The 108,265-nt window shown below is 65.2% G+C and carries 98 protein-coding genes, 5 tRNA genes and 1 pseudogene; 41 read left to right on the top strand and 63 right to left on the bottom strand.

The genetic code is table 11. The annotated features are described in order from the left end of the window. The 11 genes and pseudogenes from G332_RS0111085 to bluB all read right to left on the bottom strand — a co-directional run. Positions 1-560, bottom strand: a pseudogene (locus tag G332_RS0111085) (flagellin); the annotation flags it as partial. A gap of 159 nt (positions 561-719) precedes the next feature. After that, positions 720-2,279: a sulfotransferase gene (locus G332_RS12920; RefSeq protein ID WP_196800065.1), complete on the bottom strand. Its 1,560-nt coding sequence runs from the start codon at positions 2,277-2,279 to the stop codon at positions 720-722. A 298-nt stretch (positions 2,280-2,577) separates the two neighbouring features. Continuing rightward, a complete protein-coding gene (locus G332_RS0111075; protein WP_019627062.1) occupies positions 2,578-3,204 on the bottom strand; it encodes a YIP1 family protein in 627 nt (208 codons plus the stop codon). A 182-nt stretch (positions 3,205-3,386) separates the two neighbouring features. Further along, a complete protein-coding gene (cobS, locus tag G332_RS0111070; protein WP_019627061.1) occupies positions 3,387-4,160 on the bottom strand; it encodes an adenosylcobinamide-GDP ribazoletransferase in 774 nt (257 codons plus the stop codon). A gap of 175 nt (positions 4,161-4,335) precedes the next feature. Further along, positions 4,336-4,881, bottom strand: coding sequence for a histidine phosphatase family protein (locus G332_RS0111065; RefSeq protein WP_019627060.1), 546 nt, complete (start codon positions 4,879-4,881; stop codon positions 4,336-4,338). Between the two features lie 5 nt (positions 4,882-4,886). Continuing rightward, the gene (gene cobT, locus G332_RS0111060) at positions 4,887-5,948 is read right to left on the bottom strand and encodes a nicotinate-nucleotide--dimethylbenzimidazole phosphoribosyltransferase (RefSeq protein WP_019627059.1); all 1,062 of its coding nucleotides are present in this window, start codon (positions 5,946-5,948) and stop codon (positions 4,887-4,889) included. Between the two features lie 146 nt (positions 5,949-6,094). Continuing rightward, complete coding sequence (gene cobU / locus G332_RS0111055; RefSeq protein WP_019627058.1) at positions 6,095-6,616, bottom strand: bifunctional adenosylcobinamide kinase/adenosylcobinamide-phosphate guanylyltransferase; 522 nt, start codon at positions 6,614-6,616, stop codon at positions 6,095-6,097. Beyond that, the gene (locus G332_RS0111050; RefSeq protein WP_019627057.1) at positions 6,613-8,103 is read right to left on the bottom strand and encodes a cobyric acid synthase; all 1,491 of its coding nucleotides are present in this window, start codon (positions 8,101-8,103) and stop codon (positions 6,613-6,615) included. Before G332_RS0111050 ends, cobU begins: the two co-directional genes overlap by 4 nt. After that, entirely contained in the window at positions 8,100-9,113 is a 1,014-nt protein-coding gene (gene cobD / locus G332_RS0111045) for a threonine-phosphate decarboxylase CobD (RefSeq protein ID WP_081619808.1), read from the bottom strand. The genes G332_RS0111050 and cobD overlap by 4 nt, the downstream gene beginning before the upstream one ends. 37 nt (positions 9,114-9,150) lie before the next feature. Further along, positions 9,151-10,050, bottom strand: coding sequence for an adenosylcobinamide-phosphate synthase CbiB (gene cbiB / locus G332_RS0111040; protein WP_026340809.1), 900 nt, complete (start codon positions 10,048-10,050; stop codon positions 9,151-9,153). A gap of 7 nt (positions 10,051-10,057) precedes the next feature. Continuing rightward, the gene (gene bluB, locus G332_RS0111035; RefSeq protein WP_019627054.1) at positions 10,058-10,759 is read right to left on the bottom strand and encodes a 5,6-dimethylbenzimidazole synthase; all 702 of its coding nucleotides are present in this window, start codon (positions 10,757-10,759) and stop codon (positions 10,058-10,060) included. A 740-nt stretch (positions 10,760-11,499) separates the two neighbouring features. Between bluB and G332_RS0111030 the strand changes: the two genes are divergently transcribed. From G332_RS0111030 to G332_RS0111010, 5 genes are all read left to right on the top strand, one after another. Further along, positions 11,500-12,345, top strand: coding sequence for a cobalamin-binding protein (locus tag G332_RS0111030; RefSeq protein ID WP_019627053.1), 846 nt, complete (start codon positions 11,500-11,502; stop codon positions 12,343-12,345). 66 nt (positions 12,346-12,411) lie between these two features. Continuing rightward, positions 12,412-13,383, top strand: a complete 972-nt coding sequence (locus tag G332_RS0111025) for an iron ABC transporter permease (protein WP_019627052.1) — start codon at positions 12,412-12,414, stop codon at positions 13,381-13,383. Beyond that, complete coding sequence (locus G332_RS0111020) at positions 13,383-14,243, top strand: ABC transporter ATP-binding protein (protein ID WP_019627051.1); 861 nt, start codon at positions 13,383-13,385, stop codon at positions 14,241-14,243. Before G332_RS0111025 ends, G332_RS0111020 begins: the two co-directional genes overlap by 1 nt. A gap of 12 nt (positions 14,244-14,255) precedes the next feature. After that, the gene (locus tag G332_RS0111015; RefSeq protein WP_019627050.1) at positions 14,256-14,639 is read left to right on the top strand and encodes a hypothetical protein; all 384 of its coding nucleotides are present in this window, start codon (positions 14,256-14,258) and stop codon (positions 14,637-14,639) included. Positions 14,640-14,892: 253 nt separating this feature from the next. After that, complete coding sequence (locus tag G332_RS0111010) at positions 14,893-15,741, top strand: pirin family protein (RefSeq protein ID WP_019627049.1); 849 nt, start codon at positions 14,893-14,895, stop codon at positions 15,739-15,741. 169 nt (positions 15,742-15,910) lie between these two features. Here G332_RS0111010 and glpK read toward each other — a convergent pair whose 3' ends face one another. The 17 genes from glpK to rnhB all read right to left on the bottom strand — a co-directional run bounded on the left by glpK (position 15,911) and on the right by rnhB (position 35,061). Then, positions 15,911-17,431, bottom strand: a complete 1,521-nt coding sequence (gene glpK / locus G332_RS0111005) for a glycerol kinase GlpK (protein WP_019627048.1) — start codon at positions 17,429-17,431, stop codon at positions 15,911-15,913. 22 nt (positions 17,432-17,453) lie between these two features. Continuing rightward, positions 17,454-17,849 carry a VOC family protein gene (locus G332_RS0111000; protein WP_019627047.1) on the bottom strand — a complete coding sequence of 132 codons (396 nt, stop codon included), beginning with the start codon at positions 17,847-17,849 and terminating at the stop codon, positions 17,454-17,456. Then, positions 17,846-18,346 (bottom strand): 2-C-methyl-D-erythritol 2,4-cyclodiphosphate synthase, encoded by a 501-nt coding sequence (gene ispF, locus G332_RS0110995; protein WP_026340807.1) that lies wholly within the window; start codon positions 18,344-18,346, stop codon positions 17,846-17,848. Before ispF ends, G332_RS0111000 begins: the two co-directional genes overlap by 4 nt. Further along, positions 18,343-19,089: a 2-C-methyl-D-erythritol 4-phosphate cytidylyltransferase gene (gene ispD / locus G332_RS0110990; RefSeq protein WP_019627045.1), complete on the bottom strand. Its 747-nt coding sequence runs from the start codon at positions 19,087-19,089 to the stop codon at positions 18,343-18,345. Before ispD ends, ispF begins: the two co-directional genes overlap by 4 nt. Before the next feature lie 5 nt (positions 19,090-19,094). Further along, entirely contained in the window at positions 19,095-19,496 is a 402-nt protein-coding gene (gene ftsB, locus G332_RS0110985) for a cell division protein FtsB (protein WP_019627044.1), read from the bottom strand. A 189-nt stretch (positions 19,497-19,685) separates the two neighbouring features. Continuing rightward, a complete protein-coding gene (gene eno, locus G332_RS0110980; RefSeq protein WP_019627043.1) occupies positions 19,686-20,963 on the bottom strand; it encodes a phosphopyruvate hydratase in 1,278 nt (425 codons plus the stop codon). 95 nt (positions 20,964-21,058) lie between these two features. Next, positions 21,059-21,904 (bottom strand): 3-deoxy-8-phosphooctulonate synthase, encoded by an 846-nt coding sequence (gene kdsA / locus G332_RS0110975; protein WP_026340806.1) that lies wholly within the window; start codon positions 21,902-21,904, stop codon positions 21,059-21,061. Between the two features lie 65 nt (positions 21,905-21,969). Next, on the bottom strand, positions 21,970-23,637 hold the full coding sequence (locus G332_RS0110970; RefSeq protein WP_019627041.1) for a CTP synthase: 1,668 nt from the start codon (positions 23,635-23,637) through the stop codon (positions 21,970-21,972). Positions 23,638-23,782: 145 nt separating this feature from the next. Next, positions 23,783-25,429, bottom strand: coding sequence for a PP2C family protein-serine/threonine phosphatase (locus tag G332_RS0110965; protein WP_026340805.1), 1,647 nt, complete (start codon positions 25,427-25,429; stop codon positions 23,783-23,785). Further along, positions 25,429-26,298 carry a diguanylate cyclase gene (locus G332_RS0110960; RefSeq protein ID WP_019627039.1) on the bottom strand — a complete coding sequence of 290 codons (870 nt, stop codon included), beginning with the start codon at positions 26,296-26,298 and terminating at the stop codon, positions 25,429-25,431. The genes G332_RS0110965 and G332_RS0110960 overlap by 1 nt, the downstream gene beginning before the upstream one ends. Further along, complete coding sequence (locus G332_RS0110955) at positions 26,295-26,687, bottom strand: DUF1987 domain-containing protein (RefSeq protein ID WP_019627038.1); 393 nt, start codon at positions 26,685-26,687, stop codon at positions 26,295-26,297. Before G332_RS0110955 ends, G332_RS0110960 begins: the two co-directional genes overlap by 4 nt. Further along, on the bottom strand, positions 26,687-27,280 hold the full coding sequence (locus G332_RS0110950) for a SiaB family protein kinase (RefSeq protein WP_026340803.1): 594 nt from the start codon (positions 27,278-27,280) through the stop codon (positions 26,687-26,689). Before G332_RS0110950 ends, G332_RS0110955 begins: the two co-directional genes overlap by 1 nt. Beyond that, the gene (locus tag G332_RS0110945; protein ID WP_026340802.1) at positions 27,273-27,998 is read right to left on the bottom strand and encodes an ABC transporter substrate-binding protein; all 726 of its coding nucleotides are present in this window, start codon (positions 27,996-27,998) and stop codon (positions 27,273-27,275) included. Before G332_RS0110945 ends, G332_RS0110950 begins: the two co-directional genes overlap by 8 nt. Positions 27,999-28,437: 439 nt before the next feature. After that, the gene (gene tilS / locus G332_RS0110940; protein ID WP_019627035.1) at positions 28,438-29,727 is read right to left on the bottom strand and encodes a tRNA lysidine(34) synthetase TilS; all 1,290 of its coding nucleotides are present in this window, start codon (positions 29,725-29,727) and stop codon (positions 28,438-28,440) included. A gap of 10 nt (positions 29,728-29,737) precedes the next feature. Further along, the gene (locus tag G332_RS0110935) at positions 29,738-30,703 is read right to left on the bottom strand and encodes an acetyl-CoA carboxylase carboxyltransferase subunit alpha (protein ID WP_019627034.1); all 966 of its coding nucleotides are present in this window, start codon (positions 30,701-30,703) and stop codon (positions 29,738-29,740) included. A gap of 279 nt (positions 30,704-30,982) precedes the next feature. After that, entirely contained in the window at positions 30,983-34,456 is a 3,474-nt protein-coding gene (dnaE, locus tag G332_RS0110930; RefSeq protein ID WP_019627033.1) for a DNA polymerase III subunit alpha, read from the bottom strand. Beyond that, positions 34,453-35,061 (bottom strand): ribonuclease HII, encoded by a 609-nt coding sequence (gene rnhB, locus G332_RS0110925; RefSeq protein WP_026340800.1) that lies wholly within the window; start codon positions 35,059-35,061, stop codon positions 34,453-34,455. The genes dnaE and rnhB overlap by 4 nt, the downstream gene beginning before the upstream one ends. 119 nt (positions 35,062-35,180) lie before the next feature. Here rnhB and G332_RS0110920 point away from each other — a divergent pair, with 119 nt between their 5' ends. The 3 genes from G332_RS0110920 to lpxB are packed head-to-tail and all read left to right on the top strand — an operon-like array spanning position 35,181 to position 38,513. Beyond that, positions 35,181-36,194, top strand: coding sequence for a Gfo/Idh/MocA family protein (locus G332_RS0110920; protein WP_019627031.1), 1,014 nt, complete (start codon positions 35,181-35,183; stop codon positions 36,192-36,194). Beyond that, complete coding sequence (locus tag G332_RS0110915; RefSeq protein ID WP_019627030.1) at positions 36,191-37,288, top strand: DegT/DnrJ/EryC1/StrS aminotransferase family protein; 1,098 nt, start codon at positions 36,191-36,193, stop codon at positions 37,286-37,288. Before G332_RS0110920 ends, G332_RS0110915 begins: the two co-directional genes overlap by 4 nt. Before the next feature lie 43 nt (positions 37,289-37,331). After that, positions 37,332-38,513, top strand: coding sequence for a lipid-A-disaccharide synthase (gene lpxB / locus G332_RS0110910; RefSeq protein ID WP_019627029.1), 1,182 nt, complete (start codon positions 37,332-37,334; stop codon positions 38,511-38,513). A 19-nt stretch (positions 38,514-38,532) separates the two neighbouring features. On the opposite strand, the gene lpxA is transcribed toward lpxB, so the two are convergent. From lpxA to rpsB, 13 genes are all read right to left on the bottom strand, one after another. Continuing rightward, on the bottom strand, positions 38,533-39,315 hold the full coding sequence (lpxA, locus tag G332_RS0110905) for an acyl-ACP--UDP-N-acetylglucosamine O-acyltransferase (RefSeq protein ID WP_019627028.1): 783 nt from the start codon (positions 39,313-39,315) through the stop codon (positions 38,533-38,535). After that, entirely contained in the window at positions 39,312-39,770 is a 459-nt protein-coding gene (gene fabZ, locus G332_RS0110900) for a 3-hydroxyacyl-ACP dehydratase FabZ (protein ID WP_019627027.1), read from the bottom strand. Before fabZ ends, lpxA begins: the two co-directional genes overlap by 4 nt. Before the next feature lie 118 nt (positions 39,771-39,888). Next, on the bottom strand, positions 39,889-40,902 hold the full coding sequence (gene lpxD, locus G332_RS0110895) for a UDP-3-O-(3-hydroxymyristoyl)glucosamine N-acyltransferase (protein ID WP_019627026.1): 1,014 nt from the start codon (positions 40,900-40,902) through the stop codon (positions 39,889-39,891). Further along, positions 40,880-41,395 carry an OmpH family outer membrane protein gene (locus G332_RS0110890; protein WP_026340799.1) on the bottom strand — a complete coding sequence of 172 codons (516 nt, stop codon included), beginning with the start codon at positions 41,393-41,395 and terminating at the stop codon, positions 40,880-40,882. The genes lpxD and G332_RS0110890 overlap by 23 nt, the downstream gene beginning before the upstream one ends. Before the next feature lie 41 nt (positions 41,396-41,436). Then, positions 41,437-43,770, bottom strand: coding sequence for an outer membrane protein assembly factor BamA (gene bamA / locus G332_RS0110885; protein ID WP_051080558.1), 2,334 nt, complete (start codon positions 43,768-43,770; stop codon positions 41,437-41,439). 68 nt (positions 43,771-43,838) lie between these two features. Next, positions 43,839-45,200 carry an RIP metalloprotease RseP gene (rseP, locus tag G332_RS0110880; protein ID WP_019627023.1) on the bottom strand — a complete coding sequence of 454 codons (1,362 nt, stop codon included), beginning with the start codon at positions 45,198-45,200 and terminating at the stop codon, positions 43,839-43,841. Continuing rightward, entirely contained in the window at positions 45,197-46,399 is a 1,203-nt protein-coding gene (gene ispC / locus G332_RS0110875; RefSeq protein ID WP_019627022.1) for a 1-deoxy-D-xylulose-5-phosphate reductoisomerase, read from the bottom strand. Before ispC ends, rseP begins: the two co-directional genes overlap by 4 nt. A 162-nt stretch (positions 46,400-46,561) precedes the next feature. Beyond that, positions 46,562-47,398 (bottom strand): phosphatidate cytidylyltransferase, encoded by an 837-nt coding sequence (locus tag G332_RS0110870; RefSeq protein ID WP_019627021.1) that lies wholly within the window; start codon positions 47,396-47,398, stop codon positions 46,562-46,564. Next, positions 47,391-48,128, bottom strand: a complete 738-nt coding sequence (uppS, locus tag G332_RS0110865; RefSeq protein WP_019627020.1) for a polyprenyl diphosphate synthase — start codon at positions 48,126-48,128, stop codon at positions 47,391-47,393. The genes G332_RS0110870 and uppS overlap by 8 nt, the downstream gene beginning before the upstream one ends. A gap of 12 nt (positions 48,129-48,140) precedes the next feature. Beyond that, entirely contained in the window at positions 48,141-48,698 is a 558-nt protein-coding gene (gene frr, locus G332_RS0110860) for a ribosome recycling factor (protein ID WP_019627019.1), read from the bottom strand. Continuing rightward, positions 48,691-49,428, bottom strand: a complete 738-nt coding sequence (gene pyrH / locus G332_RS0110855) for a UMP kinase (protein WP_019627018.1) — start codon at positions 49,426-49,428, stop codon at positions 48,691-48,693. The genes frr and pyrH overlap by 8 nt, the downstream gene beginning before the upstream one ends. Before the next feature lie 106 nt (positions 49,429-49,534). Then, a complete protein-coding gene (gene tsf, locus G332_RS0110850; RefSeq protein WP_019627017.1) occupies positions 49,535-50,404 on the bottom strand; it encodes a translation elongation factor Ts in 870 nt (289 codons plus the stop codon). A gap of 63 nt (positions 50,405-50,467) precedes the next feature. After that, positions 50,468-51,241, bottom strand: coding sequence for a 30S ribosomal protein S2 (gene rpsB / locus G332_RS0110845; protein ID WP_019627016.1), 774 nt, complete (start codon positions 51,239-51,241; stop codon positions 50,468-50,470). 245 nt (positions 51,242-51,486) lie between these two features. Here rpsB and map point away from each other — a divergent pair, with 245 nt between their 5' ends. Then, positions 51,487-52,272 (top strand): type I methionyl aminopeptidase, encoded by a 786-nt coding sequence (map, locus tag G332_RS0110840; RefSeq protein WP_019627015.1) that lies wholly within the window; start codon positions 51,487-51,489, stop codon positions 52,270-52,272. Between the two features lie 45 nt (positions 52,273-52,317). Continuing rightward, positions 52,318-54,993: a [protein-PII] uridylyltransferase gene (glnD, locus tag G332_RS0110835; RefSeq protein WP_019627014.1), complete on the top strand. Its 2,676-nt coding sequence runs from the start codon at positions 52,318-52,320 to the stop codon at positions 54,991-54,993. A gap of 182 nt (positions 54,994-55,175) precedes the next feature. On the opposite strand, the gene G332_RS0110830 is transcribed toward glnD, so the two are convergent. Both G332_RS0110830 and G332_RS0110825 read right to left on the bottom strand, forming a co-directional pair. Then, positions 55,176-55,898 carry an OmpA family protein gene (locus G332_RS0110830; RefSeq protein WP_019627013.1) on the bottom strand — a complete coding sequence of 241 codons (723 nt, stop codon included), beginning with the start codon at positions 55,896-55,898 and terminating at the stop codon, positions 55,176-55,178. Beyond that, positions 55,898-56,968 (bottom strand): hypothetical protein, encoded by a 1,071-nt coding sequence (locus G332_RS0110825; protein ID WP_019627012.1) that lies wholly within the window; start codon positions 56,966-56,968, stop codon positions 55,898-55,900. The genes G332_RS0110830 and G332_RS0110825 overlap by 1 nt, the downstream gene beginning before the upstream one ends. A 388-nt stretch (positions 56,969-57,356) precedes the next feature. On the opposite strand from G332_RS0110825, the gene wrbA reads away from it, so the two are divergent. The 6 genes from wrbA to hpnC all read left to right on the top strand — a co-directional run bounded on the left by wrbA (position 57,357) and on the right by hpnC (position 62,534). After that, positions 57,357-57,977: an NAD(P)H:quinone oxidoreductase gene (gene wrbA / locus G332_RS0110820; RefSeq protein ID WP_019627011.1), complete on the top strand. Its 621-nt coding sequence runs from the start codon at positions 57,357-57,359 to the stop codon at positions 57,975-57,977. A gap of 119 nt (positions 57,978-58,096) precedes the next feature. Continuing rightward, positions 58,097-58,489: a DoxX family protein gene (locus G332_RS0110815; RefSeq protein ID WP_019627010.1), complete on the top strand. Its 393-nt coding sequence runs from the start codon at positions 58,097-58,099 to the stop codon at positions 58,487-58,489. An 84-nt stretch (positions 58,490-58,573) separates the two neighbouring features. Then, positions 58,574-59,899: a TRZ/ATZ family hydrolase gene (locus tag G332_RS0110810; RefSeq protein WP_019627009.1), complete on the top strand. Its 1,326-nt coding sequence runs from the start codon at positions 58,574-58,576 to the stop codon at positions 59,897-59,899. 322 nt (positions 59,900-60,221) lie between these two features. Beyond that, the gene (gene ubiG, locus G332_RS0110805; RefSeq protein ID WP_019627008.1) at positions 60,222-60,962 is read left to right on the top strand and encodes a bifunctional 2-polyprenyl-6-hydroxyphenol methylase/3-demethylubiquinol 3-O-methyltransferase UbiG; all 741 of its coding nucleotides are present in this window, start codon (positions 60,222-60,224) and stop codon (positions 60,960-60,962) included. Continuing rightward, the gene (locus G332_RS0110800; RefSeq protein WP_026340798.1) at positions 60,959-61,648 is read left to right on the top strand and encodes an HAD family hydrolase; all 690 of its coding nucleotides are present in this window, start codon (positions 60,959-60,961) and stop codon (positions 61,646-61,648) included. Before ubiG ends, G332_RS0110800 begins: the two co-directional genes overlap by 4 nt. A 28-nt stretch (positions 61,649-61,676) precedes the next feature. After that, complete coding sequence (gene hpnC / locus G332_RS0110795) at positions 61,677-62,534, top strand: squalene synthase HpnC (protein WP_026340797.1); 858 nt, start codon at positions 61,677-61,679, stop codon at positions 62,532-62,534. A 12-nt stretch (positions 62,535-62,546) separates the two neighbouring features. Here hpnC and hemN read toward each other — a convergent pair whose 3' ends face one another. After that, the gene (gene hemN / locus G332_RS0110790; RefSeq protein ID WP_019627005.1) at positions 62,547-63,935 is read right to left on the bottom strand and encodes an oxygen-independent coproporphyrinogen III oxidase; all 1,389 of its coding nucleotides are present in this window, start codon (positions 63,933-63,935) and stop codon (positions 62,547-62,549) included. A 163-nt stretch (positions 63,936-64,098) separates the two neighbouring features. On the opposite strand from hemN, the gene hpnD reads away from it, so the two are divergent. Genes hpnD through G332_RS0110775 form a run of 3 tightly spaced genes read left to right on the top strand, consistent with a single transcriptional unit; the run spans position 64,099 to position 67,086 of the window. Beyond that, on the top strand, positions 64,099-64,959 hold the full coding sequence (gene hpnD / locus G332_RS0110785; protein WP_019627004.1) for a presqualene diphosphate synthase HpnD: 861 nt from the start codon (positions 64,099-64,101) through the stop codon (positions 64,957-64,959). A gap of 1 nt (position 64,960) precedes the next feature. Further along, the gene (gene hpnE, locus G332_RS0110780; RefSeq protein ID WP_026340796.1) at positions 64,961-66,307 is read left to right on the top strand and encodes a hydroxysqualene dehydroxylase HpnE; all 1,347 of its coding nucleotides are present in this window, start codon (positions 64,961-64,963) and stop codon (positions 66,305-66,307) included. Next, positions 66,304-67,086 carry an SDR family NAD(P)-dependent oxidoreductase gene (locus G332_RS0110775; RefSeq protein WP_019627002.1) on the top strand — a complete coding sequence of 261 codons (783 nt, stop codon included), beginning with the start codon at positions 66,304-66,306 and terminating at the stop codon, positions 67,084-67,086. The genes hpnE and G332_RS0110775 overlap by 4 nt, the downstream gene beginning before the upstream one ends. A 12-nt stretch (positions 67,087-67,098) precedes the next feature. On the opposite strand, the gene G332_RS0110770 is transcribed toward G332_RS0110775, so the two are convergent. Then, on the bottom strand, positions 67,099-69,396 hold the full coding sequence (locus tag G332_RS0110770; protein ID WP_019627001.1) for a YgiQ family radical SAM protein: 2,298 nt from the start codon (positions 69,394-69,396) through the stop codon (positions 67,099-67,101). Between the two features lie 159 nt (positions 69,397-69,555). Next, positions 69,556-71,118: a glutamate synthase-related protein gene (locus G332_RS0110765; RefSeq protein WP_019627000.1), complete on the bottom strand. Its 1,563-nt coding sequence runs from the start codon at positions 71,116-71,118 to the stop codon at positions 69,556-69,558. 122 nt (positions 71,119-71,240) lie between these two features. Between G332_RS0110765 and pdxH the strand changes: the two genes are divergently transcribed. Both pdxH and G332_RS0110755 read left to right on the top strand, forming a co-directional pair. Next, positions 71,241-71,885 (top strand): pyridoxamine 5'-phosphate oxidase, encoded by a 645-nt coding sequence (gene pdxH / locus G332_RS0110760; protein WP_019626999.1) that lies wholly within the window; start codon positions 71,241-71,243, stop codon positions 71,883-71,885. A 90-nt stretch (positions 71,886-71,975) separates the two neighbouring features. Next, a tRNA-Ser gene (locus G332_RS0110755) sits at positions 71,976-72,065 on the top strand. Between the two features lie 317 nt (positions 72,066-72,382). Here the strand turns inward: G332_RS0110755 and G332_RS0110750 are convergent. Then, positions 72,383-72,457 (bottom strand) — tRNA-Val (locus tag G332_RS0110750). Positions 72,458-72,535: 78 nt separating this feature from the next. On the opposite strand from G332_RS0110750, the gene G332_RS13550 reads away from it, so the two are divergent. The 3 genes from G332_RS13550 to G332_RS0110740 all read left to right on the top strand — a co-directional run bounded on the left by G332_RS13550 (position 72,536) and on the right by G332_RS0110740 (position 73,946). Further along, positions 72,536-72,661, top strand: a tRNA-Ser gene (locus tag G332_RS13550). A 68-nt stretch (positions 72,662-72,729) separates the two neighbouring features. Beyond that, a tRNA-Ser gene (locus G332_RS0110745) sits at positions 72,730-72,819 on the top strand. A 212-nt stretch (positions 72,820-73,031) separates the two neighbouring features. Continuing rightward, positions 73,032-73,946 carry a hypothetical protein gene (locus G332_RS0110740; protein ID WP_026340795.1) on the top strand — a complete coding sequence of 305 codons (915 nt, stop codon included), beginning with the start codon at positions 73,032-73,034 and terminating at the stop codon, positions 73,944-73,946. Here G332_RS0110740 and G332_RS13390 read toward each other — a convergent pair. The 9 genes from G332_RS13390 to G332_RS0110695 all read right to left on the bottom strand — a co-directional run bounded on the left by G332_RS13390 (position 73,912) and on the right by G332_RS0110695 (position 83,930). Further along, positions 73,912-74,985: a DNA methyltransferase gene (locus G332_RS13390; RefSeq protein ID WP_081619804.1), complete on the bottom strand. Its 1,074-nt coding sequence runs from the start codon at positions 74,983-74,985 to the stop codon at positions 73,912-73,914. The genes G332_RS0110740 and G332_RS13390 overlap by 35 nt on opposite strands. A 241-nt stretch (positions 74,986-75,226) precedes the next feature. Next, the gene (locus G332_RS0110730; RefSeq protein ID WP_019626996.1) at positions 75,227-76,000 is read right to left on the bottom strand and encodes a hypothetical protein; all 774 of its coding nucleotides are present in this window, start codon (positions 75,998-76,000) and stop codon (positions 75,227-75,229) included. A 457-nt stretch (positions 76,001-76,457) separates the two neighbouring features. Beyond that, a complete protein-coding gene (locus tag G332_RS0110725; protein ID WP_019626994.1) occupies positions 76,458-77,867 on the bottom strand; it encodes a PBSX family phage terminase large subunit in 1,410 nt (469 codons plus the stop codon). Next, positions 77,848-78,288, bottom strand: coding sequence for a hypothetical protein (locus tag G332_RS0110720; RefSeq protein ID WP_019626993.1), 441 nt, complete (start codon positions 78,286-78,288; stop codon positions 77,848-77,850). Before G332_RS0110720 ends, G332_RS0110725 begins: the two co-directional genes overlap by 20 nt. Then, positions 78,258-78,875, bottom strand: coding sequence for a recombinase family protein (locus tag G332_RS0110715; protein ID WP_196800063.1), 618 nt, complete (start codon positions 78,873-78,875; stop codon positions 78,258-78,260). The genes G332_RS0110720 and G332_RS0110715 overlap by 31 nt, the downstream gene beginning before the upstream one ends. A 619-nt stretch (positions 78,876-79,494) precedes the next feature. Further along, complete coding sequence (locus tag G332_RS13090; RefSeq protein ID WP_019626991.1) at positions 79,495-81,789, bottom strand: VapE domain-containing protein; 2,295 nt, start codon at positions 81,787-81,789, stop codon at positions 79,495-79,497. Further along, the gene (locus G332_RS0110705; RefSeq protein ID WP_019626990.1) at positions 81,786-82,154 is read right to left on the bottom strand and encodes a hypothetical protein; all 369 of its coding nucleotides are present in this window, start codon (positions 82,152-82,154) and stop codon (positions 81,786-81,788) included. Before G332_RS0110705 ends, G332_RS13090 begins: the two co-directional genes overlap by 4 nt. A gap of 12 nt (positions 82,155-82,166) precedes the next feature. Then, the gene (locus G332_RS13380) at positions 82,167-82,379 is read right to left on the bottom strand and encodes an AlpA family transcriptional regulator (RefSeq protein ID WP_038059735.1); all 213 of its coding nucleotides are present in this window, start codon (positions 82,377-82,379) and stop codon (positions 82,167-82,169) included. A 273-nt stretch (positions 82,380-82,652) separates the two neighbouring features. Continuing rightward, the gene (locus tag G332_RS0110695) at positions 82,653-83,930 is read right to left on the bottom strand and encodes a site-specific integrase (RefSeq protein ID WP_026340794.1); all 1,278 of its coding nucleotides are present in this window, start codon (positions 83,928-83,930) and stop codon (positions 82,653-82,655) included. Between the two features lie 498 nt (positions 83,931-84,428). On the opposite strand from G332_RS0110695, the gene G332_RS0110690 reads away from it, so the two are divergent. From G332_RS0110690 to G332_RS0110670, 5 genes are all read left to right on the top strand, one after another. Then, entirely contained in the window at positions 84,429-86,501 is a 2,073-nt protein-coding gene (locus tag G332_RS0110690) for a SulP family inorganic anion transporter (protein WP_019626987.1), read from the top strand. A gap of 120 nt (positions 86,502-86,621) precedes the next feature. Further along, a complete protein-coding gene (locus G332_RS0110685) occupies positions 86,622-87,311 on the top strand; it encodes a Bax inhibitor-1/YccA family protein (protein WP_019626986.1) in 690 nt (229 codons plus the stop codon). A gap of 86 nt (positions 87,312-87,397) precedes the next feature. Continuing rightward, complete coding sequence (locus G332_RS0110680; protein ID WP_026340793.1) at positions 87,398-88,384, top strand: D-2-hydroxyacid dehydrogenase; 987 nt, start codon at positions 87,398-87,400, stop codon at positions 88,382-88,384. Positions 88,385-88,389: 5 nt separating this feature from the next. Further along, entirely contained in the window at positions 88,390-88,608 is a 219-nt protein-coding gene (locus G332_RS0110675) for a SlyX family protein (protein WP_019626984.1), read from the top strand. Between the two features lie 3 nt (positions 88,609-88,611). Continuing rightward, entirely contained in the window at positions 88,612-89,376 is a 765-nt protein-coding gene (locus tag G332_RS0110670) for a class I SAM-dependent methyltransferase (RefSeq protein WP_019626983.1), read from the top strand. 21 nt (positions 89,377-89,397) lie between these two features. Here G332_RS0110670 and G332_RS0110665 read toward each other — a convergent pair whose 3' ends face one another. Continuing rightward, positions 89,398-89,958, bottom strand: coding sequence for a hypothetical protein (locus G332_RS0110665; RefSeq protein ID WP_019626982.1), 561 nt, complete (start codon positions 89,956-89,958; stop codon positions 89,398-89,400). 66 nt (positions 89,959-90,024) lie between these two features. Here G332_RS0110665 and G332_RS0110660 point away from each other — a divergent pair, with 66 nt between their 5' ends. The 3 genes from G332_RS0110660 to cyaY are packed head-to-tail and all read left to right on the top strand — an operon-like array spanning position 90,025 to position 91,109. Continuing rightward, positions 90,025-90,360 carry a hypothetical protein gene (locus G332_RS0110660; RefSeq protein ID WP_019626981.1) on the top strand — a complete coding sequence of 112 codons (336 nt, stop codon included), beginning with the start codon at positions 90,025-90,027 and terminating at the stop codon, positions 90,358-90,360. After that, on the top strand, positions 90,360-90,746 hold the full coding sequence (locus tag G332_RS0110655) for a DUF423 domain-containing protein (protein ID WP_019626980.1): 387 nt from the start codon (positions 90,360-90,362) through the stop codon (positions 90,744-90,746). The genes G332_RS0110660 and G332_RS0110655 overlap by 1 nt, the downstream gene beginning before the upstream one ends. A 39-nt stretch (positions 90,747-90,785) precedes the next feature. Then, positions 90,786-91,109 (top strand): iron donor protein CyaY, encoded by a 324-nt coding sequence (gene cyaY / locus G332_RS0110650; RefSeq protein WP_019626979.1) that lies wholly within the window; start codon positions 90,786-90,788, stop codon positions 91,107-91,109. 15 nt (positions 91,110-91,124) lie between these two features. Here cyaY and G332_RS0110645 read toward each other — a convergent pair whose 3' ends face one another. The 3 genes from G332_RS0110645 to serS form a co-directional block, all read right to left on the bottom strand. Beyond that, positions 91,125-91,565, bottom strand: a complete 441-nt coding sequence (locus G332_RS0110645) for a hypothetical protein (protein WP_019626978.1) — start codon at positions 91,563-91,565, stop codon at positions 91,125-91,127. Between the two features lie 56 nt (positions 91,566-91,621). Next, the gene (locus G332_RS0110640; RefSeq protein WP_019626977.1) at positions 91,622-92,635 is read right to left on the bottom strand and encodes a thioredoxin fold domain-containing protein; all 1,014 of its coding nucleotides are present in this window, start codon (positions 92,633-92,635) and stop codon (positions 91,622-91,624) included. 81 nt (positions 92,636-92,716) lie between these two features. Then, positions 92,717-94,003 (bottom strand): serine--tRNA ligase, encoded by a 1,287-nt coding sequence (gene serS, locus G332_RS0110635; protein WP_019626976.1) that lies wholly within the window; start codon positions 94,001-94,003, stop codon positions 92,717-92,719. A gap of 194 nt (positions 94,004-94,197) precedes the next feature. On the opposite strand from serS, the gene G332_RS0110630 reads away from it, so the two are divergent. The 4 genes from G332_RS0110630 (at position 94,198) to G332_RS0110615 (ending at position 99,039) form a co-directional block, all read left to right on the top strand. After that, positions 94,198-95,694, top strand: a complete 1,497-nt coding sequence (locus G332_RS0110630) for an FAD-linked oxidase C-terminal domain-containing protein (RefSeq protein WP_026340791.1) — start codon at positions 94,198-94,200, stop codon at positions 95,692-95,694. A gap of 146 nt (positions 95,695-95,840) precedes the next feature. Next, positions 95,841-97,145 (top strand): citrate synthase, encoded by a 1,305-nt coding sequence (locus tag G332_RS0110625; protein WP_019626974.1) that lies wholly within the window; start codon positions 95,841-95,843, stop codon positions 97,143-97,145. Positions 97,146-97,391: 246 nt separating this feature from the next. Further along, a complete protein-coding gene (locus tag G332_RS0110620) occupies positions 97,392-97,595 on the top strand; it encodes a DUF2892 domain-containing protein (RefSeq protein WP_019626973.1) in 204 nt (67 codons plus the stop codon). A gap of 682 nt (positions 97,596-98,277) precedes the next feature. Next, complete coding sequence (locus tag G332_RS0110615; protein ID WP_019626972.1) at positions 98,278-99,039, top strand: hypothetical protein; 762 nt, start codon at positions 98,278-98,280, stop codon at positions 99,037-99,039. Between the two features lie 197 nt (positions 99,040-99,236). Here G332_RS0110615 and G332_RS0110610 read toward each other — a convergent pair whose 3' ends face one another. Next, a complete protein-coding gene (locus G332_RS0110610) occupies positions 99,237-99,869 on the bottom strand; it encodes a MarC family protein (RefSeq protein WP_019626971.1) in 633 nt (210 codons plus the stop codon). A gap of 140 nt (positions 99,870-100,009) precedes the next feature. Here G332_RS0110610 and G332_RS0110605 point away from each other — a divergent pair, with 140 nt between their 5' ends. The 3 genes from G332_RS0110605 (at position 100,010) to G332_RS0110595 (ending at position 105,711) form a co-directional block, all read left to right on the top strand. Continuing rightward, complete coding sequence (locus G332_RS0110605) at positions 100,010-102,109, top strand: TonB-dependent siderophore receptor (RefSeq protein ID WP_019626970.1); 2,100 nt, start codon at positions 100,010-100,012, stop codon at positions 102,107-102,109. Between the two features lie 34 nt (positions 102,110-102,143). Next, positions 102,144-103,223 carry a lipoate--protein ligase gene (locus tag G332_RS0110600; RefSeq protein ID WP_019626969.1) on the top strand — a complete coding sequence of 360 codons (1,080 nt, stop codon included), beginning with the start codon at positions 102,144-102,146 and terminating at the stop codon, positions 103,221-103,223. 535 nt (positions 103,224-103,758) lie between these two features. Beyond that, the gene (locus tag G332_RS0110595) at positions 103,759-105,711 is read left to right on the top strand and encodes a DEAD/DEAH box helicase (protein ID WP_019626968.1); all 1,953 of its coding nucleotides are present in this window, start codon (positions 103,759-103,761) and stop codon (positions 105,709-105,711) included. A 116-nt stretch (positions 105,712-105,827) separates the two neighbouring features. Here G332_RS0110595 and G332_RS0110590 read toward each other — a convergent pair whose 3' ends face one another. After that, a complete protein-coding gene (locus tag G332_RS0110590; RefSeq protein WP_026340790.1) occupies positions 105,828-106,346 on the bottom strand; it encodes a DUF302 domain-containing protein in 519 nt (172 codons plus the stop codon). 380 nt (positions 106,347-106,726) lie between these two features. Between G332_RS0110590 and G332_RS0110585 the strand changes: the two genes are divergently transcribed. Beyond that, positions 106,727-107,434, top strand: coding sequence for an MBL fold metallo-hydrolase (locus G332_RS0110585; RefSeq protein ID WP_019626966.1), 708 nt, complete (start codon positions 106,727-106,729; stop codon positions 107,432-107,434). Positions 107,435-107,515: 81 nt separating this feature from the next. After that, positions 107,516-107,592 (top strand) — tRNA-Arg (locus tag G332_RS0110580). 333 nt (positions 107,593-107,925) lie between these two features. Here the strand turns inward: G332_RS0110580 and G332_RS0110575 are convergent. Further along, positions 107,926-108,265 (bottom strand): IS630 family transposase (locus tag G332_RS0110575; RefSeq protein WP_019626965.1); only part of this gene is annotated, 340 nt, incomplete at its 5' end.

Here is a 108,265-nt window from a genome sequence, read left to right as displayed (position 1 = left end):
TCGGTGATTTGTTCCTGCGTCAGGCCATTCGTGCCGGCCACCTCGGTCACACCCAGCTCGGAGGTGCGCGAGTCGACGCCGTTCACAGCAATGGTCTGACCCTGGTTCGCGCCCACCTGGAAGAAGATATCCTCGACACTGCCATCCAGGATGCGGCCGCCGTTGAACTCGGTGCTGTTGGCAATGCGCGAAACTTCCGACATCAACTGCTGCACTTCGTCATTCAGGGCCTGACGATCCGACGCCGAGTTGGAATCGTTCGCCGCCTGCACGGACAGTTCACGCGCCCGCTGCAGGGCATCACCCACCGTGCTCAATGCCCCTTCCGCAGTCTGCGCGAAGGAGATGCCATCATTGGAGTTGCGCACCGCCTGGTTCAAACCACGGATCTGGGTGCTGAAACGCTCGGAAATGGCCAGACCGGCCGCGTCATCCTTGGCGCTGTTGATCCGCAGGCCCGAGGACAGACGCTCCAGGCTCTGTGCCAGGGCACCCTGCGAGGCACCCAGATTCCGCTGGGCGTTCAGCGACAGAATGTTGGTGTTGATGATTTGGGACATGGTCGCTCTCCTGTAGAGTCGTAACTCGCCGCCTCGGGCGGTTCGGTTGGCGGTCCTGACCCGCCTTCAGTTCCCTTAACGACCACTCAACCCGTTCCTTTAGCCGGTTTTTCGGTTTTTTTGCATGGCGCCCGGTCGCCCGGGTAACGCGTTCTGCCCTCAGCCCTGGCGGATGCGGATTGAGGGTCGCTGCGCCCGTTCGGCCGCTGCATCCAGTGCCCGGACGAATATCGGCCGATACGCGGCATACACCTCGCCCAGGCCTCCAAACGCGGGGTTGATCTGGCTACGCCGACTGGAGCTGCCGCTGACACCCACGGTCTCCGGCGTGATCGCCTCACCATGCGCATTGGCACAATCCGGTTCCCAGTCCAGTCCATGCGCCTGCAGTACGTCGCTCACATGCCGGTCCGGTGCCTCCAGCATCTCCTCGTAGCGGATGCGCTGCACCCGATCCGGGAACAGTTCTTCCCAGTGGTCCGTGAGTCCTCGGTACAGGACGATGAACTCCGCAATGGTGTCGACCGCCCAGGCATACGGGAGCCTGTGTGCAAACCAGCGCATAAAGATCGCCATCGCGTTCTCGACCGGATCCCGCTCGCAGAAGACAAGGCGCGTATCCGGATTCAGCGTCATGATGGTGCCCGCATGCAGGATGTTCCCCGGGTTGGTCAGAAGATGTGTCCGGATAGCCGGATCCCGCGGTTCGCCCCAGGTGGCATCCACCCAGGTCCGCAGTTGCTGAATTCCGGCACCGTCCATCTCCCGCAACACCAGCGGGTACCGCTTGCGTACCGCACTCGGCAACTGGGTCAGCACCTCCCTCAGGGCTGCCAGCTCGCCGTAATCGCGGATACGACTGTGGGCAGCAAGCGCACCCTCCAGCAAGGACTTGCCAGAGCGAGGCGGGCCCAGCACCAGCGTCAGCGGCCTGGGCGATACCTCGGGCCCCTGAATCCCGGCCACCCATTGCGTATCGAATAGCTTTTCGGTTGCCCGGAAGGTCTTGCGCATCGCGCCGGCCCGGACTTGTTCGACCTCTTTCCCGATCACTTCCGCCTGGCAGCGATTGCCCGCCTGGTAGGATTCGAAGGCGGCATCCACCTCGCCTGCATCATGCCGCAGCTTGGCCAGCGCGAAGTGCATACGACCCTGATCGCGAAGGTCGTATTTACCCTTCTTCAGCACGCGCTCCAGCTCGTGGCGCGTGGATGACTCCGGCGAAAAATAGCGGGAATGGGCATAGGAGAACCAGAGCTTGGCCTTGTGCCGATCCGTCGCGACCAGGGATTCCAGAATCTCGGAGGCCTCCTCCCATTTCCCCTCGGCCTGCAATACGATCGCGTAGTTATCCAGCGCCAGGAGCATATCGGGGTCCAGCCGCAGCGCTTCCCGCAACGCAGCCCCGGCCGCATCGTAACGCCCGCGCAGGATCAGGATGCCGGCGAGGGCGTTGTAGCCGGCCGCGTCTTCCGGATGCATCTGGACCAGCTTCGATGCATATAACGTCGCAGTGCTGTACTGCTGGCGTTCGAACGCCGCCTGAATCAGCAACCGCAGTGCATCGGTGCTGTCCGGCTCGATGCCGAGGATCTCCCCGCACAGGCTCTGCAACTCGTCAAATGCGCCATCATCCAACGCCCGCCGGGCCTTCTTGACCAACCCCCCGACCCTGGAGGGCTTCGCTTTCACCTTTCTGCCTGCCTTCCGCGCCGCCATACGCCTCCCGGTCTTTCGTCCGTTTCGGGCCAGTATAGCGGGCCATACGCCCACCCGGACGCGTCCCCCAACATCTGTCCGACGCCTCCGCACCCACTGACGGACTATCCCGCCCCGGACCCTGCCCCGCATCCCGACACGGTTTCCGGAATGAAGCCCCAACGACTTTCCGATCTCCCAACGCCAGGATCCCGATAACCCCTGCACGGTTTCCGGGATGACCGCCCTGTGGCGATGCGGGCTTTGCGGTGCCCGCGGTGATCCAGGTTGGGGCCCGTCCGAGTGGAACGCGGGCGGGCTAGATCAGCCAGGTGGTGCCGATGCGATGCTCGGGGGTGGCACCGGGGATCAGGTCCATCAGCGCCCAGCCAAAGATCAGGGTGATGAAGGCCCCGCAAAAGATGGTGGCCACGAACAGGCCGATGCGGTTGCCCCGTTTGAGCCCGAGGATGCCGCGCAGCGACCAGTACAGGAGCCACAGGCTGTAGAAGATCAGCGCCAGCCCGATGCTGTTGCCCCAGGGCCACGGGAAAGCGGCCGCCACCTTGCCGACCCAGGCCGGCAACAATCCGATACTCACCGCAAGCATGGCCCGGTCGGGGTCCCCCCGGCCCTGAAACAACTCCGACAGGTAATGCGCGGACCAGGCCAGCCCCAGGGTGCCCACGCTCATGGCCAGCACGCTGTAAAGCCCGAAACCCCAGGCGTTCGGCATCGCCTCGGGCGGCAAACCGGCAGGGATTATCTGGTAGAGCCACTGACTGATAATCACGCTGGCCAGCAACACCGGAAACGCCAGCCGCAGGAAGGTTTGCCACCACGGCGGCACCGAGTCCAGCGCCCCGGCCGCGCGCACCGCGGCCAGTGGATTCAGGAACGTGCGCAGCGTCCAGCGCACGGGATTGAATGGAGTCATCACGGTCATGGCTGGAGTATGTGGCAAAGACATGACCATTCCATGACAAGCCGGCACCCGCCCGGTTGGTACCAATACGGCTCTGCCAGATCGCGATGAAGGTGGTGTGTGCTACGCAATGCGTTTGCCGGGGCCGGCCTCGGCCCCTCCGATCAGGCCAGACGTGCGTGCATCATCACATCATGGGTGTCCTAATACGGGCCGAGCGTCAACACCAGGATCACCAGCACGCAGGTCTCCGCCAGTTCCAGCGTGGCCCCGGCGGTGTCGCCAGTGAAGCCGCCCAGCCAGTCTTTCAGGGCGCGGGTGGCGCCCCAGACGAGCAGCGCGGTGGCGAGCAGGGCCGGAATCACGCCCCACAGTCCGGACACCAACCCCAGCGCCAGCAGCAGCAAGGTCACGCTGCCAATCACGCCCGTGGCAGCCCTGCGAGGCAGGTGCTGCGCCATCTCCGCGCCCAGCCCTGTCGGGTTCACGTAGGGCATCGTCAGAAACAGCACCGGGGGCACCAGGCGAGCCACCACAATCACCAGCAGCACGACGATCCACGCACCGGCCTCCACCACGGCCACCAGGGCCGCGAACTTGACCAGCAACACGAGGATGAGCGCCGCGACCGCCATTGGCCCGCTGGCGGGGTCCTTCATGATGGCGCGGGCGCGTTCCGGGTCGCGGTGACTGCCGACCCGGGCATCTACCGTATCGGCCAGCCCGTCCAGATGCAGCGCACCGGTAAGACCCACCCAGAGCGCCAGTAGCAGCGCCGCCACCAGCGGGGGTGGCGCACCGGGGATCGCCGTCAGCGTCATGCCCGCCAGCGCCAGAAGCAGTCCCAGAACCAGTCCGACCAGCGGATACGCCAGCAACGAACGCCCGAGATCCCCCGGTTGTGGTTCCAGTGCCGGCGTCGGCAATCGCGTCAGAAACTGCACCGCCAGCCACACAGGCGCCAGTATCGCGTTCACACCACACCCCCCGGCTCGATCTTCCATTGCACGCCACCGCCCGGCCCCAACGCCCTTCGCATTCCCCCTGCAGGAGCGTGCCTGCACACGAAGCCTCCGCCAGCGCCCGGAATCACCACGAGCTTTACCGGCCCGCACACCCCCACCGCCTGCAACCATCGGGGGTTTCGGAATTTCATCCTGCCACTTCCACCACATGAAGCGAGGCCAGCGGGGCCTCGATCGCGAGCAACTGCTCCAGCGGCTGGCCCTCAAGATGCGCACGCAGCAGCCGGATCACGCCGCCGTGCGTGACCACCAGCACCCGGTCCCCCGGCGTGACCACGCGCCGCGCCCAGCCCTCCAGTACCCGGTCGCGAAAACGGGCCAGATCCTCACCGTTCGGGGGCGGACAACCGAACGGGTCCTGCCAGAAGCGCCCCAGGGCATCCGCGTCCTGCTGCATGATCTGCTCCGCCGTCCGCCCTTCCCAGTCACCAAAGTGCAGCTCCCGGAACCGGGGTTCGCTCTGCAGCGGCAGTCCGGCAACCTGCGCAAAGCGTTCAGCAGGGCGCCGGCACCGCTGCAACGGAGAGGTCACGATGCGGTCCCACGGACCGGAGTCGGCAAACGCTGCCCGCATCGCCTGTTCACCCGCTACGGTCAGCGGGTCATCGCAGCCGCTACCGCGAAAGCCGCTCCCCGTGGTCTCGCCGTGGCGCAGCAGGCCGATGCGTGCCATGCCGTTTACCCGACCTCACCGGACACGCCGGCCTCGGCAAAGGTCGCCATGCCGGCATGCAGCTGACAGGCCAGGCGTAACAGCGGCACGGCCATCGCCGCGCCGCTGCCCTCGCCCAGGCGCATCTCCAGGCCCAGCAGAGGCTCGGCCGCCAGCGCCTCCAGCAGCCGCGCATGCCCCGGTTCCGCCGAGGCATGCCCGTAGAAGAACCATTGTTCGGCACCCGGGCACAGCCGCGTAGCCACCAGCGCCGCGGCAGTGCTGATGAAGCCATCCACCAGCACCGGAAGCCCGATCTGCGCCGCCGCGATATAGCTCCCCGCAAGCCCTGCGATCTCGAAACCGCCCAGCGCGCCCAGGCTGCCCAGGGCGTCGCCCCTTACTCCGGCGTGCAGCGCCAGTGCATGTTCGATTACCGCGGCCTTGTGTTGCACGCCTGGTGCATCCAGCCCCGTACCGGGCCCGGCCAGTTCAACCGCCGGGCGTTCCAGGATGGAACAGGCCAGGGCGGCTGCCGCCGTGGTATTGCCGATCCCCATCTCCCCACCGATGAACAACTGCGCGCCGCCGCGCCGGGCGCGTTCCGCGCACTGGCGCCCCACGTTCAGGGCCTGTTCCAGCTGCCCCGGCGTCATTGCGGCCTCACGTGCGAGGTTGGCCGTACCCGGGCCCAGCGCAACCTCCCGGATGGAGGCAGCCCCGGGCACCGCGTGTGCCGTGCCCAGATTGATCACCTCCAGCTCCGCGCCCAGCTCCCCCGCCAGCACCGCAATCGCCGCACCACCGGAGGCGAAGTTCGCCAGCATCTGAGCCGTCACCGACTGCGGAAAGCGCGAGATGCCTTCCTCCACGACCCCGTGATCACCGGCAAACACCGCGATCTGGATCCGTTCGATGGCCGGGCAAGTGCGGCCCTGCATTGCGGCCAGTCGTTCCGCCACGCCCTCCAGCCGCCCGAGCGCACCCGGCGGCTTGGTCAGCTGGCCCTGCCGCTCCGCCGCCGCGCGGCCGGCGTCCGCATCCAGTGGCGCCGGTGGCACCTGCAGCCAGTCACAATCCTCGGTCACATCCCCTCCTCGCTCTGCACCTGCAAACTCCCCCGTGTCGCCAGCCCGGGCCACCCACCTGCCCTCTTCCACACCACAGCCCCTTCGCACTGTCATCCCGACCGCCGATCTTCATCCCGGCCGCAGCGCGGCCGAGAGCCGGGCTTTCACAGCGGTTCGCCTTTCAGGATGTGCGGGAGGCCGGCGACAGTGAGCACGACGCGATCCATCTTCGGGGCCAGGCGCTGGTGCAGCCAGCCGGCCTCGTCGGCGAAGCGGCGCGACAGGGGATCGATCGGGGTAATCCCCAGCCCGGTCTCGTTGCTGACCAGGATCAGCGTTCCCGGAAGCGCCGGCAATGTCTCCAGTAGCGCCTCGCGCTCGCGTTCGATCCGTGGCTCGTCTTCGCTGCACAGAAGCTGGGTGAGCCACAGCGTCAGGCAATCCACCAGGAGACAGCGGCCTGGCGCCGCGGCCCGTTCCATCTGCGCAGCCAGATCGGTGCCCGCCTCGATCAGCCCCCAGTCGGCCGGACGGTCCGCGCGGTGCCGCTCGATCCGGCGCGCCATCTCGGCGTCGTCGGCGCGGGCCGTGGCCACGTAGGTGACCGGCCGGTCGGAGCTGGCGGCCAGACGTTCCGCCAGCCGACTCTTGCCCGAGCGCACGCCCCCCAGGATCAGCGTCTTCATCCGGTGCCCTTCCCCGTTCCACCCGGCTGCAGCAGGCGTTGGATTCGCTCCATGTCCAGGTATTCCTCCAGCGTGTCGGCCAGGCGTTCCAGACCACGCTTACGTGTAGCGTCCAGGTCCTCAGTCTGCGTCTGTCCCGGTGCGAGGCCCGCCCATTCCAGGATCGTGGCCAGTGCCCCGGCCTGGTCCAGCATCCCGTGCAGGTAGCTGCCGATCACCGCATCGTCTTCGCTGCGCGCGCCGTCCGGCCCGTGCTCGAGCTGCAGCAGTGGCCGCTGCAGTCCGTCCCCGCGGGTCACCCCGGCGTGGATCTCGTAGCCGGACACCGCCACCGAGTCGTCCAGCACCTGGCGCCCCTGGACCCGCGCCAGACGCTTCTCCGCGGCCAGGGTCGTTTCCACCTCCAGCAGACCCAGACCCGCGGTCGAACCCGCGGAACCCTCCACTCCGTCCGGGTCGTGCACGGCTCGGCCCAGCATCTGGAAGCCGCCGCAGATCCCCAGCACCCGGCCACCGTAGCGCACATGCCGCTCCAGCGCGGCGTCCCAGCCCTGCGCGCGCAGCCAGGCCAGGTCACTGCGCACCGCCTTGGACCCCGGCAGGATCACCAGATCCGCCGGCTGTAACGACTCGCCAGGCCCGACAAAACGCAGATCCACCGCCGGGTGCAGGCGCAGCGGGTCGAAATCGGTATGGTTGGAGATACGCGGCAGGGCCGGCACGACCACCTTCAGCGCATCCGTAGCCTTCTCCGGCACTGCCTCGCGCGGCAGGGCATCCTCGGCATCCAGATAAAGCCCGTGCAGGTACGGAATCACGCCGAGCACCGGCTTGCCGGTCTCCTGTTCCAGCCAGTCCAGCCCAGACTGCAGCAGGGCCACGTCGCCACGGAAACGATTGATCACGAAGCCGCGCACTCGGGCGCGCTCGCTTGCGCTCAGCAGCGCCAGGGTGCCGACCAGATGGGCGAACACCCCGCCGCGGTCGATATCCGCAACCAGGATCACCGGGCAGTCCACCGCCTCGGCAAAACCCATGTTCGCGATATCCCCCGCGCGCAGGTTGATCTCCGCCGGCGAGCCGGCGCCTTCCACCAGCACATGCTCGAAGCGGGCGCACAGCCGCGCATGCGCCGCCCGCACCGCCGCAAACGCCGCCGGCTTGTAGTCGTGGTAGGCACGCGCATCCATCTGCGCCGCCGCGCGACCATTGATGATGACCTGCGCGCCCTGATCCGAGCTGGGCTTGAGCAGCACCGGATTGAAGTCCGTATGCGGCTCCAGGCCGCAGGCCGCCGCCTGCAGCGCCTGGGCACGACCGATCTCGCCACCGTCCACGGTGACCGCGCTGTTCAGCGCCATGTTCTGTGGCTTGAACGGTGCCACACGCCGCCCGCGCCGATGCAGCACGCGCGCGAGCCCGGCCACGAGCACGCTCTTGCCGGCATCCGAGGTGGTCCCCTGCACCATCAGCGTCGTAGCGTTCACAACGCCTCCAGTGCCTGTTCCAGACGGTGCCACTGAGCCTCGTCGCCCGGCAGCCCGAAACGCAGGCTGGCGGGGTCGTCGAAACGACGCACCAGGATGGCCTGTCGCGCGAGCGCATCCTGAAGCACGACCGCATCCTCGCGCCGTACCCAGCGAAACAGTGCAGCCCCCCCCGCAGTCGTTATCCCGCAGCGCCGCAGTAGCTGCTCGAGGCGCGCACCTGCCAGTGTCAGGGTCGCGCGGGTCTGCTCCTGCCAGGCGCGATCCTCCAGTGCGCGCGTGGCGGCCCAGCGCGCCGGGCCGGACAGCGCCCACGGGCCCAGCCGCTCCGCCAGCGCCGCCCGCAGCGCCGGTTCTGCCGACAGGAACCCGACCCGCGCCCCGGCCAGCCCGAAGAACTTGCCCAGCGATCGCAACACCAGCAACCCCGGTCCCGGGCCCGAATCCGGGGTCGCCGTCAGCACACTATGCTCGGGCACCGTGTCCATGAAGGCCTCGTCCACCACCAGCCAGCCGCCGCGACCCACGAGCTGCTGGTGCCAGCGCAGCAGCGTCTCCACGGGCACGCGCAGTCCGGTCGGGTTGTTAGGGTTGACCAGCACCAGCACATCCAGATGCGGCAGACGCGCCTCGATCGCGGCCTGCACCCCTTCACCAAGCGCCGGGAGCGCCTCGACCCGGTGCCCGGCCAGGCGCCAGCCCCGCGCATGCTCGTTGTAGCTGGGTGCCAGGATCCCGACCCGGGCGGCCACCGGACGCAATTGTGGCAGCAGCTGGATGGCTGCCTGCGAGCCGGGCAGCGGCAACAACCCCTCGCAGCCGTAATAGCGCGCCGCAGCCGCCTCCAGACCGTCATCCGACTCCGGCAGACGCGCCCAGACCACCGCCGGGGGCAAGCCCAGCGGGTAGCCGTTTGGGTTGATGCCGGTTGACAGGTCCAGCCAGTGTTCCGGCGCGATCCCGTAATGCCTGGCCGCCGCGCGCAGGCCGCCGCCATGGACCTGGGTCAGCGCGGCCCCGGCTACCTCTGCAGCGGCAGCCGGCGGGTCACAGGATCGCAATGCTGACCCCGACCACGATCGCACCCATCCACAACGACAGCGCCCGGTCTACCAGCCCCATCGCCGCACGAATGCCGGCGGCATCCGGCATCGCCCCCATGCCCAGCCGCGGCCGCCACTGGGGTTCGCCCTGATACTGACCGGTACCACCCAGCACCAGTCCCAGGGCCCCCGCTCCGGCGGCCATCACGGAACCGGCATTGGGGCTCTTCCAGGCCGGGGCCTGCTCGCGCCAGCACTGCAAGGCATCGCGGGTACGTCCGGCCAGAGCGTACGCCAGTGCGGTCAGGCGCGCCGGGACCCAGTTCAACAGGTCATCCAGCCGCGCAGCCGCCCACCCGAAGCGCGAGTAACGCGCGTTGCGGTAGCCCCACATGGCATCCAGCGTATTCACCAGGCGATACAGCACCACGCCGGGCGCGCCGGCCACCAGGAACCAGAAAATAGTGCCGAACAGGGCATCATTACCATTCTCCAGCACGGACTCGACTGTCGCGCCGCTGACGCCCCTCGTATCCAGGGCCTCGCTGTCGCGGCTGACCAGCTTCTGCACTTCCTGCTGCGCCTGGCCCAGATCGTCGATCTCCAGTGCGCGCGCGACGCGTTCGGCGTGCTCGTCCAGACTGCGCCAGCCCAGCGCCAGCGTCAGCACGATCAGCCCCACCAGCCAGACCGGCAACAGTTGCTGCAACCAGAGCGTGACCAACACGCCGGGCACGACCAGTGCGGCCAGCAGCATTGCGCCGCGGACCCGGCCATCGTGATAGAAGCGCCGCTCCATGCGCTGGACCAGCAGGCCGAAACCGGCCAGCGGGTGCCAGCGCTTCGGGTCCCCGAACATGCGATCCACTACCAGCGCCCCAACGAGCGTGAGAAACGCGATCAGTATCGGATCATTCACCCTTCTGTTCTCCCTTTAGCGTGTCACCGCTACTGCCCCAGCGGTCTTCGAAAATCAGTTCGTCCAGCGATCGGCGCTCATCCCAGCCCGCCTGCTCCAGCATCGGGCGTTCGTAGAAGCCGTCCACATGCCCCAGGCAGAGGATCGCGATCGGACTTGCCCCGGCAGGCATCTCCAGCGCTGTTGCCAGCCACTCCGGGTCGAACAGCGACACCCAGCCCATGCCAAGCCCCTCGGCCCGCGCGGCCAGCCACAGGTTCTGGATCGCACAGGCGGCCGAGCACAGATCCATTTCCGGCAAGGTTCGTCGCCCCAGCACGTAGCGTTCACGCCGATCGGTCAGCGCGACTACCAGCACTTCGCCGGCATCACGAATACCCTCCAGCTTCAGCCGCTGCACTTCGGCCGCGCGCTCGCCACAGGCCTGTGCGGTACGTTCCTGCTCCGCGGCCACATGACCATGCAGGCGCTCGCGCAAGGCGGGAGCGGTGATGCGCAGGAACCGCCACGGCTGCATGTAACCCACACTCGGGGCCTGGTGCGCCGCCTCGAGTAACCGCCGCAAAACCGCCGGGTCCACCGGTTCGGGGCGGAAATGCCGCATATCGCGGCGTTCGGCGATCACGCGATAGATCGCCTTGCGTGCATCCGCGACAAAGGCATGGGGTGTACGAGCAGGGGTGTCGGAGGACATGCGGACTTCCGTCGGGGCGATCGCGCAACATAGCAACCGGCCGCTGTCCGTATGCCCGAGCGGCAAACGTCCAGCCAACCGGCACCCACTGCACCGTCGCAGGTTTTTCAGGGCGACGCCGATCCGCATTCATGGACCCGCGTTGCCGTCTCCAGAATCGTCTCCGGGCGCGCGCACCACGACACCGCCAGATCGGCGGACAGTTTACCGCGCAGTACCTACTCACCATGGTCTGGCTGGCAGGCCGGGGTTCCGGGCCGGTGCGCCTGCGGGGCGGCGCCGACCCTCTACCCGCTTCCCGATCCATAACAATCGTGTCAGCACCGGGGCATGCACGACCGCCGCATCCAGCATCGTGTGATGCAAAACCATCATCCCGTGTGCAAGTAGACCTCGGGCGCAAGAAAACCCGGATCAAACCATTCGGTGTTTCCGGGCCGCCCGGTCGCGGAAACACCGCGGCGCCACGCGGCTGTGCCGATGGATCGGTGTTCGCTTGAATCCCGCAAATCTTTGCGCGGCATCGGACAAGCGGGCATATAAGGATACGCCGATATGGCTGCATTGGCCACCAGGCCTACGCGTAGGCCCTTGTGATCGGCTGCTATCATCGCCGATGATCTGGCGCCCAACAATTTCGCGCCTTGACCTTAAGAATATCTCCTAACTAACGGATTTCAATGATCAAAAAAAGCCGAACCTTCACCCTAGCCGGCAGCTTACTGGCACTACTTGTTCCCATGATGGCCGCGGCTTCGCCCGTGACGGTGGAGGACGATGGCGGCCACGAGCTGCGCCTCGACCAGCCCGCCCAGCGCATCGTCAGCCTGGCCCCGCACATCACCGAAGTCGTGTACGCCGTCGGCGCGGGCGATCGCCTGGTTGGGGCCACTCAATACAGCGACTACCCGCCAGAGGCCGCCGACCTCCCCCGGGTCGGCGGCTACAGCCGCATCGACCTGGAACGCGTGCTGAAACTGGAGCCGGACCTGATCATTGCCTGGCGCAGCGGCAACGCCGGCAGCCAGATCGAACGCCTGCGCGATCTCGGCATCCCGGTCTATGTCTCGGAGCCGCGACGCTTCGAGGGCGTCGCCTCCAGCATGCGGCGCATCGCCCGCCTGGCAGGTACCGCAGCCGCGGGCGATGCCGCCGCACAGGATTTCCTTGACCGTATCGAGGCCCTGCGCGACGAGTACGCCCACCGGCCCCCGGTCCGGGTGTTCTATCAGGTCTGGGAACAGCCGCTGATGACCATCAACGACCAGCACCTGATCGCCGAGGCAATCGAGGTCTGCGGCGGCGACAACGTCTTCGGTCACCTCGACCGACTGGTCCCGCGCATGGATCGCGAGGCGGTGATCGAAGCGGACCCCGAGGTCATCATCGGTGGCGGCATGGGCGAGGACCGGCCCGACTGGGTACGCGCCTGGGAACGCTGGGAGGACCTGACGGCCGTCCAGCGCGACAACCTGTTCTTCATTGCCCCTTCGCTACTGCAACGGCACACGCCGCGCATTGCCGAAGGGACCGCCCTGATGTGCGAGAAACTGGAACGCGCGCGATTGCGTCGCCCGGATCGATAACACCATGCGGCTCATTTCACATCCTCGCGGGCGCTGCGCGCCGGCGGTTGCGCGGCGCGCACGCCGATGACCCGCGCCTTCCTGCTGGCAATCGGGGTGCTGTTGCCGGCCTCCGTGCTGGCCGTACTGGTCGCGCTGGCCTTTGGCAGCGTGGCCATCCCCATGGCCGAGCTGCTGGCCGTATTCACCGATGATGCCTCGCGCCTGCACAGCACGCTGGTACTGGACCTGCGCCTGCCACGGGCCCTGGCCGCATTCGCGGCCGGCGGGCTGCTGGGGATCGCCGGGGCGCTGATGCAGGTGCTGCTGCGCAACCCACTGGCCGATCCCTATGTACTGGGGCTGTCCGGCGGGGCCTCGGTCGGGGCGCTACTGGCCATGCTGGCGGGTTTGTCGATGTTCTCCGTCTCGGTAGCCGCCTTCGCAGGCGCGTTGCTGTCCACCGTGATCGTGTTCGGTCTTGCCCACGGCACCGGCAGCTGGACACCAACGCGCCTGCTGCTCACCGGGGTGGTCGTAGCCGCTGGCTGGGGCGCAATGATCAGCTTCATCCTGGCTGTCAGCCCCACCGCGGAACTGCCCGGCATGCTGTACTGGCTGATGGGGGATGTGTCGCATGCCACGAACCCCTACCCGGCCTGGGGCGTGCTGGTGCTGGTCGTACTGCTGGCGCTGCCGCTGGGACGCACGCTGAACGTACTAGCACGCGGCCCGATGCAGGCCGCCGCCCTGGGTGTTGCGGTACGCCCGGTGGAGTGGAGCATCTACATCGCAGCCGCGCTGATCACCGCGACCGCCGTGACACAGGTCGGGGCGGTGGGCTTTGTCGGCCTGATCGTGCCGCACATGCTGCGCCTGATATTCGGCAACGACCAGCGCGTGATCCTGCCGGCCTCAGCTCTGGCCGGTGGCATCCTGCTCACCCTGGCAGATACCCTCGCCCGCACCATCATCGCGCCGGAACAGCTCCCGGTCGGGGTTATTACCGCCATGCTGGGGGTCCCCGTATTTCTTTTCCTGCTCTACCGGAGCCGCTGATGGCCGAGCGCCCGCAACCCGTCGCCCGCCCGCAACCGCATCGCGACGTCGCGGAGGCCCGCAGCGTGCATGAGGCCCCGGGGCCGGACACCCTGCTGGCCACGCGCAATCTGGTCATCGACGTCCCCGGTCGCACGGCCGGGGCGCCCCTGGACCTGACGGTAAACCCCGGCCAATGCTGGGGCATCCTCGGGCCCAACGGCGCCGGCAAGAGCACCTTGCTGCACACCCTGGCCGGTCTGCGCGATGCCCGCGCCGGTCGCGTCGAACTGCAGGGGACCCCGCTGGCACAGCACGCGCGCCGCGACCTGGCGCGCGGCCTTGGGCTGGTGTTTCAGAAGCACCACGACGGCTTCCCGGCCACCGTACTGGAGACCGCGCTGATTGGTCGCCACCCGTATCTGCGCCCCTGGGACATCGAGACGGCACAGGACTACACCCTCGCCCGCCGCGCGCTGGCGGAGATGGATCTGAGCGGCATGGAAGACCGACTGGTGGATACGCTTTCCGGCGGCGAACGCCAGCGCCTGGCCATCGCCACCGTCCTCACCCAGGATCCCGCGCTGCTGCTGCTGGACGAACCCACCAGCCAGCTCGACCTCCACCACCAGGTAGCAGTACTGAACCGGGTGCGCACCATCGCGGCGCAAGCCGGCCGGGCGGCCATCCTCGTGCTGCATGACGTGAACCTGGCGGCACGCTACTGCGACCACCTTCTGCTGCTGTTCCCGGACGGCGCCGCCTGCTGGGGGCCAACCCCGACCATGCTGGTACCCGGCGCGCTGGAGCGTCTGTACAACCAGTCCCTGAGCGTCGGCGAGATCGACGGCCGCCCGGTCTTTCTGCCCACCATCCCGTAATCGAGGAACGTCATGGAGTTCTTTCGCACCCTTCCTCTGCAGGCGGATGCCGAAACTCTGCAGGCCGCGATCACTGTGCCCACCCTGCCCCGGCTCAGCAGCGCCATTGATGCCCTGCTGGAGAATGCAGGCCCCGATGCCGGGGTCGTCTACTGCCTGTGGGGAGAGTTTCGCGTGCACCGGGAATGCATCAATGGCGGCCTGCGATTCAGCCTGCCGGGCTGCCCCAACGCGCTGGCCTGGACCCTGACCACCGGCCACCCGCCCGCCCCCGACGCGGTGATCCTGCACCTGACCATCAACCGCTCGGAGCACGAGCCGGATTTCGTCGAGAGCCTGGAATTCTTCGCCGACAGCTGGCTGGACCTGACCCGAATCCCGTCCGGGCAGCTCTGACCAGAGCCCACATCCGCCACTCTCCGGGGCGAAGGATGGGATGCGGTCAACGAACCCCCTCAAGAGGCGTGGTGACGGCCGCACAGCCGCCCTACACAGGGGCGCCGCAACGCCGCGGGCATGTTCTTGATGCGCAACGACCAGACCCCGAGCGACCGCCGCTCCGGCGGACGCCCGGCGCATGGCGAGATCGGATGCAATTTTATTTTGTCTGCATGGTCGGTATCGTTTCGGGGCTTAACGAGGAGACGCCATGACCCCCACACCGCCGGACAGCGTACGCAACGCCCAGCCGACCCAGGACGGCGCAGGCGTGAAGATTCGCCGCATCCATGATTTTCGCGGCGGACTGGACCCGTTCCTGATGCTGGATGAGCTCAAGGCGAGTGCGCGCGAGGACTACATTGGCGGCTTTCCCTCGCACCCGCACCGCGGCTTCGAGACGCTGACCTACCTGGTCCATGGCGGTCTGACCCACGAGGATTCCATGGGCAACCAGGGCCGGGTGGAGGCCGGGGAGGCACAGTGGATGAGCGCCGGGCGCGGGGTGATCCATTCCGAGATGCCGCTGCTGGACGCCGACGGACTGCACGGCTTCCAGCTATGGGTCAATCTGCCGGCCATGCGCAAGATGGACGCACCGCGCTATCGCGATGTGCGTGCCGACGCCATGAGCCATCTCCCGGAAGACGGCGGCCCGCTGCATTTCAAGGCCATTGCCGGCTCCTGGCAGACCAGTGCCGGCGATACCGAGGGCCCGCTGCCGCAGATCGGCGAAGGGGCCGCCATGGCCGAGCTGACGCTGCCGGCCGGGTACCGCCTATCACTCGCCGTACAACTGGAAGATCGCGTGCTGGCCTATGTCTTCGCTGGCGAACTAACCGGTCTCCGGAGCGGCCAGCTGGGCGTCTGGAACGGCCAGACCCAGATCCACCTGATTGCCCGGCAGGATGCTCGCGTACTGCTGTTCAAGGGCCGCCCCCTGCGCGAACCGATCGTTCACTACGGGCCGTTCGTCATGAACACCCCGGACGAGATCGAACAGGCGATCAACGACTACCAGAGCGGCCAGCTCGCCGCCGAACCGGCCAGCATGGACTGAATCCCGGGCCCAGTCCGGGCCTGGCGGGGTCTTCGCGGGCAAGCCCGCTCCCACAGCGATCTGGGCCGGGCTGCCTGTCGAAGCCATCGCTCTACCTGCAGCCCCCTGTGGGAGCCGCCTTGGCGGCGAAGCCCCCGCACGCGTCGGCGAGGCCCCAGACCATCACCCGCTACGGCGTCGAGTCGCTGTCGTCCTCACGTGCCCAGCCCATGGTGCGCTTCACGGCCTTCTTCCAGCCGCGGTAGTACTGTTCCCGCGTGGCCGCGTCCATCTGCGGCTCGAACACCCGGTCCAGCCCACCCTTCTGCGTCAGTTCGTCACGCGTCCAGAAGCCGACCCCCAGTCCCGCGAGCCAGGCGGCCCCCAACGCGGTGGACTCGGTCACCGCCGGGCGCTCGACCCGCACCCCGAGCATGTCGGCCTGAAACTGCATCATCACGTTGTTGGCCACGGCCCCGCCGTCGACCCGCAGGGCCTTCAGCGCGATCCCGGCATCCCGCGCCATGGCATCGATCACATCGCGCGTCTGATAGGCCAGCGCATCCAGCGTAGCGCGGGTGATGTGCTCCTTGCGCGTACCACGGGTCAGGCCGAAGATGGCGCCGCGCGCGTACATGTCCCAGTACGGGGCCCCCAGCCCGGCAAACGCAGGCACCACGTAGACCCCGTCGGCGTCCGCCACCTTGCCCGCGTAGTACTCGGAATCCTCGGCCGCGTCGATCAGGTGAAGCTCGTCGCGCAGCCACTGGATCGCGGCCCCGGCGATGAAGATCGAGCCCTCCAGCGCGTATTCCACCCGGCCGTCCAGCGACCACGCGAGGGTGGTGAGCAACCCGGACCGGGACTCCACCGGCGTATCGCCCGTGTTCATCAGCAGAAAACAGCCAGTCCCGTAGGTATTCTTGGCCATGCCGGGCTCGAAACATCCCTGACCGAACAGGGCCGCATGCTGATCCCCCGCCACGCCGGCGATCGGGACCTCCGCGCCGCCGAACATCTCGGCGCCGGTGACGCCCAGCACGCCACTGGAGTCCACCACCTCGGGCAGCATCGCGCGCGGGACCCGGAACCGCTCCAGCAGCTCGGCATCCCATTCCAGGGTGTGAATGTTGAACAGCTGGGTGCGCGCGGCATTCGTCACGTCGGTCACGTGACGTTCCCCGCGTGTGAGGTTCCATATCAGCCAGCTGTCCACGGTGCCAAAGGCAAGTTCGCCCCGTTCCGCGCGCTCGCGCGCCCCGTCCACATGATCCAGGAGCCAGCGCAGCTTGCTGGCCGAGAAATAGGCATCCACGACCAGACCGGTACGCTCGCGCAGCAAGCCCTCGAGGCCCTGCGCCTTCAGTTCGTCACAGAACGCGGCGGTGCGCCGGTCTTGCCACACGATCGCATTGGCAATCGGCTCCCCCGTGGCGCGGTCCCATACCACCGTGGTCTCGCGCTGATTGGTGATGCCAATTGCGGCCAGTCGGGAAGGCTTGATACCGCGCGTCTCCAGCACTTCCCGCGCCACGCCGATCTGGGTGCCCCAGATCTCCATCGGGTCGTGTTCCACCCAGCCGGGCTCCGGATAGATCTGGGCGAAATCCTTCTGCGCCACGCCGACGATCGTGCCCGTGCGGTCGAACAGGATGGCTCGGCAGCTGGTGGTGCCCTGGTCCAGGGCAAGGATGTAGCGCGCGTCGCTCATGAGGGGACTCTCCCTGGCCGATTCAGGCACCGTCCTCGATCAGCTCAATGGCATTGCCGTCGGGGTCCCGCACGAATGCCGCGGGGCGGCCGGAGCGGCTGCGTTCCACCGCAAACCCCGCGCCCTCCAGCCGCGCCGCGAATCCCTCCAGGTCATCCACGCGCAGCGCCAGGTGGCGGTCCTGCCCGCACCGTACCGCACGCTCGGTCGGGTCCGGGTTCGGCACCTGCAGCAGGTGCAGGGCCTGGCCGTTTCCAAGGTCGTACCACAGCCCCGGAAACCCGAGTTCGGGCCGCTCCAGCGGCGCCAGCCCCAGGAGGTCCCCGTAGAACTCGCGCCCGGCCTGCATATCCGCAATGACCAGGCTGGCGTGATGCAGGCCCAGGACTCCCGCCTTCCCGCGCCCGGCCCCGTTCATACCCGCAGCATCGCCGAGGCCGGTTCCAGCAGCACGATTGCCTGCGCCGCCACGCCCTCCTTGCGCCCGGTGAACCCGAGGTGTTCGGTCGTCGTGGCCTTCACGCTGACGGCCTCGGGCATCAGGCCGGTATCCGCGGCAATATGATCGCGCATGGCGCGGACATGCGGCGCCAGCTTTGGCGCCTGCGCGATCACGGTGGAATCGATGTTGACCGGGCGCCAGCCGGCAGCCGCAACACGCTGGAGGACCTCCCGCAGCAGGACGCGGCTGTCCGCGCCGCGAAATGCCGGATCGGTATCGGGAAAATGCTGTCCGATATCGCCCAGGGCTGCGGCCCCGAGCAGCGCATCACAGACCGCGTGCAGCAACACATCGCCGTCCGAATGCGCCACGAAGCCCCGTTCGAACGGGATGCGCACCCCCCCAAGAACGAGATGATCTCCGTCCCCGAAGGCATGTACATCGAACCCCTGACCGATACGCATCACACTCACGGGCGGTACCCTCCCTCCAGCCGGCCCTGCTGCATCAGATAGAGTCGGGCCAGCTCCAGATCCTCGGCGCGGGTGATCTTGATATTCATCGCCGAGCCCTCGACCAGCCGCGGGTGTTCACCCAGGTATTCGATCGCGCTCGCCTCGTCCGTCACCGCGTGTCCGCAGGACCGGGCGCGGGCATTGGCACGGCGCAGCATGTCGAGCCGGAACATCTGTGGTGTAAGAGCGCGCCACACTCGATCCCTCGCCAGACTGTGTTCGACGCTCCTGTCTCCGTCACTCCACTTGATGGTATCGGTGCTGGGGCTGGCCAGCAGGCCGCCCACCGGGTCATCCCGCAGCTCTTGCAACAACCGATCGACATCGCTGGCCGGCAGGCAGGGCCGGGCAGCATCGTGTACCAGCACCCAGTCATCGCCATGGGCGCGGTCGCTCAGGAAATCCAGGCCGTTCTGCACCGAATCCGCCCGCTCCGCGCCCCCTGCCACGCGGAACAGGCGTCCCCCGGCAAGCGGCAAATCCAGGGCATCGGGGTCCACATCCGGCCCCAGCACCAGGACCACGCCGCGGATGCGCGGGTGCTCCAGAAAGACAGAAAGGGTATGCGCCAGAATGGTGCGCGACCCCAAGGTGAGATACTGCTTGGGGCGATCCAGCCCCATGCGGCGCCCAATCCCGGCCGCGGGTATCAGCGCCCAGAACGCCGGCTCGCGTCCGGAGGCCTGCGATGATTCAGCCATCGATTTCAGCCATCAAAGGGGTCCTCGGGGGGCAGAGCATCCGTCGCCGGCGCGGCGTCCTCCGGAACCCGCGTCCCGGGGTTGGCCTCCCGGGCCGGGCCCGGCAGCGGCTCCACCTGCAGATGTGCGGGTTCATCCTCGCCAGCCACGAAGAAAAAGATCTCGTCGTCGCGGATCATGCCGAGATCGCGCCGCGCACGTTCCTCCACCGCCTCGGTACCACTGCGCAGATTTCGGACCTCGGCCTCCAGCGCCTGGTTACGCTGCTCCAGCTCGGTATTTTCCGCCCACTGACGCTCCACCTGTGCGCGCAGGTCACGCACATCGCTCCAGCTGCCTTCGCCCAGCCACAAAGGCCATTGCAACAGCAGGAACACCGCGGCAAGCCCCGCCAGCAGATGGCGCATCAGTGCACCTCCACGCAAGCGTATACGGCATGGGCGCTCCCACAAACCGTCAGGGGGCCGGGTTGCAGTCGCGGGACCGTTGCGCCATCCACCACCATGCCCGGCATTCTACGAGTCCGCAGCCTGCGGGAACAGGAGCCCGCCCGAAGACCCCTGGCACCGCATCTCCAGAGACCGCCGCGCGCGCCGTTAACGGCCGAACGTGAACGCCGACATACCCGGATAGGTCGCACGCGAACCCAGGTGCTCCTCGATCCGGATCAACTGGTTGTACTTGGCCACCCGGTCGGAGCGCGACAGGGAACCGGTCTTGATCTGACCGGAACGGGTCGCCACCGCGAGATCGGCGATGGTGACGTCTTCCGTCTCGCCGGATCGGTGCGAGATCACCGCAGTGTAGTTTGCCTGGCGCGCCAGCTCGATGGCCTCCAGCGTCTCGGTCACGGTGCCGATCTGATTCAGCTTGATCAGGATGGAGTTGGCGACGTTCTTGTCGATCCCTTCCTGCAGGATGCGGGTGTTGGTCACGAACAGGTCATCCCCCACCAGCTGCACGCGGCCACCCAGGCGGTCGGTCAGGGTCTTCCAGCCGTCCCAGTCGTCCTCGGCCATTCCGTCCTCGATGGTCAGGATCGGATACTGATCCACCCAGTGCGCCAGATAGTCGGAGAACTCGTCGGCGGTGAAGGCCTTGCCCTCGGAGTCGAGGTGATAGCGCCCATCGCGATAGAACTCGGAGCTGGCACAGTCCAGCCCGATCCAGATATCCTCGCCCGCCTTGAAACCGGCATTGTGGATGGCCTCAAGAATGACCTCGATGGCAGCGGCGTTGGACGGCAGGTCGGGGGCGAAACCACCCTCGTCACCCACTGCCGTGGCCAGCCCGCGCTTGGCCAGCACCTTCTTCAGGGCGTGAAAGACCTCGGCGCCGTAGCGCACGGCCTCACGCACTGAATTTGCCCCTACCGGCAGGATCATGAACTCCTGCATATCCACGCTGTTGTCCGCGTGGGCGCCGCCATTGATGATGTTCATCATCGGCACCGGCAGCAACGTGGCATCCGCGCCCCCCAGGGTCTCGAACAGGGGCTGTTCACGGTCCGCCGCCAGTGCATGCGAGGTCGCCATGGAGACGGCCAGCAGCGCGTTGGCGCCCAGACGCGACTTGTTCTCGGTTCCGTCCAGTTCCAGCATGCGCCGGTCCACTGCGGTCTGGTCGAGCTCCATGCCACGCAGGGCGTCGCGGATCTCGCCATTGACGTGGCCCACGGCCTTCAGAACGCCCTTGCCGCCATAGCGCGGGTCGTCATCGCGCAGCTCCAGGGCCTCACGCGCGCCGGTCGACGCACCGGACGGAACCGCGGCCCGACCCATGGCGCCGGAATCCAGGACAACATCGGCCTCTACGGTCGGGTTGCCACGCGAATCAATGATTTCGCGGGCCGTAATCTCCGCAATCTGGGACATGCCTCTCTCCTTGAAAATACCCGCCCGGACCGGTCCGCCCGGGACGCTTTATCGAATTCGTTGGTCCAACGCTGCGCAGCCCGGAACGGCGCGCATCATTCGCCCAGCCCGTATTCCGCCTCCGCGAATGGCCGCGCCTTGGTAGCCACGTCCAGCTCCTTCAGCGTGGCGAGCAAATCGGCCATCTTCGGCAGCGGCCAGGCGTTCGGGCCGTCGGACAGGGCGCGCTCCGGGTCCGGATGGGTCTCCATGAAAACGCCCGACACGCCAGCCGCGATGGCCGCTCGGGCCAGAACCGGGACGTACTCGCGCTGGCCGCCGGAACAGGCGCCCTGCCCGCCCGGCTGCTGCACCGAGTGGGTCGCGTCGAAGACCACCGGGCAACCGGTCTGGCGCATCTGGGCCAGACCGCGCATATCCGAAATCAGGGTGTTGTATCCGAACGAAACCCCGCGCTCGCAGACCATGATCTGGTCATTGCCGGCCTCGCGGGCCTTGTCGACAACATTGCCCATGTCCCATGGTGCGAGGAACTGGCCCTTCTTGATATTGACCGGCCGCCCCTGACGCGCCACGTTCTGGATGAAATTGGTCTGACGACAGAGAAAAGCGGGTGTCTGCAGCACATCGACTACCGCGGCCACCTCGTCCAGTGCCGTGTCCTCGTGCACATCGGTCAGCACCGGCACCCCGATTTCCGACTTCACCTTGTCGAGGATGCGCAGTCCCTCCGCCATGCCCAGTCCGCGGAAGCTGCGGGTAGAGGAACGATTGGCCTTGTCGAAGGACGACTTGTAGATCAACGGGATACCCAGGTCATCCGCGATGGTCTTGAGGGCCGTCGCAGTCTCCAGCGCCATTGCCTCCGACTCGATGACACAAGGTCCGGCAATCAGGAAAAAGGGCCGATCAAGTCCGATTTCAAATCCGCAAAGCTGCATGTTCTGTCCTGTCCTGCAGCCCCGGCCGTTCGCCGGCCAGGCGCTGCTACGTCGGTCGCCCCGGCCTATTCCGCCAGGGCCGAGGTGGTCTTCTGCTCACGGCTGTCCTGGAACTGCCGTGCCGCGCGAACGAATCCGGTAAAAAGCGGGTGGCCGTCACGCGGGGTGGAGGTAAATTCCGGGTGGAACTGGCAACCCACAAACCAGGGGTGCCCGTCCAGCTCGACGGCCTCTACCAGTTCGCCGGACTCCGACACGCCGGAGATGCGCAGCCCGGCGGCCTCCAGGCGTTCGCGGTAGGCGTTGTTGAATTCGAAGCGATGGCGGTGGCGTTCCTGGACCGTCTCCTGCCCGTACGCCTCGGCAATTCGAGAACCCGGCGCCAACCGCGCGCTCTGCGCTCCCAGACGCATGGTTCCGCCAAGGTCGCTTGCAGCGTCACGGCGCTCGATTCGGCCCTCCTGGTCCTGCCATTCGGTGATCAGCGCAATCACCGGGTGCGGGGTATCCGGCGCGAATTCAGTGCTGTGCGCACCTTCGAGCCCGGCGATATCACGGGCAAACTCGATCACCGCCACCTGCATACCGAGGCAGATGCCCAGGTAAGGCACATTCTGATCACGGGCATAGCGCACGGCCGCAATCTTGCCCTCCACACCGCGTTCGCCAAAGCCGCCCGGTACCAGGATCGCATCGAGGCCCGCCAGCTCACTGGCGGCCTCGCCCTCCGCACCCTCCAGCTTCTCCGAGTCCAGATAGCGGATCCGCACGCGGGTACCCACCTGGATACCGGCATGGGTCAGCGCCTCATTCACCGACTTGTAGGATTCGGTCAGATCGACGTACTTGCCGATCATGCCCACGGTGATCTCCGACTCGGGGAACTCCATGGCATTGACCACGTGTTTCCAGTCGGCAAGATCCGCCTGCGGCGCCTCGATATGCAGCTTGCGCAGTACGATCTCGTCGAGCTTCTGCGAATGCAGCCACAGCGGGATCTTGTAGATGTTGTCCACATCCACCGCGGAGATGACCGCCTTCTCCTCGACGTTGGTAAACAGGGCGATCTTGCGGCGCTCGCCCTCGGGGATCGCCTGCGTGGAACGGCACAGCAGGATATCCGGCTGGATGCCGATGGAGCGCAGCTCCTTGACCGAGTGCTGGGTCGGCTTGGTCTTGATCTCGCCGGCCGCCTCGATGAACGGAACCAGGGTCAAGTGCATGAACAGGGCGTTTTCGCGGCCCAGCTCCACGCCCATCTGCCGGATCGCCTCCAGAAACGGAAGCGATTCGATGTCACCGACAGTGCCGCCAATCTCGATCAGTGCGATATCGGCATCCCCTGCACCTGCGTGGATCGACCGCTTGATCTCGTCGGTGATATGCGGAATCACCTGCACGGTGCCGCCAAGGTAGTCGCCGCGCCGCTCCTTGCGGATCACGTTTTCGTAGATCTGACCCGTGGTGAAATTATTGCGGCGCTTCGTACGTATCCGCACAAAACGTTCGTAGTGGCCCAGGTCCAGGTCGGTCTCCGCGCCATCGTCCGTGACGAAGACCTCGCCATGCTGAAACGGGCTCATCGTGCCCGGGTCCACGTTGATGTAGGGGTCCAGCTTGAGCAACGTCACCTTGAGGCCGCGAGCCTCCAGGATCGCGCCCAGCGAGGCGGATGCAATGCCTTTGCCCAGAGACGAGACCACGCCTCCGGTAATAAAAACAAAACGCGTCATGCGGGAAACCTGGCTGCGACTGACCGGCACCTGACCCGGGCTTGCGCAAGGCGCGCTGCGAGTCGGCGGAAAACGCCCGAGAGAGTACCAGAGCGCCCGCCCCCGCTCAATCGCAGGACGGGCCTAACGCCTGTTTTTCAACTGGCTACTGCCTCGCCAGCGGCCGGAACGCAACCAGCGTCATGTCGTCGCGGCGCGGTTCACCGTCCCGGTGGTCCTCCAGCTCGCGCACCAGCGCATCAATCTTGGCCGACAGGTCGCGACCGCTCTTGTCCGCCAACACGCGCCGCAAGCGCCGACGTCCGAACAACCGGGGCGGTTCGCCACCTACATGGTCATGCACGCCATCGGTGATCAGGAAAAACTCCATCCCCGGCTCCACGGCGATCTCGTGGTCCGCAGGCTGGGCCGGCTCCAGGCTTCGATACCCCAGCCCGCCTCGAACACCGCGGATCTCCTCGACCTCGCCATCCTGATCCAGGATCAAGGGCAGCCCGACCCCGGCGTACAGCAGTTTGTGCTTCTCCGGCTGATAGACACACACGGCGGCCTCGAGACCATCGTCGGAGTCCGAATCCTGACCGTCCTGACGCAGGCGCGAACGCACCAGGCGATCCATCTCGCGCAGGATCGCGGCCGGTTCCAGCAACCGATGTTCGTGCAGGATGCGGTCCAGGGCAGACGCCACCACCATCGTAATGAATGCCCCCGGGACACCATGCCCGGTGCAGTCCGTCACCACCAGGACGCTGTGACCTTCGATGGATTCGACCCAGAAGTAATCCCCCCCGACCAGATGCAGCGGTTCCCAGAAGATCTGCACCTCATCCATGTGGGCATCCAGGGCATGCTTGTCCGGCAACATTGCCGTCTGGATACGGCGCGCGTAGCGGATACTCTCGACCACCAGCCGATTGCTGCGCTCGAGTTCGCGACTGGCCTCGTCCACCTGCGCCATGGCCCTCTCGGTCTCGGCCTTCTCCTGCTCCAGCTGACGGGTGCGCTCCTCGACGCGTTGTTCGAGTTCCGCATTCAGTGCCTTCAGTTCAGCGCGTGCTCCGTCACGTGCATCCAGACCTTCCTGAAAGGCCCGCAACAGGCGATCGAGTGACCGTCCCAGGGCGCCCAGTTCGTCGTTCTCGTGGTGCCCCAGGCGCGGCATCGGCCACTGCGCTGGCTGGTTCGGGTCCGTGTCTGCCACTGCACGCGAAATGTGCAGCATCGGGCGCAGCATCAGGATGTAAAACAGCAAGACCACGACCACGGAGACCGTCACCGCCTGGGTCACGCTGGTGATGACCCCGGTCTGCAACCGCCCGACGAAGACCCGAGCCAGCACCTCCGGGTCGAGTTCCACACGCAGCTGCCCTACCCCCTGCACATTGCCCCGGACCCCGGGGTGGGTCAGTTCGCGCTCATGCACCTGCAGGTCGCCAAACAGCCAGAGCGTCCAGTCCGCTGCCTTGCCCTCGCCTTCGCGCGTGTCTTCCGCGAGGGTGTTTCCGAAGTCGTCGAGGATCTCCACCCGCCGGATTTCATCGAACACCAGAAGCCCCTGCACGATCGAGTCAGCCTGGTTCTCGCTCAACTGGAAGGCGGCCTCCGCCGCCGGGGGATCAACGAGCCGCTGCAACCGGTCCATCTGTTCCGAGGTCTCGGCACGATAGGCCGTCCAGTCGGACGCAATCACGTAAGCGCTGCTCAGGAGACTCAAGGCCAGAGCTGCCAGAAGCGTGGCGAGGGCCAGCTTCGCGACCAGACTGCGTGTGCGTCGGCGGGTGCCGACCGTCATCACCCGCACTGGCCGTGCATTTGCACGATGACGCGATTGCGGCCTTCATTCTTGGCGCGATAAAGAAGATCGTCGGCGAGGGCGACCAGTTCACCGGCATCCGGCCACGGATCGGTCGTAACCACCAGCCCGATGGAGACCGCGAGCGAGAGCTGATCGCCTTTCCAGTCCAGCGAGGCCCGCTCCACCGCACAGCGGATGCGCTCCGCCAGGGCAAAGGCCTCCGCGCTGTTCAGGTCAGCCGCGACCACGAGGAACTCCTCACCCCCCATGCGGCCGGCATATTGCTCCGCACCCAGCTCGCGCCCCAGGATTTCGGCGAAGCTCTCGAGGGCAAAATCGCCGGCGGCATGGCCATGGGTGTCATTCAGGGCCTTGAAGTCGTCCAGATCCAGCATCATCACGGCCAGTGAGTGCGACTGCTCACCAATGCTCTCGGCCATGCCCTCGACACAATCCATCACGCGACGGCGCGAGAACAACCCGGTCAGGGCATCTTCCAGCGCCAGCCGCTCCAGTTCCGCCGTCAGCCGCTCGCGTTCGCGCACTTCGTCGGACAGCGCGTTATTCAACTGCGCCAGGTGTTCCGCCTGCTCCCGCAACTGCCGGTTCGCGTCCTGAAGATCCGCCTGCATGCGGTCGCTCATGCGCATCATGCGACGCTGGGCCCGGTAACTTTCCGAGTAGGCCTTGGCCAGCACCTTGACCCCGTCCGCAACTGCGTCAAGGGCCTCCAGCATCTGTTCGGATCGCCGCATGACCGCTTTTTCCTGTTCGAACAGGGAAAAGTCGGCCAGACTTTCGACGTCCTGGCCCGGCTTCGCGCCCTGGAACGGCTCCTTCGGATTGTCGCGGGAACGAGCGTTCATGACTGTGGACACATCCGGTATTCAGCGTGGACAAAATCCTCGGAAAAGTCCTCTCCGAATTCTTCCATGGTCTCGTCATCGACGTGATAACACCAGTTGATGCGCACCACTGCACCCGACTCTGCCGCATGTTCCAGGAGCTGGAACATGTTCATCAGGGCCTTCGCCGTTGAACTGTTGAAATAAATCATCTCGACGGTAAATTCCACCTCGTCGCTGACCTGGTCCTCCAGGGACTGCCGCAGCCCCAACGTGAGCGGGCCGTAGAAGCTGGCGGCATCCTCCGGGTACGACTCTCCCGCGAGTCGGTATTGTCCCGCTGCGAAATCGAAAAGAACGGCGGGGGTCCGGTCGGTGGCCTCGTGCTGGATCGACTCAACCACTGCCATCAGATATAGGCCTTGAGAACGAAATAGGATTGCACATCGGAGATGTCCTGAAAATCGAACTGGATCGGCTCGCTGGCGCGCCGCGCAATCTCGATCAGACCGATACTGCCGCCCTTGCTGCCTTCTTCCGACGGCTCCCGCAGTTTTTCCTTGTAGAAGCGCCGCAGCTCGGCGTTATCCATCGCGGCCAGCTCACGCAGCCGCGCGGCCAGCACGGCCGCATCGTCACGTCCAACCACGTTGCCACAGACCACGAAGAAACGGCCATTGTCGGAGCCCACCGTAATCATCCCCGAACTCAACTCCACCGGGGGTTCGGCGTCGTGTTCAATGCGTTCCGCAGAATAGCGGATGATGTTCTGCACCTGCTCCACAAACACCGAAAACACGCGATTGACGGTCTTGTTATCCGTCGATTCCAGCCGGATTTTCTGACGCAGCGCATCGCCCAGGGCTTTCAGTATCCCTTCGGAGATGTATCCGGTAAACGAGAAGATAATGCCACGCCGCGCCATGTTGCGCTGAAAGCCCAGCACCTCCTCGGCCATCAGAGCCGACGCATCCTTTTGTACCCTGGCCGCTGCCTCACTCATGCGCTTCACCATTGCTATCCAGCACCTCCCGAACGATCGCCGCGTGCCGTCCATCGGACCGCATGGCGTCCAGCTCTTCCTGCATTCGGTCCAGCAGGGTACGGTCCGTCTCCGGGTGACAGGCCAGCGACATCACCGTGTCATGGAACGCGAACAGCGAACGCAGCTCCCCGACTCCCTCCTGCCGCGCGTACCAGGGCGCAAGATATTCGCCGCTCACCCAGACATCGATCCGGTCCGCAGCAAGCTTGCGCGCGTTCAGACGATCGTCCGGGGCCACGTCGACGGCGATGCCCCGATCTTGCAGGAACAGCGTCACCGCATCGTCGCGCTGCCCCCCTACACGGTAATGCTGGAGCGCCTCCAGCGAATCGGCGTCCACGTCGGAGCCCTCGAGCGCAAACGCGTGCCACTGATTGGCCACCAGCGGACCCACCCAGGCGAACCGATCCTCGCGCTCGGCGGTGCGCGTGGTGGAAAAGACACAGGTGCCGGCTTGCGCCCGAGCCTCGGCATGCGCCCGTCGCCATGGCAACATGCGGATATCCGCCTCCACCTCCGCAGCCTCCAGCAGCGCATCCAGCACGCGCACGGAGATCCCGTCCAGCTCGCCGGATTCGGCCTGAAAGTTGAAAGGCGGATAGCTTGCGGTTGTCAGAACCAGCGAGTCTGCCGCCACAGGAGCAGCCGCGAGAAGACCGGCTGCCAGCCATCCGATACCGCTCCGTTCGATCTGTGTCGTGATTCCTTTCACGTACCCCTGACCCGGAAAACGATCAACACGCCCCAAGAATCGCCGCATCCTGCGTGTCCGTCAAATCCGGGGGTTTAGGACACGCTGATTGAATCGCACGTCCGCGTGGGTGCCCCCCAGTTTTTGGAGACAAGCGTTCCGAGACAAGGCGCGTCGTGCAGCGGGTATGGTTCTACCCGCCCGTTTCTGATGGATTCGGGGCGCAACGCAGGCTCGGGCCATATTCATTCAGAATCGGGGGGCACCAACCCCACAAGTTAGTGAAATAAGGGGATCGGCCACCCGTTGTTGATCAACAAACGGGCGCGGGAACGGCGTTGCGGTTCACCTGCAGCAGAATGACTGCACGGCCGTCACCGCGCATTAAACGCACGCAAAAGCGACTCGAGCGCGGACGCGCGATTCAATCAGCGTCTCCTTGACGGTCCCCGGCCAGAACGGTCTCCGGCCAGAGTACAGCCACCACCTCGCCGTTGGCCTGGCGCAGCAGCGGCACACGATCGCGCTCCCACGGCGGGATACCCCGCGCCTGAAAGAGCTTCTTGAGCGTCCGCCGGCCTGCCGCTGTCAGGACCTTCTCGCCGCCGCGACGGTAACTGACGGTGAGGGCCATATCGCGCTGCACGCCCAGCGCAGGAAGCATGTCACGATCCAGGCAACGCCCATCGGGCAACTGGCACTGCTGCTGTTCCGGGGGCCAGATCCGATCCGGGCGCAACGCGCCCCCCGCCTCCGCCGGCGCGCCCCGCCCGGCATACAACCGACCTTGATAACGCCGCATCCAGCCGTCGTCCCAAACGACCAGAGGGGATGTATCCACGCGGGCGCTCAACACCTGGCGCAGGAACTCGCGCAGGCGCTCGTGCCCCGGTGGTCGCACCCCCTGTTCGCGCAGCCACTGGCGCAGCAGGCCCCGCTGTTCACGGGCCTCCAGCGGGCGCAGTCGGTCGAGCTCCAGCCATGGTCGAGCGGTATCGCCCGACGCCGGCATGCGTGCGCGATCACAGGTGCGCAGTCGCTCCACCGCCTCCTGCTGCCACCCCGCGGCCCGCGCTAGCCCCGTGCGGCCGCCAAACCGTTCGCGCAACAGCGGCATCACCGAATGCCGCAGGAAGTTGCGGTCAAATCGCAGGTCCAGGTTACTGGGGTCGTCATACCAGTCGAGGCGCTCGCGCCGCGCATAATCCACCAGGGCGGTCTGCGGCAAATACAGCAATGGCCGACCCAGCCAGGTCGCGCCCTCGCGGCGCAAGGGGCGCATGCCCTGCAGCCCGTCCGGGCCACTGCCCCTCAACGCCGCCAGCAGGAAGGTCTCGGCCTGGTCGTCGGCATGCTGCGCGGTCAGGATCAGGTCACCGGCGCCGAGCCCGGCGCGCAACTGCGCATAGCGTGCCGTTCGTGCCGCCGCCTCCAGACCGCTGTCTGCCGTATTCAGCGGTTCCAGTTCCCGCAACTCGAACGGGCAGCCCAGTGCGCGGGCGACGGTCGCACAATGCTCTGCCTGAAGTGAGGCGTCGGACCGCAGTCGATGGTCCACGTGCATGGCCTCCAGCCCCGCGAGTCCAAGCCGGACCGCGGCGTGCAGCAGTACGCACGAATCGAGCCCTCCACTGAAGGCGATACGGACCCGGCGCGGGCCCGAAAAAGGTTCCAGAAACTCGCGGACTGCACCAACGACCGGGTCGTCCACCACCGCACGCGGGTCAGGAGGCGGCTTCCTGGAAAGCGCCGTAATCCATGAGCCGGCGGTAGCGCCGATCCAGACGCTTGCGCGGATCCAGGCCCTCAAGGCCATCCAGGGTGTCCAGCAAGGCCGTGCGCAGGCGCGCGGACATCATCTCGGGATCGCGATGGGCACCGCCAAGGGGCTCCGGCACGATCCGGTCGACCAGCCCGAGCTCCTTCAGCCGTTCCGAGGTAATGCCCAGCGCCTCGGCAGCATCCGCGGCCTTTTCCGCACTTTTCCAGAGGATCGAGGCACAACCCTCGGGCGAGATCACCGAGTAGGTCGAATATTGCAGCATCAGGGTGGCATCCCCGACGCCAATCGCGAGCGCGCCGCCAGAGCCCCCTTCGCCGATCACGGTGGCGATGATGGGCGTATCCAGTCGCGCCATGACCCGCAGGTTACGCGCGATGGCCTCGCTCTGGCCGCGCTCCTCGGCGCCAACCCCGGGGTAGGCACCCGGAGTATCAATGAAGGTGAGCACCGGCAGGCGGAAGCGTTCGGCGGTCTCCATCAGGCGCAGCGCCTTGCGATACCCCTCCGGGCGCGGCATCCCGAAGTTGCGATGGACCTTGTCCCGGGTCTGACGCCCCTTCTGATGACCGATCAACATGACCGGCCGGCCGTCGAGCCGCGCGATCCCGCCGACGATGGCCGGGTCGTCGCCGAAGGCTCGATCACCGTGCAGCTCTTCGAACTCATCGAACAGCTCGGGGATGTAATCCAGCGTGTAGGGACGCCGCGGATGACGCGAGATCTGAGCCACTTGCCAGGGGGTGAGCTGGGCAAAAATGCCCTCGGTCAACGAACGGCACTTGTCCTCCAGGCGTTGTAACTCTTCCTGGATATTGACCTCAGCATCGTCACCGACGTAGCGCAGATCATTGATCCTCGCCTCCAATTCGGCAATAGGCTGTTCAAAATCAAGAAAATCCGGATTCATGCAGAGCCCCGATGACTGAATGTGGATACCGGCGAAGACACGCGATTGTACCCAATTGCGACAGGCATCGCTGCGGTGCGCCCCGGCGCCGGTTCCAGGGCAACACCGCTTAAAGAGACGCGGATTGAACGCGAGGGACAACCGGACGCCCATTCTGCCAGGGCCGGTCCCGCGCCGTCATTGCGCCCGCTTTCGATCAAGAACGGGCCCGCAGAACCACAATGCACCCGGCCCCGGAAAACCTGAGGTGCCAACACGCGTGTGTGCAGTACTCACGGGCTAATGGCCGTACAGCACCCGCGCCTCGCAGTCCGGGCCAAGGGACTGCTGTATGGCCCGCAAAAGCTCCTCGTCAGGGCGGATGGTCCAGTCCTCGGGCAAGCTGATGTCGGCCTCCAGATCCTCGCGGCGATAACACATGTGGAGCCTGCAGCCCCCCTCACGATGGGCCTCCATCAGGCCGCGCAGGTGACTCACCTGCTCCGGAACCACACCTTCCAGGCACAGATGCAGTGCGCGCGCCCACTGCGCCCGTGCCTCATCCAGACTGTGTACCGCACGAGCCCGCATCCGAATGCCGCCCGCATAGTCGTCGAGGGTCACCGTCCCCTCCGCGACCAGCAGGGAATCCGGCTCCAGCAGGTCCTTGTAACGGGTCAGGTCATCGTTAAACAGCACCACCTCGGCTCGCCCACTGCGATCATCCAGCGTGACAAACCCCATGCGTCCGCTCTGAGTACTGCGCACCCGCACTCCGACAATCAGGCCGGCGATGCGCACCGTCTCCTGCTTGCCCCGCCACTTCTGGCCCTCACGCTCATCCGGACGCTCTTCCAGTCTTGCCTCCAGCGCCTGCAGCGTGGTGCCCGTCAGGCGCTGGAGTTCCGCGCGGTAGCGTTCCACCGGGTGGCCGGTCAGATAAAGACCCAGCGTGTCCTTTTCACCACGCAGGCGCTCGTCATCTTCCAGCTCCGGCAGTGCCTCGCTTTCCGGGATCACCGCTGCCGCCGGGTCCCCAAACAGATCGACCACCCCCAGGCTGGCGTTGCGCTCGGTCTGTTCCGCCGCCGCCACGGCCATCGGGATATCCTTCAGCAGGGTCGCGCGATTGACGCCGATCGCATCCAGGGCGCCAGCGCGCACCAGGGTCTCCAGCACCCGCTTGTTCAGCTTGCCAAGCTCTACCCGCTGGCACAGATCGACCAGCCCGTGAAAGGCCCCGCCATCCGCGCGGGCCCGCAGCAAGGTGTCGATGGCCGATTCGCCTACCCCCTTGATCGCACCGAGGCCGTACACCACCGTCTGGGCGTCCTGACAGGTAAAGCGGTAATCCGACTGATTAACGTCCGGGGGCCGCACCGCGAGCCCCATGTTGCGGCTTTCCTCGATCAACCCCACTACCTTGTCGGTGTTGTCCATATCGGCCGAGAGCACCGCGGCCATGAAAGGCGCGGGATAATGTGCCTTCAGCCAGGCGGTCTGGTAGGCCACGAGCGCATAGGCCGCAGAGTGCGATTTGTTGAAGCCGTAACCTGCGAACTTCTCCATCAGGTCGAAGATGTAGGTCGCGACCCCCTCGTCTACCCCGCGCCCGAGCGCACCCTTGAGGAAGATCGCCCGCTGTTTGGCCATCTCCTCGGGTTTTTTCTTGCCCATCGCGCGGCGCAGCAGATCCGCTCCACCGAGGGTGTAGTTGCCCAGCACCTGAGCAATCTGCATAACCTGCTCCTGATACAGGATCACGCCGTAGGTCGGCTGCAGGATCGGTTCCAGGTCCGGATGCGGGTACTCCACCTCCGCCCGCCCATGCTTGCGGTCGATGAAGTCATCCACCATGCCGGATTGCAGCGGACCCGGACGATACAGCGCCACAAGGGCGATGATCTCTTCGAAGCTGTCGGGCTGCAGGCGCTTGATCAGCTCCTTCATGCCCCCCGATTCGAGCTGGAATACCGCCGTCGTCCGGGCATCTTTCAGCAACTGGAAGGTCGCCGGATCATCCAGCGGGATCGCATCGAGATCGACCAGGGAGGAGGCGTCCATCTTGCGAACGTTCTGCACCGCCCAGTCAATGATGGTCAGGGTGCGCAGCCCGAGGAAATCGAACTTCACAAGCCCCACCGCTTCGACGTCGTCCTTGTCGAAGTGGGTCACCAGCGAGCCGCCGTCATCTTCGCAGTAAAGCGGCGAAAAGTCCGTCAGTGCCGAGGGCGCAATCACCACCCCACCCGCATGCTTGCCGGCATTGCGCGTCAGGCCCTCCAGCTTGCGGGCCAGATCGATGATTGCCCGGACCTCCTCGTCATCGTCGTAAAGCGATTTGAGCTCCTCGCTCTCGGTCAGGGCCTTCTCCAGGGTCATGCCCAGCTCGAACGGGATCAGCTTGGCGATCCGGTCCACGAAGCCATAGCCGTGCCCCAGGACCCGGCCAACATCGCGCACCACCGCCTTGGCCGCCATGGTGCCGTGGGTAATGATCTGCGAGACCTTGTCGCGGCCGTAGCGCTCGGCGACATAGTCGATTACGTCGTCGCGTTTCTCCATGCAGAAATCGACATCGAAGTCCGGCATGGAGACGCGCTCGGGATTCAGAAATCGCTCGAAAAGAAGCTCGTAACGCAATGGATCCAGATCAGTAATTCCCAGCGCATAGGCCACCAGCGACCCTGCACCGGAACCACGGCCCGGCCCCACCGGGATCGCGTTGTCCTTGGCCCACTGAATGAAGTCGGCCACGATCAGGAAGTATCCCGGGAATCCCATCTGGCAGATCACGTCCAGCTCGCGCTGTAGCCGCGCCTGGTAATCCTCCACCGGAGCGAAACAAAAACGTTCCAGTCGCGCCTCCAGTCCCTGAGCGGAGGTCACCCGCAGGTGATCCTCTACCGTCGAACCCTCGGGAACCGGGAAATCGGGAAGAACCGACTGCCCCAGCGTCAGACGGACGCTGCAGCGACGCGCGATGGCCACGCTGTTGGCCAGGGCCTCGGGGATATCCGCAAAGCGTTCCGCCATCTCCTCGGGCGAACGCAGGTACTGCGCCTCGGAATAGCGCCGCGGGCGCCGCGGGTCATCCAGCGTGACCCCGTCATGGATACACACACGCGCCTCGTGCGCCTCGAAATCCTCCGGACGCAGAAAACGCACATCGTTCGTGGCCACCACCGGCAACTCGAAGGCCTCGGCAGCCGCCAGGGCCTGCTCGATCCAGGCCTCCTCGCCCGGACGGTCACTGCGCACCAGCTCCAGGTAAAAGCGCCCGGGGAACCGCCGCATCCATGGCTCCAGATCCGCCGCCTGCAGGGCACGGGCCACACCCCGCCCGCTGACGAACAGCCCATCGATCCCCCCGGACAGCGCAATCAGGCCGTCGGCGGCGGCATCCAGCCAGGCACAGTCCACGCGCGGGATCCCCTTCTCCTGGCCTTCCTGCCAGGCACGCGAGATCAGGCGGGTCAGATTGCGGTAGCCGGGATCGTTCTGCGCCAGCAGCGTCATCCGCGCCAGGCTGCCATCGGCACGGGCATCGCGAACCAGTACATCGGCCCCGACAATGGGCTGGACTCCCTGTGCAATCGCCGCACGATAGAACTTGACCAGCCCGAACAGGTTGCAGTGATCGGTCACGGCGACCGCCGCCATGCCGGCCTCTGCCACGGACTTGACCAGCGGCTTCAGGCGCACCAGGCCATCCACCAGCGAATATTCCGAGTGCACCCGCAGGTGCACGAATTCCGATGTGGTATGGCTCATCGCCCGGTCACCGCATCCGCAGCGCCCAGGGCTCGGGCCACGGGCGCGAAGCTGCGTCGATGCTGGGGACAGGGTCCCAGGCGTGCCAGCACCTCGCGATGCGCAGGTGTGGGGTAACCCGCATGGCGGTCAAAACCGTACTCCGGGTAGACCGCGTGCAGCTCTTTCAGCCAGGCATCCCGCGCCACCTTCGCAATGATGGAGGCCGCGCTGATCGCAGGCACCGAACCATCCCCCCCGACGATCGCCTCCGCGCTCCACGGGCCTTCCGGGGCAAAACGACCGTCCACCAGCAGATGGGCAGGCGCGATCGCCAATCCCGCCACCGCGCGCTGCATCGCGAGCAGGGTTGCACGATGGATATTCAACTGATCGATCTCGGCGGCCTCGGCCCGTCCCAGCGACCACGCCAGGGCATCCGCCCGGATCTGCCGATCCAGGGCCTCGCGCTTGCGCACGCCAAGCTTTTTGGAATCTGCCAGGCCCGCGCCCGCATAGCCCTCCGGCAAGACCACGGCCGCAGCCACCACCGGACCGGCCAGCGGCCCGCGCCCCACTTCATCCACGCCGGCCACACACCGCTGGCCCGCCTCGATTCCGGACATGAATACCCCACAACGGTAAACTGCAGACAGTTCATCGCCCGCGACCATGCGCCGCGCCCGCGATCCGTTACAATAGCGCCGAAAATCCTAGCACACCGCCCCCGGACCCGAGCTTGCCCATGTCCCAAACCCCGTTACGCTGTGCCGCCGTCGGCGTCGGCCATCTCGGCAAATGGCATGCTGCCAAATACGCCGCTCTGCCGGACACCGAACTGGTGGCCGTGGTCGATGCCGATGCCAACACCGCCGGCCGCATTGCGGCGGAACACGGCTGTGCCGCCGAGACCGATCACCGCGCCCTGCTTGGCAAGGTCGATGCCGTATCCATCGCGGCGCCAACCACCCTGCACTTCGATATCGCCCGCGACTTCCTCGAGGCGGGATGCCATGTGCTGGTGGAAAAGCCGATTACCGCAACCCTGGAGCAGGCCGAGGCCCTGAACCGGATCGCCGAGGATCAGGGGGTAGTGCTGCAGGTCGGGCACCTCGAACGCTTCAATGCCGCCTTGCGACGCCTGACCGAGAGTCCGCTGCATCCGCGCTTCATCGAATCCCACCGGCTGGCACCGTACACCCCCCGCGCCACGGACGTCTCGGTGGTCCTGGATCTGATGATCCACGACATCGACATCATCCTGTCACTGGTGGACGCCCCGCTCGCGGACATCCGCGCCTCCGGCGCACGGGTCCTGACCGAGGACATCGACATCGCCAATGCGCGCCTCGAGTTTGCCGACGGCTGCGTCGCCAACGTGACCTCCAGCCGGGTCAGCACCAAGACCGAACGCCGCATGCGCATCTTCCAGTCGCATGCCTATGCGTCGGTGGACTTCCAGAACCGCATCCTGTCGCTGAACCACATCGGCGAGCCGGACCCCGCGACCGGGGCCCCGGCAATCCACCGCGACGAGAGCGTGTTCGACGCGGCCGATGCCCTGCTGGCCGAGATCCAGGCCTTCGTGGCCGCCGTGCGCGGCCAGGGCCCGGTCGTCGTCAGTGGCCGCGATGGTCAACGTGCCCTGGAAACGGCCAGCCGCATCACCGACCTGGTCTACGCAAACCTCAACATCATGAGCCGGGCCGACGGTCCACACAGCCCCCTCGACGCTACCCCGACAGGAGTCAAGCCGTGATCCCGATGGTCGACCTGCAGCGCCAGTACCAGACCCTGCGCCCCGAAATCGATGCCGCCTTACAGGACGTGCTCCAGGGGGCCCGTTTCATCCTTGGCCCCAACGTGCAATCCCTGGAACAGGAACTGGCCACGTATCTGGGCGTCGACCACGCGGTCACCTGCGCCTCCGGCACGGACGCCCTGCACCTGGCGCTGGCCGCAGCCGGCATTGGACCCGGCGACGAGGTCATCACCACCCCGTTCACCTTCATCGCCACCGCCGAGGCCATCCGCTATGTGGGCGCGGACCCGGTATTTGTCGACATCGAACCGCGCACCTTCAACATCGACCCGGATCAGGTCGAAGCGGCGATCACCGAACGCACCCGCGCGATCCTCCCCGTGCACCTGTTCGGGCAGCCGGCCGACATGCCCCGCCTCGAGGCGATCGCCAAGGCACACAAGCTGATGATCGTGGAGGACTGCGCCCAGTCCTTCGGCGCGACCGTAGATGGCGTGCAGACCGGCGCCGGCAATGCCTTCGGCTGCTTCTCGTTCTTCCCCAGCAAGAACCTCGGTGCGTTCGGGGACGGCGGCCTGGTAACCACCAGCTGCGCGGCCTCCGCCGAGGCCCTGCGTCGGCTGCGCAACCATGGCTCCAGCGAGCGTTACTATCACGACGAGATCGGCTACAACAGCCGCCTCGACGAGATGCAGGCGGCCATCCTGCGCGTAAAACTGCCGCACATCGACACCTACAATGCCGAGCGCCGCCGCGTCGCCGCCCGCTATCGCGACGGCCTCACCGGCCTGCCCGTCGAAGTGCCGTTCGAAGACGGCATCGGGGTGCACGTCTATCACCAGTACACCCTGCTCAGCGACCACCGCGATTCGATCATGCAGGCGCTGCAGGCGGCCGAAATCGCCAACGCGATCTACTATCCGGTCCCGCTGCACCAGCAGAAGGCATTTGCCGACCTCGACAAGCGTCCGGCCTCGCTGCCGGTCACCGAGTCGGTCGCGGCCCGCTGCCTGTCGTTGCCAATCTTCCCGGAACTCGAGGACGCCAGCATCGACAGGATCTGCAGCACCATCCGCGACGCCCTCGCGTGAACCCGCCGCTGCCCTCCCGATCGGCGACTCGCCACTGGTGGCGATGACCCGGCACATCGTCATCTGTGCCGGAGAAAGCTCCGGCGATGCGCTCGCGGCCGGCCTGGTGCATGAACTGACCCACCTCGAACCCGGCCTGCGCTACAGCGGCATGGGCGGCACGCATGTGCGGGCGGCCGGCGTGGAAACCCTGATCGACGTCGAAGAACTGGCCGTGGTCGGCCTGGTCGACGTCCTGGTGAACTATCCGCGCCTGCGCCGACTGTTCCGGCACATGTGTGCCCACCTGGATGCGACCCGCCCGGATCTGCTGATCCTGGTGGACTACGTCGAGTTCAACCTGCGCCTGGCGGCGCATGCCCGCCGTCTGGGCATCCGCGTCCTGTTCTATGTGAGTCCCCAGCTATGGGCCTGGCGCCCCGGACGCATCCGGCGGATTCAGCGCTGTGTCGATGCGATGGCGGTCCTGTTCCCCTTCGAAACCGAAATCTACCATCAGGCCGGGGTCCCGGTACGCTACGTCGGCAACCCCCTGGTCGACCGCGTGCAGCCCCCGAGGGTTACCATCCATGAACGCCTGGGACTCCCCGGCGATACCCGCCTCATCGGCCTCCTGCCGGGGAGCCGCAGCGGAGAACTCAAGCGGCACTGGCCGCTGCTGGTGGAAACCGTTCTGCGCCTGCGCCAGACCCACCCCGACGTCCAGTTCGTCGTCTCCCTGGCGCCCGGTGTGACTCGGGAACGTCTCACCGCACTGGCCGCCACAAAGGATCTGCGCCTGCACTTCGTGGGCGGGGATGCGGCCACCCATTCCCTGATGGCCGGTGCCGACCTGCTGCTGATCGCCTCCGGCACGGCCACCCTCGAGGCCGGGCTGCTGCGGGCACCGATGCTGGTGTTCTATCGCATGGGTGCGCTAAGCCACGCAGTATTCTCGCGGCTGGTCAGGCTCAAGGACATCGCCCTGGTCAATATCGTGGCCGGGTCGCGGGTGGTCCCGGAGTATCTGCAAAAGGACGCGCGGCCGGACCGTCTGGCCTGTGCGGCCGGCAACCTGCTGGATCAGCCACAGGAGCTCGAACGCATGCGCGAGCGGCTGGAACGTGTACGGGAACGGCTGGGTAGCGGAGGCGCCGACCGCCGCGTAGCGCAAATGGCGCAGGAACTGCTGCAGCACGGCCAATTACAAGACGGCGCAACCGCAGCACCCTCAAACCGGGACTGAGCCCCCGGAGCAGTCCCCCTCAGTGCACCCGGCCGCCGCGCAGGATGCCGCGCCGACTGCCGCGCACAAACCCGATCAGCTTGCGCACCTCGGGCACTGCGGTCTCTTCGAACATGGTGTCGAGATGCCGTTCGCGCCCGGCCCGGCCACGCATCCCCTGGATGAACACCCGATGCAAGGCCTGGATGGCCTCGTTCGAGAAACCGTTACGTTTCAGGCCCACCTTGTTGATCCCGATCAGACGGGCGTAATTGCCGCTTGCCAGGCAATAGGGAGGCAGATCGCGATTCAATGCTGCACCCATGCTGGTAAAGGCGAATGTCCCCACCCGACAGAACTGATGCACCAGGGTAAAACCACCCAGGGTGGCGTGGTCCTGAATCTCGACATGCCCTGCGAGCGAGGTGGCATTCGAGAAGATAATCTTGCTGCCGATGGTGCAGTCATGAGCGATGTGCACATAGGCCATGATCAGGTTGTCGTGGCCGATCACGGTCTCGCCCAGGCCCTTTTCGGTCCCTCGGTGCAGGGTGACGGACTCGCGGATCACGTTGCGGTCGCCAATGACCAGCCGAGTGGGCTCGCCGCGGTAACTGGTGTCCTGGGGCTCCTCGCCAATGGAGGAGAACTGGAAGATCCGATTCTCGCGACCGATCTCGGTCGGGCCACTGATCACCACGTGCGGCCCGACCCGCGTGCCCGCTCCGATCTTGACGTTGGCACCGATGACCGAGAACGGGCCCACCTCGACCGAGCTGTCCAGCTCGGCACTGGGATGGACCTCCGCGCGCGGATCAATCACGCCGGGATTTCCTGCCCGGAGCACATCAACTGGGCGCTGGCACACACCTCGTCGCCCACCTTGGCCACCGCATCAAAACGCCAGATGCCGCGCACGGTCCGTTTCAGGTCCACCCGCAGATGCAGCTGGTCCCCGGGGGTCACCTGACGGCGAAAACGGGCCTCGTCAATCCCGACAAACAGATACAACTGCTGTTTGTCCTGGTTTTCATTGCGTGCCTCCTCGGTCTTGAACGCAAGCAGGCCAGTGGCCTGGGCCAGCGCCTCCAGGATCAGCACCCCGGGCATCACCGGCTTGATCGGAAAATGCCCCTGAAAATAGGGCTCGTTGATGCTGACGTTCTTGATGCCGGTCAGGTAGCTGCCTGCCTCCCAGTCCAGCACTCGGTCCACCATCAGAAACGGGTACCGGTGCGGGAGGTACCGCATGATCTCCTGGACGTTGAAGTCATCCACGCAGATGTCCTTTCTCTAAGCAGTTTGCGCCGTATCCGGACCGCAGAGCGGGCCTCGAGTACGACGTTGAGTCCGGCCACGAGCGGCCGGCCGTTCGGGGCACGCCTGGCCCGTGCCCCTATCGAGCCATCCTTCGCAGACGCGCCAGCATCCGATTCCACAGACGCGCCTCCTGATGCGGCACGCCCGAGGCATATTGCCCTGCCTGCTCGATCGAACGCGTCACCAGGGTCATCGCGTGGATCGTCACATGATCCGCGATAGCCAAATGCCCGAGAATACCGGCCCCGCCACCGATCGCGCAGTGCGCCCCGATCCGTGCACTGCCGGCAATTCCGACACACCCCGCTATGGCCGTATGGTCGCCAATCTCGACGTTATGGGCAACATGAACCAGGTTGTCGATCTTCACACCGTTGCCGACACGGGTGTCGGCCAGGGCACCGCGGTCAATGGTCGTGTTCGCACCGATCTCCACGTCCGATCCAATGACCACCGCTGCCAGCTGCTCGATCTTGTCCCAGCCCTGCGCCCCCCCCGGCGCAAAACCAAAACCATCGGCGCCGATCACGCAGCCGCTGTGCAGGATGCAGCGTTCACCGACCCGCACCCCGTCCAGGAGGGTGACCCGCGGGTGCAAAAAACTCTGCCCGCCAACCTCGACCCCGGCCCCCAGTACACAATGCGCCTCCACGACGGCACCTGCACCGACGCGACCACCAGGGCCGATCACCACGCCCGGACCGACATGGGCATCGGGCTCAACGCGCGCCGAGTCATGCACCACCGCGGTGGGGTGGACGCCCGCGCTGCGAGCGCGGCGGCTCGCGCCCAACAACCGGCTTGCACCGGCGTAACCTCGATACACATTCTCGAGGAAGATCAGGGCGCGTCCGGGCTTCACCTCCACAACGGCCCCTTCCGGGACCAGCACGATACCTGCGGCGCTTTGTTCGAGGGCCTCGCCGTGACGCTGCGGATCCAGTACGAATGTCAGATCGGTCGAGGTCGCACTGGCCAACGGGGCCAGGCCGGTAACGCGACATGTGCCCTCACCCTGCAGGCGCCCGCCGAGTTGCTGCGCCAGGTGGCTCGCCGACCAGGCGTGATCAGTCCCGCTGCATTGCGGCAAGGATATCGTCCGTGATGTCGATACGGTCGCTGGCGTACAGCACGTTACGTTCGGTCAGAATCAAGTCGATATCGCGCTCGCGGGCAAGATCGACAATGGCGTTGTTAATGCGTCGCTGCAACTTGGCCAGCTCCTCGTTGCGGCGCACGTTCAGATCCTCGCTGAAGCTCTCCTGCGCACGCCGGAACTCACGCGAGCGTTGCGAAAACTCGCGTTCCAGATTCGCGCGCTCGGAAGGATTCATCAAATCACCGTCCCGCTCGAGGCGGTCACGCAGGCGCTGGAGCTCCTCGCGTTCCGCCACCAATTCCGAGTCACGGGGCGAGAATTCGCGTTCCAGCTCGCGCATGGCCTCCTCGGCCTGTGGAGAATCCTCGAGAATCCGGTTCATGGTCACAAACGCGACGTTTTGTGCCCCGGCCACGGCCGGCGCCGCCAGCCAGCCCGTCACAACCATGGCCACCACGGCCAACCAGGCGATCCCGGATCTCATGTCCCCTCCCAATGCGCGCGCAGCGTTGTGATCTACCATGCTCAGAAACTGGCCCCCAGCAAGAACTGGAAGCGTTGAATATCATCGTCCGGGTCGTTGTTGAATGGTTCCGCCACGCTGAAGCTCAGCGGCCCCACCGGCGAGAACCAGGTGAGGGCGACACCGGCCGAGGCGCGCAATTCGCCAGCATCAAAGTCGGAGATCTCATCGAACACGTTACCCGCATCTATAAAGCTACTCATGCGCACCGCCCGGTTATCGGCCGCAAACGGCAAGGGGAAGAACAGCTCGGCCGAAACGGTCGTCCGGAAACGCCCGCCAAAGGGATCGTCGTTGGAGTCACGCGTGGCGGGATTACCATTGCGCAGCGGACGCAGATCGCCCAGACGGTTGTCCTCGTAGCCCCGAACCGAACGGATACCGCCAGCAAACAGACGTTCGTAGAACGGTAACTCGTCGCCTCCGTACCCGTCGCCATAGGCCAGTCCGGCCGATATGCTGAACGTGGTGCGATCGGACAGCGGGAAGAGCTCCTGGCCTGAGTAGGTCAGCTTGTAGAACTCGCGATCGCTCCCCGGGACCGTCAGTTCCATCCCCAACCGATGGCGCCGCCCTTCCGAGGCGAAGGTGGTGCTGTCTCGGGTGTCGTGGACGTAGTTCGTCGCCAGCTTGTAGAGATTTGCGGAGCGGCCGAAAGCGTCCAGCTCGTCGTTGATCTCGTCCGGGGTACCCACGCGGCCAGCCGTGGCGTCAATGGTCTGGATCTCGATGTTCTCGTATCCCGGCCGAACCTGAATGCGGTCGAATTCGGACAGCGGAATGCCATAGGTCACGTCGAACCCATAGCGATCGGACGAAAACCGCGAGATGTTCGCCTCTTCGGCATCGACCTTGCGGTAAAAAATGGAGAACCCGCGACTGGCCCCGGCCGGGGTGAAGTGCGGATTGGTCACACTCAGCCGGAAAATCTGATTCACCCGGCTGTTACTGATCTCGGTGGAAAAGCGGTTACCGGTCCCGAGGAAATTGTCCTGGCTGAGACTGGCCGTCAGCAGCAAACCCTGGTTCTGCGAGAAACCGGCTCCCACCGACAAGGCACCGGACTGCTGCTCGGTCACCGAAATGTTGACATCCACCTCGTCATCGGTACCGGGTACCCGCTCGGTTTCCACGTTCACGCGCTGCACGAACGGCAACCGCTGGATGCGGACACGCGAGCGTTCTATCAACGTCCCGTTATACCAGGAGCTTTCCATCTGGCGCAGCTCGCGACGATAGACCTGCTCCTCGGTATTGCGATTACCGGTGATGCGAATATTGCGCACGTAGACGCGAGGACCCGGATCGATGAAGAAGGTGATCTGAACCTCGCGAGTTTCCTCGTCGACTTCCGGCACGGGATTGACGTTGGCGAATGCGAACCCCTCGCGGGTCAGACGTTCGCTGATGAGCTCGGCGGATCGCGTGATCTGACTGCGCGAGAAGGGCGCATCGACATCCACCTCGATCAGCCCTTCGAGTTCTTCCCGAGGAACCACGAACTCACCCGCCAGATCCACCCCGGTGGTGCGGTAGCGTTCGCCTTCATCGACGTTGATGGTAATGAACAAATCGCGGCGATCCGGCGTCAGCGTCACCTGTGTCGAGTCCACATCGAATTCCAGGAATCCGGAATCCAGGTAGTGCGAACGCAGCTGCTCGAGATCGCCCGAGAGCTTCTCACGGGAGTAATCGTCGCGCCGGCTGAAGAATGCCCACCAGCGCGGGACGCCGGATTCGAAACGCCGGGTCAGCTCGCGATCGGTAAAGGCCTCGTTACCGACCACGTTCACCTGCCGGATCTTCGCAACGGGACCCTCGGCGATATCGATCTCCACATCCACCCGGTTGCGGGGCAGTTCGACGATCTCCACATCGATCTGCACGTTATAGCGTCCACGCGCAAAATATTGCTGACGCAGTTCGCTCTCGATGCGGTCCAGCATGGTCCTATTGAATACCCGGCCCGAACGCAATCCAGCAGAGTTCAGCGCCTCGCGCAGACCTTCGTCCGGGATATCGCGGTTTCCCGAGAAATTGATCTCGTTGATTGCCGGACGCTCGGACACGATGACCACCAGAATATCCCCACGGCGGGCGATTTCGACGTCATCGAAGAAACCGGTCCGGAACAGCTCCCGGATCACCTCCGGACTGCGGCTGTCATCGAAGGTATCGCCCACCTGTACCGGCAGATAGCTCAGTGCCGTGCCCGCCGTAATTCGCTCCAGGCCCTCGATTTCGATGTCCTCGATCTGGTAGGCCTGACCCCAGGCCGTTCCCGCCAGACCCAGAAGGCCCACCAGGGCCACTCCTCTCAAGCTATTTCGCGCCATGCTCTCCGCCAAAAAGTGCCGCTCGGTGGTCGCGCTACCGGAGCTTCGTTTGAACTCCAGCACCCGATCTAGCCGAACAATCGTGTCAAATCATTGTACAGGGCCAGGGTCATCAGTCCGGCAATCGCCACCAGACCCACCTGTTGTCCGATTATCTGCGTGCGTTCCGACACCGGGCTGCCCTTCACTGCCTCCGCGGCGTAATAGAGCAAATGCCCGCCGTCCAGCATCGGAATCGGCAACAGGTTGATAATCCCGAGCGATACGCTCACCAACCCGAGAAAACCCAGGAAGGCCGAGATCCCGATCACCGCCGATACCCCGGCAAACTCGGCTATGGTAACCGGTCCACTGATATTTTTGACCGAGGCATCCGCGGTGATCATGCGCCAGAGAATACCAAGGGTCAGAATCGACACATCCCAGGTGCGCTCCACCCCCGACCACACTGCAGAGATCGGGCCCTGCCGCACCAGCACCGCGAGTTCGCGGGCGGCCGCCTGATCCGTATCCACCCCCGCGCCAATACGCCCGATCGTGGTGTCACCATCCTGCACCGGTTCGGGGATCATACGCAGCTCCACATGGTGGCCATCACGCTCCACCCGCACCCGCAGCTCTTCCTCCGGACGCGCTCGCACGACCTCCACCCAGTGGTTCCAGTCATCCACTGCGTCCCCGTTCACCCCTCGCACACGGTCCCCCGGCACCAGCCCGGCGGCGGCCGCCGGACTGCCGGACTCGACCGCTCCGATCCGTGGCTCCAGCGCTGGCCGGTATGGGCGCAGCCCCAGCTTTTCCAGGAACTGCCCTTCGCCGAGCAGGGCCTGCCGATCCCGCAGGTCCACAACCCGTTCGACCTCACTGCCATCGGCGTCGCGCAGAAGCAGCGTCACGCGCTCGCCGCGGACCGCGTGATCCAGCAACCGCAGATTGGCCTGTTCCCAGTCGACCACCGCCCGCTCGCCCACACGCAGGATCTGCTGACCACGCTCCAGACCGGCCTCCGCCGCGGGTGTGTCTGCCACGATCTCGCCGAGCACCGGCTTGACCCCGCCCACCCCGACCATGAACATCACGGCATACACCACGATCGCCAGCAGGAAGTTCGCCGCCGGTCCTGCCGAGACCACGAAGGCACGTGCACGCAGACTCTTCTGGTTGAACGCGCGTTCACGCTCCGCGGGCGCGACATCCCCTTCGCGCTCATCCAGCATCTTGACGTAGCCACCCAGTGGCAGCGCGGCAATCACGAATTCCGTCCGGTCGTGCCCGAAATCGCGCCTGAACAACGGACGGCCAAAACCGACCGAAAAGCGCAGAACCTTCACCCCCATCAAACGCGCGGCGAGGTAATGCCCGTACTCATGTACGGTGACCAGCACCCCGATGGCCACAATGAAGGCCAGAACGCTGGTCAGGAAGGTCATGACGCCGCCTGCTCGGGGTTGGTAACAAGGCCGCCGGCCACCTCTCGCGCCCTGCGGTCAGCGGCCAGAACGCGCTCCAGCGAATCGGCCGCCTCGGGCTCCACCGTGTCCAGAGTCGCCGCGATCACCGTCGGGATCTCACTGAAGGCCAGGCGTTCGTCCAGAAACGCCTCGACCGCGACCTCATTCGCGGCGTTCAGCACCGCGGTGGCGGTCCCACCCCGCTCCAGCGCCCGGTACGCAAGCCTCAGCGCCGGGAACCGGGCCGCCTCCGGCTCCGAAAATTCCAGCGTACCCATGGTCAGCAGATCAAGCGGCTGCACGCCCGAAGCCATGCGCTCCGGCCACGCCAGGGCATGGGCAATCGGTGTCCGCATATCCGGGTTGCCCAGCTGCGCGAGGACCGAGCCATCATCGTAGGCTACCATCGAATGCACGATGCTCTGTGGATGCAGCACGACCTGGATCGCCGAGGGCTGGACCGCGAACAGCCAGCAGGCCTCGATCACCTCCAGCCCCTTGTTCATCATGGTTGCCGAATCAACCGAGATCTTCCGCCCCATATCCCAGTTCGGGTGGGCACAGGCCTCCTCCGGCGTGATCCCGGCAAAACGATCCAGCGGCCGATCGCGAAACGGACCGCCCGACGCCGTCAGCCAGATCCGGCGGGCCCCTTGCGGTGACACCGGCTCCCCGCAAACGTAACCCGTGGGCAGACACTGGAAAATGGCGTTGTGCTCGGAGTCAATCGGCAACAGGGAGGCGCCCGAGCGCTGTACGGCATCCATCAGCAGCGCGCCGGACATCACCAGCGCCTCCTTGTTGGCCAGCAATACCCGCTTGCCGGCTTGCGCCGCCGCAAGCGTCGGCAGCAACCCGGCCGCCCCGACGATCGCGGCCATCACCGCGTCCACCTGCGGCGCCCGCGCGACCTCGGCCAGCGCCTCCGGCCCCCAGCGAACCTCGGTATGCGAACCGGTCGCTGCGAGCGCCGCCCGCAGCGCATCGGCCGCCTCGCGGTCCGCCATCACCGCCACCTCGGGCATATGCGTCAGACATTGCTCCCGCATACGTTCCACGTTGCGGTGCGCGGTCAACGCATACACCCCGAAACGCTGCGGTTGACGCGCGACCACATCGAGCGTGCTCAGCCCGATACTGCCGGTAGAGCCCAGGATGGTCAGCTGCGTCGTCTTCATCAATACCCTACCCGTTCCCCCGGGGAACACCGATTTTTCTTCGCACGCCCGTCCTTACCCACCGCAGCGGGAGTCTCGCAGCCTGTGCCTGCACCCGTGCTCGGCAAAAACCGGAGTCACCTGTCGGAATCCGACTCGGCAGGCGCGCGAGCAACACGGTTCCTAGGGGCCTGTCACCGGAAACGGAACCAGCGCCAGCCAGAGCAATCCGGCAAGAAATACCGGCGCCGCCGCGACCATGCTGTCAAACCGATCCAGAATACCCCCGTGACCCGGCAGCAAGGAACCGCTGTCCTTCGCACCGGCCTCACGTTTCAGAATGCTTTCGAACAGATCCCCGACCACCGATACCAGGCCGATCAGCACCGAAAGCAGCACAAACACCAGCGAATCCATCGGATCCAGGCCCCAGACAGCCGCCACCACAATCGCAAACGCCAGCACCGTGACCAGCCCGCCGAACAGACCCTCCCGGGTCTTGCCCGGACTGATATGCGGCGCCAGCGGATTGCGCCCGAAGGACCTCCCGGCAAAGTAGGCTCCGGTATCTGCCAGACCGACCAGTACCACCAGATACACCACCAGCCATGGTGCCAGGGCATGCAGCCACACCAGCGCCATGCCCGCGGGCACCAGGGTCACGATCCCGGCGACCGCGAACAGCGCATTGAAACGCCCGCGAGCACGCGCCTCGTCTTCGCGATAGAACGGCAGAATCAGCAACACGACCAGCCACCAGAGCAAAGCCAGCGCCAGTAACAGGTAATGGAGCCCCGCCACCGGCACCCCTCCCAGAATGGCGATCGGGATTACGACCGCCGCCCCGATCAGAAGTCTTGCTGGCACGCTCGGCGCGCCGGCCAGACCCGCCCATTCCCAGCTCGCCAGCGCCAGGATCAACACGACCAGGCCCAGGACCAGGAGGTTTGGCCCCCATGCCACCAGTGCCAGCGCCGGCAGGCCCAGCGCCAGGGCGGTCAGGATGCGCTGCCTAAGCATGGCCGCCTCCCTCACGCGGCATGACCCGCCCGAACCGGCGTTGGCGGCTGGCATACCAGGCCAAACCCTGTTTCAGTTCCTCCGCCGTCACATCCGGCCAGAAGGTATCGATGAACAGCAGCTCGGCGTATGCCGCCTGCCACAGAAGGAAATTGCTGATCCGGTGTTCCCCTCCCGTACGGATCAGGAGATCGACGTCCGGCAGCCCGGCGGTACTCAGGTAGTCCTCGAAGGTACCTTCCGGATCTTCACTCTCGGCCGCTCCGTCCGCCACCCAGCGCCGCGCGGCCTGCATCACATCCCAGCGCCCGCCATAACCCAGGGCCACCACCAGGCACATGCCATCATTGGCGGCCGAGGCCTGCTCGGCCTCGCGCATGCGGGATTGAAGATCCGACGGGAAACTCGCGCGATCGCCGATAAAACGCAGGACGATGCCGCCTTCCACCAGCTCCGGCAGTTCCGCCTCGATCGCGGAGACAAAGAGTTCGAAGAGTGCTTCCACCTCTTCCTGCGGACGCCCCCAGTTCTCGCTGCTGAAGGCAAACAGGGTCAGGGCATCCACGCCCTGCTCGGCAAAGAAGCGTACCGCCAGACGCGTGGCCTCCAGCCCCGCACGATGACCCGCTGCGCGCTGCTGACCACGGGCCTCGGCCCAACGACCGTTGCCATCCATGATGATGGCCACGTGCGCGGGGAGCGTCTGCGGGGTTATGCGGATAACCGGCATAGGGGGAGCCGGTCAGACTTCCATCAGCTCGGCTTCCTTTTCCGCCAGCATGGCGTCGATCCGGGCAACGTGATCGTCGGTCAGCTTCTGGACCTGATCCTGCGCCTTGCGCTCGTCGTCCTCGGAGATCTCCTTGTCCTTGACGAGCTGCTTGAATGCCGTGTTCGCGTCACGACGGATGTTCCGGACCGCGACACGGGCATTCTCGGCTTCGGCCTTTACCACCTTGACCAGGTCACGCCGGCGCTCCTCGGTCAACGCCGGGAGCGGAACCCGAATGACCGTGCCCATACTGGCCGGATTCAGGCCCAGATCGGAGGTCATGATCGCCTTCTCGACCTTGCCCACCATATCTTTCTCGTAGGGCACGACGGTCAGGGTGCGCGCATCCTCCGCGTTGATGTTCGCGACCTGATTGATCGGCACGTCCGAACCGTAGTACTCGACATGCACATGTTCGAGCAGCGCCGGGTGGGCGCGTCCGGTCCGGATCTTCGCAAGCTCGTTGCGCAGCGCTTCCAGGCTCTTGTCCATGCGCTCGCGCGCATCCTTGATGGTGGCGTCACTCATTACTGGATCCCTCAACCAGGGTTCCGACCGGCTCGCCCATCACGAGCCGCCTCAGGTCACCCCTGGAAAACATGTTCATTACCCGGATCGGCAGACCGTTATCACGGCACATCACCAGGGCGGTGGTGTCCATTACGCCGAGACGCCGGGTCAGGGCTTCGTCGAACGTCAACCGCTCATAGCGACGGGCAGCCTCGCTTTTCATCGGATCCGCGTCGTACACGCCATCGACCTTGGTGGCCTTGATCATGATATCGGCATTGATCTCGATCGCGCGCAGACTGGCCGCCGAATCGGTGGTGAAAAACGGGTTGCCGGTCCCGGCTGCAAAGACCACGATACGCCCCTTTTCCAGATGGCGTACCGCCCGGCGACGGATGTAGTCCTCGCAGACCTGATTGATGCGGATCGCGGACATGACCCGAGAGAAACGGCCGGCCCGTTCGATCGCGTCCTGCAGTGCCAGGGCATTGATGACCGTCGCCAGCATACCCATATGGTCGCCGGTGACGCGGTCCATGCCGCCCTGCGCCAGCCCTGCACCACGGAAGATGTTGCCGCCACCGATCACGATGCCGACCTCAACCCCCATGCGGGAGAGCTCCGAGACCTCTTCGGCAACCTGCGCCAGAACGCCCGGGTCGACCCCGTAGGATTCCTGGCCCATCAGGGCCTCCCCGCTCAACTTCAAAAGGATGCGCCGAAATGCGGGCTGGCTGTCCTGATTCATGGGGTTCCTTGATCTCGGGCTCGGTTATTCTCGCTTGCCAGTCAATTCTGGCCCGTACATCCGGAAACGGCCGCATCCAGCGGCCGCCCCGGGGTCGTGCTTCGGGTCAGGCGCCGCGTGCCTGCGCCATGACCTCTTCCGCGAAGTTCTCGGTCTTCTTCTCGATCCCTTCGCCCACTTCATAGCGGATGAAACCGGCCACGGATGCACCGCTGGACTCCAGCAGCTTGCCGACCGTCTGATCCGGGTCCTTCACGAAGGGCTGGCCGACCAGGGTGATCTCGGCGAGGTACTTGCGAATGCGGCCTTCGATCATCTTCTCGATGATGTTCTCCGGCTTACCGGATTCTTCGGCCTGTGCCTTGAAAATCGCGCGTTCCTTGTCGAGCATCTCGCTCGGGACCTCGCTTTCATCCACGCAGACCGGCTGGCTGGCCGCAATGTGCATGGCCACGTCCTTGGCCAGAGCCTCGTCGCCGCCATTCAGGCCCACGAGTACGCCAATGCGCGCGCCATGCTGATAGGCACCGAAGGCGCCCTCAACGCTCATGCGCTGGAAACGACGCACCTGGACATTCTCACCAACCTTCGCGACCAGCTGGGTACGCTGTTCTTCCAGGGTCTGACCATCGACCGTCTCGGCCATCAGATCCTCGACCGACTCGGCCGCGGAGGACAGCGCTGCCTGCGCGCAATTCGTTGCGAACGCCCGGAAGTTGTCATCATTGCCGACAAAGTCGGTTTCGCAGTTGATCTCGACGATCACCGCACGCGAGCCGTCGCTCGCGATCTCGACCCGGCCCTCGGCCGCAACGCGATCGGCCTTTTTGTCGGCCTTCGCCATGCCGGACTTGCGCATCGCCTCGATGGCCGCCTCCAGGTCGCCGCCGGTCTCGGTCAACGCCTTCTTGCACTCCATCATGCCGGCGCCAGTACGCTCGCGCAGTTCTTTAACTTGTGCAGCAGTAATCTGCATCGTTGCTTGCTCCTGAAATTCGTGCTCGGGCCGGCCGCCCCAACGGGCAGCCGGCCCCGGTTATCAAGCGGGGTTGGCGGGCGCTGCCGTCTCGGCTGCGCCGCTGGCGGCGGCCGGCTCGGCGAACGAATCCTCGCCCATGCCACCGGTCGTCACCGCACCCTTGGCCTCATTGATGGTGTCGGAGATCGCAGCCACATAGAGCTGGATCGCGCGCATCGCATCGTCGTTGCCGGGGATCACGTAATCCACGCCTTCCGGCGAATGGTTCGAATCCACCACCGCAACCACCGGGATGCCGCGCTTCTTCGCCTCCGCCACGGCGATCTTCTCGTAACCAACGTCGATCACAAACATCGCGTCGGGCATGCGGTTCATGTCCTTGATACCACCCAGGCTGCGATCCAGCTTTTCCTTTTCGCGGCGACGGCTCAGGGCCTCGCGCTTGTTGAGCACCTGGAAGCTGCCGTCAGCATCCATCGTCTCGAGGTCCTTCAGGCGTTTGATCGACTGCTTGACCGTGTTGAAGTTGGTCAGCATGCCGCCCAACCAGCGGTGGCTCACGTGCGGCATGCCGCAGCGCTGCGCCTCTTCGGCCACCACATCGCGGGCCGAACGCTTGGTCCCGACGAACAGGATCTGGCCGCCGTCGGCAGCCACCTTGCCCAGAAAGTTCAACGCATCGTTGAACATCGGCAGGGACTTCTCGAGGTTGATGATATGAATCTTGTTGCGCTCGCCAAAGATGTACGGGGCCATCTTGGGATGCCAGTAGCGCGTCTGGTGGCCGAAGTGCACACCGGCCTCCAGCATCTGTCGCATAGTCACGAGGGACATGAAATTTCTCCTGTAACGGGTTGAGCCTCCACGCATCCCGACCTGAAACCCGCAGCGAAAAACCTTCGCAGACGGGCACCCGACAGACCGTGTCGATGCATGTGTGGTTTAGGTTTTCGGAAACTGCCCCGCTTGAAGGCCGCTTCCGGCCCCGCCGAATTGCCAGCGAGGCGCGCGCTTTATAGCATAGGACCCTGATTCGAACCAAACGCCGAGGCCCTCAGGGCGCCGCGGCGGGAGCCCTCATGTCCGTTTCCATCAAGACCCCCGAAGAGATCGACCACATGCGCGTCGCCGGACGCCTGGCCGCCGAAGTGCTCGAGATGATCGAGCCCCATGTCCAGGCCGGCATAACGACCGGGGAACTGGACCGGATCTGCCACGACTACATCGTGAACACCCAGGGCGCCATCCCCGCACCGCTCAATTACCGTGGCTTTCCGAAGTCGATCTGCACCTCGGTCAACCATCAGGTCTGTCACGGTATCCCGGGTGACCGCAAGCTCAAGAACGGCGATATCCTCAATATCGACATCACCGTGATCAAGAACGGCTTTCACGGCGACACCAGCCGCATGTTCGTGATCGGCAAGGCCGGCATTCAGGCCCAGCGAGTCATCGACGTCGCCCGCACCAGCATGTACCTGGGCATTCAGCAGGTGCGCCCGGGCGCCACGCTGGGGGACATTGGCCACGCCATCCAGCAGTACGCCGAAGCCCGGCGCTGCTCCGTGGTGCGCGAGTTCTGCGGCCACGGGATCGGCCGTGGCTTTCACGAAGACCCGCAGGTCCTGCACTACGGCAAGCCCGGCACCGGCATGGCGCTGGAAGAAGGCATGTGTTTCACCATCGAACCGATGATCAACGCCGGTCGCCGGCATACCCGCATCCTCGCGGATGGCTGGACCGCCGTGACCAAGGACCACAGCCCCTCCGCCCAGTGGGAACACACCATCCTGGTCACCGCCGACGGCTACGAGATCCTGACCCTGCGCAAGGACGAGACCCCGCCCCAGGAGATCGCAGCCTGATCGCTGCCCGGTTCGTCCACCCGTCTGCCTATTAAAGGAGATCCCATGAATCCCGCAGGCAGCACCTCCGGCGAACTGGAAACCCCGGCCTTCACCCCGGACTGGGGCGACGACTACCAGCGCCTCAGTCGCAACCCGGGTAACATTGCCCTTTTCCGAGACCGCCGCAAGGCCATCCTGGAACAGCAATACCAGGGCTTCCGCGACGGCATGCCCATCGCCGACCTGATCCATGGCCACGCGCGGCGCATCGACGAACTGCTCAAACTGATCTGGGCTCAGAAGGGCCTCGCGGACGACGACCATCTCTGCCTGGTCGCGGTTGGTGGCTACGGGCGCGGCGAGCTTCACCCCGCCTCCGATATCGATATCCAGATCATCATGGAAGGTGTCAGCGATCGCGCCTACTTTGAGCGCATCAGCGAATTTGTCACCTTCCTCTGGGATATCGGCATCGAGGTCGGACACAGCGTTCGCAGCATCGAGGACTGTAGCCGCGAGGCACGCGACGACATCACGGTCGCCACCAACCTTATCGAAGCCCGATACCTCGCGGGCCATCTGGGCCTGTTCAACGACTTTCGCAACGCCATCGAACCGGACCGGATCTGGGATTCCCGCAGCTTCTACGCCGCCAAGCTGGCGGAGCAGCAGGCCCGCCACCGGCGCTTCGGCGAGACCGCCTACCGCCTCGAGCCGAACGTGAAGGAAGGCCCCGGCGGCCTGCGCGACATTCAGATGATCGGCTGGGTCACCAAGCGCCACTATGCAGCCGAGCGGATCGAGGAACTGGTCTCCCTCGGCTTCCTGCGCGAGGGCGAGTTCCGCGAGATGATGGAGGGGCAGAACTTCCTCTGGCGCGTGCGCTTCGCGCTGCACATGCTGACCGACCGCCGCGAGGATCGGCTGCTGTTCGACCTGCAACGCCAGCTGGCCAACACCTTCGGCTTCGTGGACCAGAACCACAACCGCGCCGTCGAACAGTTCATGCAGCGCTACTTCCGCACCATCAACGACCTGGAACGCCTGAACGAGCTGCTCCTGCAGCACTTCAACGAGGCCATCCTCGACGACCCGCAGTCACTGCAGGAGCCGGTACGCATTCACCAGCGCTTTCAGACCCGTGGCGGCTACCTGGAGGCCGCCCACGACCAGGTCTTCATGATCTATCCCCCGGCACTGCTGGAGGTCTTCCGGCTGCTCCAGGAACACCCCGAGATCCAGGGCATACGCGCCTCCACCATCCGCCTGATCCGCGCCCACCGCCACCTGATCGACGGCCACTTCCGGCGCAACCCGGTGTGCCGCGGCCTGTTCATGGACATCCTGCGCGCACCCCGCGGAATCACCAGCCAGCTCCGGCGCATGAATCGCTACGGCGTACTGGGCAACTACCTGCCCGCCTTCGGCCGAATTATCGGCCGCATGCAGTACGACCTGTTTCACGCCTACACCGTCGACGAACACACGCTGAACGTGGTGCGCAATGCGCGGCGCCTGGCATTGCCGGAATTTGCCCACGAGCAGCCGCTGGCCAGCCGCATCCATGCCGACCTGGAACGACCGGACCGCCTGGTCCTCGCAGCCCTGTTTCACGACATTGCCAAGGGTCGCGGCGGCGACCATTCCGAGCTCGGCGCCCACGACGCCCTGCACTTCTGCCAGCAACACGGGTTGTCGGATGCAGATGCCACCACGGTCGCATGGCTGGTGCGCTCGCACCTGCTGATGTCGCTGACGGCGCAGCGCAAGGACCTCTCCGACCCCGAGGTGGTGCGCGATTTCGCGCGCGAGGTACGCACGCGCGAGCGTCTGGACCTCCTGTATCTCCTCACCATCGCCGACATCCGCGGGACCAACCCGGAGCTCTGGAACAGCTGGAAGGATTCCCTGCTGCAGACCCTGTACCACGCAGCCCGCACAGTGCTGGAACGCGGTCTGGACACCGCGCCCGACCTGGAAGAACAGATCAGTCAGACCCGTGCCGAGGCCCTGGAGCAGCTTCAGCGTCAGGGGTTCGACACCGCACGCGCACGCGCGTTGTGGGACGAACTGGACGACGAATATTTCCTGCGCCATTCCGCCGACGAGATCGCCTGGCACGGCCAGGCCCTGCTCTCACCCGCCGCCTCCGAACTTCCGCTGATCCTGGTGCGACCCAAGACCTCGCGCGGGAGCACCGAGATCTTCGTCTACGCCGACGACCACCCACAGATCTTCGCCCGCATCACCAGCACCCTGACCCAACTGGGCCTCGATATCGTGGATGCCCGCATCATCACCACCGCGGGCGGTCGCACCCTGGATACCTTCCTGGTGCTCGAAGGCGGCGGCGGGCAAACGGTCGATGCCGGCTACCGCTGCGAAGAGATCCGCACCACCCTGGATCAGGAACTGCGCCAGCCCCACCGTCCCAGTACGCCAGTCACACGACAGTTACCGCGCCGGCTGAAGCATTTCGATATCGACACCCGCATCGAATTCGAGCCCGCCCCCAGCGGCCAGGCGACCCGCATGCGGCTGCGTGCACTGGACCGGCCCGGCCTGCTTTCCACCATCGGTCACATCCTGGCGGACCTGGATATCGACGTCAGCACCGCCCGCATCGCCACCGCCGGGGAACAGGTCGAGGACAGCTTTCTGCTCAGTCGGCCAGGCCGACAGCCACTAACCCGCGCAGAGCAGAAAACACTGCGCGAGGCCCTGCTGGCCGCGCTTTGACCCATACCGCCTGTCCCAGGAAATAACGGATCGCGGAACCTGGAGTGCCACCCCCGAAAGGGCTCGGCCGCCTGTGGTGGCGCAGGAACGGCGTTACCGCTCCCATGTGCAGCATGACTGCCCGGTGGTCACCGCACCCTGTTCTTACCCAAAAGCGACGCAGCGGCGAGCATGCACCCGAATCACTGCTTCCCCAGCAGACGTGTCTCGAAATCCGTGAGAATGCTGAACTCGACACGCCTCGAGGCTGCTCGATCCTCCTCGCCCCGGGCGTCCAGGATACGCCGCGAGGACGACAGCCCCACCGCCGCCACTCGGGACCGGAACCACTCATCCTCCCGCAGCGGCTCCAGCTGGTAGGCATACTCCAGCACCGCCCGCGTACGCCTCTGACTCAAGTCCATATTGCCGAAATAGGACTCCAGCTCGTCCTCGCTACCGGCCCACTCACTGGAGGTATGCCCCTCGATCCGCACCTCACGGATCACCTCCGCAAACGGTCGCAACTGATCCGCGTATCGCGGGATAAAGTCCGCCAGGATGGCCTCGAAGCGCGGCTGAATACGCGCCGAGCTGCGTTCGAACAGGACCTCGGGTTCACGAAAACGCAGCGTCAGGCTGGCGCGATCCAGCTCCGCATTCCAGCGCGGAAGGTCCTCGCGGAATTCCGCCTCCAGAACCGAATAGATCGCCTCGCGCAACGCCGCAGCCTCGTCCCGCACCTCGGTATGCGCGGCACTCTCGCGTTCCACCTGAACCATATGCAACAGCGCCAGGAACAGGAAGATCATCATCAGTGCCGCCATCAAGTCCGCGACCGCGAGCCAGTGCGAACCCTGATCCGCTTCGGGACCCCCCGGATCGCCCCGCTGCCCCCCCCGTATTGTCAGCACCCGGGGCATCATCAAACCGTCTCTTCCGCCGTGATCGCGGACGCAGCACGATGCCGCCTCTGTACCGCCTGCCCTGCCCGGACCGCATTTTCGATGCTCTCGAGCATCGCCTCCAGCCGCGCATCCATGGCCGGGAAGGCCTCCGAGGCACGGTCGCGCAATGCGGCAATGCTGCCCAGCAAGGCCTCCAGCTCGACGGTCTCGCGCCGCAGGCTGGCCAGCGTCGCCTCCTGATCCTCGACGTGACGGGTGATCTGCAGGGCCTGCCCGGTCATGCGCTCAAGGGTGCGCTCCGTCTGTTCGACCCCGCTGTGTGCCTGCTCGAAGGCCCGCTGCAGACTGTTCATCTGCTCGCGGTAGCGCTCCTGCCATTCGACCAGGCGCTCCACTGATGCATCCAGACGCCGGAAATTTTCCCCGAACTGCTCGCCCAGGCGGCTGTTGAAGTCGTGGATGACCCGTTCCAGGGCCGCGACCAGATGAGTACTGCTCAACTCCGTCAGGCGCTCGGCCATCGCATCCAGCGCCTCGAGCAACGCCTGATGCTGCCCATCAAGCCGTGCCTCCAGCCGCTGGTCGAGCTGCCTCACCGCATCCGCCGTTGCCAGCGCCGCATCACGCTGCTGCGCCATCCAGTGCAGCCACTCGGTCCGGTCCACAGTGCCCGCGTGAGGGGCGCGCTGAGTCGTGTCCACCGCCGCCGACCCCGCCTGCGCATCCGGCCCCGGCGCCAGCACCTGCACCAGGCGCAGCAACGCCGACAGCAGGATGCCCACGATACTGGTGACAAATGCGAGCTTGAGGCCCTCCAGCAGCGCCGGGATGCTCGCCTCCACGCGGCCGGAGTCAAAGTCCAGCAGTCCGATGGCGACCCCCAGGAAGGTCCCGAGAATCCCCAGCGTCGTCAGCAACGCCGGCGCCGCCCCCTGCAGGGCGCGCGCCCGCCGCAGCGCAGTCGCCAGCAACGCCAGCAGAAACAGCCCGAACAACAGCAACGTAAAAAACCCGATTACGGTCATCGGACTCATGCCCTGCAGCGTCGCCAGCAGGGCTTCGGCAATTCGGTCCAGCATCCCGGTCATTCAGATCCTCCGCACCCCGGACCTCCCTGTCAGGCGCCCGCGGGTCACTCATCTGTATTCGACGGGATCCGAAGCAAGAAAAACGCCACCTTGAACAACATCGCACGCACGCGGACTTGTAAACGCAAAACAACAAAAGTCCGACGACAAGAACACGAACAAACGGTCCCGCATCGCTGCAGACGTCGAACTCTTGACGCCCTGCCTGCGGTGCGATGCGGACTGGTTCTCGGGCTCCGAAAAAGGCCCGGGTCCCGGCGCGCCCGGCAGGCCGCGCAAACCATTCGATTTATTCGAAATATTTACGGCCATTTTCGCCATTTTCATACGGCTCAATCGGATCTATTGTGGTGTTTACAGCGGACATCCAAACAAAGGAGATCACCACATGAGCACCAGGATTCTGGTCCTGTACTATTCCACCTGGGGGCATATCGAACAGATGGCCGAGGCCGTCGCACGAGGCGCAAGCGAAGTGTCCGGGACCGAGGTCACCATCAAGCGTGTGCCGGAACTGATGCCCGAAGACACCGCCCGCAATGCGGGAGCCAAACTCGACCAGGCGGCGCCGATCGCGACACCGGAAGAGCTGGCCGATTACGATGCCATCATCATTGGCACCCCCACCCGCTTCGGTCGCATGTCCGCTCAGATGGCGAACTTCCTGGACCAGACCGGAGCCCTGTGGTTCGGCGACAAGCTGGTCGGCAAGATCGGCAGCGTGTTTGGTTCCACCGCCTCGCAGCATGGCGGACAGGAAACCACGCTGATTTCGACTATTGTCAACCTGATGCACTATGGAATGACGATCGTCGGCCTGCCCTACACCGAGAAGCGCCTGCTCGACATGTCCGCGGTCAGCGGTGGTACGCCATACGGCGCCACCACCCTGGCCGACGGCGACGGCTCGCGCCAGCCCAGCGAGAACGAACTCGCCATGGCAGCATCACAGGGCCGTCACGTGGCCGACGTGGCGCGTGCCCAGCGCCTGGGGCGTGCAGCCAGCTGAGAGCCGCATGACCCCAGCACCGGGCAGGCCCTTACGGACACCCGCAGATGTCACAACGGGGTGATGTGCATAGGGAAACACCGACAGGGACATACTGAATCCACAAGGAGAGCATTGCGATGGACAACACATTCGACGACAGCGGGAAACTCATCCTGCGTCTCGCCCTCGGCATCCTGATTCTCATGCACGGCATTGCCAAGGTGACGGGCGACATCAGCGGCATCGAGGGCATGCTGGTCACTGCAGGCCTGCCTGCCATCCTCGCCTACGGCGTCTACGTCGGGGAAGTCCTGGCGCCCATCCTGGTGATCCTCGGACTGTATGCCCGGATCGGTGCGTTGCTGATCGCAATCACCATGGTCTTTGCGATTGGCCTGGCGCACGCCGACGAGCTCTTCCTCCTGACCGCGACCGGGGGTTGGGCCCTGGAACTGCAGGGGATGTTCCTGTTCGCCGCCATTGCCCTGGTCCTGACCGGCCCGGGCCGTCTGTCCATCAACCGCTTGTAACCGGCCCGTTCACCACCCGGGGCGGCGCAACGCCGCCCCTTTCGGGTACCATGCGCTCCCCTGGACCGCGTGCACGAGCCTTGTATGCCCGATACCCCGATCCTGATTCTGACCGCGCCCCGGATTCTCCCGGTCGTTCCCCGAAACACGGTACTCGAAGACCATGCACTGGTCGTACGCGACGGCGTAATCACCGCCGTGCTGCCGCAGAACGAGGCCAGGGCGCAATATCCGGAAGCCGCTTTCCAGGATCACCCCGGTCAGGCGCTGATTCCCGGCCTGGTGAATGCGCATACCCATTCCGGCATGAGCCTGCTGCGCGGCGTGGGCAGCGACCGCCCGCTGATGGAATGGCTCAAGGGCTACATCTGGCCGGCCGAGAGCAAACTGCTTTCGCCCGAGTTCGTGCGTTCCGGAACCCGACTGGCAGTCGCCGAGATGCTGCGCGGCGGCACCACCTGTTTCGGCGACATGTATCTCTTTGTCGAAGATGCCGCGCGGGTCGTGGACGAAACCGGCATTCGCGCCTCGCTGGGGCTGACCGTGTTCGATTTTCCGACCCCCTGGGCCCGCACCGCCGATGAATACTTCCAGCGCGGGGCGGACGTCGTGCATGCCTGGGGAGACCACCCCCGCATCCATTTCAACGTGGCGCCGCACGCACCGTACACCGTGGGCGATGCCAGCCTGGAGCGCGTGGCGGCCCGCGCACACGAGCTGCGCGTACCCATCCACATGCATGTCCACGAGACCGCCAGCGAGGTCGACGACAGCCTGCGCGACCAGGGTGAACGCCCCCTGACGCGTCTGGCGCGCCTTGGCATGCTGGATCAACCGTTCATCGCGGTCCACATGACCCAGATAGCTGACAGTGACCTCGATCTCCTGCAGGGACGTCCGGTATCCATCGCGCATTGCCCGGAATCCAATCTCAAACTGGCTTCGGGCTTCTGCCCCGTCGCCCGTCTGCAGGCCGCGGGTATCAATGTCGCCCTGGGGACCGACGGCACCGCCTCCAACAACGATCTCGACATGATCGGGGAGATGCGCACCGCTGCACTCCTGGCCAAGGGCGTCAGCAGCGATGCCTCCGCGTTGCCCGCCAGCGCCGCCCTGGAGATGGCCACGCTGGGCAGCGCCCGCGCCCTCGGGCTGGACGATCGCATCGGATCGCTGGAGGCGGGCAAGCAGGCCGATATCGTGGCCGTAGACCTGCAGGCGCCGGAACTGCAGCCCGCGCATGACCCCTGCGCCCAGATCGTGTACGCCGCGACCCGCGACGCGGTGCGCAGCGTCTATGTCGCCGGCCGGCCGTTGCTCCGCGACCGCCAACTGCTTACGCTGGACCTGCACGCGCTCCATGCCGAAGCCGAATACTGGCGCACACGGGTCCAGGGAAACACGGATTAATGTACACACACGCGCTGGCACCCCGGGTTTGCCGAGACCAGGCGCGTCCTGCAGCGGGTAGTGGTTCTACCGCGCCAGCGGCGCAAAGCAGGACCGGGGAACCCGGGCTGTCAACCTCGCAACGTCATCAACGCGGGGGCTCGGCCACCCGTTGTTATCAAAAACGGGCGCGGGAACGACGTAGCGGCGCCCTTGTGCAGAATGACCGCACACCAGTCATCGCGCCCTGTTCGAACGCAAAAACGACGCGGCAGCGAGCGTGTACATTCATCCGTGTTTCCCTTGAGACACCACGGCCCCCCACTGCCTGATCGAGATGCCCATGAGCCCCGAGCCCGAATCCCATCGTCACGACAACGTCGATCACGCCGAGATCTACAAGTTTGCGCATCGCGCGCGGGAGTGGTGGGACCCGAACGGGGCCTTCGCCACCCTGCATGCGATCAACCCCCTGCGCCTGGAATGGATCGATCGGCACGCCGGACTGGAGGACAGGACGGTTGTGGACGTCGGCTGTGGCGCCGGCATCCTGTCCGAGTCCATGGCCGTGCGCGGCGCGCAGGTGACCGGCCTGGATGCCGGCGCCGAACACCTGGAAGTCGCGCGTGAACACGCCCACGAGGCCGGGCTGAAGATCCATTACCTGCACACCACCGCCGAGGCCCACGCGGAACATCATGCCGGCGGCTACGACATCGTCACCTGCCTGGAAATGCTGGAACACGTACCCGACCCCGAGGCCGTGATCGACGCCCTGGTGCGCCTGGTGCGCCCCGGCGGCTGGCTGTTCCTGTCCACCATCAACCGCACCCCGCGAGCGTTCGCCGAGGCCATCGTCGGGGCCGAATACGTCCTCAACATGCTGCCGGCGGGCACGCACGAATATGCACGCTTCATCCGCCCCTCGGAGCTAGGCGCAGCCCTGCGCCGCCACGGCTTCCGCGTAACCGCCATGACCGGCCTCACCTACTCGCCCCTGAGCGGTCAGTACCGCCTGGTCCCGCGCACCGACGTAAACTACCTGATGGCCGCACGCCGCGAAGAAGCCGCAGGCCCCGCATGAGACGCCGGCTCGGATCGGTGCTGTTCGACCTGGATGGCACCCTGCTCGACACCGCACCCGACATGCACGCGGCGCTGGTCCGGCTGATGGCCGAGCACGACCGCGCCCCGCTGCCCTTCGAGCACGTGCGCAACCATGTTTCGCATGGATCGCAGGCACTGGTCGCGCTCGGGTTTCCGGATGCCGAGCCGGACTTCGCCGAACACCTGAAAAAGCGCTACCTCGAGATCTATGCCCGCGACCTGTGCCAGGCCACCCGTCTGTTCCCCGGTCTGTCTGACCTGCTGGAGGCCTGCGAGGATCGCGGCTGGTCCCTGGGGGTTGTGACCAACAAGCCCGGCTGGCTCACCGATCCGCTGCTGGACGCCCTGGGCCTGCATACACGCATGGCGACGGTCATCAGCGGCGACACCCTGCCCCGGCGCAAACCGTCACCGGAGCCCATGTGGCTGGCCGCCCGCCAGACCGGGCTGCCACCCGCACATCACTGCTACTGGGGGGATGCCGAGCGCGACATCGCCGCTGGCCGCGCCGCCGGCATGGCTACACTCATCGCCGGCTGGGGCTACATCGATGCCGATCAGACACCGGAGCAATGGGGTGCCGATGCCCGCCTGGAGCACCCTGATGCATTCTGGCCCTGGTATACCGACACCTGCACTCCGGAGACCGGAATTGCGAGCTAACAGTAGTGTGAGCGGCCGCAATGCGCCCATGCCGACCCGCGTCAAGGCCGCCTACCGCCATTGCCGTAGGCGCGCCGCGGCCCATTACGAGAACTTTCCGGTGGCCTCGTGGCTGCTGCCCCGCCACCTGCGGGGCCCGGTCGCCGCGATCTACTGCTTTGCCCGCGACGCCGATGACCTGGCAGACGAAGACCCGCGCCCGGTCGCCGCGCGCCGCGCAGATCTGCTCGCAATGCAGGAGCGTGTGGAGATCCTCGAGGACCCGGCCGCCGAACACGACCCGGAGTGGATTGCGCTGGCCGATGCGCGCGCCCGCTTCGACCTCCCCGCCGCACCCTTCCGCGACCTGATTGACGCCTTTCTCCAGGATCTGGAGCAGACCCGGTACGCCAGTTTTGGCGAGGTCATGGACTATTGCCGGCGCTCGGCGAACCCGGTCGGACGCCTGATGCTTCACCTCGAGGGCGAGCCCACCGAGCCGATGCTCGGCTACTCGGACGCGATCTGCACGGCGCTGCAGCTGATCAATTTCTACCAGGACCTGCAGCAGGACCTGCGCGAAAACAATCGCATCTACCTGCCGCAGGACGAGATGGACCAGTACGGGGTGACCGAGGCCATGCTCGCCGCCGGCCAGACCCGCTTCCAGCTACGCAACCTGATGCAGTTCCAGTACGCCCGCGCCGACCGCCTGCTGCGGGCGGGCGCACCCCTGGGCGGCCTGCTGCGCGGGCGCATGGGGCTGGAGATTCGCGCCATCATCAACGGTGGTGCCCGCGTCCTCTGGCGCCTGCGTCAGCAGGACGACGTCTTCGCCCGCCCACGACTGCGCGTCCGTGATTTCTGGGTCATCTTCGCCCACAGCCTGCGCCCGCGGCGGCGCTAATCGGCCCGGTATTCAGACCACACGCGAGTACCGCGGCCGCTCCTCGCGCGGCAGATAGGCATCGAAGGCCATCGCGATGTTGCGCAGTAACAGGCGCCCGCGTGGCTGCACCTGCAGGGCCTGGGCATCGATGTCCAGGAGACCGTCCGCCTGCATCTGCCCCAGGCGCTCGAGGGCATCCTCGAAGGTTGCGTGAAAGTCGATCCCGTGGCGCGCCTCGATCGCGGCGAAGTCGATCCGGGAATGGCACATCAATTCGCGGATCACATCCCGTCGCAACTGGTCATCGGCTGTCAGCTCCAGGCCGCGGAACACGGGCAGACGGCCCGCCTCCAGGCGCGCCTGCCAGGCCTCGACCTCGCGCAGGTTCTGGCTGTAGCTGTTCCCGACCCGGCCGATGGCCGTCGGCCCCAGCGCCACCAGGTCGTACTCCGCCCGGGTCGAATAACCCTGAAAGTTGCGCTGCAGCGTGCCCGCGCGCTGGGCCACGGCCAGCTCGTCGTCCGGCAGCGCGAAGTGATCCATACCGATGTAGACATAGCCGGCCGCCGTGAGCCGCTCGATGGTCGCCTCGAGAATCGCCAGCTTCTCCGCAGGTGCCGGCAGGTCCGCCTCGCGGATCTGCCGCTGCGTCTTGAACATCTCCGGCAGATGCGCGTAGTTGTAGATCGCCAGGCGCTCCGGGCGCAGCTCCAGCACCCGCTCCAGGGTCTCGGTGTAGGTCGCCACTGTCTGCAGCGGCAGGCCATAGATCAGGTCCACATTGGTGGACACGAACCCGTTGGCGCGGGCCTCGCGCACCGCCTGCTCGGTCACTGCGAACGGCTGGATGCGGTTCACCGCCCTCTGTACATCCGGGTTCACATCCTGCACCCCGAGCGAGATCCGGTTGAAGCCCAGCCTGGCCAGATGGGCGAGCGTATCCGGCCCCACCGCCCGCGGGTCGATCTCGATCGAAAATTCGCGCTCGGGTCCGGTATCCAGCCAGAAATACCGCGCCAGGGTCTGCATGACCCGTGCGAGGTCGGCGTCCGACAGATAGGTGGGCGTCCCCCCGCCAAAATGTAACTGGCGTACCGGGCGCGCAGTGCCAAACAGCTCGGCCTGTAGTGCGATCTCCCGTTCCAGGGCCTCCAGGTAGGCCTCCGCCCGGCGGTAATTCCCGGTTATGACCTTGTTGCACGCACAGTAGAAGCACACGGTGTCACAGAACGGCACATGCACGTACAGCGACAGTGGTGCATGCGGGTCTGCCGCGCTGTTTTCCTGCGCCACGCGGGCATAGGTCCGGGCATCGAACCCCTCGTGGAACTGCGGAGCGGTGGGATACGAGGTGTAGCGCGGACCGCTGACGTCATAGCGGCGCAGCAGCTCCGGGTCGAATACCAGACGTTGTTCCATACGAGCCTCCGGTGCGGCGGATAGCGCCGATGGCCACCCGTTCGCGAACCAGACTACCGGACCCGGAGCCGCACCCGCTTGATGCAGGTCAACCGCTTGCCCGCAAACCACGGCGGCTGTGCTAGCCTTGCCCTCCCTGGCCGGAACGCGATCCCGAGAGCGCATGTCCCCTGACGAATACTGCGAGGAGAGGGCCGCACAAAGCGGTTCCAGCTTCTACTACGCCTTTCGCTTCCTGGAGCCCGACCGGCGCCGAGCGATTACCGCGCTGTATGCCTTCTGCCGCGAGGTGGATGACATCGTCGACGAGGTATCGGAAGAGAGCGTGGCCCGCACCAAACTGCAATGGTGGCGCGAAGAGATTGAACGCCTGTTCGCGGGCGAGCCGCGCCATCCGATCAGCAAGGCCCTGCAGCCGCATATCGCCACCTTCGATCTCGGCCGCGAATACTTCGACGAGATCATCGACGGCATGCAGATGGATCTCGACTATGACAGCTACCCGGACTTCACCACGCTGTCGCTGTACTGCTATCGCGCAGCGAGTGTGGTGGGCGTACTCTCCGCGCAGATCTTCGGGTACTCCGACCGCCGCACGCTGAAATACGCACATGACCTGGGCATGGCCCTGCAGCTGACCAACATCCTGCGCGATGTCCACGAGGATGCGATGCGCGGCCGCGTCTATATCCCGCTGGACGAACTGAACAAGCATGGCGTGAAACCCGAGGAATTCCAGATCAACGTTACTGACGATCGCCATCAGGCCCTGTTCGCGGAACAGGCCGAACGCGCCCTGCGCTATTATCAGCGCGCCGAGGAACACCTGCCGGACGCCGACCGCTACCCGCAACGTCCGGGCCTGATCATGGCGGCTATCTACCGCACCCTGCTGGACGAGATCGCGCGCGACGGCTATCGCGTGCTGGAACACCGGGTGCGGCTGACGCCGATCCGCAAGCTCTGGATCGCATGGCGCACCGCGCGCCGCCTGAAGCGCGAACATCGCCGTCGCACGGCCTGACATCGTGTCCTCCGGTCACTCGCCGCCGGTGGTGGTGCTGGGGGCCGGCTGGGCCGGCCTAACCGCCGCACTCACCCTCGCCCGCGCCGGTCGCCCCGTACACCTGATCGAGGCTGCCCGGACCGCCGGCGGCCGCGCCCGCAGCCTGAACCTGGACGCCACCGAACTGGACAACGGCCAGCATGTACTGGTCGGTGCATGCCGGGCCACCCTTGCGCAGATGAACGCCCTCGGCGTGAACACCGAAACCGGCTTTCACACCCTGCCCTTCGGCCTGCGCATGTTCACGCCGGGCCAGGCGGAATCCCCGCCTGCGTTCCGCCTGGAACCGCGCTCGCCACGCCTGCCGGCGCTGGCGGCCGCCCTGTACCGCGCCCTGCCACAAAGCCGTTTCCGAGAACGCTTGCGGGCGCTGAGGGGAGCCGCCGCGATGCTGCACCGGCCGCTGCGCGACGACCTCCCGGTACGCGACTGGCTCCACGCGAACCACCAGCCGCCCGCTCTGATCCATGCACTGTGGGATCCGCTCTGTCTTGCGGTGATGAATACGCCGCCCCGCCACGCCTCGGCCCGCATTTTCCAGCACGTCTTGCGCCTGGCCCTCAATCACGGCCCGCAGGCGGCACGCCTGCTGCTTCCGGCACGCCCACTGGGGACGCTGTTTCCGGAGCCGGCGTTGCAGGAGCTGCGCGCGCGGGGGGCCCGCATCGACCTCGGCCACCGGGTCACCGCGCTGGAATCGCGGGCCGATGACCCGACGGCGTCGTTTCGACTCCATGGCCGTGCCGGCGATCCGCTCCCGGCCCGCGGCCTGATCCTGGCCACCACGCCCGCAGCCGCCGCCCGGCTTCTGCCCGCATCAAGGCCCTGGCGGCCGACGCAGCGGGGGCTGCAGGCGATGGGCGCGCGCAGCATCTGCACGGTCTACCTGCGCTATCCGCACCCGCTGCACGAGGTCGCACCACTGCAGGGACTGCTGGACCAGCACGGCCAATGGCTGATCCCACGTCACCTGACGGGTGCACCCCACTGGCTCGCCGTCGTGATCTCGGCCGCCGACGATCTGCAGGCATTGACGGCGCCGGTCCGGTGGCGCACCGTCGCCCACTCCCTCGCCGAGACATTTCCACAACTGGGCACGCCGGAGGCGGGGCACACGGTGTGCGAACGCCGGGCCACCGTGGATGCGCGAACGGGTCTGGACGGCCAGCGACCATCCCCGCGCACACCCTGGCGGGGCTGCATTCTGGCAGGCGATTACCTGACCCATGCCCTGCCGTCGACGCTCGAAGCGGCCGTACAATCTGGACTAGAATCGGCCCACCTGTTCCTGGAGGACCATCCTTGACCGACCTTGATATCCCACGCCTGCTCGCCTACCGCCCGGAACCGGGTGCCTTCGACCAGCGCGTCATCCTCGTGACCGGGGCCGCCGACGGGATTGGCCGCGCGGTCGCACGCGCCTGTGCCGCTGCCGGTGCGACCGTCGTCCTGCTGGACAAGGACCTGAAGGGCCTGGAGCATGTCTACGACCTGATCGAACAGGCCGGGCATCCGCAACCCGCCATCTACCCCTTGAACCTCGAAGGCGCCACCGTCAAGGACTACGGCGACCTCGCGGAAAACATCCGCGATTCGCTGGGTCGTCTGGACGGGGTAGTGCTGAACGCCGGCTGGGCGGGCGCGCTGATGCCGATGAAGAACTACGATCCCGAACTCTGGTTCAAGGTCATCAACAGCAACCTGCACGGGCCCTTCTTCCTCGTGCAGGCCATACTGCCTTTGCTGGAACAAAGCCCGACCGGCAGCCTGGTGGTGTCCACTCAGAACGCACGCAAGGCCTTCTGGGGCGCCTTCGGCATGGCCAAGGCCGCGCAGGATGCGCTGATCGACATCCTCGCCCACGAACACCAGAACGAACCGCGCTTCATCCACGTAAACGGCGTCGACACCGGCCCGGTGCGTACCCGCTTCCGTGCCGGCCACTACCCCGGAGAGAACGCCGACCTGCTGCCGGAGCCGGACGCGGTCGTGGGTCCCTATCTCTACTTCCTTGACCCCGGTGACCGCAGCACAACCGGGCAAAATCTCAGTCTCGAGGGCCAGATCCCGCCTGAGCCATCCTGATCCCGCTCGGCGTCAGCCGCGCGGACCCCGGCCCGCCGGGCGCCCCCGGCGCGCGCCGTTGCCCTTGCGCGGTTTCTTCGGCCCCGGGGGCTTTCCGGTAGCGGCCACCGGCTTGCCCCCCGGGCGTGCGGCGGCCTCGACACCGTTGTGCTGCGTCTGGAAGGTTTGCCCACGACGTCGGAGCGCCTTGCCGCCACGAGTGATACGGCCACCCGTGGCAGGCCGCGCACCGCCCTGCCCGGTCCCTGCCGGCTGCCAGGTAGGCACCAGGTGGTGCTTGCCGTTTCCGATCAGATCCGCCCGTCCCATGCGCTGTAGCGCATCACGCAGCAACGGCCAGTTGTTGGGATCGTGATAACGCAGAAAGGCCTTGTGCAACCGCCGCGCGCGCACCCCGCGCGCAACCGGAACGCGTTCGTTCGCCTTGCGCCGAATGCCGCGCAGCGGGTCACGCCCGGAATGCCACATGGCCGTGGCCAGCGCCATCGGGCTGGGCAGAAAGGCCTGCACCTGATCGGCACGAAAGCCATGGCGCTTGAGCCACAGGGCCAGCTGCAGCATGTCCTGGTCGGTGGTGCCGGGGTGGGCCGCGATGAAGTACGGGATCAGGTACTGCTCCTTGCCGGCCGCCCGCGAGTACTTTTCGAACAGCGCCCGGAACCGGTCATAGGCCCCCATGCCCGGCTTCATCATCCGCGATAGTGGCCCACTTTCCGTATGTTCCGGCGCAATCTTCAGGTAACCCCCGACGTGGTGAGTGACCAGCTCCTTTACGTACTCGGGCGACTCTACCGCCAGGTCGTAACGCAGACCGGAGGCAATCAGGATCTTCTTGATGCCGGGCAGGGCCCGCGCCTTGCGGTAAAGCCGTATCAGGGGGCTGTGATCGGTATCCAGATTGCTGCAGATCCCGGGGTAGACACAGGACAGGCGGCGGCAGGAGCGCTCGATCTTCGGGTCCTTGCAGGCCAGGCGGTACATGTTCGCCGTCGGGCCGCCCAGGTCCGAGATTACGCCCGTAAAGCCGTCGACCTTGTCGCGGATCTCCTCGATCTCACGCAGCACACTCTCCTCGGAACGGCTCTGGATAATGCGCCCCTCATGCTCGGTGATGGAGCAGAAGGTGCAGCCCCCGAAACAGCCGCGCATGATGTTCACCGAGAAGCGGATCATCTCCCAGGCCGGGATGCGCGCATCGCCGTACGACGGGTGCGGGGCGCGCGCATAGGGCAGGTCGAACACCGCATCCATCTCTGCGGTCGACAGCGGGATCGGTGGCGGATTCAGCCACACCTCCTTGTCGCCGTGACGTTGCACGATGGCGCGCGCGTTGCCCGGGTTGGTCTCCAGATGGAGGACCCGCGAGGCATGCGCGTACAGCACCGAGTCGCCGCGAACCTGTTCAAAGGCGGGGATGCGGATGACCGTGCGCTCGCGCGGGGTGCCGCGCGGGATGTCGCGATGAAAGCGGACCACCCGGGCCCCTGGCGTCGCCTCTGCGCCCGCCCCGTCTGCGGTGGCCGCGTCGGCGTCGGCGCAGGTCTCGGCCGTGACCATCGCGTAGGGGTCCGGATTCGCGTCCACCGGTCCGGGGGTGTCGACCTCGCTCGAATCCAGCTCGACGTAGTCCGCGGGCACCCGGTCACGCATAAACGCCGTACCGCGCAGATCCGTGATCTCGCGCGGATGCTCGCCGGCCGCGACTCGGTGGGCCAGTTCCACCAGCGCCCGCTCGGCATTGCCGAACAACAGGATATCGGCCCGCGCATCCAGCAGGACCGAACGCCGGACCTTGTCCTGCCAGTAGTCGTAGTGCGCGATACGCCGCAGGCTGGCCTCGATACCCCCGGCAACCACCGGTACATCCTTGTAGGCCTCCCGAGCACGCTGGGCATAGACAATCACCGCGCGATCCGGACGCCGGCCATGCACGTCACCCGGGGTGTAGGCATCGTTAGAGCGCAGTTTCCGCTCGGCGGTGTAGTGGTTGACCATGGAATCCATGTTCCCGGCGGTCACACCGAAGAACAGGTTGGGCCGACCGAGCGCACGGAACGGCTCGGCCGAGGTCCAGTCGGGCTGCGCCAGGATACCGACCCGGAACCCCTGCGCCTCGAGCAGACGCCCGATAATTGCCATCCCGAAACTGGGATGATCCACGTAGGCGTCACCGGTCACCAGGACGATATCGCAGCTGTCCCAGCCAAGGGTGTCCATTTCCTCGCGTGTGGTCGGCAGGAACGGGGCCGTGCCGAAGCGCCTGGCCCAGTAGGGCCGGCGGGAGAACAGGGTATCGGGTGCTGCGGACATGACCAGGCTTCTTCCGGCGAGCGCCGGCAACAGTAAATGCGCATTACACGCGTGCGCAGCCCGGAGATCAACCGCGCCCGCCCGCAGACGGGAAATAGCCCCTCACTGCGGTGGTCGCACACCCGGCGTTGTCAGCGCCCGCGCGGTGAAGGAATGCGCTCAGGAACCTTCCAGTACGCCCGCATACTGAATGCCGGCCAGACGCGCGAGGTCACGGTCAAAGGTCGTCAGGTCATTCGGCCCGAAGTCCTCGAGACTGGCATGCCCGCAGGCGCGTGCCAGCACCTGCATCAGGGCCGTCGATCCCGCGAGGAACCGCGACAGCCGTTCGGCACCCTCCTGCGGGTCCAGCCGGCTGCGCAGTTTCGGGTCCTGGGTCGCAACGCCGCTGGGGCACTGGTTGGTATGACACATCCTGGCCCCCACGCAACCGACCGCCTGAATCGCGGAGTTGGCCAGTGCAACCCCGTCCGCACCCAGCGCCATGGCCTTGATGAAATCTGCAGGGGTGCGCAGACCCCCTGTCACCAGCAGGGTGACCCGGCCGGAGGCACCATTCGCATCCAGAAAGCGGCGGGCACGCGCCAGCGCGGGAATCGTCGGGACACTGATGTGATCACGCAGCAGGGCCGGCGCGGCACCTGTGCCGCCACCGCGCCCGTCGAGGATCAAGTAGTCCGCCCCGGCCTCCAGGGCAAACGCCAGGTCGGCTTCGATATGGTTGGCCGAGAGTTTGAAGCCAATCGGCACCCCACCCGTCTTCTCGCGCACCACATCGGAAAATCGCCGAAAATCCGCGGCGGTTTCCAGTTGGGGATTGGCCGCGGGCGAGAGCGCATCCTGCCCCGCTTCGATCCCCCTTACCTGCGCGATCTCGGTACTGACCTTGCTACCCGGGAGCACCCCACCCACGCCGGTCTTGGCCGCCTGACCCGCCTTGAAATGGAAGGCCTGAATCCGGTCCATGATGGCCTCGGAATACCCGAAACCGGCCGGCCCCAGCTCGAACAAATAGCGCGAATTCTCGGCCTGCTCCGCATCCAGCATGCCGCCTTCCCCGGAACAAATACCGGTCCCGGCACCCTGCGCACCGCGTGCCAGCGCAATCTTCGCCTCGCGCGACAACGCCCCGAAACTCATGTCCGACACCAGCAGCGGGATCTCCAGTTCCAATGGACGCCGCGCCTCCGGGCCGATTACCAATCGAGTGCCGACCTCCGCATCGTCATCCAGCGGACGCGATGCCAGTTGCGCGGCGAGAAGCTGGATCTCGTCCCAGCTCGGCAGGCGACTCCGCGGCACCCCCATCGCGACCGTCGAACCGTGATGACCGATCCCGTCCAGCCCCTCCCGCGCCAGGGCATGGATCCATTCCACATGAGGCTCGGTATCGCTGTTCCTCGGCTGCGGCATGCCAGTGCCCGGGTCCGCTTCCTTCTCCGGAACACCGGAACCCGCGGCCGGTCCCCCGACCGCATCCGCATCGAACTGTGCATGGGTACCGTCACAATACGGAAGGTTGCCGGACTGCTTGCACTGGCACAGGTACACCTCGCCATCTTCCTCGGCCGCAAACACCAACGGCACGATGCCGGTCCCCTGGTGCGACCCGTCGCAGAAGGGCTGATCCTGCGACAGGCCACAACGACAAAAGGCGTACTCCTCACCCCTTTTCAACTCCACGCCCCTGGGTTCCACGGCGGCGATGATCGGATCGGCCATCAGATGCTCCTTGCATTACGTTTGAATAAACAGTCCCGAACTCTGACCGCAAGCATCGAATAAATTTCCGATTCTTTCACGCCACCGTATGATGAACCACAGACCCCAGCCCCGGGAGCCCCATGAGCACCGCCGATCACCGCCATACCCGTCGTGACTACACCCACGCAGAGCTGCGCCGCCGCGATCTGAACACCAGCCCCCTCGCCCTTCTCAACGAATGGCTGCAGGCCGCGCGCGAGGCCGGCAATCCGGACCCGACCGCCATGATCCTCGCCACCGCAGATGCCGATGGCCAGCCCTCCGCACGCACCGTCCTGCTCAAACATGTCGATGCCGAGGGCCTCGCGTGGTACACCGATTCACGCAGCCGCAAGGGTCAGGATCTCAACGAGAACCCGCGGGCCGCCCTCCTGTTCTACTGGCCCGAGACCGAACGCCAGATCCGCGTGGAAGGGCCGGTCAGCGCCCTGCCCGCTGACCTGGCAGACGACTACTTCCAGCAACGCCCGCGCGGCAGCCAGCTGGCCGCCGCCGCATCAACCCAGAGCCACCCGATCGAAAACCGCCAGACCCTGGAGGAACGCGTACGCACCCTCGAACAACAACACCCGGCAGGCGAAATCCCGCGTGATCCAGCCTGGATCGGCTACCGCCTCCAACCGGAGCTGTTCGAATTCTGGCAGGGCCGCCCGAACCGACTCCACGACCGGTTCCAGTTCCGCCGCACCGGAGATGAATGGGAGATCACGCGACTGATGCCCTGAAACAGCGACGCTACCGCTACCGCCTCCAGATCTGCTAGGATTCGCTCCGCCGTGGGCATGAGGCGTCGTCTTCGTGTCCCAGCGACCCAAGGAGAGGTGCCGGAGTGGTCGAACGGGGCGGTCTCGAAAACCGTTGTACGCGCGAGCGTACCGAGGGTTCGAATCCCTCCCTCTCCGCCAGATTGAAGCAAAGGGGCCCATGTGGCCCCTTTTTCGTGTCTGGCCCCCAAGGTACGAGGATTCGAACCCGAGAAATCAAAACGATGGTTCGACGGGTGACGCGCAGCGACACTCGAACGTCGCCGCAGGCGACGGCCAGAGTAATTGTCGTTAGATAGAAGGGCGAGGCACAACGTGCCCGTCGAATCGCTCTCCCCTGCTTGCCCTCACAGCCCCGAAAACCGTGGCCCGGGCGCTCGCATGCCGCATCCACCGGGGCACTGCAGACACAAAAAAAGCGGCCTGGTTTCTCCAAGGCCGCTTTTCCCGTTCAGATCTGGTGGGCGGTACTAGGTTCGAACTAGTGACCCCTGCCGTGTGAAGGCAGTGCTCTACCGCTGAGCTAACCGCCCAGAGCGTCGCAAAGGTTAGGGCCACCGGCCTCGCCCGTCAAGCCTCTTGCGCCCGATTACCAGACACTGCCCGGCCTCGGAGAGGTGGCAGAGCGGTTGATTGCACCGGTCTTGAAAACCGGCAGGGGTGAAAAGCTCCCGAGGGTTCGACAAGGCAACGCCCGAAGAGTGAGGCCTCCGGCCGAATCCACCCCTCCCTCTCGTGGCCGCCAGGCCACGCCGCACACATGCGGTTGCCTCCGCAGCCCCCTTGCCAGACAATGCCCGGCCTCGGAGAGGTGGCAGAGCGGTTGATTGCACCGGTCTTGAAAACCGGCAGGGGTGAAAGCCCCTCGAGGGTTCGAATCCCTCCCTCTCCGCCATATTCCCAGTATTTAGTGGGCTTCCGGCATGGTTTCATGCCTTACCCGCCTAAATACCCGCCTAGCGGAAAACGCTGGAAACTCCAGCCCGCAGGCATCGAAAGTCGAAAAGCCGCCCCTAACCCGGGCGGCTTTTTCGTTTGCGCCCCCTTCTGCTCGACACGCTCCGGCCCACCTTGTACATTGGTGATTTATCATCACGCAGGGTGGATATGGAAACAAAACAAGTGCTTGAGATCGGCGCCAAGCATCTCAAGAGTACCTCCGGGCATGTGTTCGACGTTCTTGACGTCACCAAGCCGATAACCCCCGAAGCGGCGGTCAATCTTTCCAAGGTTATCTCGAAGCTGTCCCCCCTGGTAGGGAACATGATTGAGTTCAACAGTGTTGAGTTCCTCAACGACCAAGAGGAGTTCCACGGGCACGGTGAGTGGCTGCGTCAAGACCCGGGGTTTCCTGATACGATTTTTCAGGGCGTAACGCCGACGCCGGGCTTTGAGATCAAAGCGTGGTTCCCGCTTGCGACAGAGATCACCGCGCGTTTCAAGGACTCTCAGAATCATTTCCCGAACGACGAAACCTATGTGGCAATGCTGGCATGGTTGCCCGAGCATTTGATCTACGGGAAACCCCGAATTATTGACGTGTGTATTGTGTCCGGGCTTTCCGTCGCAAAGGCGCGCGATAACCACTACCACAACCCGCCTGATTATTTGGTGTTGGAGCCGGAGGATACGACAAGCCGAACCGGCAACCTTCAACAAACAAACACAAACGGCTATAAATTCCAAGGCACGCCAGAAGAGTTTCGGGAAGCTCAGAGGTTCGTTCAGTCTTGGGGGCCGGGTGGCTCAGATTATAAACCGACCCCGGAGTATCAGGACAAGCTCCGTGAATTGATTCGGTCCTTCCGCTATCGACTAGACACTAATTTCGCCAAGATGGACAGAATCGTCCACGATGAAATTGAAGAATTCAAGGCGAGGGTCTATCGAACGCAGATGCACGGCATGACGGTTCAGGAGTGGAATAAGCTGTTGAGCAAGGGTAGTGACGCGGCGATCCGCCGCGCCCTTGAGGAACGGCTCGATATTACAGAAGAGGATGCTGATGAACTTCTTCAGTGAATCTCTGTAGCCCATAGTAGAAATAGGTCGGGTCGATCTCAGCGGAGAAGGCCCGACGCTTCAGCCTTCGGGCCGCGACCGACGCGGAAAACAGACCGCCGAACGGCTCCCAAACAACGTCCCCTGGGTCCGTAGTCGCTTCAATGATCTGAGTCAGAAGGTCTAAGGGCTTCTGGTTCAGGTGAACAGCCTTCCCGCCCGGAACTGAAAAGCGTTCCTTGCCACGGAGCGCGGGGCGCTCCCATACATTGGTAACTCCGTAGGGGCATCGGAACTTTGCCCGCATTTTCGCCCATTCTTCGCCTTTTGCCGGAGTTTTTCCGTCAAATGAGAAGTAAGGGCGGCCCTCCGGCTTGCCGTGTTCGTTCGCGTAGGTTTGTAGCTTCTCGAACATTTCGGGCGGGGGGAAGTACCAAAGGTGGCCCTTGTCGAGATATTTCCGGGTGGCTGCGTCTTTCACTCCACAAGCGGTATTTGCAGCGCGCCGGGGAAGTCCGGTCCGCTCCCATTCTCCTATGAGCCATTCACGGAGCGGTGTCCCGTTTACCCTTCCCTCGAAAACGTATTGAACGCAAATTTCCGTGGTGACGGGAAAGCGACGGATTTTTGCTGTATTTACGTTGCCTGCGATATGTCCCTTGCCCTTATTCCAGATATTAGCGTTGACGTATCGCCAGCCGTGCTTTTCGAGGATAGGATGAACCGCCGCCCAACCAATCTCGCTGTTCCAGAACCATAGTGTGGTTTGAGCGGTAGCCTTCTTGGACCATTCGATGATGTGAGGCTCATACCACTCAGGAAGCCCAAGATGGTCAGAAGTATCTCCTTCGAAGCCCAAGACTCCGTAACCTCCGTCACTGACAATGCAGGTCGGGGTTTCCCATTTTGCGTAATGGTTGAGGCTGTCGCCGTGGGCGAGGTTAACCAATTCATCTTGCCAGGAGTCTTGCTCAAGGGCTTCTGATCTTGTGATGGCCTTACTGCGCCCGACTGTACTGGTGCGGGCTTTCTTCGTTGGTGATTTAACAATATCGTCCACAGTTTTCGCCCATGTATATGAATTTTCGCCATTTCTTGTATGGATGTTTGACCGCTATTATCCTTGGGATCAAGCCTCGGTTCTACCTTCGTCTGCCTTATGAGCAAAAAGAAGCCCCCGGAAGCCTCCGGCCCGGGTGAGGATAGCGGCGTGACGACGCTCCCGGGCTTTCGACTTCGCGAGGGCTAAGGCGCGCCATCACGGCGCGCGACCTCTGGGCACACCCACCACAAGTGTTCGGTTACTCCTCGCCCTCCGCTTCGGCGGCGGCCTGACGGCTCAGGGCAAGGGAAAGGTTCATCAGCGGATCGGCCTTGCCGCGCACGAACTCCCGATCAGCGGCAACGGCGGTCTTGTAGGCCAGCCGGACGCCTTCGATTTTCGCATTCACGCGGTCGTGTACCTCGCCCATCACGCGTTCGGCCAGGTCCGCTACCGGGAACGGGCGGCGGTCCCGGGTACGGCGGTCGATCACCGTCGCAACGGCGGCGGCCAACACCACATCCCCGGACATGACGGCCTGACGGGCGGCGGTTTCGAGTTCGACCGGCCCGGCTCCTTCGAGCTGCTGCTGGTATTGGGTCCGCTTCGGCTCGCCCAAGGCAACGCGCCCCAGCATCATCGCGGGCGTCACGCAGACGGCGGCAACGGCTTCGGCTTCATCGGAATAGGTTTTCAGGGCGCGTAGGAGTTCGGCGCGCTCGCCTTCGGAATTGGAGATCAGGGAGCGGCGAAGTTCAGCAATTTTGTTGGCGGCGTTCTTCTTGGCGAAGGCGCGGGCGGCGCTCCGGTCCTCGGGGCTGGCGTCGGCAATCATCGCTTCGGCGTCGCGGGAATAGCGGTCCCGGGCCTCGGCAAAGGTCGCTTGGAGCTTGTCCAACTTCCGGTGGAAAGCGGTCGCGGTTTCGGTCGCGCGGTCACTCAGACGTTGTACGTTGTCCTCGCTCAGGCTCACCCCGGTCGGGACGTTGTCGAAGTCGATGCGCTTCTTGGCGGTGTTCGGCGTATTGGGCATGGGGCTGTTCCTCAAACCAGTTTCATCACGATTCCGGGAGGTCTTGCCCTTGATACTCAGTAGCGGGGGCTGTTCCCGGCCTTCAGTGGCGCGCGGTATCGCGTCACGTTACCGGGGAGAATAGCTGGCGGGGTGTGGCGCAGTCTACTGGAAAAACTTGTTGAATCAATAGGTTACTTTACTTTTTAGGGTCACAGACCAGCGCTCCTGGCTCCGCCGGATTGGGACGACACACCACGCCCCAACGCGGCTCGAAGGCCCGGCGGCGATCCGCCCGCACCGGCTCCCGGGCGGGCTTTTCGGCGGCCTGCCGTAGGGCTGGCGAGAACGTCCCTATTTCAGCGCGCTTGATCGTATCCAACGCGGAGTACCGGGGCGGCTGTTCCGCCGCTGCTACGGTGGCGAGAAGTGGCAGAACCACCAAGGCGAGTATCCGGCGCATGGTCTATCCCTCCTGTTAGATGAAAATCACCCGGTTCCCGGTGTCGGGAAGGCGCGGCGGCGGCCCCGCAAAATCACTGATGTGTACCGCCCCCTGCGACGCCCCGGCGATCAGGTACGAAGTCGCGTCAAGCATGTGATCGTTCGCGGAGCTGTCCACGTCCTCCGGGTTCCTCGCGTCCCGGGGCAACGCCGGGACGGTCGCCAGCCAGTACCGGCAGCGCGAGGCCACGAAGAACTCCCCATTGGCCATCAGCGACTTGAGATGCTCAAAGCGGGGCACCCGCGCCCCCTTCCGGGCGGGCGATACCCGGACCCCAGCGGCCCGGAACAGGTCGGCAATCGAGGCTTCGGCGCGGCCAGCCGTGCGGGCCTCGGCAGCGGAGTCGATCAAGCCCCGGGCGCGGCACCGGCTACGGGCGGCCATTGCGTGGAGCGCGGGGGCGATCTGCCCGGGAGTCCGGCCCGTCCCCCGGCTGATGTTCTTCGGGTCGCACTCGAAGTGCTCGTCATAGATCACCCAAGCCCCGCGCGGCATCACCCGGTCATCGCTCAAGCGCACGTCATAGGCGAGGCGTCCGCCCAAGATAGACGCGCAAGGCGCGGCGCTCCCCCAGTCAACCGACAGCTTCAAGGTCGCGAACATATCCGGCGGGACCTCGTGATGGTCGAACACGGCGCGATCCGGGAACCACACGCCCCCGAAGTAATCGCCCACGATGGCCGCCCAATCGCCGTGGCGGTGCGCCTTGTACAAAGCCGGGTCGGTATGGCGCAGCACCTCAAAGTTCTTCCGGTACGGGTCCGGCAGGTGCGGGTTATCGTCCACCGTCGAAGGAGCATAGACCCATTTCTGGTCCGCGAACTCGAAAGGCGCGAACGGCTCCCGGCCCGTGACGTACCGCTCAGCCAGCGCGGAGTGGTTCGCCCCGCCCGGGTTCCCCGCCAGTACCATCCGCAGAGGTACGCCCGGGGAACGGAGCGTCAGCGCCAGCGAGTCGATCACCGGCAACTCCGGCCCTTCGCCTGCCTCATCGACCACGATCAGCGAGAAGGACATGCCCTGAACCGTGTCTTGTAGGGCGGCGCTCGACTCGCAGTGCGTGAGCTGGACGGTTGCGCCGTTCGGGACCCGGAAGATGTTGTCATTCAGGTTGTAGCTCACCCCGGAGCCGTAGGCCGACCGGAGTAACCCGCGCAACTCCTCCGCGAACTGGAGCAGCGACTTCAACCGGCGGCGCGTCACCAATACCCGGGCGCGGTGGCGATACTGGTTGCAGTGCCGGAGGATGAGGAGCTGGAGCGCGAAGGACTTGCCGCCGCCCCGGCCTCCGCCCAGGAACAGAAAGTGGTCCTCTGGCACCGACAGGACGGCGGCCTGAAAAGGCGTCGGGCGGATAACCGCCTCATTGGTCGTGCTGGACATTGATCACCCTCCCGTAATCCTCCGGCGATAGCGCGGCGTTGATCTGGATGAGGACGCGGGGGGCGTCGTCGCCGTTGCCGTCGCCTTTGTTGATCTTGAAGACGCGATCCGCCAGCCATTCAGCGGCGCGTTCGGAGCCTTCGGCCAGCATCTTGTTCTTCATGAAAGCCACGATTTCACCGGCCCCCTCTGCGCGGCCTTCTTCGAGCGCCAGCGCCAGCGGTGATAGCTCGCCTTCCTCACCATCCTCCTTGAGCTTGTTCCACTGGGCGGGGGATAGCCCAAGGGTCCGGCGGATCGTGTGTTCTCGCACGCCCTCGGTGGCGAGTTCGCGGGCGATGTCGAGGGCTTCGGACGGGAGTGCCGGAAGCGCGGCCTGCTCCTTCTTGGTCAGTGCTGTTCTACGTCGCTTGGTTTGCATTCCAAGTCCCTCTTAATCCGGTAAATGGCGGCCTTCCCGACGTTGGTCAGGGTCCGTACCCGATGGGGGCAGACTCCGGCCTGTAGCAGGGCGGCAACGCGGTTCTCTTTGCTGGGCGATAGCCGGGGCGCGCCGATCCGCTTGCCCTTGGCCCGGGCCTTGCGGTATCCGCGCCGGGCGCGCTCGCTCATGATTGCTTTGTCGAAGTCGTTGAGCGCCCCGAGCAGGGAAACCGCCTGCTGGCCTGCCGGGTTCGAGGTATCGAGGGCGAGGTTGTCGATGTAGACGGTGACGCCCAGCGTCTCGAACTCCCGGAGGAGGCCGAAAAGGTGCTTCAGCGAACGCCCAAGGCGGTCGAGGGATACGGCGGCCACCATGTCCGTCTTGCCGTCGAAGGCGAGTTGGCAGAGGCGGTCCAGCGCCGGGCGCGCGGCGTCCGCCTGTAGGCTCCGGGGGTTGTCGTCGGTGAACTCGCCCACGACGGTGTGGCCTTCGGAGGCGGCCCAAGCCCGTAGGCGGTCGAGCTGGTCGCTCAGGGGCGGGTCGGTATCGGTACTGACCCGGGCGTAAAGGGATAGATTGGCCATGTCGGCGCTCCGCATATCGGTTGATATGCCAATCTATTCTAGCGGCCGGAACTCAACCCTAGAAGCCTTTTAGGCGGGTATTTAGGCGGGTAATATTGCGTAACCAGCTATAAAACCAAAGGAGTGTGGCGGAGGGACGGACGGGTACTCCGCCGAACTGGTGCGGCTTGTACAACCGGTCCGGTCTTGGTGGTTTGCCCAGCCGGGCGGCGGCACGGGCGGCCTTCAGCCCAAAGGGAGCGGCAGCCGTCGGGCGTTACTCCGTTACGCAGGGTTACGCCGTTTTGGCCGTCCGCGTAACTGACCGGAACCCGCGTCCCTATTGGCTTCCCTATTACTCCGTTACTCCGTTACGGGAAAAGTAAGTAAAAGACTAGGGAAGCGGGAGGAGCCGTAACAGTACCCGCTCCCGCGTCCTGGGCGATATTCCCGGGGTCCTATAAGCGCGCGGGGTAACTCCGTAACCCGCGTAACGGGTAACGCTCCCCCTGAGAATCCAGCCGAAACCCACGGCCCGCTTGGACTTCTGCCGTTACGCTGGCGGCGTAACGGGGGGCCAGAAAAAGCAACGGCGAGGTTGCCCCCGCCGTCGATTCCAGCCCAACGCCCCCGATCCGGCTCAAAACGGGCATCCGCTCCCGCCGTCCGCACCAGTCAGACTTCCGGGGTTCCCTTCGCCTTCCCAGACGTAGAAGCGGCACAACTCGCCGTCGATCCGGGCAGGGCCGCCCGGCTTCCAGCCAAGCGCGGTCATCGCCTCCTTGACCTTGCGAGGCATCGCCCCGTTGCGGTCCTTCGTCGGCATCCCCAGCCGGTCATAGATAGCCGACGTTTTGATGATCCACTGTCCCTTCCATGTCTGGATACCTTCGCGGAGTCCTTCGAGGCTTTCGATGAATCCTTCATCAACTACCCGCCGCCGGTCTTGCGCGTCCTTCGCCAAGGCCGACGCCTCCGGCCCGAGCAGCAGGCTATGCTTCCCGGCCCGATACCGCGCCAGCGCTTCGGCAAACAGTTGGTTCCTCGCAGCGGCCAGCCCTTCGAGGTCTACCCGGGTCACTTCCACCGGCCAGAAGCGGCGGTTGCCCGCCGGGTCGAGCAGGAAGCGGTCCTCATTGGTCGTGCCGCCCAGAACGAACCTCCGGGGCATCGTCACGGGGCTGCGCGCATAGGCGGGGCGTCCGGCATCGACTTGGCGCGTGATCGTGGCGCGGAGCGTGTTCACGTCCCGCTTCCCGATCCCGTCCAGCTCCGCGCATTCCAGAATCCAGACCCCCGCCGTCACCTCCAGCACTTCGCGGGCGTCTCGGGCGTGCAGGAACGGAGCATCAGAGAAGAACTCATCACCGGCCAGTATCCTCAGCGCGGTCGATTTTCCGACGCCTTGCGCCCCCATGAGCACCAGCATCTGGTCGAACTTCGCCCCCGGCTCGAAGGCGCGCACGATGGCGGCCATGAGCCAAGCCGCCCCGGCTTCCCGGGTGTAGGCGTTTTCCTCCGTACCCAGATACCGGGTCAGCCAAGTATCGAGGCGCGGCGTTCCATCCCACGGCGGCAGGGCTTGGATATGGTCGATCAGCGAGTCAAAGCGGTTTTCCGTACACAGCGAAAGAACCGCCTTGTTCACGTTCACATCGCCCGGGTCGAAGCCGAACCGGCGGATGATCTCATCACGCAGGATGCGTTCGGCGTGGTCGGAGAACTCCCCGTTGAATTCCTGTAGTTCGTGGGAGCCGATCAGGTGCCGGTCGCGGAACTTGTCATAGCGGCATTCGACACCCATGAGCTGTAGCGCGGTCCGCGTATTCCAGTAGCTGGGCTGCGGCTCGCCTTCCTTGTTCACCCGGTCCCATGTCGGCTGCGATTCGATCAGCGCCCGGGCCTTTGCGATCTGGTCGAGCGCGTACCGCTTCGGGTCGGACTTGTCGCGGACGCTGGCGGCGATCTCGTTTGGGCCGGTGATGACCCGGAAGATGACGCCATCATCCACATCGGCCCGGACCAGATCACAGACCACCGCCCACAGGGCTTCGGACCGGGACGGGTATTTGGTCGGGTCGAGCGGGTCGGTGCCGGTGGCGATCCGCGCCAAGGTTGCGTCCTTCAGCGTTTTGCCATTCGTCTCCGCCCACTCCCGTAGCTCCTCCGTGCCCATCGGCATACCGTCGCCCAGGTCTAGTACGGCGGCGGCCTTACCGCTGGCCGTAGGTGTGGCAGAGGGGGCAGACGGGGCAGGCTTCGCCGTGACCTTCAGCCGGTCGAAGTGGTCCAGTGGATAGCGCGTCCCTTCCCAGCTCAGGAGGCGGGCGAGCGTCGGGACGCGGCCCTTGCTCGCCTTCTTCTTGTTGGGCAGGTTCACGGTCCCCGGTAGCCGCATCAGCCGGTCGCAGTTGTGGCAAGAGTCAGCGCGGAAAGCCAGCTCAAGGCTCCGGTTGTAGGCTTCGCCATCGGCCCACGGTTCGGGCGCGGCCTCGCTGGGCTTGTCGATGGGCAACGGGTGGGCCAGCAGCCAGAACGCTTGGAAGCCGCCGCCGCTGTCGATCACCACCGACGGGGCCGGGATACCCTCGGGCAGGTTGTCGCTCAGCATCGCGGCGATCCGCTGGCGCTCCTCCTCGAAGTCCTCGCCAGCCGCCGGGTCGATGTCCACATGGAACGCGCGAAAGGCGGCCATGTCCGGCTTCTTGGGTTTCGAGGAGCGGCGGCCCCGAGTCGCGTTGACGTGAAAGTACAGGTTCTTGTGTCCTTGCCGGTCGTCGATCCACGCGCGGGCCTTCTCCTCCTCGGTGGGCTTGAAGGTGGCCGTTTCGGTCTTGCCGTCGGGGATAATCGCCGTCAGGCACCAGTCAGCATCAGGCGACCAGCGGCGCAGGAAGTCGAGCGCGGCGGCGGTGTCGTGTTGAATCGCGGTCATACGTCACCCCCTTCCAGTAGGAACAGGGGGCAGCGGTAGCCGTCGGTGTTCTCATACTCGCCGTGTTCGTTCGGGGCGGGAGGTTCGGCGGTCCCGTCCATCACGTCGCAGCAGTGGTGAAGTGTCCGCATGTGCTGATAGAAGCGGGGCGGCTTGGTGCCGGGCCTCGCCTTGATCTGAGCGGCGTTATCGACCAGACGCCCAAGGTAGTCGAGGACGAAATCAACAAGATGCTGATTGCCTTCCTCGGTCGCGTCGGGACCTATCGGGTAGACCTTGGAGGGGTCGAGTTGAAGAATCAGAGCGACATAGCGCGCCCGCTCGAACTCTGGCACGGCTTTCCGTGCTTGCTTGTTCCTTTTCATGGGGACGCCTCCTCAACGCTGGTTCGACTGCTGGGCGTCAACCCATGCGTCAATCTCGTTGAGGTCCCAGACGGTCACGCGCGGCCCGATCTTGCGGCTGCGGGGGAAGTCGTGACGTTCGGACGCCCAGCGCCATACCGTGGCGATGCTCACGCCCAGATATTCAGCGACTTGGCGGGGCCGGGCTTGGCGGCGTTCTTGTTGGTGTGTAGTTGCTTGTGTCATGGCAGCGGTTCCTGTTCGTCCGCGCTGCCCCATAACGACGAAGGGGAAGCGCGGGCCTAATCGAACAGCTCGAACGCTTCCCCTCCGGATGACTCACCACAGAAATGGGAAGTTCGAGCCAGTGGCTCGCTCCTTTTCTTCTCCATTTCTGTGTTGCTACCTCGCCCCGGAGGAACCCGGGGCTGGTATTGCTTAGTATCGTATCGGCTCGCAACGTCTCCGTAAAGTCTTTTTTCTTGTATATCAGACGCTTACCCTAAAAAGTATAGTCGGTCAGCCCTCGCAATAGGCCGCCCAATCGGCCATAAGTCCCTGACGCTTCTCGAACAGATCGCCCCGGCGGTAGGCGGCTTCAGCCTTGTTCTTGATCGTATGAGCCAGCGCCATTTCCACGACTTCGTTGGCGTAGTCGGTCGCCTCTGCGGCCCAGTCGCGGAAGGTCGAGCGGAAGCCATGCGGGGTGATGATCTTGTCCTGCTTCGGGTCGAGATACCCTTTGCCCCGGGCCTTCACTTTGGCGTCGTGCATCCGCTTGATAACGGCCTTCATGGCTTGGTCCGACATGACCCCGCCGCGCGGAGCCGGGAACACCAGATCATTGTCCTTGAGCCGGGGGAGGTCCCGGAGCAGTTGAACAGCGGCCTCGCTCAGCGGCACCCGGTGTTCCTTACCGGCCTTCATCCGCTCAGCGGGCACCGTCCAGACTTTGCCCTCAAGGTCGAACTCCGCCCAGGACGCCTCGCGAACCTCCCCGGAGCGGGCAGCGGTCAAGATACCGAACTCCAGCGCCCGGGCGGCTAGGGCTTCCCGGTCCCGAAGGTCGGCCATGAAGTCGGCGGCCATCGGGTACGGAAGCGCGGGGTGGTTCTTCGTCGGTTTGATCTTGGTCGGCTTCGCCAACATCGTATCGAGGTGGCCTTTCCAGCGGGCCGGGTTCTCCCCCTCGCGGTACTTCCTTGCGGTCGCCCAATCAAGAATGACCTCCATCCGCTGACGTACTCGGGTCGCGGTTTCGGTCTTGGTGGTCCAGATCGGTTCGAGGACGGCCAAAATGTGGGGCGTGTCGATGTCGCTGATGCGAAGGGTCCCCAGCTCCGGGAAGGCGTATGTCTTGAGCGTATTTTCCCACTGCTGGCGGTGCTTCGCGTTCTTCCACTCGCCTCCCTTCGCTTCGATGTACTGCGAGGCCGCCTGCTCAAAGGTAATCGCCCGGGCCTGCTCAGCGGCAAGCGCGCTCCGCTGGGCTTTGCGCTGCTCAACGGGGTCGGTCCCTCGGGCCAGTTGCTCGCGCAGCTCCCGGGCCTTCTCTCGGGCCTGCTTGAGCGTCACGGTAGGGTAGCCGCCCAAGCCGACTTCGCGGCGCTTCTGCTTGCTTCCGGGCGGTCCCGGGACCGTGTACCGCAACAGCCAAGACTTACCGCCCGCCGGGGTGACTTGGAGACTGAGGCCGGAGACGCCCCCGACCGGATAGCTCACGGGGAGGCGCTGGCCGGGCTTCGGTCCCAGTCGCTTCACCGCAAGGTCTGTGAGTTCTTTCGCTACTCGTGGCATGATCTACCCGCCTTCTTACCCGCCTAAGATTTTACTATCTTAGACGATTCCGTAAGACGACGCTAGACGTATAAAACCACCAAGATGCTGATTTTACGCGGGTTAGCGCGGTTTCGCGCGATGGTATAAGACGCTAACACGGCGGACTCCCTCTCCGCCACCCTCGCTCCGCGCCGACCGGGCATCCCTGTCCCGACCTGTCACAGCGAACAAGTCACCCCGCCCATCCCCGGGCGATCATGGGCCTGCTCGCGCACGCAAACCTCATCCATAGCCGATGAAACATGCGTCACATAGAACAACTTAGATAGAAGAAAATGTACTGGCGCTCTATAATCCGGCTTTCCTTTTCGCCTGCGCCCGTCTCCTGCCGGGCCCAGACCTGGCTGCCATTACATTGACGACGGCCCTGGCAGCCGACCGCCCCCGGGCTTTCCGGGGCCGCAGCATCGGTTCGGCCGTTGTCGATCTTCACGAACTGGCCAAGCGAGCGACCCGATGAATTCGATCCTGCTGCGAGCATTCCCCTTTCTGAGCTGGCGTCCCACGAAGCAAACGCTGAATGCGGACCTCATCGCGGGTATCTCGGTTGCGCTGGTCCTGATCCCGCAATCGATGGCCTATGCCCAGCTTGCGGGCCTGCCACCGGTGTACGGGCTGTATGCCTCGCTGCTGCCGGTCATGGTGGCGGCGCTGTGGGGCTCTTCCAATCAGCTGGCCACCGGCCCCGTGGCCGTGGTCTCGTTGCTGACCGCATCCGCATTGATCCCGCTGGCGGCCGAGGGTTCCGCGGAGTTCGTGGTCCTCGCAATCGCGCTGGCCTTCATCGTCGGTGTCATCCAGCTGATGCTGGGGCTGTTCAAGCTCGGTGCGCTGGTGAGCTTCATCTCGCACCCGGTCATCGTCGGCTTCACCAATGCCGCGGCAATCATCATTGCGTTGTCCCAGCTCAACAAGCTGCTGGGCGTCCCGATCGACACCAGTGGTCACTTCCTGCTGGGGCTTTGGGGCATGCTCCTGGAGCTGGGCAGCATCCACTGGCCGACACTCGCATTCGGCATTGGCGCGATCGCGCTGATGGTGCTGATGAAGCGTTTCATCCCCAAAGTGCCCGGGGTGCTGGTGGCCGTCGTCGTCGCCATCCTGCTGAGCTGGGCGCTGGGCTACGAGCGCAAGGCCGAAACCTCTCTGGACCGCATTGCCCCGGCCGAGGTGGTCACGCTGGCCCAGAGCATCGAGCGCGAGAACACGCGCCTTGCAGAACTGGATGAGCGCATCCGCAACATCGAAGCCGAACTCCGCGAGGAGGAAGGCGCGGAGGCGGTGCGCCTGCGCCACGAGGTGGACCAGCTGCGCCTGGAGCGCGAAGATCTGCACCCGGAACTCGCCGAGCTGCGTGCCCAGATCCGCGATATCAGCCTGCGCCGCGTTCCTGGCGCAGACAACGCACCGGTCCGCTTTATCGCCGAACAGCATCTGACCGATGGCGAGCGCGATCGTGCCGACCGGGGATCCTGGCGGGTTGAACGCATCGAAGAGGACCGCATCCACCTGAATGGGGGCGGCGCCGTTGTCGGCAACGTGCCGCAAGGCCTGCCCAGCTTCTCGCTGCCCGACATCGGCTTCAGCACGATCACAACGCTGCTGACAGCGGCGTTCGTCATCGCGCTGGTCGGTTTCACCGAGGCCATTGCAATCGCCAAGGCCATGGCCGCGCGTACCGGCCAGCGTCTGGACCCCAACAAGGAGCTGATGGGGCAGGGCCTGGCCAACATCGCCGGGGGCATGACGCAGGGCTACCCGGTCAGCGGTTCCTTCTCGCGTTCGGCCGTCAACCTCAACTCCGGCGCCAAGTCCGGACTGGCATCGGTCTTTACGGCGGTGATCATCGGCCTGGCACTGCTGTTCCTGACACCGTTGATCTATCACCTGCCCCAGGCGGTGCTCGCCGCCATCATCATGATGGCCGTGGCCGGGCTGGTGAACTTCAAGGCCATCAAGCATGCCTGGGTGGCCAACAAACACGACGGTGCTGCCGCCATCGTCACCTTCATCGCCACCCTGGCCATGGCCCCGAATCTGGATTACGGCATCCTCATTGGTGCCGGCCTGGCCATCGTGCTGTACCTGTACCGCACCATGCAGCCGCGGGTCTCCGAGCTGGCCCGCTACGAGGACGGCACCCTGCGCGAGGCGCAGCGCTACGGCCTCGAGACCAACGAAAAGGTCGGCATGATGCGCTTTGACGGCTCGCTCTACTTTGCCAACGTGCCCTACTTCGAGGATGCCGTGCTGGATCTGGTGTCCCGACACCCGCAGGCCAAGTACCTGATTATCGTCGGCAAGGGCATCAACGAGATCGATGCCTCCGGCGAAGAGGTGATCCACCAACTGGTCCACCGCCTGAAGGCGCGTGGCATCACGCTGGTCTTTGCCGGGGTGAAGGCCCAGGTCATGGAGGTACTGCAACGCACCGGTCTGGACGACGTGATCGGCCAGGACAACATCTTCAAGTCCACTGATCACGCCGTGAAGACCGTCTCCGAAAAGGTGGGCGAACCCATCCGCTGACACGCGGGGCCCGGCCGCACGGCCGGGCATATCCCCCCGCGCGGATCGGAGATTCGCTGCATCCCGCTTTCGGAGTCGCTACACTAGACGCCGTCCCGAATCTACTTGAGGAGTTGACCCGTGTCCCGAGACCAGATCGTCCGCTCGAGTCGCAATCCGTCCGCTACCGGCTCCATCAGCGAAACCATCTCCACCAACAAGGTCATCCGTCAGACCTACATGCTGCTGTCGCTGACGCTCGCGTTCAGCGCGATCATGGCGTTCGTGGCAATGGCCGTGGGCGCCCCGGCCGTGCACTGGCTGATCCTGCTGGCCGTGCTGATCGGCGGCCCGTTCGCGATCCACTTCACGCGTAATTCGCCGCTGGGTCTGGTCCTGACGTTCGCCTTTACCGGAACCCTGGGCTTCTTCCTCGGGCCGATCCTGAGCATGTACCTGGGTCTGCCCAACGGCCCGCAAATCGTCGGCAATGCCTTTACCGCCACCGCGGTCGCATTCGTCACGCTGTCCGGCTACGCGCTGGCGACCAAGAAGGACTTCAGCTTCCTGGGCGGCTTCCTGGTCGTCGGCCTGATCGTCGCCCTGCTGGCGATCGTCGCGAACCTGTTCCTGGCCATCCCGGCGCTGTCGCTGGCGATCTCCGCCGCCGTGGTGCTGCTGCTGTCGGCGGCGATCCTGTTCGACACCAGCCGCATGATCCACGACCCGGAGGCAAACTACATCGTGATGACGGTCTCGCTCTACGCGAACCTCTACGTGATGTTCCTGCACCTGCTGAGCCTGTTCCACGCCTTCATGGGTGATAACTAGGCGCCTCTGCTACTGGCAGGACTGATGACAGGGGCCCCGCTGTGCGGGGCCCTTTTCATTGGGCCCGCCCCGCACGGTACGACAACATGAATCCACTTCAGCGCGGTGTGTTTCTGGACCTAGCCACGGTCGATCGCGACGACCTGGATCTGTCCGCACTGCGAGCCAGCCTGCCCGAATGGGGATTCCACCCCCGCAGCAGCCCGCAGCAACGCGACGGGCGCATCGCCCGCGCCGAGGTGATCGTCACCAACAAGGTGGTGATCGACGCCGAAGCGCTTGAGATCGCGCGCGATCTCAAGCTGATCTGCGCCGCCGCGACCGGGACCAACAACATCGATGTCGAGACCGCGCGCCGCCGCGGTATTGTGGTCTGTAACGCGCGCGACTACGCCACCGATTCCGTCGTCCAGCACGTCTTTACCCTGCTGCTGACCCTGGTCACACGCCTCGACGACTATCGGGCCGATATCCGTGCCGGGCGCTGGAGCGCGGCGGACCAGTTCTGCCTCCTCGATCACCGCATTCGCACCCTCGCCGGCATGCGTCTGGGGATCATCGGCTGGGGCGTGCTCGGCCAGGCCACCGCACGCCTGGCCCGGGCCTTCGGGATGGAGGTGCTAGTAGCCGCCAGCCACAACCCGGCGCACCCGACCACGTCCATGGATTACGCCGGCGAGCGGCTCCCGCTGGACACCCTGCTGACACAGGCCGATGTCGTCAGCCTGCATTGTCCGCTGACCCCGCAGACGCGGCACCTGATCGATGCCGCCGCGCTGCAACGGATGCAGCCGGGCAGCCTGCTGTTGAATACCGCCCGCGGCGCGCTGGTGGACCCCGAAGCGCTGGCGCAAACCCTGCGCACCGGGCACCTGGGTGGCGCCGGCATCGACGTCATGGAGCCTGAGCCGCCCCCGCCCGATCACCCGCTCCTGGCGCCGGATATCCCGAACCTGATCCTGACTCCGCATACCGCCTGGGCCGCGCATTCGGCCCGGCAGCGGGTCATCGACCAGATTGTCGCCAACATCCGGGCCTTCGTGGCCGGCGCGCCGCGCAACGTGGTGGAATGAACCGCATGGAACCTGATCACCTGCAACGCCGTCTTGAAGAGCTCGAAGTGCGTCTGGCGCACCAGGAATACACCCAGGAAGAGCAGGCCCGCGTGCAGCTCGAACTGCAACAGGCCAATGCCGAACTGCGCCGCCAGGTCCAGTGGCTGCGCGATCGCCTGCGCGAACTCGAGGCCCATAGCGCCGGCCCCGAGGGCGACGAACCACCCCCGCCCCACTACTGAGCCATGGCGCTGACGATCCGCGCGATGACCGGGGGCGAGGCGCGGGCCACCCGCCTGCAGGCGGGCCTGGATGCGCGCAACTACCATCATGCCGGCCCTGCACAGCTCGTGCTCGAGGTCGCTGCCGACGCGCTTGCCCTGGTGCGTGAGGACCTCCACCCCTCTCTGCGCCTCCAACTGGATTTTGTCGGGGGACGCCAGGGCTATCGGCTGGCCCACGCCGGCCACCAGCGCGAGGGGCTGATCCGGGCCTGCGGCAAGCTCCCGCGCGACAGCCACGTGATCGATGCCTCGGCAGGGCTCGGCCGCGATACCCTCCTGCTGGCCGCCCACGGATTCCGGGTCACCGCATGGGAGCGCCACCCGGTCATCCATGCACTACTGGCCGACGCCCTGGAACGCGCCGCGAACAGCGGCGAACTGGCCATCATCGTGGGCCGGATCCACCTGCTCGCGGGGCCTGCCAATCCAACGCAGCTGCACCCGCGCGCGGCCGCGGCGGTGTTCGATCCCATGTTCCCGCCACGCAACAAACGCGCGGCTGTCAAGAAGGATATGCAACTGATCCAGGCCTTGATGCACGACAGTGCCGACCCGGACGCCGAGCAGACACTGAGCACGCTGCGGGCCAACGTGGCGCGACGGGTGATCGTCAAACGCCCGGCACATGCCCCGGCGCTTGGGCCGGAGGCCCCGCAGGCCGCGGTGCAGGGCAAGAGCGTCCGGTTCGATATCTACCCGGGGTGCGCCGCGGCGACGCCGCCGTAAACCGCAGCCGCACCCCCGCCGTCAGTCCCCGCCCAGGATCAATGTGTCGGGATCGGTAAGGCGATATTGCGGTATCGGCAGGTTACGGCGGGCATCCTGGCCTGCATACACCCGCCCGGCACCGTCGTAGCGCCCGCCACGACAGCGGTCCAAGAAGCCACCACTCCAGTCCTCGGCTGCATCCGGATGCACCAGCTCCAGCTCGCAGCCCAGGTCCGTGCTTTCGCCGATAACCACCAGCCACTCGGGACGGTAACTGCGCAGGGGGAGATCCAGGTCATCCGGCTGCTGCCCTCTGCGCGCACCGGGATCGACCAGCTCGGCATCCGCCGCCAGGGCCTGCTGCCATGCCGCATCGCGATGCACCACAAGGATTTGTCGGTTACGCCAGTTCAGGCGCTTGGCCGTCCCCGGTTCGATGTCGCTCAGATCCACCCGCAGGGTCTCGCCCCGCACATCGCCGGGACGCGACAGCGCGTAGCTCAGCACCACCACCAGCAGCACGACGCCAGCAAACAGAACCATCAGTTTCAGCAGGCCGCGAATGCGCACCCGCGCGGCCGAATCATGGATTGCGTTCAAGTGACCTGTCTTCCTAGTGTCAGAAATCGCTTTGCCTGGCAAGGACGCGAGCCTACACTATGCGTCATGAACGCACCCAATCGCTCCAACCGCATCTATGTCGGCATCTACAACGACATGTACGGCGGCATGACCCCCATCGGCAATTTCATCCGCGATGCCTGGGTTTTCGGCATCCTGCCCGAGACCGAAACCTGCGAGGGCTGGGAGGTCGCCCGCATCCAGCAACTCCACGACCAGGTCAACGCCGAATGGGACAAATACGACCTGCGCATCAGCAACCTGCCGCCGGACCTGCGTGAACGCCACGAGCGCATCCACGCCGAGGCGATCGCACGTGCGCGCGAGCACGGCTGGGTGGCCGGGCAGGATATCGACAGCGAGATGGGCGACGACGCCTGATGGGCACCAGCGAGCCCCTGATCCGCCCGTTGATCGTCATCGGCGCCCTGCTGGCGGGGGTGGCTGTAATCCTCGGCGCATTCGGCGCCCATGCCCTGCAGGAGCGCCTGTCCGCATCCGCCCTGGCCACCTGGCATACCGGCGTGCAATACCACTTTATCCACGCCCTCGCGCTGCTGCTGATGGCCGCATTGTGGAGCCACCTGGCAGCGGACTGGGCGGCTGCCAGCGCGGTCGCCTTCGTCATCGGCATCGTGCTGTTCAGCGGCAGTCTGTACGCCCTCGGTCTGGGCGCCCCGCGCGTCCTCGGTGCCATCGCCCCTCTCGGCGGGACCGCCTTCATCCTGGGCTGGGTAGGGCTGGCCATCGCCGCCTGGCGCGCCTGATTTACAATTTCGCCCTGAACCTTTCCCAGCGAGAGACTCATGAGTCAGCCATCCTTCGCCGTATTCGCCGAACAAACCCTGGATGACATCCAGACCCGCCTGAGCGACCAGAGCGCCCTGGACGATCTGGATATCGACCTGATCGACGGCGTCATGACCATCGAATTCGAAGATGGCGCCCAGATGATCCTCAATCGACAGGAAGCCGCCCAGCAAATCTGGCTCTCGTCGCCCGAGGGGCCGGCCCACTTCGGCTACTCCGAAGAGGAAGAAGCCTGGATCGATGACCGCAACGGTGACGACCTGCATGCAACGCTGGTCCGCGTGATCGAACAGAAGCTGGGCGTGCCGGTCGAGCTCTGACGCGCCACCCCGCGCTCAGGGCCGCGGGTCGCCCCGCTCCTCTTCTCCCGGGGCCTTGCCCGCTCCTTCCTCGTCAGCCCTCTTTCGCTCCTCGGCACCGGGCGGTTCTTCTTCCAGGGCCCGCAGGTGCGCCTCGACCTCGGCCAGCACCGGGTGCGGTTTGTCCTGTTCCAGGGCAATATCAATCGCCCGCAGGGCCTCGACCGCGACCGGATCTCCACGTAACGGCATGCGCGCCACGCCCAGCGCCAGCATGCGGAACTGGCGGAACACCAGATAGCTCACGGTGGCCACTACCAAGGCGCCCCACAGGTTGTCCTGGAACCAGAGCCACACGGCGGCGCCGTAGCCCGTGAAGGTGAGCACGAAGATCGCCAGCGCCACGCGGTGGGATCGGGCGACGATGCCTTCCAGCACCTCGCGGTTACGGATTACGAAGTCGCGTTCGAAATGCAAGGGAATCGATCCTTGAGAATGGATTGGGTCGGGGCCGGTTCAAGTTCGTACAGGGTTCAGGGACGTGGCGGTTGCTGCGCCCGCCAGCGCTCGAAGGTCGGATACTCCTCGTAGCCTCGGGTCAGCACATAGTCCATCACGTTGCGCAGTCGATTCAGGTGCACGACAGAGTCGATGCGGATGATCTCCTCCCCCCGCTCGTCGAAGAAGATCAGGGACGGCGCCCAGTGCACATCCAGCATCGCTGCCCACTCTTTCGGATTCGTGCGCCTGCCATCCGGGGTCAGCACCGGCGTGTCGGCGTCGTCGGCGTCCAGTTGCACGGCGTCCATCAGCGCGATCCGCTCCAGCACCTCGTCCTGCTGCAGGGGCTCGGAATGCAGGATGTCGCAGGCATGGCAGGCCTCACGTTCGAAGAACACCACCAGCGGGCGATCTGCGGGGATCCGACTGCGATCCAGCGCATATGGCTGCGGCACGAAGAAATCGCGTTCGTTGATATCGTCGAGATCGAATTTTGGTGGCGGATCGGCCCGTTCCAGATACTCGCGGAAACTGCCCTCCCGGTCGTGTCGATCAATCACGTACTCCAGCAGCGCGCGGAAACGATATGGCGGGTAGTAGCCCCGCATCTGGTGAATGCGCTCGCCCGTCTCGTCATAGAAGGCAATGGAAGGCGTGAAGTTGAGCCGCTGTTCGGCCGCGTAACGCCGTTCGAGCCAGGTCTCGCCGTCAAGGTCGGTGACCTCGCGCGTCCCCAGGGCATCGATCGCGACGACGTTGAAATGCGCCGCCAGATACTCTCGAATGTCATCGTGGGCAAAATTCTGATCAAACAACGCCTCGCAATAGGGGCAGTCATCCATACCGAAGTAGACCGCCAGACCCATCTTGCCCTGCTCCACGGCATCTTCCAGGTCATCGCGAAGATCCAGAAAGCTCAGCTCGAACCAGTCCGGCGTATGCAGGCCGATCGCCCGCGGCGTGTCGTCGAAGACCAGCCCTTCATCAGGCCCGGCCCCCGCATCCGCCAGCCCGGGGGGCACCACAAGCGCCCATGCCAGACACACGAGCAAAAGGCTCGCGAACAGATGAGGACGACGGATAACACGTGTCAGATGATTCACGAGGGAGACTTCCGCTTGGGCCTGTTACTCGGACGGCGGCTCGAGCACCGAGGTTCCCCCGAGATACGGGCGCAGCCGTTCCGGGATACGGATCGAGCCATCCGCCTGCTGGTGGTTCTCGAGCAGGGCCACCAGCGCCCGCCCCACCGCGACACCGGAACCGTTGATGGTATGCAACAGTTCCGGACGCTCGCCCGCTCCGGGACGGAAGCGTGCCTGCATCCGGCGAGCCTGAAAGGCCTCGAAGTTCGAGCAGGAGGAGATCTCGCGGTAGGTATCCTGCGCCGGCAGCCAGACCTCGATATCATAGGTGCGGGCGGCGGCGAAGCCCATGTCCCCGGCACTCAACAGCATCACCCGGTAGGGCAACTCCAGCGCCTGAAGCACCGCCTCGGCATGCCCCAGCAGACTCTCCAGTGCCGCACCCGATTCCTCCGGCCGCACGACCTGTACCAGCTCGACCTTCTCGAACTGGTGCTGCCGAATCAGGCCGCGCACATCCCGGCCGTAGCTCCCCGCCTCGGAACGGAAACACGGGGTATGCGCCACCATTCGCAGCGGCAGTTCTTCAGCCTCCAGGATCTGCCCTCGTACCAGGTTGGTGAGGGTCACCTCCGCCGTGGGGATCAGCCGATACCGCTGATCACAATCGACCGAAAACAGATCCTCGTCGAACTTGGGCAACTGCCCGGTCCCCTCCAGCGACTCCGGGTTCGCCAGGTACGGCACGTAGGTCTCCTGGTAACCATGAGCCCCCGTGTGCAGGTCCAGCATGAACTGCGTCAAGGCCCGATGCAGCCGGGCCATTTCCCCGCGCATGACCACGAACCGGGAACCGGCCACCCGCACCGCGGCCTCGAAATCCAGCCAGCCGCCCGGCAACCCCAGATCCACATGATCACGCGGCGTGAATTCAAACCGGGGCACCACGCCCTCGCGCCGGATTTCCGCATTGGCAGACTCGTCCGGGCCATCCGGCACATCCGCCTGCGGCAGGTTCGGGATCGACATCAGCAGCGCATCCAGCTCCTGCTGCACGCCGTTCAAATCGCTCTCGCATTGCTTGAGCTCCTCGCCCAGGCGGCCCACCTCCGCCTTCAACGGTTCGATGTCTTCACCGCGGGCCTTGGCCTGACCGATACCCTTGGACCGGGCATTGCGGTCCGCCTGCAGCTCCTGCGTGCGCACCTGCAGAGTCTTGCGCCGGGACTCCAGCGACTCGAAGCGTTCACGGTCCAGGGTGTAGCCACGACGCGCAAGCGCGGTGACGGTCGCATCCAGGTCCTGACGCAGGCTGCGGATATCAAGCATGAGGGCTTTCCATTAAGGGGTTGGTCAAATAAGCGGGAAGTCTACGGTTGCGGCCGTGTAACGTCCACGGCATCCCGGTGCCCCGGCCCGCGCAGGCCTCCATTGCGCCGCTCGTCATCCGCCCTGCATCCCAAAAAGCCTACAGTTTATGCGACCACCTCGCGTACCCCCGGCAGGCCCCTACCATCGACCCCATGAACACATTGTCAGCCCACGCCCCCGACCCAGCCGCCACACGGGCCCTCGCCACCGTCATCGCGACCCTGACGGCCGAACTGCCCGCGGATGCCCTAGTGGTCGAAGCAACTGAACGCCGGGCCTACGAGTGCGACGGCCTGTCCGCCTATCGCCGGATGCCCGGGGCCGTGGCCCTGCCGCGCAACCGCGATGAACTGCTTGCCTGCCTGCGCGCCTGTCGGACACATGGCGTGCCGGTCATCCCGCGCGGCGCAGGCACGGGCCTGTCCGGCGGCGCGCTGCCCAGCGAAACGGGTTTGCTGCTGTCCCTGGCGCGCTTTAACCGCATCCTGGAGATCGACCCGGACAACCGCTGCGCGGTGGTCCAGCCCGGCGTGCGCAACCTCGCGATCTCCGAGGCCGCCGCGCCCCAGGGGCTGTATTACGCCCCCGACCCCTCGTCGCAGATCGCCTGCTCCATCGGCGGCAATGTCGCCGAGAACGCCGGCGGCGTGCATTGCCTGAAATACGGCCTGACCGTGCACAACGTGATCGGACTGGAGATGGTCACCCTGGAGGGCGAGATCATCCGGCTCGGCGGCAAGACCCTGGACAGCGCCGGCCTCGATCTGCTCGCATTCATGATCGGCTCCGAGGGCATGCTGGGCATCGTGACCGAAGTCACCGTGCGCCTGCTGCCGCGTCCCGAGCGAACCCAGGTCCTTCTGGCCAGTTTTGACGACGTCGAATCCGCCGGTCGCGCCGTGGCGGGCATCATCGCCGCCGGCCTGATCCCTGCGGGTCTCGAGATGATGGACAACGCGGCCATCCGCGCAGCGGAGGCCTTCGTGCACGCCGGCTATCCGGTCGATGCGGCCGCCATCCTGCTGTGCGAACTCGACGGGACCAACGCAGAGGTCTCCGAAGACATCATGGTGGTGCGTCAGAAACTGCTGGCCCTGGGCGCTGCCGAGGTACGCACTGCAGCGGACGCTGCCGAACGCGCGCGTTTCTGGGCAGGCCGCAAGGCGGCCTTCCCGGCCGCCGGACGCATCTCGCCCGACTACTACTGCATGGACGGCACAATCCCGCGCCATCAGCTCGGCACCGTACTGGAACGCATCAACCTCCTGTCGCACGAACACGGCCTGGGCGTTTGCAACGTCTTTCATGCCGGCGACGGCAACCTGCACCCGCTGATCCTGTACGACGCCAACCAGCCCGGACAACTGGAGACCGCAGAGGCCTTTGGCCAGCAGATCCTCGAACTCTGCGTGGAGGTGGGGGGCACCGTCACCGGGGAACACGGCGTGGGCGTGGAAAAACTCGACGGCATGTGCGTACAGTTCGCCCCCCCGGAGCTGGCACAGTTTCACCAGCTGCGGCGCGCCTTCGACCCGCAGGGCCTGCTCAATCCCGGCAAGGCAGTCCCCACTCTGGCACGCTGTGCCGAGTTCAGCCGCCAGCATGTGCACGGCGGGCAATTGCCACATCCGGATCTTCCCCGTCTGTAAGCGGCCGGCCGCGGCCGGACCGACAAGGCCGCCGCAACCCTCCGTTTGACACCCGGCCCCGCCTGGCGCTCGCTGCCCGCCACCTGCCTTTGGTTTACCATTGAGGAATCCGCATTCTGGCGACCCCTATCCCACGAGGCCGTTCCATGAGCAAAACCGTCACGTTGACCGACAACACCACCGGCAAGAGCATCGAGCTGCCGATCCACGAGGGCTCGCATGGCCCCAACTGCCTGGATATCCGCGCCCTCTACAAGGAGTTCGGCTACTTCACCTACGATCCGGGGTTCATGTCCACGGCCAGCTGTCGTTCGGACGTCACCTTCATCGACGGCGACGAAGGCACCCTGCTCTATCGCGGCTACCCCATCGAACAACTCGCCTCCGAGAGCACCTACCTCGAAGTCTGTTACCTGCTGCTGAACGGCGAACTGCCCTCCTCCGACGACCTGCACGACTTCTCGCGGATCATCAAGGAACATTCGATGCTGCACGAGGCGGTGCGCCGCTTCTTCGACGGCTTCCGCCACGATGCGCACCCGATGGCCATCATGGTCGGTGTAGTCGGCGCCCTGTCCGCCTTCTATCACGACAACGTCGACGTGCATAACCCGGAACACCGCCGCATCGCCGCGCACCGGCTGATCTCCAAGATGCCGACCATCGCCGCCTGGTCGTACAAGTACGCCCACGGCCAGCCGTTCATGTATCCGGACAACAAGCTCTCCTACACCGCCAACTTCCTGTCGATGATGTTCGGGGTGCCCAGCGAGCCCTACCAGCCGAACCCGCTGTTCGTGCGCGCGCTGGACCTGATCCTGATCCTGCACGCCGACCACGAACAGAATGCCTCGACCTCCACCGTGCGCCTGTCCGGCTCCTCGGAGGCCAACCCGTTCGCGGCCATCTCCGCCGGCATCGCCTCGCTGTGGGGCCCGCTCCACGGCGGCGCGAACGAGAAGGTCATCCGCATGCTCGAGGAGATCGTCCACAGCGACAAGAGCGTCGAGGACTTCGTCGCCCGGGCCAAGGACAAGAACGACCCCTTCCGCCTGATGGGCTTCGGTCACCGGGTCTACAAGAACTACGACCCGCGCGCCAAGATCATCCGCAAGATATGCCACGAACTGCTTGAAGAGATGGGCGACATGGGTGCCGACAACCAGCCGCTGTTCGACGTGGCCATGGAGCTCGAACGCATCGCGATGGAGGACGACTACTTCATCGAGCGCAAGCTCTACCCGAACGTCGACTTCTACTCCGGCATCATCCTGCGCGCGATGGGCATCCCGCTGAACATGTTCACCGTGATCTTCGCCCTCGCCCGCACCGTCGGCTGGATCTCGCACTGGAACGAGATGATGCAGGACCCGGAATCGCGTATTGGCCGCCCGCGTCAGCTCTACACCGGCCACCCCGCCCGCGAATACGTCACGATCGAAGAACGTTAGGAGCCTCTCGGGCTTGGGAGATCGTCACGAGCGCTGGGCAGGGAGGCGCATAATGGGTCTATATAACGGGCGAGAGCGGAATAAAGGACGATACCTCCACCCGATTGCGTCCATACCCTGAACCACCGCGATTCAACAGCATCAAATCAGTTGGCATGCATCGCCGGAACAAGGGCCGGCCACTTGCATTTACCCGCCAGACCCGTATATTAGAGAATACTTATACAATTTCAGGAGATCAGTCCCATGAGCATTGACCGCGTAGTTCTCGCCTTCGCCGGCGTCGTCGTAATCCTCAGCGCCATCCTCGCGTGGGCCTTCAGCCCAATGTGGTTGATCCTGACCCTGTTTGTCGGTTTCAACCTGCTGCAATCCGCCTTCACCGGCTTCTGCCCGCTGGCCATGATCCTCAAGGCCTTGGGCGTTAAGCCGGGCGAGGCCTTCAACTAAGTTCTCGCGACTGCGAGCGAGGCCCGGCAGCCACAGGCCCGGGCCTTTTTTGTGCCCGCACATTACACCTGCAAGTTGCCTCGCCACATCATCCAGATCGCGATACCCGGCGCCCCTGCAAGGGAGACGCTGATTGAATCGCGCGTCCGCGCTCGAGTCGCTTTTGCGTGCGTTTGAAGCGCGGCGGCCGCGCAGTCATTCTGCTACAGGTGAGCCGCAACGCCGTTCCCGCGCCCGTTTTTGATCAACAACGGGCGGCCGAGCCCCTGCTTTCAATGGCTTGCGGGGCTGGTGCCCCCCCCGATTCTGAATGAATATGGCCCGATCCTGCGTTGCGCCCCGAATCCATCAGAAACGGGCGGGCAGAACCACTACCCGCGGCACGACGCGTCTTGTCTCGGAACGCTTGTCTCGAGAAACTGGCGGGCACCCACGCGGACGTGCGATTCAATCAGCGTCTCCCTAGATCTGTCGAGTTCGGGCGGTCGTCGCGAGCGTCGTAGCGAAAGTGAGGTCCTTTTTTCGCTCTCTCGAGGCACACCGTGGGGCCAGGTAACGAGCGAGAGCGTCAAAAGGGGCCGCTGTCCCGTCTTCACTCTCCCGTGCACGCAGCAGTCCCTGTCCAATCCGACAGGCTCCTGGCCTACAATGGCGTCACACTCGCCCCGGAGGACGATCGCGCGTGCTGACTCTGTTACCCCGACTGTTCCAGCGCGCACCCGCGCTTGATCCGGAAAGCCGTGCCTGGATCGAGGCCGTCTTCGACTGGTCCGCGGCTCAGTCCGGGTGGCGACGCATGCTGGATCAAGTCCATCTGGTGTGCCCGACCGCAGAGCACTTCCCCGGCCGTGCGGATAACGCGCCGCAAATGGCTCAGATCGTGTTCGACCGGGTGCTGGAGCACGCCGGTCTGACCGACAGCCCCTTCCGGCTCGCGCACGCGGGGGGCCTGATGGACAACCCGATCGCGTGGGACACACTGGCGACGCCGGTGGCAGAGACCGCGCCGACCGCCGGGCTCGTACGTATCCCCTACGACCCGCATCTGGTGCCGCATTCCGAGGCCCTGATCGCCCATTTCTCCCGCGAGATCGCGTTGCGTCTTCTTCCGACCGCCGAGCACTCGGCACCCGCCGCCGAGCACAACACGCCGCACATCGCGGAATTGCTGGCCGTGCAACTGGGCTTCGGCATCATGCTCGCAAATACCGCCTTCCATGCACGCGTGAATGGCTGCGGTGCCTGCAAGGGCCCTTCGGCGGAGCGCGAGGCCGCGTTATCGCGCGATGACTTGGCCTATGCCCTGGCGTTGTTCTGCCAGCGCAAGGGCATCCCGCCGCGGCGTGCGCGCCCGTACCTGAACGCCCCGCTGCGCACGGCCTTCCGGCATGCCGTGCGCGATGTCGCCCGCAGCGCGCAAACCAGGAGCAGCGGCGCGGCCTGAAGGGCCCGGGCCATTACTTGATGTATATTGTTAATTTCGCATTATAAACTACGGAATACTCTATAAAAACAAACCATTCAGACCCCGCAGCGTGGTCACCGGATTCAGCCCCGTTCTCGAAGCCCCCTTCTTGTCGCAGCAGGCGCCCGGAACCCGAGTGGCCACGGCCGGACACCAGAGCCGGTATACCCACTGCATCAACCCGACAGCAGGCCGCTTCGCTGCAGGCCGTCAAAGATGAACTGTACCGCCAGCGCACTCAGGAGCACTCCGAGGACACGAGTGAGGACATGGCCACCAGTGACACCCAACCATCGCTGCAGATGCGCGGCGACCAGCAGACACACCAGAGCCAGCAGCATCACGGCAAGCAACGCGCCAATCACCACCAGCTGCGCGCCCCACTCGCCCTCGGCACGACTCATCATCAGGATCGCCGCACCCATGGCACCGGGCCCGGCCAGCAGCGGCGTGGCCAGAGGAAAGATCGAAAGGTCCTTGCGCATGCGGGCCTCCCGGGTCTCCGCCTCCGTCGCCGAGACACCCCCCGAACTGCGCGCGAATACCATGTCGATCCCGATCAGCAGCAACAAAATGCCACCGGCGGTGTAGAGCGCGGCCAGCGAGATCCCCAGGAGCGACAGTACGGCCTCGCCCACCAGAGCAAACAGCAACAGAATCACGGTCGCGGCCAGCGCACCGCGGATCGCCATCGCACGACGCTGCACCGAATCCACGTCCCGACTGAGGATCGCGAAGACCACGGCCACATCCACCGGACCAATGGTCACGAAGAAGGTCATCAGGGCCACAATCCCCAGCTCGATCATCCTGATGCCTCCCTGCTGCTGTGATGTGGCGATCGCCACCCATTTGAAAGGGTCCGGTCTTTCCGCAGGTTAAATTGCCTCGCGCGAACGGCGACCGTACTTTAGCGTGTCCTGAAATATCGATTGGGGATCTTTCGCTAATGAAACGCCGTACTCTCGGTCGGCTGACGCTTGCCAGCTTGCTGGCCACGCCTGCCCTCGCCACCGCACAGGAAAACGTCCAGACACTGGGCACGGTTTCGGTCACTGCCACCGGTTACGAAACGCTCGTGGCCGATACACCGGCATCCGTTACCGTGATCGAGTCCGGCGAGATCCGCAACCGCGAGGCCCGAACCCTGGGCGATCTGCTGCGGGGCCAGCCAGGCATCGCCACCGCTGTCGACGGATCGGTGGGCTCCGATCCGATCATCCGCGGACTCAAGCGCGACCAGATCCTGGTGCTGGTGGATGGCGTACGCATCAACGCCATGCAGCCCCCGGCGCGCGGCTCGCTGGCGTCGTACGTGAACGTGGACTTGATCGAACGCATCGAGATCGTGCGCGGCCCGGGCTCCGTGCTCTACGGCGCCGGCGCCATGGGCGGCGTGATCAACATCATCACTCGCGGCGGCGATTTCACCGAGGAGCCCGAAACCCGTGGTTTCTCGCGTCTGGGGGTCACCTCGGTGGATGACGGCATCCGCGGCGCTATCGGCGTAACCCTGTCCAACGACCGCAACGTGCTGGACCTGTCCGTCGCCTACCTGAACACCGACGATTACGAGACGGGCGACGGCGACCGCCTGCGCGACTCCGGCACCGAACAGAACGCCTACCACCTGCGCTATCGCGGCAAGCTGGCGCCGGGCCACGAGGTCCAGTTCCGCGCCCAGCGCGACGAACGCAAGGATGTCTGGTACCTCGCCTCGCGTACCTTGACGCCCAGCGATGGCCAGCGCCCCCAGGGTGTAAACACGCACTACACCCCACGACAAACCCGTGACCTGCTGGAAGTGCGCTATGAAGGCGACTTGCCCGGGGCCTGGGCACCTCGCCTCGAAGCCTCGATCTATCGCCAGGAGCTCTCCCGTGGCAATTACGACTGGAGCGACCGGCTGCAGCAGGATTACCGGACTTCCGATACCGATTTCACCACGGATGGTCTGCGCGTCCAGACCGAGCTTTTCCCGACCGATGACCAGATCCTGCTGATCGGGGCCGAGGCCTGGCGCTTGCGAGCGAGCCCTGTGTCCTTCATCGGGGTTCCGCCCGACTACGACCCGGCCGTGCGAATGCCGCTGGTCGAAAACGGCAAAATCGAGTCGGCCGGCATGTTCATCCAGCATGAGACCTACCTCGAACAAGCCACTGTAAACCTTGGTGCACGTTACGACGAGGTGCGAGGCAGTGCCGATGCCGCCATGGGGGTTTCCGAGCCGCTGGACAAGACCGACCGCAACTTCAGCTGGTCGGCCGGGCTCACCTGGCACCTCGACGAGGCCTTCAACCCCTACTTCAGTCTGTCTGAGGGCTACCGCTCCGCCAGCCTGCTGGAACGCTACCTTACCTACCCCTACAGCGACGGCTTCACCTGGCTCAGCAACCCGCAGCTCGACCCGGAACGCAACCGCACCTTCGAGGTCGGCGCCCGTGGCCACATCGGCGCGACCTCATATACCGTCGCGGCCTACGAGAGCCGCATCCGTGACTACATTGGCGGACGAGTGGTGGAAGATGCGGCGCAGCCCACCAAGGAGACCATCAACCTCGACGAGGCCCGCATCCATGGACTCGAGGCCCTGGTAGAGCACGCCTTCACCGATGCAATCAGCGGCTACGCGAGCGCGACCTGGATCCGAGGACAGAACCGCGACAGCCGCTTCAACGAACCGCTCACCCAGATACCACCCCCCGAGGCCAGCATCGGTCTGAGCCAGTCCATGGCCCAGGGCTGGCAGTGGGACGCCCGTCTGCGCGCCGTCGCCAGCCAGAACCGCACGGCGGACAGGTTTACGCAAGACAGCGAGCGCGAAACCTCCGGTTTCGCCACGGCAGACCTCGCGGTGGGCTACCGCTTCGGGCCGAGCGCAGGCTTTCGTTCCAACGAGATCACCTTCAGCGTGACCAACATCGCGAACAAGACCTACCGCGAGCATGTCAACGAAATGACCAAGGCACGTCTGGACCCGGCCAACGGGGTCCAGGACATCCAGGCGCCGGGCCGCAGCTTCGGGCTCACCTGGAATGCAGAATTCTGAACGACTGCCTCACGAACAGGACAAGGAAACCGCTATGCGTTTACGCGTAATCGACTTCGGCCAGCAACCGGCCGTGCGCTCCCAGGCCGTCTACCACGGCATCGCCGAGGCCATGGGCAAGGACGACGACCCGGTGCTCACCCTGGTCAACCCGGACGATCCCTACGTCTGCGTGGGCCTGCACCAGGAGATCGCCCTGGAGGCGGACGAGGACTTCTGCAAAGAGCAGAACCTGCCCATCATCCGCCGTCACGTCGGCGGCGGTGCGGTCTATCTGGACCACAACCAGATGTTCTTTCACTTCATCTATCCGTCGGCAAAGGCACCGCGGATCGTCTCGGATATCTACAGGAAGTTCATCGACCCGGTGATCAACACCTATCAGGACCTGGGCGTGAACGCGACCTTCCGTCCGGTCAACGACATCCACGTGAACGGCCGCAAGATCGGCGGCACGGGTGCGGCGAGTATCGGCAACGCAACGGTGATGGTCGGCAGCTTCATGTTCGACTTCGACACCGCCACCATGGCGCGCTGCCTCAAGGTGCCGTCGGAGAAATTCCGCGACAAGCTGCGCGCCGGCATGGAGGACTACATCACCACGCTGTCCCGCGAACTCGGCGAGATGCCGGCCCGCGAGACCGTGCGCGAGGCCTTCCTGAAACGGGTGGCCAGCGATCTCGACGTCGAGGTCGAGATCAGCGAGCCCGGCGCCGAGGAGACCGCCGCCATCGAGGCACAGATGGCCGAGCTCACCGACCCCGAATGGACCTACCGCAAGGGCCGTAAATTCGTGGAGATGGGCGTAAAGATCGCCGCCGGCACCCACCTGACCGAGGGGGCCCACAAGGCGCCCGGCGGCCTGATCCGTGCTCAGCTGATGGAAAAGGACGACCACATCGCCGATCTCCTGCTGTCCGGCGATTTCACGGTCTTCCCGGAAGACGGCATGGATCGCATTGCCGAGGCCCTGCACGGTCAACCGCTGGAGATGGAGGCACTGCAAGCCACCGCAGCCGCCTGCGTCCAGGAGATCGGCCTGGACGCGCCGGGTATCGAACCGGCCGACATTGCCACCGCGATCCTGGCCTGTGTCCACCGCGAACCTCACTGAGCGGCCCGGCGCGCCGGTAAAAAACGGGCGGGTCATCGCCCTGGGGCAACCCCGGCCGTTGTGTCTGCGATGACAGACCGTTCCACACCGCTCGTACCCGGGCAGGGCCTGATCAAGGGGCCTGCCCGGGTACTGTTTCCTGCCGCATGCGGCTCGCCGCTAAGGCTCTGGCCAGAAACCGCCTCGACCGACACCACCGGAACATCCGCGCCAGGGCGCGCGACATACGCCCGAATCCGGATGTGATCGACAGTCTGTCGCCGCGGTCATTAGGGGCGTAACCAGAGAGCAGGCGCTTCCCACACGACTCGGCCGAAAGCGACCGCCAGCGGATGCTCGCCGCGATCTCCGTGACCGCCGACCCGCCGCCTTCTCACTGGCGGTCAGGCCCCGCGAATCCATTGCTTCTGGCGGCTTGCACGAAAAATGTTGAAATTCTCGTTTGTTACGCGCCTGATTCGTGTACAATATTTGCTTGGCATTTGCCATCCGATTTTCGCCGGGCCTCTGTTTCCGGCCTGTGTGAGTACCCCCGATGTCCGATTCCCCCTCCTTCTCCCAGCTCGGGCTTTCCGAGTCGCTGGTCCGTGCCCTGTCGAATATGGGCTTCTCCAACCCGACCCCGGTACAGGCCGCGTGCATTCCGGCCCTGCTGGAGGGTCGTGATGTCCTGGGCGAGGCCCAGACCGGCACCGGCAAGACCGGCGCCTTCGGCCTGCCGCTGATCGACCTGATCGACGCCGCCCAGCGCGTTCCCCAGGCACTGGTGCTGGCCCCGACCCGCGAACTGGCCAATCAGGTCGCCGGCGCACTGACCGAATTCGCCGCCGGTTTCGACGGCATCGATGTCCTGCCCGTCTACGGTGGCCAGCCCATGGGCGAACAACTGCGCGCCCTGCGCCGGGGCCCGCAGATCGTGGTGGGTACGCCCGGCCGGGTGGTGGATCACATCAAACGCGGCACGTTGAGTCTCGATACCCTGCGGGTCGTCGTGCTGGACGAGGCCGACGAGATGCTGCGCATGGGCTTCGTCGAGGAGATCGAATGGATCCTCGAACAGACGCCCGACACCCGTCAGACCACACTCTTCTCGGCCACCATGCCGGCCCCGATCCGCCGCATTGCGCACCGCCACATGCGCGAACCGGAAGAGATCAAGATTGGCGCCGGCAACGAGGCAGGCACCGACATCGACCAGAGCTACTGCCTGGTGGACGCCCGCCACAAGCTGGAGGCCCTGACCCGCCTGATGGAGACCGAGGACGCCCTGGATGGCGCCGTCGTCTTCGCCCGCACCAAGGCCTCCACGGTCGAGATCGCGGACGCCCTCGGGCAGGCCGGCATTGCCGCCTCGGCCCTGAATGGCGACATGGAACAGGGCGAGCGCGAACGCGTGGTCAGCGATCTGCGCGATGGCCGTCTGGACGTGATCGTCGCGACCGACGTGGCCGCCCGCGGTATTGATGTCCCGCGCATCAGTCACGTCTTCAACTTCGACGCGCCGGGCGATGCCGAGGTCTACGTCCATCGCATCGGCCGCACCGGCCGCGCCGGCCGCAAGGGCCGCGCCATCCTGTTCCTGGAACCGCGCAAACGCCGTATGCTGCGCGACATCGAACGCCTGACCGGAAAGCCAGTGCGCGAACAGTCTGTTCCTGATCGCCAGGCCGTGCAGGCCCGCCGCGAGGCGCGCTTTGCCGAACGCGTACAGGCCCTGCTGGGTACCGAGTCCGCCACCACCCACGCCGCGCTGGTGGAGCGCCTGCTGGCCGCTACCGGGGCCACCGAACGGGAACTCGCCACCGCCCTGATCGCCCTTGCAACCGCCGGCAGCCCGCTGGACGCCAACGCCCGGAATGGGGCCGATCCTGTGCTGGCCGCTGCCCGTGCGCCCTATTCCGAGCGCGGCAACAGCCGCCGCGAAAACCGCCCCCGGGGTGAGCGTCCGTCACGCGGCAAGGATCGCGAACCGGAAGCCGACATGGTGCGCTACTACATGCCCGTGGGGCGCAATAACGGCGTGGCACCGGGTGCCATCGTCGGTGCGCTGGCGAACGAAGGGGGCCTGAACGGTCGCGATATCGGCCGGATCGGTCTGCGCGACGACCACAGCCACGTGGACCTTCCCGCCTCGCTGGACGATGCGTCGATCCGCCGCCTGGGCAACATCCACGTAGCCAATCGCAAGCTGGAGCTGACCCGCCAGGCGCCCCGTCCGGGCCAGACCGTCAGCCAGGCCGACACGCGCAAACCGGCGCCGCGCAAGACCACCGGCACACGCAGCGAAAAGCCCGCACCACAGGGCAAGCCGAAGGCCTTCCGTAAACCCGCAGGCGCAAAACGCGGACCGGCGCCCGCCAGTCACAAGCGCCCCGCCTATGCCGCGGCAGGAAAACGCCCCGCCGGGAAGACCCCGGGTTCCCGCAAGACGGCCGCATCACGTGCGGACGGCACGCTGATGATCAAGCGCAAGGCTGCAAACGGCTAGATCGGGGCGATCGTTGCACGCGCAGGAAGAAGGCGCAGCCGATCCGGCCCGAGAACAACAGACCAAAAAACAACGCCCGCGCCCCAAAGGGCCGCGGGCGTTCCTGTATCAGGGCCTCAGAAGTCGCCCGTACGGCCCGCCTCGACGATGCTGTAAATCGTATCGCGCACCTCGCGCGCGGTCGCCTCGAGATCCTCGGGGAGATCCGTCGCGTGCATCATCATGTCCATGTTGGTGGTGACGATCCAGCCCTGACCTTCGTCATCCTCCACGACCGCAATACGGCACGGCAGGAAGCTGGCAAAGATGATGTCGTGCTGCACCATCTGATTGGCGATCAGCGCATCGCAGAAGGCAAGGATACGCATGTAATTGCCCTCACCCCCCATGGCCTGCACCTGATCCGACAGCGGCAGATCGGCCACTTCCTGGAAGTTGCGCAGATTCGCCCGCAGCTTCATGGACTCGATCGCCTCATCGATCGACACACCGTCTTCGATCCGCACAAGCTCCGCACTGTGCCGCACCATCTGCTGCAGCGTCTCACGGTCAAGCCCCTCAAACTCTCCCGCATCCGATGCCGCCACAGGAAACGACAACAACGCCAACAGTCCGGCCACAATCATTACTTTCATTACACACTCCCGATTCAGGTGGACGGGGCGCCCCGGACCCCATGCCCGGGGCATTTCCCCTACCCAACTCTAGTTCACACGCATGCACTTCACAGCATCCACCGCAAAACCATTAGGGAGACCCGTGTCCGAATCAGCCCACAACCGACGCTACCGGAAGATCAAGCGGAAAACCTGCGCTACCGGCTCCTGAACGGATCGGTCCGGGGTATACGGTGAACCCGGATCGAGGCGTTCGGGCGCGACCTGTCCCGCATGGCCGATACGACGCGAGCGGAGGCATTGCCGAACCACCCGAAATTTGGCATCGGGCACCGTCTCGGCACAGGATGGTCCGTCAGGACCCTGCCCAACACCACATGCTTCACGGAGATCCGCCGATGGACCGCAATGCCCTGCCCTATCGCATCCACCGCCAGGAACTTGGCCCCATGGAGAACTTCGTATACCTGATCGAAGATCGCGCCAGTCGGCGCGGCGCCGTGGTCGATCCGGCCTGGGAACCCGAGGCGATCCTCCGCCAGGCGCGCGAAAACGACGTCGCCATCTCCGACATCCTGCTAACCCATAGTCATCACGATCACATCAACGGAGTCGAGGCCATCCTCGAACACTACCCGAACGCGCGCCTCCATCTGCTGAAACCGGAGGCAGAATTCTGGGGCAAGCGACTGGAACGCCCGGAACTGCACCACGGCGGCGATTCGATGCGCCTGGGCGATACCGAGATCCGCTTCCTGCACACACCCGGCCACACACCGGGCTCCGCCTGCTTCCACATGCCCGCGGGCGACGACCTCATCACCGGTGACACCCTGTTCGTCTTCGGCTGCGGTCGCTGCGACCTCGAGGGCGGTGACCCGGAACAGATGTTCCACACCCTGAACGGACTGCGCGAAGGCCTGCCGGCGCATACCTGCATCCACCCGGGCCACAACTACGCCGACAAGGCCGAATCCACCCTGGAAGAACAAGATGCCGGCAATCCGTTCCTCCACTTCCACGACAAGGACGATTTCATCCACTACCGCATGGTCGAGCATGACCAGGTTCGCAACACGCCCTACCACCCCATTCCACGGCCCTGAAAACCAGCGAAAGACAAAGAATCCGTTCCTACGGCTTGCATCCCTCGAAGGCAATCGCGATAATGCGCGCCTTCAGACGAAGCGCCCGTAGCTCAGCTGGATAGAGTACCTGGCTACGAACCAGGTGGTCGGAGGTTCGAATCCTTCCGGGCGCGCCATATTCCAGAAAAAGGGCACCCACGTTCGGGTGCCCTTTTTCGTTGATCCAAACCCCAAAGGATTCGAACCTCCGTAAACAATCCGGTTCGATCCCGAGCGCAGCGAGGAACGTGTCGGCCCAGGGCCGACACCCGGAAAGGCAAGACGCGCAGCGTCGCCGCCATCCTTCCGGGCGCGCCATATTCCAGAGAAAGGGATCAGTGACTTACAGTCGCTGGTCCCTTTTTCGTTTGCGGCTTCGGAAGTCCTGTGACCAATTCTGTGACCAACCTGCACCACAACGCGCCACTCGCAGGGGGGCCTTTACACCAGTCCCAGCGCCCTAGTGCCCCTTAACAATAGTTCGAAGTATTATTGAGGCGCTCGCTTACACGGGCGATGGAGGCGATGATATGGTCGGCGGTTTTGCGCCAGATGAACGGTCGGGGTTCATCGTTGTATGTCTCCAGGTATTCGCGGATGGAATCCTCGAGTTCCCGAGTGCTGCGATGCGAACCGCGTTTGATCCAGCGTTCCGAGATGAGCGCGAAGAAGCGTTCAACCAAGTTGATCCATGACGCCGAGGTGGGCGTGAAGTGCACATGGTAACGCGGCCGCGCAGCGAACCACGCACGCACTTTTTCGGTTTTGTGGGTGCCGTAGTTGTCCATGATGAGATGAACGTCGAGATCC

The organism is Thioalkalivibrio sp. ALJT (assembly GCF_000381825.1).
Taxonomy (GTDB): Bacteria; Pseudomonadota; Gammaproteobacteria; order Ectothiorhodospirales; family Ectothiorhodospiraceae; genus Thioalkalivibrio.
This window is presented reverse-complemented; position numbering and strand designations above follow the sequence as displayed.

Coding starts and splice junctions, on each gene's coding strand:
- G332_RS12920 (WP_196800065.1), bottom strand. CDS start 2,279: ATGGCGGCGCGGAAGGCAGGCAGAAAGGTGAAAGCGAAGCCCTCCAGG.
- G332_RS0111075 (WP_019627062.1), bottom strand. CDS start 3,204: ATGACCGTGATGACTCCATTCAATCCCGTGCGCTGGACGCTGCGCACG.
- G332_RS0111065 (WP_019627060.1), bottom strand. CDS start 4,881: ATGGCACGCATCGGCCTGCTGCGCCACGGCGAGACCACGGGGAGCGGC.
- cobU (WP_019627058.1), bottom strand. CDS start 6,616: ATGAAGACGCTGATCCTGGGGGGCGTGCGCTCGGGCAAGAGTCGGCTG.
- bluB (WP_019627054.1), bottom strand. CDS start 10,759: ATGTCCTCCGACACCCCTGCTCGTACACCCCATGCCTTTGTCGCGGAT.
- G332_RS0111030 (WP_019627053.1), top strand. CDS start 11,500: ATGATGGCCGCGGCTTCGCCCGTGACGGTGGAGGACGATGGCGGCCAC.
- G332_RS0111025 (WP_019627052.1), top strand. CDS start 12,412: ATGACCCGCGCCTTCCTGCTGGCAATCGGGGTGCTGTTGCCGGCCTCC.
- G332_RS0111020 (WP_019627051.1), top strand. CDS start 13,383: ATGGCCGAGCGCCCGCAACCCGTCGCCCGCCCGCAACCGCATCGCGAC.
- G332_RS0111015 (WP_019627050.1), top strand. CDS start 14,256: ATGGAGTTCTTTCGCACCCTTCCTCTGCAGGCGGATGCCGAAACTCTG.
- G332_RS0111010 (WP_019627049.1), top strand. CDS start 14,893: ATGACCCCCACACCGCCGGACAGCGTACGCAACGCCCAGCCGACCCAG.
- glpK (WP_019627048.1), bottom strand. CDS start 17,431: ATGAGCGACGCGCGCTACATCCTTGCCCTGGACCAGGGCACCACCAGC.
- G332_RS0111000 (WP_019627047.1), bottom strand. CDS start 17,849: ATGAACGGGGCCGGGCGCGGGAAGGCGGGAGTCCTGGGCCTGCATCAC.
- ispD (WP_019627045.1), bottom strand. CDS start 19,089: ATGGCTGAATCATCGCAGGCCTCCGGACGCGAGCCGGCGTTCTGGGCG.
- ftsB (WP_019627044.1), bottom strand. CDS start 19,496: ATGCGCCATCTGCTGGCGGGGCTTGCCGCGGTGTTCCTGCTGTTGCAA.
- eno (WP_019627043.1), bottom strand. CDS start 20,963: ATGTCCCAGATTGCGGAGATTACGGCCCGCGAAATCATTGATTCGCGT.
- kdsA (WP_026340806.1), bottom strand. CDS start 21,904: ATGCAGCTTTGCGGATTTGAAATCGGACTTGATCGGCCCTTTTTCCTG.
- G332_RS0110970 (WP_019627041.1), bottom strand. CDS start 23,637: ATGACGCGTTTTGTTTTTATTACCGGAGGCGTGGTCTCGTCTCTGGGC.
- G332_RS0110965 (WP_026340805.1), bottom strand. CDS start 25,429: ATGACGGTCGGCACCCGCCGACGCACACGCAGTCTGGTCGCGAAGCTG.
- G332_RS0110960 (WP_019627039.1), bottom strand. CDS start 26,298: ATGAACGCTCGTTCCCGCGACAATCCGAAGGAGCCGTTCCAGGGCGCG.
- G332_RS0110955 (WP_019627038.1), bottom strand. CDS start 26,687: ATGGCAGTGGTTGAGTCGATCCAGCACGAGGCCACCGACCGGACCCCC.
- G332_RS0110950 (WP_026340803.1), bottom strand. CDS start 27,280: ATGAGTGAGGCAGCGGCCAGGGTACAAAAGGATGCGTCGGCTCTGATG.
- G332_RS0110935 (WP_019627034.1), bottom strand. CDS start 30,703: ATGAATCCGGATTTTCTTGATTTTGAACAGCCTATTGCCGAATTGGAG.
- dnaE (WP_019627033.1), bottom strand. CDS start 34,456: ATGAGCCATACCACATCGGAATTCGTGCACCTGCGGGTGCACTCGGAA.
- rnhB (WP_026340800.1), bottom strand. CDS start 35,061: ATGTCCGGAATCGAGGCGGGCCAGCGGTGTGTGGCCGGCGTGGATGAA.
- G332_RS0110920 (WP_019627031.1), top strand. CDS start 35,181: ATGTCCCAAACCCCGTTACGCTGTGCCGCCGTCGGCGTCGGCCATCTC.
- lpxB (WP_019627029.1), top strand. CDS start 37,332: ATGACCCGGCACATCGTCATCTGTGCCGGAGAAAGCTCCGGCGATGCG.
- G332_RS0110890 (WP_026340799.1), bottom strand. CDS start 41,395: ATGAGATCCGGGATCGCCTGGTTGGCCGTGGTGGCCATGGTTGTGACG.
- bamA (WP_051080558.1), bottom strand. CDS start 43,770: ATGGCGCGAAATAGCTTGAGAGGAGTGGCCCTGGTGGGCCTTCTGGGT.
- rseP (WP_019627023.1), bottom strand. CDS start 45,200: ATGACCTTCCTGACCAGCGTTCTGGCCTTCATTGTGGCCATCGGGGTG.
- ispC (WP_019627022.1), bottom strand. CDS start 46,399: ATGAAGACGACGCAGCTGACCATCCTGGGCTCTACCGGCAGTATCGGG.
- G332_RS0110870 (WP_019627021.1), bottom strand. CDS start 47,398: ATGCTTAGGCAGCGCATCCTGACCGCCCTGGCGCTGGGCCTGCCGGCG.
- uppS (WP_019627020.1), bottom strand. CDS start 48,128: ATGCCGGTTATCCGCATAACCCCGCAGACGCTCCCCGCGCACGTGGCC.
- frr (WP_019627019.1), bottom strand. CDS start 48,698: ATGAGTGACGCCACCATCAAGGATGCGCGCGAGCGCATGGACAAGAGC.
- pyrH (WP_019627018.1), bottom strand. CDS start 49,428: ATGAATCAGGACAGCCAGCCCGCATTTCGGCGCATCCTTTTGAAGTTG.
- tsf (WP_019627017.1), bottom strand. CDS start 50,404: ATGCAGATTACTGCTGCACAAGTTAAAGAACTGCGCGAGCGTACTGGC.
- rpsB (WP_019627016.1), bottom strand. CDS start 51,241: ATGTCCCTCGTGACTATGCGACAGATGCTGGAGGCCGGTGTGCACTTC.
- map (WP_019627015.1), top strand. CDS start 51,487: ATGTCCGTTTCCATCAAGACCCCCGAAGAGATCGACCACATGCGCGTC.
- glnD (WP_019627014.1), top strand. CDS start 52,318: ATGAATCCCGCAGGCAGCACCTCCGGCGAACTGGAAACCCCGGCCTTC.
- G332_RS0110830 (WP_019627013.1), bottom strand. CDS start 55,898: ATGATGCCCCGGGTGCTGACAATACGGGGGGGGCAGCGGGGCGATCCG.
- G332_RS0110825 (WP_019627012.1), bottom strand. CDS start 56,968: ATGACCGGGATGCTGGACCGAATTGCCGAAGCCCTGCTGGCGACGCTG.
- wrbA (WP_019627011.1), top strand. CDS start 57,357: ATGAGCACCAGGATTCTGGTCCTGTACTATTCCACCTGGGGGCATATC.
- G332_RS0110815 (WP_019627010.1), top strand. CDS start 58,097: ATGGACAACACATTCGACGACAGCGGGAAACTCATCCTGCGTCTCGCC.
- G332_RS0110810 (WP_019627009.1), top strand. CDS start 58,574: ATGCCCGATACCCCGATCCTGATTCTGACCGCGCCCCGGATTCTCCCG.
- ubiG (WP_019627008.1), top strand. CDS start 60,222: ATGAGCCCCGAGCCCGAATCCCATCGTCACGACAACGTCGATCACGCC.
- G332_RS0110800 (WP_026340798.1), top strand. CDS start 60,959: ATGAGACGCCGGCTCGGATCGGTGCTGTTCGACCTGGATGGCACCCTG.
- hpnC (WP_026340797.1), top strand. CDS start 61,677: ATGCCGACCCGCGTCAAGGCCGCCTACCGCCATTGCCGTAGGCGCGCC.
- hemN (WP_019627005.1), bottom strand. CDS start 63,935: ATGGAACAACGTCTGGTATTCGACCCGGAGCTGCTGCGCCGCTATGAC.
- hpnD (WP_019627004.1), top strand. CDS start 64,099: ATGTCCCCTGACGAATACTGCGAGGAGAGGGCCGCACAAAGCGGTTCC.
- G332_RS0110770 (WP_019627001.1), bottom strand. CDS start 69,396: ATGTCCGCAGCACCCGATACCCTGTTCTCCCGCCGGCCCTACTGGGCC.
- G332_RS0110765 (WP_019627000.1), bottom strand. CDS start 71,118: ATGGCCGATCCGATCATCGCCGCCGTGGAACCCAGGGGCGTGGAGTTG.
- pdxH (WP_019626999.1), top strand. CDS start 71,241: ATGAGCACCGCCGATCACCGCCATACCCGTCGTGACTACACCCACGCA.
- G332_RS0110740 (WP_026340795.1), top strand. CDS start 73,032: ATGGAAACAAAACAAGTGCTTGAGATCGGCGCCAAGCATCTCAAGAGT.
- G332_RS0110730 (WP_019626996.1), bottom strand. CDS start 76,000: ATGCCCAATACGCCGAACACCGCCAAGAAGCGCATCGACTTCGACAAC.
- G332_RS0110725 (WP_019626994.1), bottom strand. CDS start 77,867: ATGTCCAGCACGACCAATGAGGCGGTTATCCGCCCGACGCCTTTTCAG.
- G332_RS0110720 (WP_019626993.1), bottom strand. CDS start 78,288: ATGCAAACCAAGCGACGTAGAACAGCACTGACCAAGAAGGAGCAGGCC.
- G332_RS0110715 (WP_196800063.1), bottom strand. CDS start 78,875: ATGGCCAATCTATCCCTTTACGCCCGGGTCAGTACCGATACCGACCCG.
- G332_RS13090 (WP_019626991.1), bottom strand. CDS start 81,789: ATGACCGCGATTCAACACGACACCGCCGCCGCGCTCGACTTCCTGCGC.
- G332_RS0110705 (WP_019626990.1), bottom strand. CDS start 82,154: ATGAAAAGGAACAAGCAAGCACGGAAAGCCGTGCCAGAGTTCGAGCGG.
- G332_RS13380 (WP_038059735.1), bottom strand. CDS start 82,379: ATGACACAAGCAACTACACACCAACAAGAACGCCGCCAAGCCCGGCCC.
- G332_RS0110695 (WP_026340794.1), bottom strand. CDS start 83,930: ATGCCACGAGTAGCGAAAGAACTCACAGACCTTGCGGTGAAGCGACTG.
- G332_RS0110690 (WP_019626987.1), top strand. CDS start 84,429: ATGAATTCGATCCTGCTGCGAGCATTCCCCTTTCTGAGCTGGCGTCCC.
- G332_RS0110680 (WP_026340793.1), top strand. CDS start 87,398: ATGAATCCACTTCAGCGCGGTGTGTTTCTGGACCTAGCCACGGTCGAT.
- G332_RS0110675 (WP_019626984.1), top strand. CDS start 88,390: ATGGAACCTGATCACCTGCAACGCCGTCTTGAAGAGCTCGAAGTGCGT.
- G332_RS0110670 (WP_019626983.1), top strand. CDS start 88,612: ATGGCGCTGACGATCCGCGCGATGACCGGGGGCGAGGCGCGGGCCACC.
- G332_RS0110660 (WP_019626981.1), top strand. CDS start 90,025: ATGAACGCACCCAATCGCTCCAACCGCATCTATGTCGGCATCTACAAC.
- G332_RS0110655 (WP_019626980.1), top strand. CDS start 90,360: ATGGGCACCAGCGAGCCCCTGATCCGCCCGTTGATCGTCATCGGCGCC.
- cyaY (WP_019626979.1), top strand. CDS start 90,786: ATGAGTCAGCCATCCTTCGCCGTATTCGCCGAACAAACCCTGGATGAC.
- serS (WP_019626976.1), bottom strand. CDS start 94,003: ATGCTTGATATCCGCAGCCTGCGTCAGGACCTGGATGCGACCGTCACC.
- G332_RS0110630 (WP_026340791.1), top strand. CDS start 94,198: ATGAACACATTGTCAGCCCACGCCCCCGACCCAGCCGCCACACGGGCC.
- G332_RS0110625 (WP_019626974.1), top strand. CDS start 95,841: ATGAGCAAAACCGTCACGTTGACCGACAACACCACCGGCAAGAGCATC.
- G332_RS0110620 (WP_019626973.1), top strand. CDS start 97,392: ATGAGCATTGACCGCGTAGTTCTCGCCTTCGCCGGCGTCGTCGTAATC.
- G332_RS0110610 (WP_019626971.1), bottom strand. CDS start 99,869: ATGATCGAGCTGGGGATTGTGGCCCTGATGACCTTCTTCGTGACCATT.
- G332_RS0110605 (WP_019626970.1), top strand. CDS start 100,010: ATGAAACGCCGTACTCTCGGTCGGCTGACGCTTGCCAGCTTGCTGGCC.
- G332_RS0110600 (WP_019626969.1), top strand. CDS start 102,144: ATGCGTTTACGCGTAATCGACTTCGGCCAGCAACCGGCCGTGCGCTCC.
- G332_RS0110595 (WP_019626968.1), top strand. CDS start 103,759: ATGTCCGATTCCCCCTCCTTCTCCCAGCTCGGGCTTTCCGAGTCGCTG.
- G332_RS0110590 (WP_026340790.1), bottom strand. CDS start 106,346: ATGAAAGTAATGATTGTGGCCGGACTGTTGGCGTTGTTGTCGTTTCCT.
- G332_RS0110585 (WP_019626966.1), top strand. CDS start 106,727: ATGGACCGCAATGCCCTGCCCTATCGCATCCACCGCCAGGAACTTGGC.